Source organism: Sphingomonas sp. URJC2 (assembly GCF_059803575.1).
On the sequence record NZ_JAPFGX010000001.1, the window covers coordinates 1 to 113,922 of the forward strand.

The 113,922-nt window shown below is 66.9% G+C and carries 103 protein-coding genes and 4 tRNA genes; 77 read left to right on the top strand and 30 right to left on the bottom strand.

Annotated features, from left to right (window positions below; all coding sequences use genetic code 11):
• The 7 genes from OPU66_RS00005 to guaA all read left to right on the top strand — a co-directional run.
• Positions 1-817: molybdopterin cofactor-binding domain-containing protein (locus OPU66_RS00005; protein WP_498551548.1), on the top strand; the 817-nt coding region annotated here is incomplete at its 5' end.
• Positions 814-1,818, top strand: coding sequence for a ferrochelatase (gene hemH / locus OPU66_RS00010; RefSeq protein ID WP_498551549.1), 1,005 nt, complete (start codon positions 814-816; stop codon positions 1,816-1,818). The genes OPU66_RS00005 and hemH, both read left to right, overlap by 4 nt.
• A gap of 55 nt (positions 1,819-1,873) precedes the next feature.
• On the top strand, positions 1,874-2,596 hold the full coding sequence (phbB, locus tag OPU66_RS00015; RefSeq protein WP_498551550.1) for an acetoacetyl-CoA reductase: 723 nt from the start codon (positions 1,874-1,876) through the stop codon (positions 2,594-2,596).
• Complete coding sequence (locus OPU66_RS00020) at positions 2,574-2,873, top strand: ribbon-helix-helix domain-containing protein (protein ID WP_498551551.1); 300 nt, start codon at positions 2,574-2,576, stop codon at positions 2,871-2,873. The genes phbB and OPU66_RS00020 overlap by 23 nt, the downstream gene beginning before the upstream one ends.
• A gap of 57 nt (positions 2,874-2,930) precedes the next feature.
• Positions 2,931-5,021, top strand: a complete 2,091-nt coding sequence (locus tag OPU66_RS00025) for a prolyl oligopeptidase family serine peptidase (RefSeq protein ID WP_498551552.1) — start codon at positions 2,931-2,933, stop codon at positions 5,019-5,021.
• A gap of 106 nt (positions 5,022-5,127) precedes the next feature.
• Entirely contained in the window at positions 5,128-5,676 is a 549-nt protein-coding gene (locus OPU66_RS00030) for a hypothetical protein (RefSeq protein WP_498551553.1), read from the top strand.
• A 67-nt stretch (positions 5,677-5,743) separates the two neighbouring features.
• Positions 5,744-7,303, top strand: a complete 1,560-nt coding sequence (gene guaA / locus OPU66_RS00035; RefSeq protein WP_498551554.1) for a glutamine-hydrolyzing GMP synthase — start codon at positions 5,744-5,746, stop codon at positions 7,301-7,303.
• 112 nt (positions 7,304-7,415) lie between these two features.
• Here the strand turns inward: guaA and OPU66_RS00040 are convergent, their stop codons facing one another.
• On the bottom strand, positions 7,416-8,069 hold the full coding sequence (locus OPU66_RS00040; protein WP_498551555.1) for a TetR/AcrR family transcriptional regulator: 654 nt from the start codon (positions 8,067-8,069) through the stop codon (positions 7,416-7,418).
• Between the two features lie 71 nt (positions 8,070-8,140).
• Here OPU66_RS00040 and OPU66_RS00045 point away from each other — a divergent pair, with 71 nt between their 5' ends.
• From OPU66_RS00045 to OPU66_RS00055, 3 genes are read left to right on the top strand one after another with little or no spacing between them, the layout of a single operon-like run.
• Positions 8,141-9,280 carry an MBL fold metallo-hydrolase gene (locus OPU66_RS00045; protein ID WP_498551556.1) on the top strand — a complete coding sequence of 380 codons (1,140 nt, stop codon included), beginning with the start codon at positions 8,141-8,143 and terminating at the stop codon, positions 9,278-9,280.
• Between the two features lie 4 nt (positions 9,281-9,284).
• The gene (locus OPU66_RS00050; protein ID WP_498551557.1) at positions 9,285-11,891 is read left to right on the top strand and encodes a bifunctional 3-(3-hydroxy-phenyl)propionate/3-hydroxycinnamic acid hydroxylase; all 2,607 of its coding nucleotides are present in this window, start codon (positions 9,285-9,287) and stop codon (positions 11,889-11,891) included.
• 10 nt (positions 11,892-11,901) lie between these two features.
• Positions 11,902-12,852 carry a fumarylacetoacetate hydrolase family protein gene (locus OPU66_RS00055; RefSeq protein ID WP_498551558.1) on the top strand — a complete coding sequence of 317 codons (951 nt, stop codon included), beginning with the start codon at positions 11,902-11,904 and terminating at the stop codon, positions 12,850-12,852.
• A 177-nt stretch (positions 12,853-13,029) separates the two neighbouring features.
• On the opposite strand, the gene OPU66_RS00060 is transcribed toward OPU66_RS00055, so the two are convergent.
• Both OPU66_RS00060 and OPU66_RS00065 read right to left on the bottom strand, forming a co-directional pair.
• Positions 13,030-14,037, bottom strand: a complete 1,008-nt coding sequence (locus OPU66_RS00060; protein ID WP_498551559.1) for a sensor histidine kinase — start codon at positions 14,035-14,037, stop codon at positions 13,030-13,032.
• Positions 14,034-14,705 (bottom strand): response regulator, encoded by a 672-nt coding sequence (locus OPU66_RS00065; protein WP_498551560.1) that lies wholly within the window; start codon positions 14,703-14,705, stop codon positions 14,034-14,036. The genes OPU66_RS00060 and OPU66_RS00065 overlap by 4 nt, the downstream gene beginning before the upstream one ends.
• 115 nt (positions 14,706-14,820) lie before the next feature.
• Between OPU66_RS00065 and OPU66_RS00070 the strand changes: the two genes are divergently transcribed.
• From OPU66_RS00070 to OPU66_RS00105, 8 genes are all read left to right on the top strand, one after another.
• Entirely contained in the window at positions 14,821-15,780 is a 960-nt protein-coding gene (locus OPU66_RS00070; protein ID WP_498551561.1) for an efflux RND transporter periplasmic adaptor subunit, read from the top strand.
• A complete protein-coding gene (locus OPU66_RS00075; protein WP_498551562.1) occupies positions 15,780-18,866 on the top strand; it encodes an efflux RND transporter permease subunit in 3,087 nt (1,028 codons plus the stop codon). Before OPU66_RS00070 ends, OPU66_RS00075 begins: the two co-directional genes overlap by 1 nt.
• Entirely contained in the window at positions 18,863-20,224 is a 1,362-nt protein-coding gene (locus OPU66_RS00080; protein ID WP_498551563.1) for an efflux transporter outer membrane subunit, read from the top strand. Before OPU66_RS00075 ends, OPU66_RS00080 begins: the two co-directional genes overlap by 4 nt.
• 901 nt (positions 20,225-21,125) lie before the next feature.
• Complete coding sequence (copC, locus tag OPU66_RS00085) at positions 21,126-21,476, top strand: copper homeostasis periplasmic binding protein CopC (protein ID WP_498551564.1); 351 nt, start codon at positions 21,126-21,128, stop codon at positions 21,474-21,476.
• A gap of 7 nt (positions 21,477-21,483) precedes the next feature.
• Positions 21,484-22,365, top strand: a complete 882-nt coding sequence (copD, locus tag OPU66_RS00090; RefSeq protein WP_498551565.1) for a copper homeostasis membrane protein CopD — start codon at positions 21,484-21,486, stop codon at positions 22,363-22,365.
• Positions 22,366-22,382: 17 nt separating this feature from the next.
• Entirely contained in the window at positions 22,383-22,652 is a 270-nt protein-coding gene (locus OPU66_RS00095) for a hypothetical protein (RefSeq protein ID WP_498551566.1), read from the top strand.
• Positions 22,652-23,092, top strand: coding sequence for a periplasmic heavy metal sensor (locus OPU66_RS00100; RefSeq protein ID WP_498551567.1), 441 nt, complete (start codon positions 22,652-22,654; stop codon positions 23,090-23,092). Before OPU66_RS00095 ends, OPU66_RS00100 begins: the two co-directional genes overlap by 1 nt.
• Positions 23,089-23,676, top strand: coding sequence for an RNA polymerase sigma factor (locus OPU66_RS00105; protein ID WP_498551568.1), 588 nt, complete (start codon positions 23,089-23,091; stop codon positions 23,674-23,676). Before OPU66_RS00100 ends, OPU66_RS00105 begins: the two co-directional genes overlap by 4 nt.
• Positions 23,677-23,685: 9 nt before the next feature.
• Here the strand turns inward: OPU66_RS00105 and OPU66_RS00110 are convergent, their stop codons facing one another.
• On the bottom strand, positions 23,686-24,159 hold the full coding sequence (locus OPU66_RS00110; RefSeq protein ID WP_498551569.1) for a nuclear transport factor 2 family protein: 474 nt from the start codon (positions 24,157-24,159) through the stop codon (positions 23,686-23,688).
• Positions 24,160-24,238: 79 nt separating this feature from the next.
• Here OPU66_RS00110 and OPU66_RS00115 point away from each other — a divergent pair.
• Positions 24,239-25,446 (top strand): IS3 family transposase gene (locus OPU66_RS00115; RefSeq protein ID WP_498551570.1). Its coding sequence is split into 2 segments (ribosomal slippage): positions 24,239-24,572 and positions 24,572-25,446, totalling 1,209 coding nucleotides; the frame shifts between segments, so codons are not numbered across the junction.
• A 134-nt stretch (positions 25,447-25,580) separates the two neighbouring features.
• Here OPU66_RS00115 and OPU66_RS00120 read toward each other — a convergent pair.
• The 3 genes from OPU66_RS00120 to OPU66_RS00130 are packed head-to-tail and all read right to left on the bottom strand — an operon-like array spanning position 25,581 to position 29,168.
• The gene (locus OPU66_RS00120) at positions 25,581-26,303 is read right to left on the bottom strand and encodes a copper resistance protein B (RefSeq protein ID WP_498551571.1); all 723 of its coding nucleotides are present in this window, start codon (positions 26,301-26,303) and stop codon (positions 25,581-25,583) included.
• 4 nt (positions 26,304-26,307) lie between these two features.
• Positions 26,308-28,407, bottom strand: coding sequence for a multicopper oxidase domain-containing protein (locus OPU66_RS00125; protein ID WP_498551572.1), 2,100 nt, complete (start codon positions 28,405-28,407; stop codon positions 26,308-26,310).
• A 53-nt stretch (positions 28,408-28,460) separates the two neighbouring features.
• A complete protein-coding gene (locus tag OPU66_RS00130; RefSeq protein WP_498551573.1) occupies positions 28,461-29,168 on the bottom strand; it encodes a MauE/DoxX family redox-associated membrane protein in 708 nt (235 codons plus the stop codon).
• A 110-nt stretch (positions 29,169-29,278) separates the two neighbouring features.
• On the opposite strand from OPU66_RS00130, the gene OPU66_RS00135 reads away from it, so the two are divergent.
• Complete coding sequence (locus OPU66_RS00135) at positions 29,279-29,662, top strand: MerR family transcriptional regulator (protein ID WP_498551574.1); 384 nt, start codon at positions 29,279-29,281, stop codon at positions 29,660-29,662.
• Between the two features lie 28 nt (positions 29,663-29,690).
• On the opposite strand, the gene OPU66_RS00140 is transcribed toward OPU66_RS00135, so the two are convergent.
• Positions 29,691-30,977: an aminotransferase class V-fold PLP-dependent enzyme gene (locus OPU66_RS00140; protein ID WP_498551575.1), complete on the bottom strand. Its 1,287-nt coding sequence runs from the start codon at positions 30,975-30,977 to the stop codon at positions 29,691-29,693.
• A gap of 849 nt (positions 30,978-31,826) precedes the next feature.
• Between OPU66_RS00140 and OPU66_RS00145 the strand changes: the two genes are divergently transcribed.
• Both OPU66_RS00145 and trxB read left to right on the top strand, forming a co-directional pair.
• Complete coding sequence (locus OPU66_RS00145; protein ID WP_498551576.1) at positions 31,827-32,180, top strand: ArsC family reductase; 354 nt, start codon at positions 31,827-31,829, stop codon at positions 32,178-32,180.
• An 86-nt stretch (positions 32,181-32,266) separates the two neighbouring features.
• Positions 32,267-33,229, top strand: a complete 963-nt coding sequence (gene trxB, locus OPU66_RS00150; RefSeq protein WP_498551577.1) for a thioredoxin-disulfide reductase — start codon at positions 32,267-32,269, stop codon at positions 33,227-33,229.
• Positions 33,230-33,310: 81 nt separating this feature from the next.
• Here the strand turns inward: trxB and OPU66_RS00155 are convergent, their stop codons facing one another.
• Both OPU66_RS00155 and OPU66_RS00160 read right to left on the bottom strand, forming a co-directional pair.
• Positions 33,311-33,580: an acyl carrier protein gene (locus tag OPU66_RS00155; protein ID WP_498551578.1), complete on the bottom strand. Its 270-nt coding sequence runs from the start codon at positions 33,578-33,580 to the stop codon at positions 33,311-33,313.
• A 34-nt stretch (positions 33,581-33,614) separates the two neighbouring features.
• Positions 33,615-34,637 carry a GNAT family N-acetyltransferase gene (locus tag OPU66_RS00160; RefSeq protein ID WP_498551579.1) on the bottom strand — a complete coding sequence of 341 codons (1,023 nt, stop codon included), beginning with the start codon at positions 34,635-34,637 and terminating at the stop codon, positions 33,615-33,617.
• A 51-nt stretch (positions 34,638-34,688) separates the two neighbouring features.
• Here OPU66_RS00160 and OPU66_RS00165 point away from each other — a divergent pair, with 51 nt between their 5' ends.
• Both OPU66_RS00165 and OPU66_RS00170 read left to right on the top strand, forming a co-directional pair.
• Complete coding sequence (locus OPU66_RS00165; RefSeq protein WP_498551580.1) at positions 34,689-36,209, top strand: AMP-binding protein; 1,521 nt, start codon at positions 34,689-34,691, stop codon at positions 36,207-36,209.
• Positions 36,206-37,432 carry a pyridoxal-dependent decarboxylase, exosortase A system-associated gene (locus OPU66_RS00170; RefSeq protein WP_498551581.1) on the top strand — a complete coding sequence of 409 codons (1,227 nt, stop codon included), beginning with the start codon at positions 36,206-36,208 and terminating at the stop codon, positions 37,430-37,432. The genes OPU66_RS00165 and OPU66_RS00170 overlap by 4 nt, the downstream gene beginning before the upstream one ends.
• Here the strand turns inward: OPU66_RS00170 and OPU66_RS00175 are convergent.
• Positions 37,366-37,584, bottom strand: a complete 219-nt coding sequence (locus tag OPU66_RS00175) for a hypothetical protein (RefSeq protein ID WP_498551582.1) — start codon at positions 37,582-37,584, stop codon at positions 37,366-37,368. The genes OPU66_RS00170 and OPU66_RS00175 overlap by 67 nt on opposite strands.
• 117 nt (positions 37,585-37,701) lie before the next feature.
• On the opposite strand from OPU66_RS00175, the gene OPU66_RS00180 reads away from it, so the two are divergent.
• From OPU66_RS00180 to OPU66_RS00210, 7 genes are all read left to right on the top strand, one after another.
• Positions 37,702-37,786 (top strand) — tRNA-Leu (locus OPU66_RS00180).
• A gap of 63 nt (positions 37,787-37,849) precedes the next feature.
• The gene (gene tig, locus OPU66_RS00185; RefSeq protein WP_498551583.1) at positions 37,850-39,418 is read left to right on the top strand and encodes a trigger factor; all 1,569 of its coding nucleotides are present in this window, start codon (positions 37,850-37,852) and stop codon (positions 39,416-39,418) included.
• Between the two features lie 265 nt (positions 39,419-39,683).
• Positions 39,684-40,334: an ATP-dependent Clp endopeptidase proteolytic subunit ClpP gene (gene clpP, locus OPU66_RS00190; protein WP_498551584.1), complete on the top strand. Its 651-nt coding sequence runs from the start codon at positions 39,684-39,686 to the stop codon at positions 40,332-40,334.
• 214 nt (positions 40,335-40,548) lie between these two features.
• A complete protein-coding gene (clpX, locus tag OPU66_RS00195) occupies positions 40,549-41,811 on the top strand; it encodes an ATP-dependent Clp protease ATP-binding subunit ClpX (RefSeq protein ID WP_498551585.1) in 1,263 nt (420 codons plus the stop codon).
• Positions 41,812-42,000: 189 nt separating this feature from the next.
• Positions 42,001-44,406: an endopeptidase La gene (gene lon, locus OPU66_RS00200; RefSeq protein WP_498551783.1), complete on the top strand. Its 2,406-nt coding sequence runs from the start codon at positions 42,001-42,003 to the stop codon at positions 44,404-44,406.
• 169 nt (positions 44,407-44,575) lie between these two features.
• Positions 44,576-44,881: an HU family DNA-binding protein gene (locus OPU66_RS00205; RefSeq protein WP_498551586.1), complete on the top strand. Its 306-nt coding sequence runs from the start codon at positions 44,576-44,578 to the stop codon at positions 44,879-44,881.
• An 85-nt stretch (positions 44,882-44,966) separates the two neighbouring features.
• A tRNA-Val gene (locus OPU66_RS00210) sits at positions 44,967-45,041 on the top strand.
• A gap of 137 nt (positions 45,042-45,178) precedes the next feature.
• Here OPU66_RS00210 and OPU66_RS00215 read toward each other — a convergent pair.
• From OPU66_RS00215 to fmt, 4 genes are all read right to left on the bottom strand, one after another.
• Complete coding sequence (locus OPU66_RS00215; protein WP_498551587.1) at positions 45,179-45,700, bottom strand: MarR family winged helix-turn-helix transcriptional regulator; 522 nt, start codon at positions 45,698-45,700, stop codon at positions 45,179-45,181.
• A 197-nt stretch (positions 45,701-45,897) separates the two neighbouring features.
• On the bottom strand, positions 45,898-46,569 hold the full coding sequence (locus OPU66_RS00220; protein WP_498551588.1) for a DUF2490 domain-containing protein: 672 nt from the start codon (positions 46,567-46,569) through the stop codon (positions 45,898-45,900).
• A gap of 59 nt (positions 46,570-46,628) precedes the next feature.
• A complete protein-coding gene (gene truA, locus OPU66_RS00225; RefSeq protein ID WP_498551589.1) occupies positions 46,629-47,369 on the bottom strand; it encodes a tRNA pseudouridine(38-40) synthase TruA in 741 nt (246 codons plus the stop codon).
• Positions 47,366-48,271, bottom strand: coding sequence for a methionyl-tRNA formyltransferase (gene fmt / locus OPU66_RS00230; protein WP_498551590.1), 906 nt, complete (start codon positions 48,269-48,271; stop codon positions 47,366-47,368). Before fmt ends, truA begins: the two co-directional genes overlap by 4 nt.
• Before the next feature lie 53 nt (positions 48,272-48,324).
• On the opposite strand from fmt, the gene recR reads away from it, so the two are divergent.
• The 8 genes from recR to rimM all read left to right on the top strand — a co-directional run bounded on the left by recR (position 48,325) and on the right by rimM (position 55,207).
• Positions 48,325-48,921, top strand: a complete 597-nt coding sequence (gene recR / locus OPU66_RS00235; protein WP_498551591.1) for a recombination mediator RecR — start codon at positions 48,325-48,327, stop codon at positions 48,919-48,921.
• Between the two features lie 60 nt (positions 48,922-48,981).
• Positions 48,982-49,509: a peptide deformylase gene (def, locus tag OPU66_RS00240; protein WP_498551592.1), complete on the top strand. Its 528-nt coding sequence runs from the start codon at positions 48,982-48,984 to the stop codon at positions 49,507-49,509.
• Between the two features lie 88 nt (positions 49,510-49,597).
• Positions 49,598-51,070 (top strand): DNA recombination protein RmuC, encoded by a 1,473-nt coding sequence (locus OPU66_RS00245; protein WP_498551593.1) that lies wholly within the window; start codon positions 49,598-49,600, stop codon positions 51,068-51,070.
• A gap of 178 nt (positions 51,071-51,248) precedes the next feature.
• Complete coding sequence (locus OPU66_RS00250; RefSeq protein ID WP_498551594.1) at positions 51,249-51,518, top strand: SWIB/MDM2 domain-containing protein; 270 nt, start codon at positions 51,249-51,251, stop codon at positions 51,516-51,518.
• A gap of 247 nt (positions 51,519-51,765) precedes the next feature.
• Positions 51,766-52,416, top strand: coding sequence for an Npun_F0296 family exosortase-dependent surface protein (locus tag OPU66_RS00255; protein ID WP_498551595.1), 651 nt, complete (start codon positions 51,766-51,768; stop codon positions 52,414-52,416).
• Between the two features lie 256 nt (positions 52,417-52,672).
• A complete protein-coding gene (gene ffh / locus OPU66_RS00260) occupies positions 52,673-54,193 on the top strand; it encodes a signal recognition particle protein (protein WP_498551596.1) in 1,521 nt (506 codons plus the stop codon).
• A 31-nt stretch (positions 54,194-54,224) separates the two neighbouring features.
• Positions 54,225-54,635, top strand: a complete 411-nt coding sequence (rpsP, locus tag OPU66_RS00265; protein ID WP_498551597.1) for a 30S ribosomal protein S16 — start codon at positions 54,225-54,227, stop codon at positions 54,633-54,635.
• Between the two features lie 92 nt (positions 54,636-54,727).
• Positions 54,728-55,207: a ribosome maturation factor RimM gene (gene rimM / locus OPU66_RS00270; protein ID WP_498551598.1), complete on the top strand. Its 480-nt coding sequence runs from the start codon at positions 54,728-54,730 to the stop codon at positions 55,205-55,207.
• Positions 55,208-55,232: 25 nt separating this feature from the next.
• Here rimM and OPU66_RS00275 read toward each other — a convergent pair whose 3' ends face one another.
• Positions 55,233-55,598 carry a PilZ domain-containing protein gene (locus tag OPU66_RS00275; RefSeq protein WP_498551599.1) on the bottom strand — a complete coding sequence of 122 codons (366 nt, stop codon included), beginning with the start codon at positions 55,596-55,598 and terminating at the stop codon, positions 55,233-55,235.
• 168 nt (positions 55,599-55,766) lie between these two features.
• Between OPU66_RS00275 and OPU66_RS00280 the strand changes: the two genes are divergently transcribed.
• The 7 genes from OPU66_RS00280 (at position 55,767) to OPU66_RS00310 (ending at position 64,897) form a co-directional block, all read left to right on the top strand.
• Positions 55,767-57,851, top strand: a complete 2,085-nt coding sequence (locus OPU66_RS00280; protein WP_498551600.1) for a malate synthase G — start codon at positions 55,767-55,769, stop codon at positions 57,849-57,851.
• Between the two features lie 201 nt (positions 57,852-58,052).
• Entirely contained in the window at positions 58,053-59,477 is a 1,425-nt protein-coding gene (locus OPU66_RS00285; RefSeq protein WP_498551601.1) for a TolC family protein, read from the top strand.
• A 13-nt stretch (positions 59,478-59,490) separates the two neighbouring features.
• A complete protein-coding gene (locus OPU66_RS00290) occupies positions 59,491-61,674 on the top strand; it encodes an ATP-binding cassette domain-containing protein (RefSeq protein WP_498551602.1) in 2,184 nt (727 codons plus the stop codon).
• Positions 61,671-62,822 (top strand): beta-barrel domain-containing protein, encoded by a 1,152-nt coding sequence (locus OPU66_RS00295; protein WP_498551603.1) that lies wholly within the window; start codon positions 61,671-61,673, stop codon positions 62,820-62,822. The genes OPU66_RS00290 and OPU66_RS00295 overlap by 4 nt, the downstream gene beginning before the upstream one ends.
• A 208-nt stretch (positions 62,823-63,030) precedes the next feature.
• Positions 63,031-63,282 (top strand): hypothetical protein, encoded by a 252-nt coding sequence (locus tag OPU66_RS00300; protein ID WP_498551604.1) that lies wholly within the window; start codon positions 63,031-63,033, stop codon positions 63,280-63,282.
• Between the two features lie 141 nt (positions 63,283-63,423).
• Positions 63,424-63,957: a peptide-methionine (S)-S-oxide reductase MsrA gene (gene msrA, locus OPU66_RS00305; protein WP_498551605.1), complete on the top strand. Its 534-nt coding sequence runs from the start codon at positions 63,424-63,426 to the stop codon at positions 63,955-63,957.
• A 64-nt stretch (positions 63,958-64,021) separates the two neighbouring features.
• Complete coding sequence (locus OPU66_RS00310; RefSeq protein ID WP_498551606.1) at positions 64,022-64,897, top strand: UTP--glucose-1-phosphate uridylyltransferase; 876 nt, start codon at positions 64,022-64,024, stop codon at positions 64,895-64,897.
• Between the two features lie 27 nt (positions 64,898-64,924).
• On the opposite strand, the gene wecB is transcribed toward OPU66_RS00310, so the two are convergent.
• The 3 genes from wecB to OPU66_RS00325 all read right to left on the bottom strand — a co-directional run bounded on the left by wecB (position 64,925) and on the right by OPU66_RS00325 (position 68,142).
• The gene (gene wecB / locus OPU66_RS00315) at positions 64,925-66,064 is read right to left on the bottom strand and encodes a non-hydrolyzing UDP-N-acetylglucosamine 2-epimerase (RefSeq protein WP_498551607.1); all 1,140 of its coding nucleotides are present in this window, start codon (positions 66,062-66,064) and stop codon (positions 64,925-64,927) included.
• 152 nt (positions 66,065-66,216) lie between these two features.
• Complete coding sequence (locus tag OPU66_RS00320; protein WP_498551784.1) at positions 66,217-67,212, bottom strand: GDP-mannose 4,6-dehydratase; 996 nt, start codon at positions 67,210-67,212, stop codon at positions 66,217-66,219.
• A 3-nt stretch (positions 67,213-67,215) separates the two neighbouring features.
• Positions 67,216-68,142 (bottom strand): L-threonylcarbamoyladenylate synthase, encoded by a 927-nt coding sequence (locus tag OPU66_RS00325; RefSeq protein ID WP_498551608.1) that lies wholly within the window; start codon positions 68,140-68,142, stop codon positions 67,216-67,218.
• Positions 68,143-68,185: 43 nt separating this feature from the next.
• On the opposite strand from OPU66_RS00325, the gene OPU66_RS00330 reads away from it, so the two are divergent.
• Entirely contained in the window at positions 68,186-69,892 is a 1,707-nt protein-coding gene (locus OPU66_RS00330; RefSeq protein WP_498551609.1) for an acyl-CoA dehydrogenase, read from the top strand.
• 103 nt (positions 69,893-69,995) lie between these two features.
• On the opposite strand, the gene OPU66_RS00335 is transcribed toward OPU66_RS00330, so the two are convergent.
• The 3 genes from OPU66_RS00335 to OPU66_RS00345 form a co-directional block, all read right to left on the bottom strand.
• Positions 69,996-70,748: a metallophosphoesterase gene (locus OPU66_RS00335; protein ID WP_498551610.1), complete on the bottom strand. Its 753-nt coding sequence runs from the start codon at positions 70,746-70,748 to the stop codon at positions 69,996-69,998.
• Positions 70,749-70,872: 124 nt separating this feature from the next.
• Positions 70,873-71,211, bottom strand: coding sequence for a GntR family transcriptional regulator (locus OPU66_RS00340; RefSeq protein ID WP_498551611.1), 339 nt, complete (start codon positions 71,209-71,211; stop codon positions 70,873-70,875).
• A 43-nt stretch (positions 71,212-71,254) separates the two neighbouring features.
• Positions 71,255-71,836 (bottom strand): nitroreductase family protein, encoded by a 582-nt coding sequence (locus OPU66_RS00345; protein WP_498551612.1) that lies wholly within the window; start codon positions 71,834-71,836, stop codon positions 71,255-71,257.
• Positions 71,837-71,893: 57 nt separating this feature from the next.
• On the opposite strand from OPU66_RS00345, the gene OPU66_RS00350 reads away from it, so the two are divergent.
• The 5 genes from OPU66_RS00350 (at position 71,894) to OPU66_RS00370 (ending at position 78,178) form a co-directional block, all read left to right on the top strand.
• On the top strand, positions 71,894-72,862 hold the full coding sequence (locus OPU66_RS00350) for a M48 family metallopeptidase (protein ID WP_498551613.1): 969 nt from the start codon (positions 71,894-71,896) through the stop codon (positions 72,860-72,862).
• Positions 72,863-72,924: 62 nt separating this feature from the next.
• Positions 72,925-74,718, top strand: coding sequence for a peptide MFS transporter (locus OPU66_RS00355; RefSeq protein WP_498551614.1), 1,794 nt, complete (start codon positions 72,925-72,927; stop codon positions 74,716-74,718).
• Positions 74,705-76,111 carry an amidohydrolase gene (locus OPU66_RS00360; RefSeq protein WP_498551615.1) on the top strand — a complete coding sequence of 469 codons (1,407 nt, stop codon included), beginning with the start codon at positions 74,705-74,707 and terminating at the stop codon, positions 76,109-76,111. The genes OPU66_RS00355 and OPU66_RS00360 overlap by 14 nt, the downstream gene beginning before the upstream one ends.
• Positions 76,108-77,409: an amidohydrolase family protein gene (locus tag OPU66_RS00365; protein WP_498551616.1), complete on the top strand. Its 1,302-nt coding sequence runs from the start codon at positions 76,108-76,110 to the stop codon at positions 77,407-77,409. Before OPU66_RS00360 ends, OPU66_RS00365 begins: the two co-directional genes overlap by 4 nt.
• 40 nt (positions 77,410-77,449) lie before the next feature.
• On the top strand, positions 77,450-78,178 hold the full coding sequence (locus tag OPU66_RS00370; protein WP_498551617.1) for an NnrU family protein: 729 nt from the start codon (positions 77,450-77,452) through the stop codon (positions 78,176-78,178).
• A 59-nt stretch (positions 78,179-78,237) separates the two neighbouring features.
• Here the strand turns inward: OPU66_RS00370 and OPU66_RS00375 are convergent, their stop codons facing one another.
• Positions 78,238-79,233 (bottom strand): aldo/keto reductase, encoded by a 996-nt coding sequence (locus OPU66_RS00375; protein WP_498551618.1) that lies wholly within the window; start codon positions 79,231-79,233, stop codon positions 78,238-78,240.
• A gap of 52 nt (positions 79,234-79,285) precedes the next feature.
• On the opposite strand from OPU66_RS00375, the gene glmM reads away from it, so the two are divergent.
• The 6 genes from glmM to folP all read left to right on the top strand — a co-directional run bounded on the left by glmM (position 79,286) and on the right by folP (position 84,677).
• Positions 79,286-80,623, top strand: coding sequence for a phosphoglucosamine mutase (gene glmM / locus OPU66_RS00380; protein WP_498551619.1), 1,338 nt, complete (start codon positions 79,286-79,288; stop codon positions 80,621-80,623).
• Entirely contained in the window at positions 80,623-80,847 is a 225-nt protein-coding gene (locus OPU66_RS00385) for a DUF1272 domain-containing protein (RefSeq protein ID WP_498551620.1), read from the top strand. The genes glmM and OPU66_RS00385 overlap by 1 nt, the downstream gene beginning before the upstream one ends.
• The gene (thiD, locus tag OPU66_RS00390) at positions 80,844-81,614 is read left to right on the top strand and encodes a bifunctional hydroxymethylpyrimidine kinase/phosphomethylpyrimidine kinase (RefSeq protein ID WP_498551621.1); all 771 of its coding nucleotides are present in this window, start codon (positions 80,844-80,846) and stop codon (positions 81,612-81,614) included. Before OPU66_RS00385 ends, thiD begins: the two co-directional genes overlap by 4 nt.
• Positions 81,615-81,618: 4 nt before the next feature.
• On the top strand, positions 81,619-82,227 hold the full coding sequence (rnhB, locus tag OPU66_RS00395; RefSeq protein WP_498551622.1) for a ribonuclease HII: 609 nt from the start codon (positions 81,619-81,621) through the stop codon (positions 82,225-82,227).
• Positions 82,228-82,443: 216 nt separating this feature from the next.
• The gene (locus tag OPU66_RS00400; RefSeq protein WP_498551623.1) at positions 82,444-83,583 is read left to right on the top strand and encodes a site-specific DNA-methyltransferase; all 1,140 of its coding nucleotides are present in this window, start codon (positions 82,444-82,446) and stop codon (positions 83,581-83,583) included.
• 14 nt (positions 83,584-83,597) lie between these two features.
• A complete protein-coding gene (gene folP / locus OPU66_RS00405; protein ID WP_498551785.1) occupies positions 83,598-84,677 on the top strand; it encodes a dihydropteroate synthase in 1,080 nt (359 codons plus the stop codon).
• Positions 84,678-84,684: 7 nt separating this feature from the next.
• Here the strand turns inward: folP and OPU66_RS00410 are convergent, their stop codons facing one another.
• Positions 84,685-86,106 carry a sigma-54-dependent transcriptional regulator gene (locus tag OPU66_RS00410; protein ID WP_498551624.1) on the bottom strand — a complete coding sequence of 474 codons (1,422 nt, stop codon included), beginning with the start codon at positions 86,104-86,106 and terminating at the stop codon, positions 84,685-84,687.
• A gap of 147 nt (positions 86,107-86,253) precedes the next feature.
• Here OPU66_RS00410 and OPU66_RS00415 point away from each other — a divergent pair, with 147 nt between their 5' ends.
• The 5 genes from OPU66_RS00415 to OPU66_RS00435 all read left to right on the top strand — a co-directional run bounded on the left by OPU66_RS00415 (position 86,254) and on the right by OPU66_RS00435 (position 90,407).
• On the top strand, positions 86,254-86,379 hold the full coding sequence (locus tag OPU66_RS00415; protein WP_498551625.1) for an aa3-type cytochrome c oxidase subunit IV: 126 nt from the start codon (positions 86,254-86,256) through the stop codon (positions 86,377-86,379).
• A gap of 4 nt (positions 86,380-86,383) precedes the next feature.
• Entirely contained in the window at positions 86,384-87,514 is a 1,131-nt protein-coding gene (locus OPU66_RS00420) for an NAD(P) transhydrogenase subunit alpha (protein ID WP_498551626.1), read from the top strand.
• Between the two features lie 118 nt (positions 87,515-87,632).
• Positions 87,633-87,914 carry a proton-translocating transhydrogenase family protein gene (locus OPU66_RS00425; RefSeq protein ID WP_498551627.1) on the top strand — a complete coding sequence of 94 codons (282 nt, stop codon included), beginning with the start codon at positions 87,633-87,635 and terminating at the stop codon, positions 87,912-87,914.
• A gap of 5 nt (positions 87,915-87,919) precedes the next feature.
• Positions 87,920-89,350 (top strand): NAD(P)(+) transhydrogenase (Re/Si-specific) subunit beta, encoded by a 1,431-nt coding sequence (locus OPU66_RS00430; protein WP_498551628.1) that lies wholly within the window; start codon positions 87,920-87,922, stop codon positions 89,348-89,350.
• Between the two features lie 115 nt (positions 89,351-89,465).
• On the top strand, positions 89,466-90,407 hold the full coding sequence (locus OPU66_RS00435; protein ID WP_498551629.1) for a hypothetical protein: 942 nt from the start codon (positions 89,466-89,468) through the stop codon (positions 90,405-90,407).
• 35 nt (positions 90,408-90,442) lie between these two features.
• On the opposite strand, the gene OPU66_RS00440 is transcribed toward OPU66_RS00435, so the two are convergent.
• The 3 genes from OPU66_RS00440 to uxaC form a co-directional block, all read right to left on the bottom strand.
• A tRNA-Val gene (locus tag OPU66_RS00440) sits at positions 90,443-90,518 on the bottom strand.
• A gap of 133 nt (positions 90,519-90,651) precedes the next feature.
• Positions 90,652-93,489: a TonB-dependent receptor gene (locus OPU66_RS00445; RefSeq protein ID WP_498551630.1), complete on the bottom strand. Its 2,838-nt coding sequence runs from the start codon at positions 93,487-93,489 to the stop codon at positions 90,652-90,654.
• 319 nt (positions 93,490-93,808) lie between these two features.
• Positions 93,809-95,221, bottom strand: coding sequence for a glucuronate isomerase (uxaC, locus tag OPU66_RS00450; RefSeq protein ID WP_498551631.1), 1,413 nt, complete (start codon positions 95,219-95,221; stop codon positions 93,809-93,811).
• Positions 95,222-95,463: 242 nt separating this feature from the next.
• Here uxaC and OPU66_RS00455 point away from each other — a divergent pair, with 242 nt between their 5' ends.
• The 4 genes from OPU66_RS00455 to OPU66_RS00470 all read left to right on the top strand — a co-directional run bounded on the left by OPU66_RS00455 (position 95,464) and on the right by OPU66_RS00470 (position 100,532).
• Entirely contained in the window at positions 95,464-96,993 is a 1,530-nt protein-coding gene (locus tag OPU66_RS00455) for a UxaA family hydrolase (RefSeq protein WP_498551632.1), read from the top strand.
• On the top strand, positions 96,990-98,345 hold the full coding sequence (locus OPU66_RS00460) for a mannitol dehydrogenase family protein (protein WP_498551633.1): 1,356 nt from the start codon (positions 96,990-96,992) through the stop codon (positions 98,343-98,345). Before OPU66_RS00455 ends, OPU66_RS00460 begins: the two co-directional genes overlap by 4 nt.
• 48 nt (positions 98,346-98,393) lie before the next feature.
• Positions 98,394-99,206 carry a 2-keto-4-pentenoate hydratase gene (locus OPU66_RS00465; protein ID WP_498551634.1) on the top strand — a complete coding sequence of 271 codons (813 nt, stop codon included), beginning with the start codon at positions 98,394-98,396 and terminating at the stop codon, positions 99,204-99,206.
• Positions 99,207-99,275: 69 nt separating this feature from the next.
• On the top strand, positions 99,276-100,532 hold the full coding sequence (locus tag OPU66_RS00470) for an MFS transporter (protein ID WP_498551635.1): 1,257 nt from the start codon (positions 99,276-99,278) through the stop codon (positions 100,530-100,532).
• A 30-nt stretch (positions 100,533-100,562) separates the two neighbouring features.
• On the opposite strand, the gene OPU66_RS00475 is transcribed toward OPU66_RS00470, so the two are convergent.
• Complete coding sequence (locus OPU66_RS00475) at positions 100,563-101,435, bottom strand: class I SAM-dependent methyltransferase (protein ID WP_498551636.1); 873 nt, start codon at positions 101,433-101,435, stop codon at positions 100,563-100,565.
• Positions 101,436-101,651: 216 nt separating this feature from the next.
• Positions 101,652-102,431, bottom strand: coding sequence for a citryl-CoA lyase (locus OPU66_RS00480; RefSeq protein ID WP_498551637.1), 780 nt, complete (start codon positions 102,429-102,431; stop codon positions 101,652-101,654).
• 91 nt (positions 102,432-102,522) lie between these two features.
• On the opposite strand from OPU66_RS00480, the gene OPU66_RS00485 reads away from it, so the two are divergent.
• From OPU66_RS00485 to OPU66_RS00530, 10 genes are all read left to right on the top strand, one after another.
• A complete protein-coding gene (locus OPU66_RS00485; protein ID WP_498551638.1) occupies positions 102,523-103,683 on the top strand; it encodes a CaiB/BaiF CoA transferase family protein in 1,161 nt (386 codons plus the stop codon).
• A complete protein-coding gene (locus OPU66_RS00490) occupies positions 103,664-104,494 on the top strand; it encodes an IclR family transcriptional regulator domain-containing protein (RefSeq protein WP_498551639.1) in 831 nt (276 codons plus the stop codon). Before OPU66_RS00485 ends, OPU66_RS00490 begins: the two co-directional genes overlap by 20 nt.
• A 269-nt stretch (positions 104,495-104,763) precedes the next feature.
• Positions 104,764-106,986, top strand: a complete 2,223-nt coding sequence (locus OPU66_RS00495) for a TonB-dependent receptor (RefSeq protein WP_498551640.1) — start codon at positions 104,764-104,766, stop codon at positions 106,984-106,986.
• Between the two features lie 12 nt (positions 106,987-106,998).
• Complete coding sequence (wrbA, locus tag OPU66_RS00500) at positions 106,999-107,601, top strand: NAD(P)H:quinone oxidoreductase (protein ID WP_498551641.1); 603 nt, start codon at positions 106,999-107,001, stop codon at positions 107,599-107,601.
• A 29-nt stretch (positions 107,602-107,630) separates the two neighbouring features.
• The gene (locus tag OPU66_RS00505; RefSeq protein ID WP_498551642.1) at positions 107,631-108,176 is read left to right on the top strand and encodes a VOC family protein; all 546 of its coding nucleotides are present in this window, start codon (positions 107,631-107,633) and stop codon (positions 108,174-108,176) included.
• A gap of 60 nt (positions 108,177-108,236) precedes the next feature.
• Positions 108,237-109,037 (top strand): alpha/beta fold hydrolase, encoded by an 801-nt coding sequence (locus OPU66_RS00510; protein ID WP_498551643.1) that lies wholly within the window; start codon positions 108,237-108,239, stop codon positions 109,035-109,037.
• Positions 109,034-110,155, top strand: a complete 1,122-nt coding sequence (locus tag OPU66_RS00515; protein ID WP_498551644.1) for a cobalamin-independent methionine synthase II family protein — start codon at positions 109,034-109,036, stop codon at positions 110,153-110,155. Before OPU66_RS00510 ends, OPU66_RS00515 begins: the two co-directional genes overlap by 4 nt.
• Before the next feature lie 575 nt (positions 110,156-110,730).
• A complete protein-coding gene (locus OPU66_RS00520; RefSeq protein WP_498551645.1) occupies positions 110,731-111,597 on the top strand; it encodes a hypothetical protein in 867 nt (288 codons plus the stop codon).
• A gap of 88 nt (positions 111,598-111,685) precedes the next feature.
• The gene (locus OPU66_RS00525; RefSeq protein ID WP_498551646.1) at positions 111,686-112,552 is read left to right on the top strand and encodes a hypothetical protein; all 867 of its coding nucleotides are present in this window, start codon (positions 111,686-111,688) and stop codon (positions 112,550-112,552) included.
• Positions 112,553-112,640: 88 nt separating this feature from the next.
• The gene (locus OPU66_RS00530; RefSeq protein WP_498551647.1) at positions 112,641-113,507 is read left to right on the top strand and encodes a hypothetical protein; all 867 of its coding nucleotides are present in this window, start codon (positions 112,641-112,643) and stop codon (positions 113,505-113,507) included.
• Positions 113,508-113,734: 227 nt separating this feature from the next.
• Here OPU66_RS00530 and OPU66_RS00535 read toward each other — a convergent pair.
• Positions 113,735-113,827 (bottom strand) — tRNA-Ser (locus tag OPU66_RS00535).
• Between the last annotated feature and the right edge of the window lie 95 nt (positions 113,828-113,922).

Here is a 113,922-nt window from a genome sequence, read left to right on the forward strand (position 1 = left end):
CATCGCCGGCTGGCGCGCGGCGGTGGCGGCCCCCGATTATGGCCGGGCGGTGGCGGAACCGCTGCTCGCCGGGCATGGCGCGGCGGCAGCGCTGGTCGCGGGCGGCGCGGACCGGTTTGCCATTGCCGGCTGCGATCCGCCCTATGCGATCCCGCATGTCGAGATCCGCCATCACACCGCGCCAGCCGCCTATCCGATCGGCTATGTGCGCGGCGCGGCGCATGGCTATGGCTGTTTCTTCACCGAAAGCTTCATCGACGAACTGGCGCGCGCCGCCGGCATGGACCCGTCGATCTTTCGCACCGCCATGCTCGGCCCGTCGCCACGCCTTGCCCGCTGCCTGGCGATGGCGGCGACGCTTGCCGGCTGGCAGGGGGGCGCTGCCGGCACCGGGCAGGGGCTGGCCTGTCACAGCGCATTTGGCAGCCATGTCGCGGTGATCGCCGAGGCGCGGGCCGAGGGCGGGCGCGTGCGCGTCGACCGGCTGAGTGCGGTCGTCGATGCCGGGCGGATCATCAACCCCGATATCGCGCGCCAGCAGGTCGAAGGCGCTCTGCTGTTCGGCATGGCGCAGGCGCTGGGGGCGGCGGCGTCGTTCACCGCCGGGCGCATGGCGGCAGAGCGGCTGGCCGACCTCAACCTGCCCCGGCTGGCCGACACGCCCGAAATCAGCATCGAAATCCTCGACAGCGACGAGGAACCGGGCGGGATCAGCGAACTGGCGGTGCCGCCCGTTGCGCCTGCGATTGCAAACGCCCTGTTCGCGGCGACCGGACGTCGCTATCGGACTCTTCCAATCCGAACGGAAGGTGCATGAGGCCGACAGACCATCCCCCGATCGCGCCCCGCCGCGTGGGCGTGCTGCTGATCAATCTCGGCACGCCCGACGCGCCGACAGTGCCGGCCGTGCGCCGCTATCTGGCCGAGTTCCTGTCGGACCGGCGCGTCGTCGAGATTCCGCCGGTGATCTGGCAGATCATCCTGCGCGGCTTCATCCTCAACACCCGGCCGCAGAAATCGGCCGAGGCCTATCAGCTGGTCTGGACGCCCGACGGGTCGCCGCTCGCCGCGCTGACGAAGCGGCAGGCGGACGGGCTGGCGGGCGCGTTCGGCCCGGACGTGATCGTCGACTGGGCGATGCGCTACGGCAATCCTTCGATCGAGGACCGGCTGCGCGCACTCAAGGATCAGGGCTGCGAGCGCATTCTGTTCGCGCCGCTCTATCCGCAATATTGCGGCGCGACCACGGCGACCGCGAACGACAAGGCGTTCGCCGCACTCGCGCGGCTGCGCTGGCAGCCGGCGATCCGCACCCTGCCGCCTTATTACGACGATCCGCTCTATATCGCCGCGCTCAAACAGTCGCTGCTCGACGGGCTGGCAAAGCTCGATTTCGAGCCGGAGGCGATCGTCACCAGCTTTCACGGGATGCCGCTGCGCACGCTTGAGCTGGGCGATCCCTATCATTGCCATTGCCAGAAGACCGCGCGACTGCTGTCGGAAGCGCTCGGCCGCCCGGTGCGGGTGTCGTTCCAGTCGCGCTTCGGCCGCGCCAAATGGCTGGAGCCGGCGACCGACGAGGTGCTGGAGGCGCTGCCCGAACAGGGGGTGCGCCGGGTTGCGGTGATCGCGCCCGGATTTTCGGTCGACTGTATCGAGACGCTGGAGGAACTGGCGATCCGCGGCCGCGAGAGTTTCGAGGAAGCGGGCGGCTCGCATTTCGCCTATCTGCCCTGCCTCAACGACAGCGCGGTCGGCATGGATTTCCTGCGCACTTTACTTGCGCGTGAACTTGAAGGCTGGGTGAGCGCCGCCTAATCCCGACCAGAAGCCTTGCACAAATCAAGTCTTTGATAACGGGGAGAGGGACGACATGGCGCGAGTGGCGATCGTAACCGGCGGGACGCGGGGCATTGGCGAGGCGATCAGCCTTGCGCTCAAGGATCAGGGCATGACCGTTGCCGCCAATTATGCCGGCAACGACGAAAAGGCCCGCGCCTTTACCGAGCGCACCGGCATCCGCGCCTATAAATGGGACGTTGGCGACTATCAGGCCTGTCAGGACAGCGTGGCGCAGGTCGCCGCCGATCTCGGCCCGGTCGATGTGCTGGTTAACAATGCCGGCATCACCCGCGACGGCACGATCCTGAAAATGACGCTCGAGATGTGGGAAGAGGTGATCCGCATCAATCTGGGCGGCTGCTTCAACATGGCGAAGGCGGTGTTTCCGGGCATGCGCGACCGTAAATGGGGCCGGATCGTCAATATCGGCTCTATCAACGGGCAGGGCGGCCAATATGGTCAGGTGAACTATGCCGCCGCCAAATCGGGCATTCACGGCTTTACCAAGGCGCTGGCGCAGGAAGGCGCGCGGGTGGGCGTGACGGTCAATGCGCTCGCGCCCGGCTATATCGATACCGACATGGTCGCTGCGGTGCCGGCCGATGTGCTGGAAAAGATCGTCGCCAAGATCCCGGTCGGGCGGCTGGGTCAGGCGCATGAGATTGCGCGCGGCGTCGCCTTTCTGTGCTCCGAAGATGCGGGCTTCGTCACCGGATCGACGCTGTCGATCAATGGCGGCCAGCATATGTACTGACCCGGCGATGGTCGCCGGACCGGTCAAGCGATCGATCACCATTGCCGGCCATCCGACGTCGATCAGCCTCGAGCCTGTCTTCTGGACCGCGCTCGAGGGGGCGGCGGCGGCGGCGGCCCTGCCGCTGTCGGCGCTCGTCGCGCGCATTGACGCGCAGCGGATCGCCGCTGCCAATCCCCCCAATCTTGCCAGCGCGATCCGCGTCTGGCTTTTTGAGCGGGCCCTGGCCGCCGCGCCCGACGCGACCGGCCAGATCAATCCCGCCCAGCCCAGCTAGGACCCCATCATGCGTGTTCTGACCCATTTCCTCCTTGCCTCGGTGATGACAGCCCCCATGACGATTTCTTCTGCTCAGGCCGCCCCGGCCGACGCCCCGATCGCCTATCCCCGCACGGAGGCGCAGCCGCTGGTCGAGGAGAAATTCGGCGTGAAGGTCGCCGATCCCTATCGCTGGCTGGAAAATGACGTGCGCGAGGATGCGCGGGTGCGTGACTGGGTGACCGCGCAGAACAAGGTCACCGATGCCTATCTGGCGACGCTGCCGGCGCGCGCGACCTTTGCCCGGCGGCTGACCGAGCTGTTCAACTATGAACGTGTGTCGCCGCCGGTGAAGCGTGGCGGGCGCTATTTCTATGCCCGCAATGACGGGCTGCAGAATCAGGCGGTGCTCAATGTCCGCGACCGACTCGACGGGCCGGCGCGGGTGCTGATCGATCCCAATGGCTGGGCCAAGGACGGGGCCACCGCGCTGGCCGAATGGCGGCCGTCGGACGATGGCCGCTATCTGGTCTATGCGGTGCAGGACGGCGGCACCGACTGGCGCACCGTGCGCGTGCTCGACGTCGAAACCGGCAAGGATCTGCCCGACAGCGTCGAATGGGTGAAGTTTTCCAATCTCGACTGGGCGAAGGACGGATCGGGCTTTTTCTATTCGCGCTTTCCGCAGCCGGCGAGCGGCGGCAAATTCCAGGCGCTGAACGAGAATCAGCAGGTCTATTTCCACCGGCTGGGCACGCCCCAGTCCGACGACCGGCTGGTCTATCGCACGCCCGACCGGCCGCGCCTCAACCATATTGCCGAGGTCAGCGACGACGGCAAATGGCTGATCATCACCTCGTCCGAGGGGACCGATGACCGTTACGAGATCACGCTGGTCGATCTGTCGCGCCCCGATGCCGCGCCGCGCACGCTGATCAAGGGGCTGGAGCATAGCTGGAACTATGTCGGCAATCAGGGCAGCCGGTTCCTGTGGACGACCAACAAGGGCGCGCCGCGGCTGAAGATCGTCGCGCTCGACATTGCCGAGGCCAATCCGGTGCCCCGCGACATCGTGCCCGAGGACAAGGCGACGCTGGGCGGCGCATCGGTGATCGGCGGGGTGCTGATCGCGTCCTATCTGGTCGATGCCAGGACCGAGGTGCGGCGCTACCGCCCCGATGGCACGCTGATCGGCAAGGTCGCGCTGCCGGGCATCGGCACCGCCGCCGGCTTTGGCGGCAAGGCTGATGATCCCGAAACCTTCTTCGCCTTCACCAGCTTTGCAACGCCGACGACGGTGTTCCGCTATGATGCGCGGTCGGACATGGCGCAGGTCTGGGCGCAGCCGCGCCTGACCTTCAAGCCCGATGATTTCAAGGTCGAGCAGCGCTTCTTTACGTCGAAGGACGGCACGCAGGTGCCGATGTTCATCGTCCGCCGCAAGGATGTGACCGGGCCGGCCCCGACGCTCATGTATGGCTATGGCGGGTTCAACATCAGCAACACGCCGGCTTTTTCGGCCGGGCGGCTGGCCTGGATCGAACAGGGCGGGGCGTTCGCGCTCGTCAACCTGCGTGGCGGCGGCGAATATGGCAAGGCGTGGCACGACGCCGGCCGGCTGCTCAACAAGCAGAATGTGTTCGACGATTTCATCGCCGCCGGCGAGTTCCTGATCCGCGAAGGCGTGACCGGCAAAGGCCAGCTGGCGATTCAGGGCGGGTCCAATGGCGGGCTGCTGGTCGGCGCGGTCACCAACCAGCGCCCGGACCTGTTCGCCGCCGCACTGCCGGCAGTGGGGGTGATGGACATGCTGCGGTTCGACCGGTTCACCGCCGGGCGCTACTGGGTCGATGATTATGGCTATCCGTCGAAGGAAGCGGATTTCCGCAACCTGCTGACCTATTCGCCCTATCACAATGTCCGCAGCGGCACCGATTATCCGGCGGTGCTCGTCACCACCGCCGACACCGACGACCGCGTCGTGCCGGGTCACAGCTTCAAATATGTGTCGGCGCTGCAGGCAGCGGCGATCGGGCCGCGCCCGCATCTGATCCGCATCGAGACGCGGGCCGGCCATGGCGCCGGCAAGCCGACCGACAAGATCATCGCCGAAACCGCCGATCAATGGGCGTTCATCGCCCGCTGGACGGGGCTGACCGTCCGCTGAGGCACGGCCGGGCCGGGGGCTGTTGCCGCCCGGCCCGGTTCATCGCCGGGTCAGCCGCCTGCGCCTAATCCATTCCCGACTGGCAGCTGTCCGGGATGATGGTGCGATGAAGAACTGGGTGCTGATGCTGGCCGTGGCGGGCCTGGGCGTGACGGCGGGGATTGCCGCGCCGGCAACCGCACAGGCGGTCGATCCACGGCTGTCGCGCGAACTGGGCCGGGCGGTCGGCGAGGCCGCCGTGCAGGCCGAGCGCGCCGCCGACGAGATGCGCGCCGCCGCGCGCGAAGCGGCCCGTGGTGCGCGCGACGGCTATGCCGAGGCGCGGGGTGCCGACGCACGCGATTCTGGTCCCCGCGGTGCCGGCGGGCCGCCGCCGGTGCTGACCGAGGATGACGCCGCCGAGGCCTGTGCGCTCGCCGCCGAGGATGAAGGCTATGCGCTTGCCCGGCTGGCGAGCGTCCGGCAGATCAGCCGCGTCTGGCCGGTCACCGATGGCGCGCGGGCGGGGGAAGGCAGCAATTGGGGCGTTGAGGGCGTGATCGAGCTGCGCGACAGCTGGCGCGCGCCGCGCGGGCGCGAGATGAGCTTTCGCTGCATGATCGCGGGCGGCGAGGTCGTTGACGTCACCCTGCGCGATTTCGTCGCGCGGCGCTGATCGCGCGGGACGGCGCGGCCGCCCTTGGGGGCTTTTCACCCCGGCTTCGTCCCCCTATCAGCCGGCCATGGAAAGCCAGCCTCACGACTCCATCCTCATCGTCGATTTCGGCAGCCAGGTGACGCAGCTGATCGCGCGCCGCGTGCGCGAGGCCGGCGTCTATTGCGAAATCGCGCCGTTCAACAGCGCCGCCGCCGCCTTTGAGAGGCTGGCCCCCAAGGGGATCATCCTGTCGGGCGGCCCGTCGTCGGTGATGTGGAACGACAGCCCGCGCGCGCCGCAGCATTTCTTCGAAGCCGGGCTGCCGATGCTCGCCATCTGCTATGGCCAGCAGACGATGGCGCACCAGCTGGGCGGGCAGGTCGCGCCGTCCGAAAACCGCGAATTCGGCCGTGCCTTTATCGAAGTGGTCGGGCGCAGCGCGCTGTTCGACGGCCTGTGGTCCGAAGGCGAACGCCATCAGGTGTGGATGAGCCATGGCGACCGGGTGGAGGCGCTGCCCGAGGGGTTCAGCGTCGTCGCCCGCTCCGAAGGCGCGCCCTATGCCATCGCGACCGACGAGGCGCGGCGTTTCTATTCGATGATGTTCCACCCCGAGGTGGTGCACACGCCCGATGGCCACAAGCTGCTCGCCAACTTTGCCCGCCATATCTGCGGCTGTGCGGGCGACTGGACGATGGCCGAATATCGCCAGACCAAGATCGCCGAGATCCGCGCCAAGGTGGGCGAGGGGCGGGTGATTTGCGGCCTGTCGGGCGGCGTCGATTCGGCGGTGGCGGCGGTACTGATCCATGAGGCGATCGGCGACCAGCTGACCTGCGTGTTCGTCGATCACGGCCTGATGCGCCAGGGCGAGGCCGATCAGGTCGTCAGCCTGTTCCGCGGCCATTACAACATCCCGCTCGTCCATGTGAACGCCGAGACGCTCTTCCTGTCGGGCCTTGCGGGGCTCGATGACCCGGAGGCCAAGCGCAAGTTCATCGGCAAGACCTTTATCGACGTGTTCGAGGATGAGGCAAAGAAGATCGGCGGGGCCGATTTCCTGGCCCAGGGCACGCTCTACCCGGATGTGATCGAAAGCGTCAGCTTCACCGGCGGCCCGTCGGTCACGATCAAGAGCCACCACAATGTCGGCGGCCTGCCCGAGCGGATGAACATGAAGCTGGTCGAGCCGCTGCGCGAGCTGTTCAAGGACGAGGTCCGCGCGCTCGGCCGCGAGCTGGGGCTGCCCGACGTGTTTGTCGGCCGCCATCCCTTTCCGGGGCCGGGCCTCGCGATCCGCATTCCGGGCGCGGTCAGCAAGGACAAGTGCGACATCCTGCGCAAGGCCGACGCCATCTATCTGGAAGAAATCCGCAATGCCGGGCTGTATGATGCGATCTGGCAGGCATTCGCCGTGCTGCTGCCGGTCCGCACCGTCGGCGTGATGGGCGACCACCGCACCTATGAACATGTCTGCGCGCTGCGCGCCGTGACCTCGGTCGACGGCATGACCGCCGACATCTATCCGTTCGACGCCGCCTTCCTCGCGCGCGTGGCCACCCGCATCGTCAACGAAGTGCAGGGCATCAACCGCGTCGTCTACGACTTCACCTCCAAGCCGCCCGGCACGATCGAGTGGGAGTGACGGGAAACGGATACTGGGGGCGGGTCTGGCGTAGAGTATCGTAAGGAATAGAGTATTTCTTGGCCGTGGATGCCATTGGCAACGAGCGAGTAAGGGCTGACGATTGCTGATGTCATTCACCTTTGCTGGCTGCGGGGCATCCTGGCGCCGCCGGACCCATGCAGCCAAATACCAGCCGCTCCAAAAGGTCAGCTGTCGCTGCCACCTCTTCTGATGCGAAGGGATCGCGGCCCGACAGGCGGCGATATTCCGGGGCCAGCGTAAACACCGATGCGGAAAGACCGACGATGGCGTAATAGAGCCGGATCGGATCGGTCAGCAGCGGGTTGGCCACGGGCGCCATCGATTTGACGGCGGAGAACAGGCGGCGGCTGTAACTGTCGACCAGCCAGGCCAGGCGGTCGGTTTCGCTGCGGCCTTCATTGGTCATGATCCGGTGCAGTTCCGGAAATTCGGCGCAGAAATGCACGAATGCACGCACGGTGGCCCTGGCCACAACGTCCGATGCCTCGCCTGCCACTTCGGCAGCAGCGGCGGCCAACCGGGCCTCAGCATGCTCGAACAGATCGGCCATGACTGCCCGCCACAAGGCGTCCTTCGACGGGAAGTGATAGAGCATTGCGGTGTGCAGCACACCGGCTTGAGCGCTGATCGCGCGCAGGCTGGCGCCCTCGAAGCCGTGCGTCGCAAAGGCGCCACGCGCCGCCAGCAGCATGCGTCGCTGCCCTTCATCACTGCCGGGTTTCGAAGTCTTTGCCTTGCCCATTGCCGGTACGCTGGCTGTGCCGGCACCCCAAGTCAAGGTATCTTGACCACATGGTCAGAATCCGTCAATTATTGACCAACTGGTCAGAATATGTGGAGCAGAGCATGAAACGCGCGGTAGCATGGCTGGCACTGGCCACGGGCGCATTGGCCCTGGCGGCGCTGTTGGCATTCCAGTTCCTGCCCGGCGTCCAAGACCGCGTGTTCGCCGCGGGAGCTCGCCGTCAGCTGGCGCGCGCAAGCCAGTTGCCCACCGATGACGATGCCATGCGCGTGTTGCTGTGCGGCACCTCCAGCCCACTTCCACTCAGGCAATCGGCCAAGGCATGCACGTTGGTCGTTGCTGGCGGGCGGCTGTTCATTGTCGACATCGGGCCGGAAGCTTCCGAAAATCTCGCGCTGTGGCGGGTGCCGACGCCCAAGGTCGCAGCGGTGTTCCTAACCCATTTCCACAGCGATCACATCGGCGAACTGGGCGAGATCAACATGCAGGGCTGGGCGCAGGGCCGTACCCGCCCATTGGACGTCTATGGCCCTGCTGGCCTGACCGAGGTGGTGGCTGGCTTCAATGCCGCCTATGGCTTCGACCGGCAGTATCGCAACGCCCACCACAGCCATGGAAAGGGACTGCTGCCGCTGGACGCGGCCGTGATGATCGCCCACCCGGCCGATTTCGTGCAGCCCGGCGATGTGCCATCCGGGCGCACGCAGGTGGTGTACAACCAAGGCGGCGTGACGGTCACCGCCATCGAGACCGACCATCGACCGGTGGCCCCGGCCTTTGCCTATCGCTTCACCTACAAGGGCCGGTCGGTGGTCATCACCGGCGACACGGTGTTCAACCCCGGCCTCACCCGCGCTGCCAAGGGCGCTGACGTGCTGGTGAGCGAGGCGCAGGCTCATCACCTGCAAGACATCATGGCGAGCGAAGCCGCCGCTATCGGCCAGACCACTCTGGCCAGCGTACTGAAGGACACCAGCCGATACCACATCAACCCGGTGGAGGCGGCGCGGCTGGCCAACCAGGCCGGCGTGCGCGAACTGGTCTACACCCATGTGGCGCCGCCGCTGGTGTTCGGCCTGTTGAAAACCCCCTGGCTGCGCGGCGTATCGGATGTGCGGAGCAGCGGCGTCACCGTGGGGCGGGATGGCATGCTCATCACCATTCCGCTGGATGGCAGTGCCGTCCGCTTCGACCAGCTGGAAGGGTGAGCGCATGAGCCGGCCCTTTGCCATCATCGTCGGTGCCGGCCCGGTTGGGCTGATGCTTGCCAATCTGCTGGGTCTGTCGGGCGCGCGCATTCTGGTGCTGGAACGCCGTACCGAGCCGTTCACCGTGCCGCGCGCCATCGCCTATGACGCCGAGACTCTGCGCCTGTTCCAGAAAATCGGTTTGCTCGAACCGTTGGAGCCGACGCTCGAACGCGACGTGCCGGTGGTCTATTTCAACGGCAATGGCCGCGAATTGATGCGCATGTCGCGGCCCGAACAGCCCTATGGGCACAGCCAGTTGGGCAGCTTTTACCAGCCCGAATTGGAAGCCGTGCTGCGCGATGGGCTGGCACGGATTCCTCATGTCGAACTGCGCATGGGTGCCGCCGTTACTGGCCTGAGCCAGGATGTGGGCGGCGTGCGGGTGGCCTACACGACAGCGGATAGCGAGCGCCACCTTGCCGAGGCGGACTATCTGATCGGCTGCGACGGCGGGCAGAGTTTCGTGCGCGATGCCGCCGGCATCGGGTTCGGGGGCGATACGTTTGCGGAAAAATGGCTGGTCGTCGATTGCATCGATGAAGGTTACGGCGTGCGCGAGATGCAGTTCTTCTGCGATCCCGCCCGTCCGGCACTGACACTGCCGGTGTCGCGCGGGCGGCGGCGCTGGGAATTTCTGCAAATGCCGGGCGAGACCAGCGCCGAGCTTGAGCGCGAGGAGACGGTGCGCCGCCTGATCGCCGGCTATGCGCCGAACGACCGCTCGATCATCGAACGGGCCGCCGTCTACACCTTCCACGCCCGCTATGCCGATCGCTTTCGCCACCGGCGCGTGCTGCTGGCCGGCGATGCCGCGCACGTGAACCCGCCCTTTGCCGGGCAGGGCCTGAACGGCGGTCTGCGCGATGCGCAGAATCTGGCCTGGAAGCTGGATCTCGTCCGGCGCGGCATTGCGGACGACGCGCTGCTCGACAGTTATGAGACCGAACGCCGCCCACATGTGAAGGCGATGACGGACTTTGCCATAAAATTGGGCGGCACCATCATGCCCACCGCTCGCTGGCGCGCCACCATGCGCGATCTGTCGATGGCGGCGATGCAGCTCGTGCCGGGCCATGTCGATCATGTCGACAGGGGCGGGATGCTCCCGCGCCCGCGCCTTGCTGATGGTGCCGTCTGTTCCTCGGCGCGCGCGGCCGGCCGCATGCTGGTGCAGCCACGCATCGGTGAGCAGTTGCTGGACGAAATCACTGGCCCCGGCTGGGCAGCAGTTGGCGTGGGCGTTGATCCCGCCACCGGCCTGCACCGCGATGATCTTGCGCTGCTGGAACAACTTGGCGCGCAGCTGGTGATGGCCGATCATGCGGCACTGGCCAAGCAGGTGGGGCAGCGCCGCATCGCCATCGTGCGCCCCGATCGCTTCATCGCCGATGTCCTCAGCGACGATGCCGCCACGCCGCGCCTGGGTTGGCTTCGCGGCGCCCTCGCCCTGAATGCCGGAGCCCCGACCATGATCACCCCCGCCGCCGATCCCCGCTTGGCCCGCGCCGAGAATCCGGTGGCAAAGGCGCAGGACCTTGCCTTTGTGATGTTCGGCCGGCCCGACCTTGACATAATGGAGCGTTTCCTCGTCGATTTCGGTCTGAAACGCGTCGAGCGCCGGCCTGACCGGCTGGTGATGCGGGCCGCCCGCGGCCCCGGCCCAGCCCACGTTACGGTGCAGACAAAAAAGCCGGGCTTCATCGGCCTGGCGTTGCGCGTGCGCAGTGAGGCAGATCTGGAAGCGCTTGCCCGACTGCCCGGTGCTTCAGCCATCGAACCGCTCGACCTGCCCGGCGGTGGCCGCCACGTACGCCTCACCGATCCGGCCGGGTTCCAAGTGTGGGCGGTTGCCGGGCAAGCGACTATCGGGGAAGACCCGGTGCGCAGCGCAACCCCCGCCAACACGCCGCAGCGGCTGGAGCGCGTCAACGATTTCGCCCGCGCGCCCTTGCAACCAGCCACCGTGCTGCGCGCCGGACATTGCGTGTTGGGCGCGGTCAACTTCTTCGCCACCGCGCGTTGGTACATAGAGACGTTCGGATTGATCCCATCTGACGTGCAGTGCCTTTCCGCCGATGATGCCGCGCTGGCTTTTATGCGCTGTGACCGCGGTGATGATCCCGCCGATCACCACACGGTGGTGGTAGCGCAGAATGTTGCCAACGGTTTCAGCCATGCCGCGTTTGAAGTGATTGATCTGGACGACGTGGCGTTGGGCCAGGAATGGCTGCTGTCGAAGGGCTGGCGCCATGCCTGGGGCCTGGGTCGTCATGTGCTTGGCAGCCAGATCTTTGATTACTGGCGCGATCCGCACGGCGACAAGCTGGAGCATTATGCCGATGGCGACCTGCTGAGCGCCGACTTGCCCACCGGCTATAGCCGACTGACGTCGAGCAGCCTCTACCAGTGGGGTCCACCAGTGCCAGCCGATTTTGAGAAGCCGAAAATCACGCCCGCCCTGATCGCCACTGCCATCCGAAACATCCGCGCCAGCCCGGAACTGGATGTCGCCCGCCTGCGCCGCCTGCTGGGCGCAATCAGCGCGCCGTCGCGCTCCTGGATGAATTGAGGAACCTGTCATGCCGTTGAATGTTGCCCGCATCGAAGCTGCCGGCCAGATTCTCTGGGCCGTGGACGGTCCCAAGGGCCTGCGTCGCCTGTCTGGCAACTATCTCACCACCCGCGCCTTCTTCGAACAGGGCGGGCCAGACGATGCCGCGGCGGCGATGGCAACCGGCGAACTGGTCACGGCCGATCGCGTTTTGAGCCCGGTCACGCAGGACGCGCGGTTCGTGTGCCAGGCCACCAACTATGCCAGCCATGTGAAGGAAGTGGGCGGTGATCCGGCGGCGATCGTCAACAACGTCATCTTCACCAAGGCGTCTTCCTGCATCGTGCCGGCCGATGCCGACATCATCCGCCCTTCCCACGTGAAGCTGCTGGATTATGAGATCGAACTTGGTCTGGTGCTGAAGCGCGGCTGGGACCGGCCGCAAATGATCAGCGAGGCCAATCTTGCCGACTGGATCGGCGGACTCGTCATCGTCAACGACGTGACGGCGCGGGACGTGCAGATCAGCCACATGCAGTTCCATAAATCGAAAAGCTATCGCACGTTCGGCCCCGTAGGCCCGTTTCTGGTGCTCCCCACGCCGGCCGAACTGGCGCGTTGGCGCGAACTGGAACTGATACTGGCCGTGGACGGCGAGGAACGGCAGCGCAGCCTGGCCGGCGACATGATCTTCAAGCCGGCCGAGACGCTGGCAGAACTGACCCGCATCATGGATCTTTCCCCCGGTGACCTCATCGCCACCGGTACGCCGGGCGGGGTTGCTCTGCATCCGCCGCCGCCGCTGGTCCAGGCCATCGCTGGCTTCCTGTCTCCGGCGAAGCGCTTCGCGATGTTCATGAAGGGCCAGCTCAAGAAGCCACATTATCTGCGCGATGGGCAGCTGATCACCTCCAGTATCCGCACCGGCGATGGGAGCATCGATCTCGGTCGGCAACAGAATCGCGTCAGGGCTGCGTGATGGTTGTCTTGAGTTCCGTGCAGGGAAATCGCTCAAGTGCCCAACAGCCTCATTTCGCCAAAACGCGGCAAAATCCATCACCTTCGAGAACCAAAAATGCTTGGCAGTCTCGAGCCTAAAAAGCCGGCGATTCCACCTCGAATCGACTGACTTTAAGCTGCAACAGCCTGAAGTCGATTAATCGCTTCCGCCTGCTGCTGTCGCGAGACGCAGGTGCATAACGAACCGCGCATTTTCGTCCCAGACAAGCGTGCCTCCTGCGCGTGCGACAATAGTGCCGGCTATCGCCAGCCCGAGCCCTGAGCCGTTGGATTTTTCGCCTTTGGCAAATCGTTCGCGCATCCGTTCACGGTCAACTTCGGGCACGCCAGGGCCTTCGTCGGCGACGCTGATGGTCACGCTTTGCTCATTGGTGGTGAGGGCGATGGTGATGGCTCCGCGCCCGTGGTGCAGGGCGTTGCTCACCAGATTGCGCAATGCCTCGTCAAGATCGGGGGCCAGCACCGTTGCCGATGGCTCCGCTTCAACCACGAAGTTGCGGTCCAACTGGTCTGCCAGGGGCAGAAACTCGGCCGCGATCTCCCGGCACAGCCGGGCCGCATCGATCACCTGCGTGTCGGCACCGGCCGCGCGCACGGCATCAAGCCGGGCCATGGCCAGCAGCTGGCTGATCGAACGCTGCATCCGGTCAAGGTCTGCCGACAGGCCCGCGATGTCCACCGGGCTGCCGGCGCTGGCCTGGTCGAGGCGCAATCGGGCTGTGGCCAACGGCGTGCGCAGCGCGTGGGCGGCGTCGGCGGCGAGACGGCGTTCGTTCAGATAGGCGTCGGCAAGCCGGTCAAGCGCCTGGTTGGTTGCCAGCACGAAGGGCCGGACCTCTTCTGGCAGACCGGCGGGATCAAGCCGCATGTCAGGCTGGCCAGGCCCAATGTGCTGCAATTGCTGGACCGTATTTGACAGCGGTCGCAGGCTCCAGCCCGCTACCAGCACCCCGGCCAGCGGTGCGATCACGGCGAACGGCAGCAGAACCAGCAGCAGTTCGGCATACTCGACATGGGCGGGGTCGAGCGTGTCGCCAGCCTCGATCTCTTTCAGTTCGATGGCGACAAAGCCCAGAGTCACGATAGCCGCCACCAGGATGATGGCCCCGATTGACAGTCCGATACGGCGGCGCAGCGAGCTCACGCGCTTGCCCCCGCCATCACCATTCGCCAACCGATGCCGCGCCGGTTCTCAATCAGGAATCCGCCGGGCGCCAACCGTTTGCGCAGCCGTGAAACGATGGCTTCCAGCGCATTGGGGCTGACGGCTTCGTCGAGGGTGTAGAGCCTGTCCTGCACGACATCGCGGATAACGACGCTGGGCATCGCTTCCAGCAGCAAGCGGAGGAGCGCGAATTCACGGCGGCCCAGATCAAGCGGCTCATCAGACAGCCAGGCCTGCCCTGAGCCGGTTTCGAGCCGCAGGGCGCCGCGGGTCAGAACGGGCGGTTGACGTTGGCCGGGGCGGCGTAGCAGGGCGCGCAGGCGGGCTGCCAGTTCATCCAGATCATAGGGCTTCACGACATAATCATCAGCGCCAGCGTCAAGCCCGGCGATGCGATCCTCGACGTCGCCGTAGGCGGTCGCAACCAGCGCTGGCACGCCATAGCGCGCCAGCGTCGAAAGCAGGCCAAGGCCTTCGCCATCGGGCAGGCGGCGATCGACGATGGCGGCATCGAAGCGTGCCACTTCCAGACAATCATGGGCTGCGGCCAGCGTGGCGACAGCATCGACCACGAATCCGCGCCGCTGCAGGCCGCTGGCGGCCAGCACGCGCAGGTCCGTTTCGTCTTCGACCAGCAGGATGTGCATGGCCTACGGAATAGCAGCCGGCTGGCCCAGCGCACAGCCCGTCAGTGTAACGTCAGCCTTGGCTGCTAGGGGGGTGTGCATGCCGGTTCCATCCTACGCTTCCCGCCTTGCCCTGATGTTTGCACTTGGCCTTGCCGCCTGCGGGCAGACGTCGGCCGACAAGCCGTCGCCGCCGGCCAAGGTGGAGGCCATCGGCCACGAAACCGAGCTGATGCGGCTGACCCTGACGCCCGAGGCCGTGCAGCGGCTGGGGCTGGCAACGCAGGTGGTGAGCAAGGCGAATGGGCTTGCCATGTCGCGCACTGTGCCGGGCGAAATCGTCGCTGCGCCGCGCGCCGGTGGCCTGCCGGTGGCGGCCGGTGCCGATCTGGCGGGCCTTGCCGGCAGCCAGGCGCAGCGCGAAGCCGAGGTAGCCCGCAGCAGCGCCGATCTGAAACTGGCCGAAGCCAATCTCAGGCGCGCCAGCAGCCTGGTCGACGCCGAGGCCGGCAGTATTCGCGCACGGGATGAAGCCACGCAGCAGGTGGCTGCTGCCAGGGCCGCGCTGGCCGCCGCCACCGCCCAGCGTCAAGCACTGGGCGCGTCAGTTGCCGATCTGGCTGACGGTGGCGCGCTGTGGGTGCGCGCGTCTGTGCCGGCAGCAGATCTGGCGCGGGTCAACCGCGCGGCGGCCGTGTCGATCCGGCCGGTTGGCGGCACGGCCAGCATCATGGCGAGACCAGTGCGCGGGCCGGCCACCGCGACGCCGGGGGCGGCCAGTGTCGACCTTTACTATGCGCCAGCAGGGCGCGCGAATTTCAGGGTTGGCGAACGGGTGCTGGTTGATCTGGCTGATCGGAGCGCGGTTTCGGCTGCGACGGCGCTGGACGTGCCGGCGTCGGCGATCCTCACCGATATCAATGGCGGCGAATGGGTTTATGTGGAAACCGCACCGCGCAGCTATGAACGGCGCCGCGTGGAGGTAGCTCGCATCACGGCAGGCCGGGCCGTGCTGGCGCGCGGGCTGGATGCCGGGGCCAAGGTGGTGACCACCGGTGCCGCCGAACTGTTCGGCACCGAATTCGGCACCAAGTGATGCTGGCCGCGCTCATCGGTTCGTCACTGCGCCAGCGGGCGCTGGTGCTGGCGCTGGCGCTGGTGCTGACCGTTTTCGGCGTGCGCGCCGCATTGAACGCCAAATTCGACGTGTTCCCGGAGTTCGCGCCGCCCATCGTCGAGGTGCAGACCGAAGCGCCGGGATTGGCCACCGAGGATGTCGAGGCGCTGGTGACGGTGCCGATCGAGACGGCTGTGAACGGCGTGCCGGGGCTGGCCACGCTGCGATCCAAATCGGTGCTGGGGCTTTCATCTGTTGTGTTGGTGATGGACCGCGCCGCCGATCCCATGCGCACCCGCCAGATGGTGCAGGAACGGCTGGCCACCGTCACCACCAGGCTTCCTGCGGCAGTGCGGCCGCCGGTGATGCTGGCACCACTTTCGGCCACCAGCCGGGCGATGAAGATCGGTTTGTGGTCTGACACAATGGATCAGATGACCATGACGGAAGCCGCGCGCTGGACGATCCGGCCGCGCCTGATGGCGGTGCCGGGCGTCGCCAACGTCGCCATGTGGGGCGCGCGTGACCGCCAGTTGCAGGTGCTGGTCGACCCCGCGCGGCTGGCGGCGGCCGGTGTGACCGTTGCCGACGTTCAGCGCGCAGCGGGCGATGCCGTGGTGATCGCCGGCGGTGGTTTTGTGGACAGTCCCAATCAGCGGCTGGCGGTGCGCCAGGTGGTGGGTGTGAGGAACGCTGCTGATCTGGCAAGCGCGGTCATCCGCAGCGTGGGCGGCGCGCCGGTGCGGATTGGCGACGTGGCGCAGGTGACCGAAGGCTATGCCCAGCCGATCGGCAACGCCATCATCAACGGCCGGCCCGGCCTGTTGCTGATCGTGGAAAAGCAGTTGGGCGCCAACACGCTGGAGGTGACACGCGGGGTGGACAAGGCGCTGGCCGAACTGCGCCCCGGCCTGAAGGGCCTCAACGTCGATGGCAGCATCTTCCGGCCTGCCACCTTCATTGAGCGCGCCTTGGCCAATCTGGGCGAGGCAATGTGGATCGGCATTGCGCTGGTAGCAGCCGTGCTGATCCTGTTCACGCGCAACTGGCGCACGGCGCTGATCAGCATGACGGCGATTCCGCTGTCGCTGGTGGGCGCGGTGCTGGTGCTGACGGCCTTTGGCGTGGGCATGAACACGATGGTGATCGCCGGGCTGGTGATCGCGCTGGGCGAAATCGTCGATGATGCGATCATCGATGTGGAAAATATCGGGCGGCGACTGCGGCTGGAGGCCGAGCGCCCGGCACCGCGTCCGGCGCTTGCCGTTGTACTGGCCGCCAGCCTGGAGGTGCGCAGCGCCGTGGTGTTCGCTAGCGCCATCGTGATGCTGGTATTCCTGCCGGTGTTCTTCTTGGGCGGCGTGTCGGGCAGTTTCTTCCGGCCGCTGGCCACGGCCTATATCGCGGCCATTGGCGCGTCGCTGCTGGTGGCGCTCACCGTCACCCCGGCGATGTGCCTGTTGCTCCTGCCGGGCGCGGCGGAACAGTCAGAGCCGCGCTGGGTGTTGGGCCTGCGGCAGTATTATATCCGCCTGTTGGCGCGACTGGCGCCTCGCAGCGGCATTGCCATCGCCACAGTAGCCGGCGGCATCCTGTTGTCGGTGGCCGGCATCGGCCTCTTGCGCCAGCAATTCCTGCCGGACTTCCGCGAAACCGATTTCCTGATGCACTTCGTTGAAAAGCCCGGCACCGGGATCGAGGCGATGGACCGCATCACCATCCGCGCCTCGAAGGAACTCACCGCCATTCCCGGCGTGCGCAATTTCGGTTCGCACATCGGCCGGGCCGAGCAGGGCGATGAAGTCTATGGCCCCAATTTCACCGAGCTGTGGATCAGCCTGGATGAAACCGCCGATTATGATGCCACGGTGAAACGCATCGAAACCGCCATCGCCGGCTATCCCGGCCTGCAGCGTGACGTGCTCACCTATTTGCGCGAGCGCATCAAGGAAGTGCTCACCGGCGCGGGCGCAACGGTAGTGGTGCGGCTTTATGGGCCGGATCTGGCGCAACTGCGCAGCCTCGCCGAACAGGTGCGCGCCGGTTTAGACGGCACCGACGGCATCAAGGATCTGAAGGTGGAGCAGCAGAGCCTGATCCCGCAGATCCAGATCGCGCCGCGTCCCGACGCGATGGCTTTGGCCGGAGTGACGGCCGGCGATGTGCGGCGGACGGCGGCGACGCTCATTGGCGGCACGCGGGTGGGCGAAATCTATCGCGACCAGAAGAGCTTCGAGGTGGCCGTGTGGGCGGTGCCGGAAGCGCGCAGCGATCTGGGCGCGCTCCGGCGGCTGATCGTGCCTGGGCCGGCACCGGCCCCCGGCCAGGCCGGATCGACGCTGCGGCTCGGCGATCTGGCCGGCGTGGCGGTGGTCCCAGCGGCGAATGAGATCAAGCGCGAGGCCGGCTCCCGCCGCATCGATGTCACTATGAACATCGCCGATGGCGCCGATCTGGCCAGCGTGGCGCAGGCGGTGGAAGCCAAGGTGAAGGCTATGGCCATGCCCGCCGGCTATTACCCGCAGTTCCTCGGCGAATGGCAGGCGCTGAAGGAATCGCGGCAGCAGCTTGGCCTGCTCTCGCTGGCCTGCCTGGTCGGCATATTGTTCCTAGTGTGGCTGGAGTTCCGGTCGGGGCGCATTGTCGGGCTGGTCGCGCTCAGCCTGCCGTTCGCGCTGGTCGGCGGCGTCGCGGCAGCGGCGTTGGGCGGCGGGGTGCTGTCGATGGGAGCACTGGTCGGCTTTGTCACCGTGCTCGGCATCTCGGCGCGCAACGGCATCATGCTGCTCAGTCATTTCCGCCATCTGGAACGGGAAGAGGGCGAAGCGTTCGGGCTGGGGCTGGTGCAGCGCGGCGCGGCCGAACGGCTGGTGCCGATCCTGATGACGGCGGGCACGGCGGCATTGGCTCTGCTGCCGCTGGTGGTGCGCGGCAATGTGCCGGGCCACGAGATCGAATATCCAATGGCGCTGGTGATCCTGGGCGGGCTGTTCAGCTCCACCATGCTCAACTTGCTCTGGATGCCCGCGCTCTACCTGCGGTTCGGCAAGGAGCGTCAGCCATGAAACGCGCTCTGTTGATAGCGGCGCTGCTGGCGGGGTGCGTGGCCAAGCCGCCGCCCAATGCGGCCCCGCCGCCGCCAGCCGCCGCCACCGGTTCGTTCATTGGCGCCCCTGATGCGGCTGCCGCTGCTTCGCAATGGTGGCGGCTCTATGGCGACGAAGCCCTGAATGATCATGTCGCCCGCGCGCTGGCCGCCAACCGCGATCTGCGCATCGCGGTGGCCACGCTCGACGCGGCCAGGGCCAATGCGCGGGCAGCCGGTGCCAACCGCACGCCAGACGTGGCGCTGGAAAGCGGTGCCAGCCCAACGACGCGCGGCGTGAATCAGCCCAGTACCATCGGCGTGCCGAAATCCAGCTTCGAACTGGGAGCGGAGGTGGCGTGGGAGGTCGATCTGTTTGGGCGGTTGCGCAACCAGTCATCGGCCGCCAGCGCCGACGCCGAGGCCGCTGCGGCTGCACGTGATGGCGTGCGGCTTGCGATTGTGGCCGATACGGTGGGTGCGTATCTCGATCTCTGCTGGGCCGGTGAACTGGCCAGTGTCGCTAGCCGGCAGATTGACCTGCAGCGCCGCCAGGTGGAAACGGTGCAGCGCCAGTTGCAGGCCGGCGAGGTGTCACCGTTGGAACTGGCCCAGGCCCGCCAGTTGCTGGGCCGGCTGGAAGCTGGCCTGCCGGCGTTTGAGGCCGACGCCCAGCGCGCCCGTTACATGTTGGCCAATCTGGAAGGCCTGCCCCCCGCTGAGGCCGTGCAATTTCAGTGCCAGCGCCCGCCGTCCATCGCCGGGGCACTGCCGGCAGGCGACGGCGCCGGGCTGCTGGCGAGGCGGCCCGACATTCGCGAGGCCGAACGACGGCTGGCCGCTGCCGGTGCCCGCGTGAAAGTCGCTACTGCCGAAATGTATCCGCGGGTCAGCCTAGGCGCGTCGGGTGGCCTGATCGCTGGCGCACTCGACGCCTTCATCACTCCGTTGATCAGCTGGTCGTTCATCAACCCCGCTCGCATCAAGGCCCGCATCGCGCTGGCCAAGGCCAATCAGGATGGCGCATTGGCGCAATATGATGCCACCTGGCTGCGAGCCTTGCGGGAAGTGGAAAGCGCCCTGGCGGATCTGGATGCCGAACGCCGGGCCAATCAGTCGCTGGCGGCTGCCAATGTCGACGCGCGCGCCGCTGCTCGCCGTGCCGATGCTCGGGTGACCATCGGCGATGCTCATCCGCTACTTGCGCTCGATACCCGCCGCACTGCGTTCGATACCGAACTCCAGGCTGCCCTCTCCGCCCGCAGGCTCGCGCAGCGTCAAGTCTTCCTGTTCCGAAGCCTTGGCGGAGGATGGGAGGAGTCTTCGGTCATGAAATGAGTGCCCATTGGCCCGGACGTCCCGCCCTGCGTGTCAGACTCCGCGAGCTGGGGGGCAAACGTCGGCGGATCGGATGTCGGCACTTTGGCAGTCCTCAAGAGCGCGCGGAAATCACGCTCAGCCACAAGAATTTTCTCGCCAACCTAAGAGGAGGCTGGCTTGAAGGTCAAAGGTACGGAATTTCCCGCTCGGGAAACTCAGATCGACTGAGCGCAATTTGTGATGATAATTTCCCGAACGGGAAAGTCGATCCCACAAACCCCCGGTTGGCGACGGCCGTCTGGGAACCGGCGTATGAACTTGGTTCCCGATCCTCTGACGAACAGGGATTGGGCCTGGCCGGTTGCCGAAGGAGGTTGGTGACGGTACTTTTCTGGTTGTTCGTGGGGGAAGGTCTCGCAATCGAGATCGGCTTCAAAGGCAGGAAAGATGTCGATAGATGCTGGAAACGCGAAAAAATTTTCGCGCCGATTTCATCAATAATTTCAACAGGGTGGTCAAATGACGGGCCTTGGGGCGGGCCGGACCGTCAATAACGAAAATAAAACAAATCAAAACAACGTTTTATGGTGTATCTGAACGATCGAGTGGGAGTGAGGGATACAATAGGCGGCTACAGCGTAGTTTCGGCTATAATTTTCGCCACGGCTTGCACATGTGAGATCCTACAGCAGTGTTGATAGGAAGGTCTTAAGAGGGCGCGCGTTGATTGCTCGGGCTCTGTTTGATGGGGTTCGCTTTGCACGCGTGTCATGCTTGACGTGGCGGCTGCTGAAAACTTGGAAATTATCCTCCTGGTTCGAGGGTGCGCAGCAGCGCCTGCGTAACAGCTAGCGACCCAAACGCAGATGGGCGCCAACGCCAGATTGCATGCTCACTTTTCGCAAACGGAGTCTAAGAAATGGTTCGAATCGCCCTTGCTGCCTTGGCCTTGGTTTTCTTCGCCATGCCGGCCGCCGCTCACCCCAAGCTGCTTGCTTCTACGCCTGCTGACGGCGACGCAGTGGTTGCGCCAGGGGAGATTAAGCTGGCCTTTTCCGAGAAGCTTTTCAGCAAGATGTCGGGTGCCAAGTTGGTCCGGGGTGATGCCCAGCCAGTGAGCTCGATTACGGTGAACTTCGATCCTGATGGCAAATCCATGAAGATTGTGCCGGTAAAGCCGCTGACCTCGGGCAGCTACACTGTGGAATGGTATGGGGTTGCGGGTGATACCCACCGCGTCACCGGAACCGTGCACTTCACCGTTCGATGACATTGCCGTGCTGACTGATCCGCTGGCTGTGTTGCTGCGCTTCGCGCTTTATGTGGTGCTCAGCCTGATGTTTGGTCTTCTTGCGTTTCGGCAATATTCACCCGCGCCCACGCGACTTGCCGGCCGCCAAGTCATTACCGCCATGGCGGCATTCGCGTTGCTGCTCAGCGGTATTGGGCTGGTTGAACTTGCCGCACGGATGCACGGCTTGGGATTGGCCGAAGTGGGGCTGGCAGAGGTTGCCACCATTTTGTCTTTGCCGGGATTGGGCAATGCTTTCGGTGCCCGGATCGCGGCGCTGCTGGCCACCATTGCTGTGATGGCGATCCGCCCCGGTCGCGGTCGGATTGCGCTTATGTTGTCCGGCGTGGCGTTGGTCTGCCTTGCCTGGCAGGGCCATGCCGGTGCCACCGAAGGGCGGGCTGGGCTTGGTCACCTGCTGGCTACTGCGTTGCACCTACTGGCTGCCGGAATCTGGCTTGGCGCGTTGGTAATGTTTCTGGTGATGTCTACCCGAGCACAGACATCGGAGATCGATCGAGGTACCTTGGTTGCTTTCCTGATGCGGTTTCATGGCGTCGGAACAATGGTGGTCGCCACGCTGGCTCTGACAGGTAGCGTGGCACTTTTGATGATTGCCGGATGGCCCCTGCCGGCATCGGCTTTCCAGTCGCCGTGGGGGTGGTTGCTGGCGCTCAAGCTGGTGGTGTTTGTGGCCATGCTAGGGCTTGCGGCGGTCAACCGCATCCGCCTTGCGCCCGGCCTCGCAGCCGGGCAGGCGCAAGCGGTGCAGTGGATCAGTCGCAGCGTGGCGCTGGAACTGGCCTTCGGCATATTTATCCTGGCATTGGTGGCCTGGCTGGGCCTGCTGGCGCCTGATCCGGGTTGAGGTGTGGGAGAGTTGCTATGACATCGATTGAAGAGGCCCTGCGCGAACTGGCGCGCCAGCCTTCGCCGCCGCGATTGGCGGTGATCGAGGCGCAACTCTGGCACCGCGTTTCCGCCGCCAGTGAGCCGGCCTGGAGCTGGCCCATACCGGCCACAGCCATGGCTGCCGCCATGCTGGTCGGCGTGATGACCGGTATGCAGCCAGGTGGTCGTGTGGCGGTGGCAGATATGGATGCACTTTCGGTGCGCCCGACCCTGCTGCCGTCAACGCTTCTGGTGGCGAGCTGATGCAGGCGCGGTGGCTGCGTGTTGCAGCGATTGTCGTCCTATCGTTGTTGGCCGGCCTTGGCGGCGCTCTGTTGTCCCGGCAGTGGCAGCCAACGGCGGCCGCAGCACCATCCCTGCACGAGCGTCTGCACAGTGAACTGAACCTTACGGCCACGCAGGACCAACGCATCCACCAACTGGAACGCAACTTTGCGGGTGAACGGGCGCAGCATGAGGCGGCGATGCGCGCGGCCAACCGCCGGCTCGCCGCTGCCATGGCCAGCGAGGGACGCTATGGGCCGGGCGTGGCAACAGCGGTGGACGATATTCATGTCGCCATGGGTGCCTATCAGAAAGCCAGCCTTGAGCATGTGTTTGCCATGCGCCGCGAACTGGATGCCGGCCAGCGCAGCCGGTTCGACAAGATTGTCGCAGAATCGCTCACAGCCCCGGTGCAATGACCGATATTGACGAACGTGCGCTGGCCGCTGCCGCTGCGGGCGGCAGCGAGCGCGCGTTCACCGGCCTGATGCGGCGCCACAAGGATCGGCTGTTCCGTATCATCCGCCGGCTGGTCAGCGACGAGGACGCTGCGCTCGAGGTGCTGCAGGACAGTTTCGTGGCGATGTGGCGGTCAATCGACCGCCTTGATCCACAGCGGCCGTTTCTGGCGTGGGCCACGCGCATCGCCATCAACAAGGCGCGGGACTGGCGCAGGCGGGAACGTGTTCGGCGGGTCATCCGCGCATTTCTGCCGGTGGACACCGCAGCACTGCAAGCTGATCCCGCTCCGCTCGCCGATCAGCAGGTTGCAGCGGCACGCGATGTGCAGCGTGTGGCTGCGGCATTGGCCGAGGTTCCCGCCCACTTGTGCGAACCATTGGTGCTTACGGCCATTGACGGGTTGAGCTATGCCGAAGCCGCCGATGTGCTGGGGATCAGCCGCAAGGCCGTGGAGACAAGGATTGCCCGCGCCCGCGCTCACCTGTCGCGGCTGTGTCCGGATCTGGCATCGGCGGCGCATGCGCCACCTGGTGCGGATTGACCGGCGGCTTCACTTTTTGGCGGCGCGGGATGACCAATGGATGTGTCGAATACGCCAGGCATCGCCCATTCGGACCAGCACCATGGTTTCCGTTGACAGTCGATCAACCGGCTTGCCCTTGTAGTTGCCGGTGGTGCGCCCTTCGCTCGCGATCCAGGCCGTGTTTCCGTCGCTGTCGCCAGATCGGTTTGTGACGATGCTTGGCACAGCCCTGGCGAACGCCATGTCACCGGGCATGTGATGGCCGCCATATTCAGCGGCCGAGCGCTCAACCGATCCGGCTTCGAAAATCAGCACATTATCGGCCAGCAGTGCGCGCGCCGCAGCGGCGTCACCGCGGACAAGTGCGGCATGGAAAGCTTCAACGATTGCAGCAGCCGGACGAGCTGCTTCGGACACACCAGCGGTTGCTCCCTGTGCCAACCCTGGCTGGCTGAAGGCGGCAAATCCCAGAGCGATCAAGGCTGACGTGAATTTCTTCATTTTTGAACTGGCCCCCATTTCGACCGGACGGGTTCAAGCCTAAGAAGGAGGCTTGGGGCTATCCCCTGAGCATAGGCTTATGTCCGTGTCCGAGATCATCACCGACGGCGGTCGTCGCCGTCACTGGAGTACGCCTGAGAAGCTGAGGATCGTCGAGGAAACGCTCGACGGTCGCGAGAGTATATCGGTGGTGGCGCGCCGCAACGGTGTCGCGCCCAACCTGCTGTACCGCTGGCGGCGGCTGATGCTGGAGGGCGGGAGCGTGGCGGTTGCCGGCGACGACGACGTGACCAGCAACCGGCAGGTCCGCGAGATGGAGACCCGCATCCGCGAACTGGAGCGCCAGCTCGGCCGCAAGACGCTGGAGGTCGAGATCCTGAAGGAGGCGCTGGAGCGCTCGCGCCCAAAAAAAGCGAGCTTGCTCATGCACTCGCCGCTGCCGGGGACTATCCGGTGAGCCTGGTCGCCAAGACGCTCGGCGTCGGTCGCTCGACGGTATACGACCGCCTGGCCGGCAGCACCAGGATGCGCGGGCCGTACGCCAAGGCCCAGGATGCGGACCTGCTGCTCCGCATCCGCCAGATCGCCGCGCAGCGGCCAACATACGGCTACCGCCGCATCGCGGCGGTCCTCAATCGACAGCGGCGCGCCGAAGGACTGGCGCCGGTCAATCACAAAAGGGTCTATCGGATCATGGCGGCGGACCGCCTGTTGCTAGCGCGACGCTACACCGAGCGGGCCGACTATGGCCATGACGGCGTCGTGGTGACGATCCGCTCGAACCTGCGCTGGTGCTCGGATGGGTTCGAGTTTACCTGCTGGAACGGCGAGGTCGTGCGCGGCGCCTTCATCATCGACGCCCATGACCGCGAGATCATCGCCTGGCGCGCGGTCGCCAATGCCGGCATCAGCGGCTCGGACGTGCGCGACATCATGCTGGAAGCCGTAGAAACCCGCTTCGGTGGCATGCGTGCGGTCACGTCGGTCGAGATGCTCTCTGATAACGGCTCGGCCTATACCGCCCGCGAAACCCGCACCTTTGCCCGGCAGCTCGGCCTCAAGCCCTGCTTCACCCCCGTCCGCAGCCCGCAGTCCAACGGCATCTCGGAGGCCTTCGTGCATACCCTCAAACGCGATTACGTCCGCGTCTCCCCGCTACCCGATGCACCCACCGCGTTGACATCGCTGGCCGGGTGGATCGAGGACTACAACGACAATCACCCGCACTCAGGGCTCAAAATGCGTTCACCGCGCGAGCATCGCGCACTGGTTTCTGCAACCGCTTGAACCCGTCCGGTGAAACGGGGGCCAGATCAATTTCTGCTCCCATCCGTTGATTGCAAACGTTGCTTTGGTCTCGCCGGTGAACCGTCCATCACCGATCGGCCAGGTCAAATTGGTAGGACAGGCAAGGCTTTTGATCACAGCCAGAAGCGCACACCGGTGCGGATTGACCAGCCGCCGGGATTTTCCCCCGCCGCGCGGGCCAATCGGCTGGATTCGCCCAGTCGCCGTTCGAACATCACGGCCACGTAGGGCGCAACCCGGCGGGTGATTTCATACCGTGTCAGCACGCCAGCTTCGATGATCGCAGGACCCGGTGCGATCAGCCGTTCCGGCACGCGGGTGGCGTATATATCGGTTTCAAACAAAGGCTGCACCACCAGCCGGTTGGTCATCCTGAGGTCGAATGACTGGCGCAGGCGGAACAGCACATCGCCCTTGAAGCCGAAAAAGGCGTGCGCTTCGGTTTCGAAGAACAGCGGCGCCAGGCCCTGCACGCCGACCACGGCATAGGTGCGGGCATCGGGCGCGATATCGTGGCGCAGGCCCACTTGCGCATCGAAGAACATGGCGATGTTGCGGCTGTAGAGCGCCTGGAACTCGCTCTGTTCAAGGCGCGGTCCCTTGGTCTCGCCCTCGGTGCGCCACCAGAACTTGTCCATATCGGTGCCGATCCAACCCTGGGCCTCCCAGTTGGCCACCCATTTGCCGTCAAAACGGGTGACGTCGGCTTCTTCCACCAGCGTGAAATTGTTGACGCCGCCGTTGTGTGCATGGTCGGGATTGCGGACCTCGGCCTGCGGCATCTGGGCGAACGCGGGGGCGGCAGCCAGTGCCGCCAACCAGGCAATCATCCGCATCGGCTCAGTGTCCGCTGTGCTGGTGAACAGGTGCGGGCTTGCCATCCGGGGACGCCACGTTGGCCACCACCAGTTTCTGCATCATGCCGCTGTTCATGTGATAGAGAAGGTGACAGTGCAGTGGCCATTCGCCGGCTTCGTTCGCCGTGAGGATGATGGACTGGGTGCGGCCCGGCGCCACCACGATCACGTTCTTTTCCGGCAAAAGCCCCGGCGCCTGGCCATTTTCCACTTCGAAGAACATGCCGTGCAGGTGCATCGGGTGGGCCATCATGGTTTCATTCACGAAGGTCACGCGCACCCGTTCGCCAAACTTCACGTCGATGGGTGGGCCTTCGCCGAACTTATGGCCGTTCAGCGTCCAGATATAGCGTTCCATATTGCCCTGCAGCCGCACGACAATCTCGCGCGTTGGCGGCGCGGCGTCGGCCTTCGGCTCCAGCGCCACCAGGTCGCGCATCGACAGGACGCGGGCGCCATAGGGCGCGCCGGTGGCCCAGCCGAACACCCGGCCGGAGCCATCGGTGTCGCCTTCCTTGCCCAGCACCGGCATGGCCATCATGCCCTTCATCTGGCTGTGATCCATGCCGGCCATTGGATCCTGGCCATAGCCATAATCCACCACCGGGTACGGCATGCCGCCCTGCGGCTTTTCAACCAGCGCCACGGCGGTGCCGACGCGGGGCGCGGCCTTCGGGGTGCAATGGCCCATGGCGGCATGCTCGGGAGGACAGTCCGGGTCAGTTACCGGCTTGGGTGCGGGTGCCTTGGGCGTGCAGTGTCCCATAGCGGCATGTTCAGGCGGGCAGTCGGGATCTGACATGGGCTTCACCGCTGGTGTTTTGGGCGTGCAATGGCCCATTGCGGCGTGTTCGGGCGCGCAGTCAGGATCGCTTGCCGGCTTGACAGCCGGCGCCTTCGGGGCGCCATGCCCCATCGCCGTATGGTCTGGCGCGCCAGCGGACCCCTTGGCAGCCGCCAGCGTCACGCCGGTCGGCTGGCAATGCCCCATGGCGGCATGCTCGGCCGTGCAGACTTCGCCCGGCGCCGGCATGCTATGACCCATCTCGGCGAGCAGCAGCACCTGCTTGGGCCGCTGCGGCGGCGCACTGACCGGCAGCGCCGGATCACTGGTCAAAGCAGCCAGCAAAGTGGCGCGGCGGTCCAGAGTCTCCACCCATAGCGCGTGCGCTCCGGCCCTTGGCTCCACGATCACGTCATAGGTTTCGGCAACACCGATGCGGAACTCGTCCACCTGCACCGGCTGCACTGGCCGGCCGTCGGCGGCAACAATGGTCATGGCGACGCCGGGGATGCGCACATCCATGAAGCTCATGGCGCTGCCGTTGATGAAGCGCAGCCGCACACGCTGTCCAGGCGTGAAGGCAAGGCTGGGCTTGGCCGCCGTGGGTTGGCCGTTGGCAAGGATAGTGTAGCCCGACACATCGGCGATATCGGTGGCGTCCATCCGCATGTCGCCCCATGCCTTGCGTTCGGCCAGTGTCGCCTTCATCCCGAACTTCTTGGCGTCGCGCAGGGTCTCGGGGAGGGTGCGCTTATTCCAGTTGTAATAGCCGCTATCGGATTTCAGGTTGCGCAGCACCCGCCCGGGGTCCTGCTGCGTGTGATCCGACAGCAGGATCACATGTTCGGCATCGGCCTTGATCGGATCTTCACCCCTGGGCGCGATCAGCAGCGCACCGTATTGGCCGGCCTGTTCCTGGCCGCCGCTGTGGGCGTGATACCAGTAGGTGCCGCTCTGCCGGATGCGAATGCGATAGGTGTAGGTGGTGCCCGGCGCTATGCCGTTGAACCCGTTGAAGCCCGGCGCCCCGTCATAGGCGCCATCGACCAGCAGGCCATGCCAGTGGATGGAGGTGGTTGCATCCAGTTTGTTGGTGACACGCACCACTGCCTCTTCGCCTTCGCGGAAGCGTAGCACCGGGCCGGGTACGGTGCCGTTAATTGTGATCACCTTGTCACTGCGGCCAGGCACGATCATCTTTGCCGCCTGTTCGACGACAAGATCATAGGTTGCCGCCATCGCGGGCATTGCCAACAGCGTGGCAAAGACGGTCAACATCGCACGAAGCGGGCGGTTCATCAGGGCGGCTCCAATCATTTTACAGTGCCTTACGCGCGGTGGGTGTCATACCCTCATCCGCCAAACAGCATCCAGGCTGCCATGGCGATCATGATCAGATTTTCCGACAGGGAAACAAAGCCCAGCGGCACGTTACTGTCGCCGCCGACGCAGGCGCACTTGAGTTCGCGCTTGTCGATATAAACGGCCTTGAACACGCTGATCGCGCCAATGCCGCCGATGAACAGCGCTACGCCGGCTGCCAGCCAGGGCAATTGGCCCGACAGCATCAGCACGCCGGCAAAGGCTTCGGCCCACGCATAAACGATGCCATAAGGCACCCAGCGCCGTGCCAGAAGATCATAGTTCAGGAACATGGTGGCAAAGCTGTCAACGTCACGCAGCTTCAGATACGCCAGCATACACATGGCGATGCCGACGAACCATTCCACGGCGTGGCCTGTTAAAACACTGCCCATCGTGGCCATGCTGAGCGCGGCCGCAATGGCAGCAGCCATGCCGAACAGTGCAATCACAGGGCGATAGGTGAGCGCCTTTGGGTCGCGCACCTTGAGGCCGAGCCAGCGCCTGAGATCGTCGTGGCCACCCACCCGCTGGCCAGCAATGAAAATCTGCGGCGTGGTCATCACGCCCTGTTCGGCCTTGAAGGCGTCCACCTCTTCACGGCTGGTGAGCAGTCGGTCTTCGACCGTGTAGCCGTGGCTTTTCAGCAGGTGCCGTGCCTTGAGGCCATAAGGACAGGTGTGATCGGGCAACGCCATGCGGACCAGGGTTGCGGTTCTGGGAAGGGAAGCATCCATAAGGCAATTTCTCTCGATTCGCGTGATTGCCTGCTCTATGTAGCCTCCGGACCATGATACGGAGTCAAGCCATGGCGAAGATGACTATCGCGCGCCTTGCCTCGGCAGCAGATGTGGGCGTGGAAACGGTGCGGTTTTATCAGCGCAAGGGATTGATGCCGGTGCCTACGGCGGTTGGAGCCATCCGATACTATGACAAGAATGAACTGGACCGGTTGATCTTCATCAGGGCCGCGCAGCGTGCCGGCTTTCGCCTGACGGAAATCGCCGAGCTGCTGGCGCTTGATTCAGCCACAGACCGGACACGCATCCGGGAATTGTCGCAGGCACGGATCGACAGCCTTGACGAACAGATCGCTGCGCTCACGGCTGCTCGGGGTGCTCTGGCGCGGTTGGTGAAGGATTGCGCACGGGGCGAGGCAGGGCCATGCCCGATCATCGAGGCTTTCAATTGAACCAGCCGAGGTGCCGGGGGGGGGCGTTTCAAGTCGGCAGCGGCCCTTCCTTCGCCAACTGCCTGATCGCCGCGGCAAGTCGGTCAACCTCTGCCGGCATTGTGAACAATGATGGTGTGACCCGGATGCAAGTGCCGCCTGCGAGGCCCACACGGTGGACCGTCATGATGCCAAAGCGGTTGAGCAATATGTCTGTGAGCTTGATGTTGGCTTCAGGCGAACCTTGGCCGTGCAGGCGGAAGGATGTCGTAGCACCATAAAGTGCAGGGTCATCAGGCAACAATATGTCCACGCCTTCCAGCCCACGCACCAGCGATACCCAACGGTTGCGCAGATACCGAAGCCGATCGATTTTGGCCTGCCGGTCAATCAGCGCCTGGAAGTCCAGCGCCGCCGGGATGGTCAACTGCGGTGCGAAATCGACTGTCCCCTGGTGCACCTTTGCCTGAACGTCGTCCGACGCAGCGTTTGGCAGTTCCGGCGCTGTGGCAATCGCAGCAGCATAACCTTTGCGTATCCAGATCGCCGCCACACCAAGCGGCGCGCCGACCCACTTGTGAAAGTTCATTCCGACAAAATCAGCGCCGAAATCCGGAATCTTGAACGGTATCTGGTAAAAGCTTTGCGCACAGTCGACGATGGCTTGGGCGCCGCGCGCTTTCACCAGCGGCACAATCTCGCTCACCGGCAGCACCAGGCCATTGCGGTGGCTCATGTGGGTCAACAGCACCAGCTTGAGGCGCGGCGCGCCAGCGATGGCCTCCCTGTAGGTCTCGACCAGATTTTCTCGCGTGATAGTGACTGGCAGATTGATCTTGATCACTTGGGCACCGCGCGCCCTTGCCAGGGATTGCATGGCTCCTTGCGTGGTTTCGTAGTCGGTGTCGGCAAACAGAATCTGATCGCCCGCGCCGACGTCACGAAACTGCATGATCAAGGCCGTCAGTCCCTCGGCCGCATTTCGGCACCAGCCAACTTCTTCCGGCAACACGCCCATGGCTTCGGCTGCTCGCACCTTGGCACGTGCCTGGTCAGCCATCATGGCTCGTCGGGCATACCAACTGTTATCCCGGTTCAACCGCGCGATTTGCTCGCGATGCACAGCCGCTACCGGAGCGGCCATGCTGCCCCAATAGGCGTTCTCCATTAGGACGATTTCCCGAGTAATGGGATATTGCGCTGCCATGCGTGCCCATGCAGCCTCATCGTCGGGAGCGGATGGCGATGGGCCAGCAAGCGCTGGGTAGCCAAGATCCAGTGCGCCTAAACTTGCGGTGACGCTCGCCAGGGCAGTGCGACGTGAAATGCTCTTCATGCTATCACATACGCATTATGCCCTGACCACACTCGCAATTGAGTGATTTTCGAAATGGTGCGACGCATGATCTTCGTTTGCCTGGCGTTGAGGAGGGGGCAGAGGTGCCCATAATGTACAGGGCTAGGTGATTCCCCTGGTCTGGAAGTGTTAGTTATCATTGACTGTTAAAGGTGGCTGATCAGCCTGACGTCACGTTTGGATCCACGTTCGCAGATTCGACTGCATATCATTGGAGTCCAAATGAGCCCTTCCGAAGCAAGCAATCGTTGATCTCGCCACTTTCGCAACGCAAATCAGAGGCGTTTAGCCCCTCAATCTGCCGGTTGCTCTCTGCTGATACCGCCTCCAAATCGCCTGGCAACTGCAGCCATAAGCTGATGCCCGCTTGTGGAACCGGGTCGGTGACGGTACTTTTCTGAGGTGCCTGTGAACAATCTGCGTCACGGAAATCCGGGTCAAAATCGCAACAGATCTCGATAGGTGCCGAAGACATGAAAAAAATTTCGCACTGATTTCGTCAATGATTTCAATAGCGTGATCAAATGACGGGCTATGTGCCGGACCATGGCGCCGAAAATCGGCGACACTGTCAATGAAATCAGATGCTTATGAGAGAATTGGATAATCGAGTGGGAGTGACCCGGTAAGGGCCGGGCTGGCTGGGTACGGCATGCGATCTGCGGGCGAGCCGTTAGGGATTGCGCGCTGGAGCCTCGGCTCCAACCTGCGCGCGCGCTTTCTTTTTCCAGCTTGGCCCGACTTTCCCGATTGCGTCGGTCCAGATCAGCCCGTCGAAGCCGGCGGGAACGGCTTTGAGAGCGTCAGGACAACTCATCAGGATTTTCAATGACCAGCATCCAGCTCTATGGCATCCCGAACTGCGATACGGTCAAGAAGGCGCGGGCGTGGTTCGATGCTGCCGGGATCGCCTATCGCTTCCACGATTACAAAAAGGCTGGGGTGGACGAAGCGGCGCTGCGGCGCTGGGTGGCGGCGCTGGGCTGGGAAGCGCTGGTCAACCGGCAGGGGACGACCTTCCGCAAGCTGCCCGAGGCGGAGCGCACCGGGCTGGACGAGGCGCGGGCGATCGCGCTGATGATCGCCAACCCCTCGTTGATCCGCCGCCCGGTCGTCGAGGGGGGCGGGCAGCTGATTGTCGGCTTCTCGCCCGACCGGTTCGCGCCGCTCGCGGCCCGATGAGCGGCGCGCCGCGCCGATCCATTTGCAGCGCGGCGCGCTCGTCCCTATCTGGCGGCCGAGACCCTCTTCGAGAAGCGTAATCAGGCATGACCGTTCACCACACCAAGATGCTCATCCTCGGCTCCGGCCCGGCCGGATTGTCGGCCGCCATTTATGGCGCGCGCGCCGGGCTCAGCCCGATCGTCGTTCAGGGCATCCAGCCGGGCGGTCAGCTGATGACGACCACCGATGTCGAGAATTATCCGGGCTTTGCCGATGTCATCCAGGGCCCCTGGCTGATGGAGCAGATGCAGAAACAGGCCGAACATGTCGGCACGCGGATGATCACCGACATCGTGACCGGGGTCGATCTGTCGCGCCGGCCGTTCCGCCTGACCGGCGACAGCGGCGACGTTTATGAAGGCGAGACGCTGGTGATCGCCACCGGTGCCCAGGCGAAATGGCTGGGTCTGCCGAGCGAGCAGGAACTGGCCGGGCGCGGGGTTTCGGCCTGCGCCACCTGTGACGGGTTTTTCTATCGCGGGCGCAAGGTGGTGGTGATCGGCGGCGGCAACACCGCGGTCGAAGAGGCGCTTTATCTGACCAACCACAGCCCGGACGTGACGCTGATCCACCGCCGCGATTCGCTGCGCGCGGAAAAGATCCTGCAGGAAAGGCTGTTCGCCAATCCGCGCATCAGCGTGCTGTGGAACAAGACGGTCGAACGCTTTGTGGCGGGCGGCGAGCCGGCGGGGCTGGTCGGCGTCGACCTGAAGGATACGGTGACCGGCGCGACCAGCCATATCGCCGCCGACGGGGCGTTCGTCGCCATCGGCCACCAGCCGGCAACCCAGCTGTTCGCCGGCCATCTGCCGCTCGACGGCGATGGCTATCTGGCGGTCGAAACGGGATCGACGCGCACCGTGGTGCCGGGCGTGTTCGCGTGCGGCGACGTGATGGACAAGGTGTATCGTCAGGCGGTGACGGCGGCGGGCACCGGCTGCATGGCGGCACTCGATGCCGAGCGTTTCCTTGCCGCGGCGGAGTTTGCCGCCAGCCGCGCCGCCTGAGTCGGTCAGCAGCAGAAGGGGCCGGGGCACCCGGGCGCGTGTTACGAGCCGCCCGGTTGTCCCACCCGGCTTGAAAATGCTTTAGCCGAGCTTGCGGGCGAGATAGGCGCTCAGGCTGCCAAAGCTGGCCAGCATGTCGCCATCGACCTCGTCATCCTCGATCACCACGCCCAGCCGGTCTTCGATCTCGGTCAGAAACTCGGCGACCGCCATCGAATCCAGTTCGGGCAGCGCGCCGAACAGGCCGGTCTCGCCGTCAAAGCCCGCGACCCGCGCCTGGGGCAGGCCGAGCGTTTCGACGAGCACGGCGCGCAGCACCTGATCGATGTTGGACGAGTGTTCCGACTGCAATGCTTTTCTCCGAAAGCCTGGCGACGGCCGGTCGCTAATCGAGCGCGGGGCGGCGGACAAGGCCGGACGTGACGCCCGCCGACAGCAGCGCCAGCGCCGCCGCCGGCCAGACCGAGGCGCGGCGCGGGTTGAGCAGCCGCAGCGCGACGCGAGGCACCGCCTGTTCTGCCCAGTCGGCGCACCAGCCATGGCCGGGGGCCCATTCGATCGCATCGACATGATCGACATTGGTCAGATAGCGGACCATCGTCGCCGCCAGCTGTGCCCCCGGTGCCAGCGCCTTGTGCGCGCGCGACTGGGCGAGCAGATGCGCGACCGCCATGCCGTGCGACACCGTCCACAGCTGGGCAGCAATCGGCGTGTCGCCGCACCGGGCAACGGCCAGCCGCAGCGATCCGGCCGCGCTTTCGGCGGCGGCGAAGCGGTGAAACGGCCCGTCCGCCGCATCGCTCAGCCTTGCCAGTTCGGCCCAGAGCGCCGGGGTCAGCACCGTCGACACTTCAAGATCGAGCGGCGCGCGCGCGGCAGCGGCCTCGATGCGGTCGCGCAGGGCCGGGCTGCGGCCTTCCCAATATTCGTCGAAGCTTTGCCCGGCAGTCTCGCTGCGCCGGCGCGGGGGCAGGGCGCGTGCCGCCACCATCCAGCCGTGTCGGCCAAAGGCGCGGGCGATTTCGCCGGCATCGGCGCGGTCGAGCGGGCCAAGGTCAAGCTCGGCAATGCCCAGCCCCGGCCCGCGCAGCCGCGCCGCCATCGCACGCAGCAGCCGGCGGCGATGCACGTCATCGGCAGGGCCGGTGAAGATCGGCGCGGCGCGATGGGCATGGTCCGCGCCCAGTATCCTGAACCGGCCGCGCCCGGCGGGGGCGAGCATCAGCCAGCCATCGACCCCTTCGCTGCGCGCCCGCACGATAAGCGGGGGTGACGGCAGCGCGGCGGCAGCGGCCTTCAGCCAGTCCAGCCGGTCGAACGGCCAGGGGCGCGCCGACGCATCGAGCGCGCCGCGGGCGATGGTCTCGACCGGCTCAAGCGAATCATAATATTCACCCTTGACCCACAAATCGCTGCTTCCCGCGCGGCTGAGACCGGAATCCCCTTGAGAGGCTCCCCCATGTCCGAGAAAGGAGACGGCGTGCAAGAGCCTGATCCGAATCCGCGCCCGATCGACCATATTCTGCTGGCCGGTGCCGCCGCTGGCGGCGGATCCGGCCCGGCGCTGGTGCTTGGCGACCGCGAAATCGGCCCGGACGGGCTGGAACGACTGGTCGGGCAGCTGGCGCTGTGGCTGGCCGAACAGGGTGTCCGGCCCGGCGACCGGGTGGCAAGCTGGCTGCCCAAGGGGCTGTGGACCTGCCTGTTGCCGCTTGCCGCGCCGCGCGCCGGGGCGATCCATGTGCCGGTCAACCCGCTGCTCAAGCGCGCCCAGCTTGCGCACATCCTGGCCGACAGCGGCGCGGTGCTGCTGCTGACCGGGGCAGGGCGGGCCGACAGCCTGGAGCCGGGCGATGTCCCGCCCGGATGCCGGCGGGTGCTGGAGGGCGAGGTGACGCTGCCCGAACAGGCGCTCGCCCCGTCCACCGCCGGTCCGCAGACGCTGGCGGCGATCCTCTACACCTCCGGCTCGACCGGGCGGCCCAAGGGGGTGATGCTCAGCAACGCCAATCTGTGGCTGGGGGCGGTGTCGGTCGCGCATTATCTGCGCCTTGCCGGTGATGACCGCACGCTGGCGGTGCTGCCGCTCGCCTTTGACTATGGCCAGAACCAGCTGCTCTCGACCTGGCTGGCGGGCGGCACGGTGATCCCGCTCGATTATCTGACCCCGCGCGACGTGCTGCGCGCGGTGGCGCGCCACCGGATCACGACGCTGGCCGGGGTGCCGCCGCTTTGGGTGCAGCTGGTGGAGGGCGACTGGACGGACACGGCCACGCTCAGGCGGCTGACCAACAGCGGCGGCGCGCTGACCGAGCCGCTGGTGCGGCGGCTGCGCGCGCTGGCACCGCAGGCCGATCTTTATGCGATGTATGGGCTGACCGAGGCGTTCCGCTCGACCTATCTCGATCCGGCGCTGATCGATGCGCATCCGACCGCGATCGGCGGCCCGATCCCGTTTGCCGATCTGCATGTGCTGCGCGCCGATGGCCATCCCGCCGCCCCCGGCGAGCCGGGCGAGCTGGTCCATGCCGGGCCGCTGGTCGCCGCCGGCTATTGGCGCGATCCGGAACGCACCGCGCAGCGTTTCCGCCCCCTGGCCGGCGGCACGGGTCTCGCGGTCTGGTCGGGCGATACGGTGGTGCGCGGGGCCGACGGGCTGTTGCGCTTTGTCGGCCGCGCGGACGAGATGATCAAATCGGCGGGCAACCGCATCAGCCCGACCGAAATCGAGGAGGCGGCGGTGGCGAGCGGCGCGACCAACGAGGCGGTCGCGCTGGGCATTGCCGATGACCGGCTGGGTCAGGCGGTGCTGCTGGTCGCCGCCGGAGACGGCTCGACCGAGGCCGCGCTGCGCGCCCATCTGAAGCGCGACCTGCCGGGGTTCATGCAGCCCCAGCGCATCGTGTGGCGCGCCGCCCTGCCGCGCACGCCCAATGGTAAGCTTGACCGGGCGGGGCTGAAGGCCGAACTGGCACCATGAAGCCTGCCGGTCCCATCCCCCCCGATTTTGCCGCCGATGCCGATGGCCGGCTGCTGATCGCGGGTCAGCCTTATGATGCGCTGATCGCCGCTGCCGGGCAGACGCCGCTGTTCGTCTATGATTCGGCGGCGGTCGCGCGGCGCATCGCCCGGCTGCGCGCGGCGATGCCGGGCATCGACATCCATTATGCGATGAAGGCCAATCCCCATGCCGGGCTGCTCGCGCGCATCGCCGCGCAGGTCGATGGCATCGACATCGCCTCGGCCGGGGAGCTGCGCATTGCCGAGGCGGCCGGGATCAGCGGCGCGCGCATCAGCTTTGCCGGCCCCGGCAAGCGCGATGCCGAGCTGGAGGCGGGGATTGCTGCCGGCGTCACGATCAACCTTGAATCCGAAAACGAGGCCGAACGCGCGCTCGCCATCGCTGCGCGGCTGGGCGTGCGGCCCCGGCTGGCCGTGCGCGTCAATCCCGATTTCGAGCTGCGCGGCTCGGGCATGCGGATGGGCGGCGGGGCGCGCCCGTTTGGCGTCGATGCGGCGCGCGCGGCCCCGTTGGTCCGGCGGCTGATCGCGGCGGGGGCGGACTGGCGCGGTTTCCATATCTATGCCGGGTCGCAGTCGCTCGATGCCGGCGCGCTGATCGAGGCGCAGGCGGCCGGGATCGCGCTGGCCGCCGCGCTGGCCGAGGCGGCGGGGGCGGCGCCACCGCTGGTCAATCTGGGCGGCGGGTTCGGCATCCCCTATTTCGCCGGCGATGTGGCGCTTGATGTCGAGGCGATCGGCACAGCCTTGGTCGCTGCCGTCGCGGCGCGGCCGGCAATGCTTAGCGGCGCACGCTTCGCGCTGGAACTGGGGCGCTGGCTGGTCGGCGAGGCGGGGGTGTATCTGACCCGGATCGTCGACCGCAAGACGAGCCATGACCAGCTGTTCCTGATCACCGATGGCGGCTTGCACCACCAGCTGGCGGCGAGCGGCAATTTCGGCACCGTCGTCCGGCGCAATTATCCGCTCGCCATCGCCGGGCGCATGGCAGCGGAGGCGAGCGAAGTCGCAACCGTGTGCGGTTGCCTGTGCACCCCGCTCGACCGGCTGGGCGACCAGCTGGCACTGCCCGCCGCGCAGGTTGGCGATGTCGTCGCGCTGTTCTGCGCCGGGGCCTATGGGGCGAGCGCCAGCCCGGCGGCGTTCCTTGCGCAGGGGGCGGCGGCAGAGCTGCTGGTCTGAGGCTGGTCCGGATCGGGGCCGGGCGCGTCGGGCAGGCCGGGATCGGGCCGGTCGGTGTCCGGCAGCGGCGGCACCAGCTCGTCCGGCGGCAGATCGGGCAGGTCGGGCGGCGGCGGTGCGGGAACGGGCGTCGGGGACGGGACGGTCGCCATCGGCTTTCCTTGCGTGGGTCTGGCCTTGCGTGCGGGTGGCGTTCCAACGCCGGGCACGGTAATGGGTTGCCCTGCGACCCCCGCTTGCTATAGACGCCGCCGACCGGCGGTCCGGCCGCGGGCGTGGCGGAACTGGTAGACGCGCTGGATTTAGGTTCCAGTATCGCAAGATGTGGGGGTTCGAGTCCCTTCGCCCGCACCAGTTTCTAGTTCATGGTGATAGGCCGGCCTCCTCCTGAACGTGCAAAAAGGCGAACGAGACGAGATGCAGACTGTCGAGACGTTGAACCAGGGCCTGAAGCGCGCCTACACGCTGACGATCAGCCGCGCCGAGATCGAATCGCGGGTGGATGGCGAGCTCAAGAAGGTCGCGCCGCAGATCCGCATGCCCGGCTTTCGCCCCGGCAAGGTGCCGGCCAACCTCGTCCGCAAGATGCACGGGCCGGCGCTCGAGCAGCAGGCGCTCGAGACCACGATCCAGGAAGGCGTGCAGCAGCTGATCGCCGAACAGGGCCTGCGCCCGGCGATCCGGCCCGAGGTCGAGCTGGCCGAAGGCTATGGCCCCGGCCAGGACGCCGAGGTGAAGGTGTCGCTGGAGGTGCTGCCGGTCGTGACCGTGCCGGCGCTGGACGGGCTGAAGCTCGAGCGGCTGGTGGTGCCGGTCTCCGACGCGCAGATCGACGAGACGCTCGGCCGCATCGCCGCTGGCTCGAAGAGCTATGAGGAAGACGAGGCCGGCCGTCCGGCCGCGACCGGCGACCTGCTGGTCATCGATTTCGAAGGCAAGCTTGACGGCGTGCCGTTTGAAGGCGGCAAGGGCGAGGGCATTTCGCTCGAAATCGGCTCGGGCCAGTTCATCCCCGGCTTCGAGGACCAGCTGATCGGTGCCGCCGCCGGCGACGCCCGCGTGCTGAACGTGACTTTCCCGGCCGATTATGGTGCGCAGCACCTCGCCGGCCGCGATGCGACCTTCGACGTTACCGTGCAGAAGGTCCGCGCGCCCAAGGAAACCGCGCTTGACGACGAGTTCGCCAAGCAGCTCGGCCTTGAGGGCATCGACAAGCTGCGCGAGCTGATCAAGGGCCAGCTGGAGCAGGAGCATAACGGCCTGACCCGCACCCATATGAAGCGCAAGCTGCTCGACCAGCTGGCGGCCTCGCATGATTTCGAAGTGCCGCCGTCGATGGTCGATGCCGAGTTCGGCCAGATCTGGGCGCAGCTCGAGCATGAAGCGAGCCATGAGGCCGATCCGGAAGCGGCGCGCGCCGACATGGAAAAGGACCGCGACGATTACCGCCGCATCGCCGAGCGCCGCGTGCGCCTGGGGCTGTTGCTGTCGGAAATCGGCCAGGCCAATGGCGTCGAGGTCAATCAGGTGGAAATGAACCGCCTGATCGCCCAGGCCGCGCAGCAGTATCGCCCGGAAGATCGCCAGCGCTTCATCCAGTTCGTCCAGCAGGACCCGATGGCCGCCGCCCAGCTGCGCGCGCCGCTGTATGAGGACAAGGTCGTCGACTTCCTGTTCTCCAAGGCCGAAGTCACCGAGCGCGAAGTGACGCGCGAGGCGATCCAGGCCGAGATCGAGGCGGACGAGGACGGCCATGTCCATGGTCCGGACTGCAACCATGATCACGACCATGATCATGGCGCGGCCAAGCCGGCCAAGAAGCCCGCCGCCAAAAAGGCGAAGGCTGAAGCCGCCGAAGGCGAAGAGGCTGCGGCCAAGCCCGCCAAGAAGGCGGCGGCCAAGAAGGCAGCTGCGCCCGAGGGTGACGAAGCTGCCGCCGACGCTCCGGCCAAGCCGAAGCGGACGCGCAAGGCGGCGAGCGAGTAACCGCCCGCCATCTGCCATTACGGAGGCGCGACGCGCCTCCGGCCACAGGGCGCGGTCATCCCCCGACGGGGCGATGGCCGCGCCCTTTGCGTTCCGGCGGGCGGTGGCGCCCGGCTTTTGCGCACCCGGAACCGCTTTTTGATGCCGCTGCGGGCGGCCCTTTACCATTTGGCGAGCCGCGCAGGGCCAAGGGGGGCTTGAACGCGCGGTCCTTTCCCCCGATGTAGGACCGGCAACCGACCTTTAGTCCAAGGACGCATTTCACATGAACAACCCGTTCTCGAACGGCCAGATCCACGACGCGCTCGTTCCGATCGTTATCGAGCAGTCGAACCGCGGCGAGCGCAGCTTCGATATTTTCTCGCGGCTGCTGCGCGAGCGGATCGTGTTCGTGACCGGCCCGATCGAGGACAATATGGCCTCGCTGATCACCGCTCAGCTGCTCTTTCTGGAGTCCGAAAACCCCAAGAAAGACATTTACATGTATATTAACTCGCCGGGCGGCGTGGTGACCGCCGGCATGGCGATCCACGATACGATGCAGTATATCCGGCCCAAGGTGAACACGGTGTGCATCGGCCAGGCGGCGTCGATGGGCAGCTTCCTGCTGGCAGCGGGCGAGCCGGGGATGCGGATCGCGCTCACCAATGCGCGGATCATGATCCACCAGCCCTCGGGCGGGGCGCAGGGCCAGGCGACCGATATCGAGATCCAGGCGAAGGAAATCCTGCGCATCCGTGCGCGGATGAACGAGCTTTATGCCAAATATACCGGCCAGCCGATCGAGGTGGTCAACGACTCGATGGAGCGCGACAAATTCCTGTCGGCCGATGAGGCCAAGACGTTCGGCCTGATCGATCAGGTGTTCGACAAGCGCCCGACCCCGGCGGAAGAGCCGGGTCAGGCGGCGGCCTGAGCGGGGTCGCATTCGCAGCGGTATCCCGCCGGGTCGCCCGACCCGGGCGGGCATCTGCGTGGCGACTTAACGCATCGCCCGGCACCCGCGCCACCGCGCGGGCCGGGCACGGCGCCGGATATCGGGCGCTGAACATTCGGCATTGTGGTTTTATGGAAGAGGTGGCTAACATGCCGCCTGCGCAAGCGGCCAGTTCTGGCCCGAAGGATGATGTATGACGAAACTGAGCGGCGGGGACTCCAAGAGCACCCTCTATTGCTCGTTCTGCGGCAAGTCGCAGCATGAGGTCCGCAAGCTGATCGCCGGACCGACCGTGTTCATCTGCGATGAATGCGTCGAGCTGTGCAACGACATCATCCGCGAGGAAACCAAATCGGCGCTGGTGTCCAAAAAGGATGGTGGCGTGCCGACGCCGCAGGAAATCTGCGACGTGCTCGACGATTATGTGATCGGGCAGAAGCAGGCCAAGCGCGTGCTGTCGGTCGCGGTCCACAATCATTACAAGCGGCTGGCGCATGGCGCCAAGGGCGCCGATGTCGAACTGGCCAAGTCCAACATCCTGCTCGTCGGGCCGACCGGCTGCGGCAAGACGCTGCTCGCCCAGACGCTTGCCCGCATCCTCGACGTGCCGTTCACCATGGCCGATGCGACGACGCTGACCGAGGCCGGCTATGTCGGCGAGGATGTCGAGAACATCATCCTGAAGCTGCTTCAGGCGTCGGATTACAATGTCGAACGCGCGCAGCGCGGCATCGTCTATATCGACGAAATCGACAAGATCAGCCGCAAGGCCGAAAACCCGTCGATCACCCGCGACGTGTCGGGCGAGGGCGTGCAGCAGGCGCTGCTCAAGCTGATGGAAGGCACCACTGCGAGCGTGCCGCCCCAGGGCGGGCGCAAGCATCCGCAGCAGGAGTTTCTGCAGGTCGATACGACCAACATCCTGTTCATCTGCGGCGGTGCCTTTGCCGGCTTGGAAAAGATCATCGGCGACCGGTTGCAGGGCAAGTCGATCGGCTTCGGTGCATTTGTCGCCGCGCCCGAGGAGCGCCGCACCGGCGAGGTGCTGCGCCAGTGCGAGCCGGAAGATCTGCTGAAGTTCGGCCTGATCCCCGAATTCGTCGGCCGTCTGCCGGTTATCGCGACGCTCGAGGATCTCGACGTCGATGCGCTGGTCAAGATCCTGACCGAGCCGAAGAATGCGCTCGTCAAACAGTATCAGAAGCTGTTCGACATGGAGGATGTGAAGCTGAGCTTCACCGACGACGCGCTGATCGCCGTCGCCAAAAAGGCGATCATGCGCAAGACCGGTGCGCGCGGCCTGCGTTCGATCCTCGAAGGCATTCTGCTCGACACGATGTTCGACCTGCCGTCGATGGACGGGGTCGATGAAGTGATGGTCGACCGCGACGTGGTCGAGGGCCGCAAGGAGCCGGTCCGCGTCTATGCCGCAAAGAAGGAAACCGGCGCGGCCTGATCCCTGCCTCATCCGGCCCTGCGGGGCCGGCGGCATGAAGGAGGCGGTCCTGCCGGGCCGCCTCTTTTCGTCTGCGCGCCCCGCCGGATCGGGCGGGCAGGCAGGCGCGGAAAGCTGCCATGGATTGATGCCGGCCGATCCGGTCCCATATAAGTCCTGTAAACGCCTTGAGGCGTAACCGGAGCCATGATGACCCAGAGCTATCCAGTTTTGCCGCTGCGCGACATTGTCGTGTTTCCGCACATGATCGTGCCGCTGTTCGTCGGGCGCGAAAAGTCGGTGGCGGCGCTTGAGCGGGCGATGGCGGCGGACAAGCAGATCTTTCTTGTCGCGCAGCTCGACCCGGCCAATGACGATCCCGACCGCGACGATCTTTACGACCTTGGCGTGCTGGCCACCGTGCTTCAGCTGCTCAAGCTGCCCGACGGCACCGTCCGCGTGCTGGTCGAGGGCAAGCAGCGCGCGACGCTCGACACGCTGTCGCGCGATGGCGAGCATCTGAACGCCAGCGTCACCCTGACCGAAGAGCCGGAGGTGACCGGCGTCGAGGCCAAGGCGCTGATGCGTTCGGTGGTCGAGCAATTCGAGAATTACGCCAAGCTCAACCGCAAGCTGCCGGCTGAAACGGCGGTGCAGCTGGCCGATATCGACGATGCGTCGCGGCTGGCCGATGCGGTGGCCGCCAACATCACGATCAAGGTGGCCGACAAGCAGTCGCTGCTCGTCGAACTCGATCCGGCCAAGCGGCTGGAGATGGTGTTCGCCTTCATGGAGGGCGAGCTGGGCGTGCTGCAGGTCGAAAAGAAGATCCGCAGCCGCGTCAAGCGCCAGATGGAGAAGACGCAGCGCGAATATTATCTGAACGAACAGCTGAAGGCGATCCAGCGCGAGCTGGGCAACGAAAGCGACGAGGATGGCGACGAGATCGCCGAACTCACGCAGAAGATCGCCAAGCTCAAACTGTCAAAGGAAGCGCGCGCCAAGGCCGGGGCGGAGCTGAAAAAGCTCAAGACCATGGCCCCGATGTCGGCCGAGGCCACGGTGGTGCGCAATTATCTGGACGTGCTGCTGGGCCTGCCCTGGGGCAAGAAGTCCAAGCTCAAGCGCGACATTGCCGAGGCCGAGCACGTGCTCGACGAGGATCATTACGGCCTTGAGAAGGTGAAGGAGCGGATCGTCGAATATCTGGCGGTCCAGGCGCGCACCAACAAGCTCAAAGGCCCGATCCTGTGCCTGGTCGGCCCGCCGGGCGTCGGCAAGACCTCGCTCGGCAAGTCGATCGCGCGCGCGACGGGCCGCGAGTTCGTGCGCCAGTCGCTGGGCGGGGTGCGTGACGAGGCCGAGATTCGCGGCCATCGGCGCACCTATATCGGCTCGCTGCCGGGCAAGATCGTGACCAACCTGCGCAAGGCCGGCACGTCCAACCCGCTGTTCCTGCTCGACGAGATCGACAAGCTGGGCCAGGATTTCCGCGGCGATCCGGCCTCGGCCCTGCTCGAGGTGCTGGACCCGGAACAGAATAACAAGTTCCAGGACCATTATCTGGAAATCGATATCGACCTGTCGGACGTGATGTTCGTCACCACGGCCAACTCGCTCAACCTGCCGCAGCCGCTGCTCGACCGCATGGAGATCATCCGCGTCGAGGGCTATACCGAGGATGAGAAGGTCGAAATCGCGCAGCGCCATCTGGTGGCCAAGCAGATCGAGGCACACGGACTGAAGCCGGGCGAGTTCGCGATCACCGAAGACGGGCTGCGCGCGCTGATCCGCCATTACACGCGCGAGGCGGGTGTCCGCACGCTCGAGCGTGAGATTGCCAAGCTCGCCCGCAAGGCGCTGCGCCGCATTCTCGAAGGCAAGATCGAGGCGGCGGAGATCACGCCCGACAATCTGGCCGAATATGCCGGCGTCCGCCGCTATCGCCACGGCGTCGGCGAGGAGGAGAACCAGATCGGCGCAGTGACCGGCCTTGCCTGGACCGAGGTGGGCGGCGAGCTGCTGACCATCGAAAGCGTGACCGTGCCCGGCAAGGGCCAGATCCGCACGACCGGCAAGCTGGGCGAGGTGATGCAGGAATCGGTGCAGGCCGCGTTCAGCTTCGTCCGCGCGCGCAGCCCGGCCTATGGCATCAAGCCGAGCCTGTTTGCGCGCAAGGACATCCATATCCACCTGCCCGAAGGGGCGGTGCCCAAGGACGGGCCGTCGGCGGGTATCGGCATGGTGACGTCGATCGTGTCGACGCTGACCGGCATCCCGGTGCGGCGCGAAGTGGCGATGACCGGCGAAGTCACGCTGCGCGGCCGCGTGCTGCCGATTGGCGGGCTGAAGGAAAAGCTGCTGGCGGCGCTGCGCGGCGGGATCACCACCGTATTCATCCCGCAGGAAAATGAGAAGGATCTGGCCGATATCCCGGCCAATATCCGCGACGGGCTGACCATCCTGCCGGTCAGCCATGTCGATCAGGTGCTTGCCGGTGCGCTCGCCGCGCCGCTGACGCCGATCGAATGGACCGAGGCCGACGAACTGGCGGCACAGCCGCCGGTGGCCGTCGCCTCGTCGCTGGGCGAGGCGGATCCGGCGGTCCGCCACTGACCTGTTGCAGCGGCGCGGGCGGTGCCGATGGTGCCGCCCGCGTGCCCCCGCCGTCAAACGGTGCTCCCGATACGGCCTGTGCCGTGATTGGTCGTTGACGCCGGGGGCCGGCTTCTTCTTAGTGGCCCGCCGGATGCCAGCTTGGCCCGATTCCGATACAGGCGCCGCCATGCGCGCCAGCAAAGGGGACGAGTATCAGATGAACAAACAGGAACTGATCGGCGCAGTCGCCGAAACCGCGGGCCTGACCCGCGGCGATGCGGTCAAAGCGGTCGAAGCGGTGTTCGACACCATTTCCTCCGCGCTCAAAAAGGGCGACGAGGTCCGTCTGGTCGGCTTTGGCACCTTCACCGTGACGCGGCGCAAGGCGTCGACCGGCCGCAATCCGCGCACCGGCGAGCCGATGTCGATCAAGGAATCGTCGCAGCCCAAGTTCAAGGCGGGCAAGACGCTCAAGGACGCGTGCAACGTCTGACCGGTGACGTTTTTTCGGGCCGCGAACTTATTTTCCGGTCTGGACAGGGGCGAGGGAGCGCCCTAAAGGCGTCGCTCCACAGCGTGGGCGCGTAGCTCAGTGGTAGAGCACTGTGTTCACACCGCAGGGGTCGCAAGTTCAATCCTTGCCGCGCCCACCATCAAAAACCCCGGAAGCCGGTGCTTCCGGGGTTTTTTGTTGTCATCATTGCCGGGCACACCGGGGCGCGATCGGCCCGGCGCTGGCCGGATTCACCCGTTACGATGATCTTTCGGGGGCGTCGCTGCCCGGGGCTGATCAGGCGGCGAGCGTGCCGGCCGATGGCGGTGCGGCGTCGTCTTGATCGCGGCCGAGTTCGTCGGCGATGCATTCGAGCAGGTGGATCAGCAGCGGCTTGTGAAATTCTCCGACAATCGCGTCGAGTTGCCGGTCGACGGCATCGGCATGGGCGGTCAGCCGGTCGAGATAGGCTCCACCCATCGGTGTCAGGTGCAGATGATAGGCACGCCGGTCCGTCTCGGAGCGCCGCCGCACGACAAGGCCGTCGCGCTCGAGCGTCCTGATCGCCGGGGTCAGCGTGGACTTGTCCCGCCCGGTGGCAAGGCTGAGCGCGGTCTGGTTCAGGCCGGGATTGTCGGCGATCAGCGACAGGATCGCATAATGGCCGGGGTTGAGCGCATCCTCGCCGATGGCGCGGGCAAAGGCCTGAAAAGACGCATCATGCGCGCGCCGCAACTGAAATCCGATATGCGTTCTGAGCCCGCCCAGGCTCACCTTGTCGCCGCTGCCTGCCGGCAGCACTGCCTGCCCGTTCGCCATCTGTGTCTCCGCCCCGGGCGCGGGCCTGTCCGATCTGGTCTGCCGGTTAAGGTCCACTGCCCGTGATTAACTATAGGAGATGTTTTGTGCGGTGCCACGGGAATCGGTGAAAGCGTTGGATCGGCGGTGCAATCCTTTGCTTCTGCTGCGTTGCAAAACGCGCCAGATCGGCCAGCCGGATGGTCCCGCCGGGCCGGTCAGAGGCGGATGACCAGCTGCGACCAGAAGATATGGTCCATCGCGTCTTCGCCGCGCCGCCGGACATGTTGATTGAGATAGCCCGGCTCGAACGAGATGTTGCGCGTGACTGGAATGTTGAGGCCGATCTGGTTGCGCCAGCGGTCGATCCCGGTGCGGAAACGCGGGGCAGGGGCGTTGAGGTTGAAAAACCCTTCCGACCACAGCACCAGCGACACTCCGTCCTTGCCGCCCAGCGGCAGGTTGGCGCGCACCTGCTGGCGCAGCCGCCAGCTCATGTCTTCACCGCTGAACAGCCGCTGTTCGATCCGGCTGCGGCCGAGCAGCTGGATGCGGTCGGTGCGCGCGATCTGGAACGAAATCTGCTGCCAGAAGCGGTGCTCGTCGCGCAGCCGGTCGGTCGTGCCGGTCGGCACATAGGCATAGCCGGCATGGATCTGGGTGGTGCGGCCGATCTGCCGGCCGATGGCGGGGCGCAGGATGAACTGGCGCTGGCGGCCCGGCGCCTCGCCGATCCGCGCCTGACCTTCCAGCCAGATCAGTGTCTTGCCCGAAATCGGCCCGGTGGCGAGGGTCGCGAACCAGACCTGGGCGACATCATCGGTCGCCCGCGCGGGCGCGCCTGCCAGCAAAAGCGCCGATGCCAGCAGCATCGCGCCGGTTCTGATCATCCGCCCGGCCATGCTTCCTTTATAGCTGCAACGCCGGGCATGAGAGGAATCACTGAACATCAATAGCGCGCGCCGACGAAATACAGGCCGTCGGGCGGCGCATTATGGCCAAGCGCGGCGCGGTCACGCGCGGCAAGCGCGGCTTCAAGGTCTGCCGCTGTCCAGCGGCCGTCGCCGACCATCACGAGGCAGCCGACCATCGACCGCACCTGATGGTGCAGGAACGACCGCGCCCCGGCCTGGACGAGGACGAGATCGGCGTCGCGCTCCACATCCAGCCGGTCGAGCGTCTTGACCGGGCTGTCGGCCTGGCAATGGACCGAGCGGAAGGTGGTGAAATCATGCCGCCCGACCAGCAATTGCGCGGCGGCGTGCATTGCCTCGGCATCGAGCGGCTGGACGACGCGCCATGCCAGCCCCGCCTCGAAGGTCAGCGGCGCGCGCCGGTTGACGATCCGATATTCATAGGACCGCCCCGTGCAGGAAAAGCGCGCATGCCAGTCATCCGGCACGATCCGGCAGTCGATGACGGCCACCGGATCGGGACGGAGCAGCGCATTGAGCGCCTCCATCAGCCGGAACGGCTCGGGCGTTTTGGTCGTCAGATCGACATGCGCGCGCATCGCCAGCGCATGGACGCCGGCATCGGTGCGCCCGGCGGCATGGACGTTCGCGGCCTCGCCGGTCATGCGTTCGACGGCGCGCTCGACGGCTTCCTGCACGCTTGGCCCGTGCGCCTGCCGCTGCCAGCCCATGAACGGGCGGCCATCATATTCGATGGTCAGCGCGTAACGCGTCATGCCAGCATCGTCCCCGGCGCGATGGCAAAGCCGCGCAGCAGCTCGTCGACCGCCATTGCCGCGCGCCCGGCGCGCTGGACACGCAGCGGCCGCAGCGAATCGGCTCCGCAGCCGATCAGCAGCCGGTCATCGCCCACCTGACCCGCCGGGCCGGGCACCGGCTCGACCGCCGCCGCCAGAATGCGGATGCGTTCGCCATTCAGTTCGAAAAACGCCCCCGGCGCGGGGGTGAAGGCGCGCACCTGCCGTTCGGCCGCCACCGCCCCGGCAGTGAAATCCAGCCGCGCCTCGGCCTTGTCGATCTTGGCGGCATAGGTGACGCCGGCATCGGGCTGGGGCTGTGGCGGATGGCCGGGCAGATCGGCCAGCACAGCCACCATCAGCTGTGCACCCAGCAGTGCCAGTTCGGCGGTCAGTTCGCCCGCCGTCTTGGCCGCGACCGGCGTCGTCACGGTGGCGCGCATCGGCCCGGTGTCCAGCCCGGCCTCCATGTCCATGATCGTGACCCCGGTCAGCGCATCGCCGGCCAGGATCGCGCGCTGGATCGGCGCCGCCCCGCGCCAGCGCGGCAGCAGCGAGGCATGGACGTTCAGACAGCCAAGCCGCGGCGCGGCCAGGATCGGGCGCGGCAGGATCAGGCCGTAAGCGGCGACGATCGCTGCATCGGCACCGAATGCGGCAAACTCGGCCTGCGCCTCGGCGGTCTTGAGCGTGACCGGCGTCAGCACGGTCAGCCCCAGCTCGGCGGCGCGGCGCGCGACCGGGGTGGGGGTCAGCGCCTTGCCGCGGCCGGCGGGGCGGGGCGGCTGCGAATAGACGGCGGCAAGCTCGTGCCCGGCCGCGACCAGCGCGTCGAGCGTCGGCACGGCGAAATCGGGGGTTCCCATGAAGATCAGGCGCATTCCCCCTCCAAACCGCTGGCGGCCCGGCGCGCAAGCCCTTATCTGTGCCGGTCATGGCTTCCCCCGAGATCGAGGCGCTGGTCCAGGCGCTTGCCCGGCTGCCGGGCCTTGGCCCGCGCTCGGCACGGCGTGCGGTGCTGCATCTGCTCAAGAAGCGCGAAACCGCGCTGGTGCCGCTGGCGCGCGCGCTGGAGACGGTCGAGGCGCGGCTGGTCACCTGCGGCATGTGCGGCAATGTCGACACCAGCGATCCGTGCGCGATCTGCGCCGATCCGCGCCGCGACACGCGCGCGCTGTGCGTGGTGGAGGAGGTGGCCGATCTGTGGGCGCTCGATCGGGCGCGGCTGTTTCCCGGCCGCTATCATGTGCTGGGCGGGCGGCTGTCGGCGCTCGACGGGGTGCGGCCCGAGGATTTGCGCATCGACGGGCTGGTCGCGCGGGTCGCGGCAGGCGGCGTCGATGAAGTGGTGCTGGCGATGAACGCCACGCTCGAAGGGCAGACCACCGCCCATTACATTGCCGAGCGGCTGGAGGGATATCCGGTGCGGCTGACCCAGTTGGCCCATGGCCTGCCGGTGGGCGGCGAACTGGATTATCTGGACGAAGGCACCCTTGCCCAGGCGCTGCGCGCGCGCCGGCCGGTGATGTGAGCGGGGGCGTGCGGGCTGCGCTTGATTGACCTTTGCCGGGTGCGTCCCTAATTTCGCGCGATGGCCATTCTTCCGATCATCGAAACGCCCGACCCGCGCCTGCGCCAGATCTCGACCCCCGTCGACACCATCGACGAGGCGTTGCAGACCCTGATCGACGACATGTTCGAGACGATGTACGACGCGCCGGGCATCGGCCTTGCCGCCATTCAGGTCGGCGTGCCCAAGCGGCTGCTGGTCATCGACCTGCAGGAGGAAGAGGGCGAGGACGGCAAGCCGGTCAAGGCACCGCGCGTGTTCATCAACCCCGAAATCCTCGACACGTCCGACGATGTGCAGGTCTATTCCGAAGGCTGTCTGTCGGTGCCCGAGCAGTTCGCCGATGTCGAACGCCCGGCGGTGATCCGCGCCCGCTGGCAGGAACGCGACGGCACGGTGCGCGAGGAACAGCTCGACGGGCTGCTCGCAATCTGTCTCCAGCATGAGATGGACCATCTGAACGGTGTGCTGTTCATCGACCATCTGTCGCGGCTGAAGCGTGACATGGTGCTGAAAAAGCTTGCCAAGATGCGCCAGAAGGCCGCCTGATCGCGGTTCGGCGGGGTGGCTTGCCGGCCGCGCCGCCATTGGCTAGGTTCGCCTTTCGTTCCGTTGGGGAGAAGGGCATTTGGATCCGTTGCTGCTGGCTGTCGTCGCTGCCGCCGCGATCATCGGCGTCGTGCTCGGCCATGTGCTGGGCGCGCGACCGGTTTCCGGACTGAGAGGCGAGCTTGACGCACTGCGCCTGCGCCATGGCGAGGCCGAGCGAGAGCTGGCCATGGCCGGGGAGCGCGCGCGCCAGGCCGATCTGCTGCGCCTGGCGCTTGATGAGGTGACGCGCGAGCGCGATGCGGCGCTTGGCGAGGCGGCGGGGCTGCGTCCGGTCGCGGCGCGTGCCGAGGCGCAGGAGCGCGAACTCGTCGCCTTGCGGCAGGAAAAAGAGGCGCTCGCCGCCGCCAAGGCCGCGTTCGAGCGTGGCGAGGAGGAGCGCGCCAGCGCGTTTGCTGCCCAGCTGGCGCAGCTGCGCGATGTCGAGGCGAAGCTTGAGGCGCGGTTCGGCGATCTGGCCGGCAAGGCAATCGAAAGCGCGCATGATGCGTTTCTGAAGCGCGCCAATGAACGGCTTGCCGATCAGGGCCAGCAGAATGAGGCGCGGCTGAAGGCGCTGCTCCAGCCGGTCGAGACCACGCTCAAACGCTATGAGGAGCAGCTCGGCCAGGTCGAGAAGGAACGCGTCGGCAGCTATTCGGCGCTGCACAAGGCGGTCGAGCTGCTGCATTCCAGCCATGTCCAGGTGCGCGACGAGACCGCACGGCTGGTCAATGCGCTGCGGTCCAGCCCCAAGGCGCGCGGCCGCTGGGGCGAACAGAGCCTGCGCAACGTGCTGACCCAGGCCGGGCTGGCCGAGGGGGTGGATTTCCAGATGGAGGTGTCGGTCGACACCGAGGACGGGCGGCTGCGGCCCGATGTGATCGTCCGCCTGCCGGGCGGGCGCAGCCTGATCATCGACGCCAAATGCTCGCTGAACGCTTATCTGGATGCCAGCGAACAGGTGGATGACGAGGTGCGTCGCCAGCATCTGAAGGCGCATGCCGCGTCGATCCGCACCCATGCCCAGCAGCTGGGATCGAAGAATTACTGGGCGCAGTTCGACGACGCCGCCGATTATGTCGTCATGTATATCCCCGGCGAACATTTCCTGACCGCCGCGCTCGAACAGGATGGCGGGCTGTGGGACTGGGCGTTCGAGCGCAAGGTGCTGCTGGCGACGCCGACCAATCTGGTTGCCATCGCCCGCACCGTCGCCGCCGTGTGGCGGCAGGAAAAGCTTGCCGAGCGCGCCGCCGAGATCGCGGCGCTGGGCAAGGAACTCCATGCCCGGCTGGCGACGATGGGCAGCCATGTCGCCCGGCTCGGCCGCAATCTGGAACAGGCGAGCGGTGCCTATAACGCCTTTGTCGGCAGCCTTGAGAGCCAGGTGCTCACCCAGGCGCGGCGGTTCGAGGCGCTGGAGGTGGCGGGGCCGAAACAGGTCGAGGTGCTGCCGATGGTCGAAAGCGCGCCGCGCCCGCTGACCAAGCTGTCAGCAGTGGGGGAAGAGACCGAATGAAGCGGGGCGGGCACCAGTTCCTGCCGCCGCAAAACGAGCGCAGTCCGGGGCCGGCAACGGCCCCGGCGGGGCGCGCCGGGCCACCGCCGTCACGGCAAAGCCCGGGGTAACTGCAAAAAGCTGTTTGCATTTTGCGGTCTTTGTCACAAATCAGGGCTTCCACAGGGAGGGAATCAAAATGGCGGACGCCAAACCGAAACGTGCCAACAACGCGCTGAGCAAGCCGGTCCAGCCTTCGGCCGACCTGGCGGCGATCGTGGGCAGCGCGCCGATCGCGCGCAGCGACGTGGTCAGCAAGGTGTGGGAACACATCAAGAAGAACAATCTGCAGAATCCCGAAAACAAGCGGGAAATCCTCGCCGACGACAAGCTGAAGAAGGTCTTCGGCGGCAAGGACAAGGTTTCGATGTTCGAAATGAACAAGCACCTGTCCAACCATCTGAAGTGATCTTCTGACAGATTGCTGAATAAAAAGCCCGGCTTCGGCCGGGCTTTTTTATATGTTCTGATCTCTGGTTAATGACCCGATATGGGACGGCCCCACGTTAACCGTGTTCGGCGCTATTTTTGCCCCGCGGCATCGGTAAACAAATCCTTACCGACGCATTCCGGGGGCAACCGCAGCCCGGCGTGGCGGCGGGAGTTTCTGCGGATCCGGCCGCGATGGGGTGGCGATTCGCGCTGTAAGGGGTGTGATGATGAAGAAGTTCGTTCTGGGCCTGACTGCCGCCGCTGCCGCGTTTGCTGCCACGGCGCCCGCCACCGCCACCGTCGTGCTGTCGAGCACGCCGGGCAACGCCGTTTATCAGGGCGGCGGCTTCGACAATGCGCTGATTTTCGATTTCGACAGCGAAACGCCGCGCTGGAGCGGCCCGATCTTCACGACCACGACCGAAACCCGCGCCCGCCCGCTGGGCAGCACCGGCGGTTTCATCTCGGTCGGCCCGGCCGATGGCCGCACCGGCACGCTCGACCTGACCGGGCTCAACCCGCTCAACGCGATCAGCTTCCTCTGGGGTTCGATCGACGAGTATAACTCGTTCGACGTGCTGGGGACCGACGGCGTCGTGCTGGCGAGCTTCACCGGCAGCGATGTCTGGAACCCGGCCAATGGCAACCAGACCGAGGTCAACACCAACCGCATCGTTCGCCTGGACTTCACCGGCGAAACCCGCACCGCGGTGACCGGTCTGCGCTTCAACTCCTTCGGCAATGCCTTTGAAGTCGACAACATCGCGCTGGCGGCGGTGCCGGAACCGGCGACCTGGGCGATGATGATCGGTGGCTTCGGCCTGGTCGGCGCGGCCGCCCGTCGCCGGGTGCGCACCAGCGTTGCCTATGCCTGATCCCGCCGGTCGGGTCTGACCGATGGATCGCGGACGCCGCCGGCCCCCAATGCCGGCGGCGTCTGTCATTTGCCGGGCCTCCATCCCGGGGGCGCAGATGCAGGCGGTTGATTTTCCCGGGCGGGGCGCGTAGGAACGCGCAGTTTCCGTTGGGACGGACGATGATGCGCATCACCGCGATGCGCGGCGCTGGTCGGCGAGGTTTCGCCCACCGGCGCTTTGTGCGTTGTTTGGCCAGACGGCAGAGGAGCAGGCGATGTTCGAGACTTTGAGCGAAAGGCTGGGCGGGGTCTTTGACCGGCTGCGTGGCCGCGGCGCGCTCAGCGAGGCGGATGTCCGCACCGCGATGCGCGAAGTGCGGATCGCCCTGCTCGAGGCCGATGTCGCCCTGCCGGTCGTCCGCAGCTTTGTCGACAAGGTGACCGAAGCGGCGGTCGGCGCGCAGGTGCTGCGCTCGGTCACGCCGGGGCAGCAGGTCGTCAAGATCGTGCATGACGCGCTGGTCGAGATGCTCGGCGCCGATGCGAGCGAGCTGGACATCGCCGTCAATCCGCCGGCGGTGATCATGATGGTCGGCCTGCAAGGCTCGGGCAAGACGACGACCACCGCCAAGCTCGCCCGCCGCCTGACCGAGCGCGACCGCAAAAAGGTGCTGATGGCGTCGCTCGACGTCAATCGCCCCGCCGCGCAGCAGCAGCTGGCGACGCTGGGCGAGCAGACCGGCGTGGCGACACTGCCGATCGTCGAGGGGCAGCAGCCGGTCGACATCGCCCGCCGCGCGCTCAATGCGGCAAAGTTGCAGGGCTTTGACGTGCTGCTGCTCGACACTGCCGGGCGGCTGCATGTCGATCAGGCGCTGATGGACGAAATGCGCGCGGTGGCCGATGTGTCCACGCCGCAGGAAGTGCTGCTGGTCGTCGATGCGCTGACCGGTCAGGATGCGGTCAATGTCGCCCAGTCCTTCACCGCGCAGGTGCCGCTGACCGGCGTGGTGCTGACCCGCATGGACGGCGATGCGCGCGGCGGGGCCGCCCTGTCGATGCGCGCGGTGACCGAACGGCCGATCAAGTTCATCGGCACCGGCGAGAAGATGGACGGGCTGGAGGCGTTCCACCCGCAGCGCGTCGCCGGGCGCATTCTGGGCATGGGCGATGTCGTCAGCCTGGTCGAGCGCGCGGCTGAGACCATCAAGGTCGAGGAAGCCGAAAAGCTTGCCGCGAAAATGGCCAAGGGCCAGTTCGACATGGACGATCTGCGCGCCCAGCTGCTGCAGATGCGGCGCATGGGCGGGCTTGGCGCGCTGGCGGGCATGATCCCCGGCATGAAAAAGGCGCAGGCGGCGATGGCGTCGGGCGCAGTCGACGAGAAGATCCTGTTGCGCATGGATGCGATCATCACATCGATGACGCCCAAGGAGCGGGCGCGCCCCGACCTGCTCAATGCCAAGCGCAAGATCCGGGTGGCCAAGGGCAGCGGCACGACCGTGCAGGACGTGAACCGGCTGCTCAAGATGCACCAGGAAATGGCCAACGCCATGAAGAAGATCAAGAAAATGGGCGGGCTGAAGGGGCTGGCAGCGATGTTCGGCAAGGGCGGCGGCCTGGCGGGTGCGCTGGGCGGCGGGCCGGGCGGCGCACTGCCCGGCGACATGGCCGACATGCTGGGCGGCAAGGGCGGCCCGGCCGGGCTTCCGGGCCTTGGCGCGCCGGGGCTGCCGGGGCTGGGCGGGCCGGGCAACCTGCCGCCGGGCTTCGAGAATTTTCTGAAGAAGAAGTGATCAACCGATTTAACTGAAGGGAAGACGTAACATGGCACTTTCGATCCGGCTGGCGCGCGGCGGCGCGAAGAAGCGGCCTTATTACCGCATCGTCGTGGCGAACTCGCGCGCCCCGCGCGACGGCCGCTTCATCGAGAAGATCGGCACCTACAACCCGCTGCTCGCCAAGGATTCGCCCGAGCGCGTGAAGCTGGACGGCGACCGCGCCCGTTACTGGCTGGGCGTCGGTGCGCAGCCGACCGACCGCGTGCTGCGCTTCCTCGATGCCGCCGGCATCAAGGAGCGTCCGGCGCGCAACAACCCGAACAAGGCCGCGCCGGGCGAAAAGGCCAAGGAGCGCGCCGAAGAGCGTGCGGCCAAGGCCGCTGCCGCCGCCGAAGCGGCTGCCGCCCCGGCTGAAGAAGCGCCCGCTGCCGACGAAGCCGGCGCGGCTGACGCCTGATCATGGCCGCCGCGCGGGACCGGACACAGGATGGGGCGGGCGCATCGACGCCCGCGCCGCCCGCTGCGCCGGTCCCGGGCGGCGAACGCCGCGTGACGCTGGCAGCGATCACCGGCGCGCATGGCCTGGGCGGGGAGGTGCGGCTGAAGCTGTTCACGGACGATGCCCAGGCGCTTGCCCGCTACACGACGCTTGATGCCGGCGGGCGGCCGCTGCGGCTGAAAAGTGTCAAGGCCGCCGGGCCGGGCGCGATCGCCCGGTTCGAGGGCATTGCCGACCGCAGCGCCGCCGAGGCGCTGCGCGGCACCGCGCTCACTGTGGCGCGCAGCGAACTGCCCCCGCTGGCGGAGGGCGAATATTATCATGCCGATCTGATCGGCCTGCCCGTCCATCCGGTCGACGCGGCGGGCACCGGGCCGCTGTTCGGCACGGTGATCGCGGTCGAGAATTTCGGCGCGGGGGACGTGATCGACATTCGCCGCGCCGATGGCCGCACGGTGATGGCCCCGATGCATGCGGCAACGCTGGACGACGGGATGATCCGCGTCGAAAAGCCGTTTCTCGAGGGCTAAACTCTGAACTGGCTGCTGCCGGCGATCAGGCCCCGGCGCTGTCGGCGGCGGGATCCGGCGCCTGACCCAGCAGCGGATCGGGCGCGGCGGCGAGCACCCGGTCGACATCCTCGATTTCCAGCCGCTCGATAAACTCGGCACCGACAATCTCGTCGCGCACCCAGCGCACGCGGGCGCGCACCTCGCCCAGCGGCGGCAGGTTGAGCGCGATCACGCTCGGCACGGTCAGTGGCGTGCGGCATTCGCCCTGAAAGCCGACCGCCGACAGGTTGCGCAGGATGATGGGAAAGTTGGCACCGCCAAGCTCGCGCACCCGGGTCGCGATGGCCAGCGGGTGGCGAAAGCTGCGGCGGTCGTCGAGCCGGAACGTCCCGGCCGTGGAGATGGTCATTCTGTTCGCCATATCTGCTCTGCTCCGCCCGCCCGCATAGGCGCGCGGCGATTAAGATTGCGAAAATGGCTGCCATTGACGGCAGCGGGGCGAAAATGGCCGCCGTTGACAGCGGCGGGGCGATCCCGGCACGTTCGCGGCCCTCAAATATCGGGGGAAGGGGACATCATGGATCGGATCGAACGGGCCGGATTGCGCATCGCGGACGAGTTTGCCGCGTTTGTCGAAGGCCAGGTCCTGCCCGGTCTCGGCCTTGATCCGGCGGCGTGGTGGCGGGGCTTTGCCGGTCTGATCGCCGCGCTGGTGCCCGAAAACCGGCGGCTGCTCGGCGTGCGCGAGGCACTGCAGCAGCAGATTGACGACTGGCACCGCGCCCGGCGCGGCCAGCCGGTCGATCCGGCGGCCTATGCCGCATTCCTGACCGATATCGGCTATCTGGTGCCCGAACCGCCGGCCTTCACAATCGGGACGACCGGGGTGGATGACGAGATCGCCCGGCTTGCCGGGCCGCAGCTGGTGGTGCCGGTGCTCAATGCCCGTTTCGTCCTCAATGCCGCCAATGCGCGCTGGGGCAGCCTGTATGATGCGCTTTACGGCACCGATGCGCTGCCCGGCGCGGCGCGCCCTGGGGGCTATGACGCGGAACGCGGCGCGCAGGTGATCGCCCGGGCGCGCGCGTTTCTGGACGATGCCGTGCCCGGCTGGGAACAGGTGCTGGCCGGCGGCGATCACCCGGCGCTGGTCGGCTGGCGCGGCGCGTCGCCGCTGTTCCGCCATCACGGCCTGCATATCGAAGTGGTGATCGACCGCGATCATCGCATCGGCCGCGACGATCCGCTCGGCATCGCCGATGTGCTGCTCGAAGCCGCGCTGACCGCCATTGTCGATCTGGAGGATTCGGTCGCCGCCGTCGATGCGGAGGACAAGGTTGCCGCCTATGCCAACTGGCTGGGGCTGATGCGCGGCGATCTGTCGGCCAGTTTCGAGAAGGACGGGCAGGTGCGCGCCCGCCATCTGAACGCCGACCGCGTCTATGCCGGGCGCGACGGCACCGCACGCACGCTGCCGGGGCGCAGCCTGTTGTTCGTGCGCAATGTCGGCCATCTGATGACGACGCCGGCGATCCTGCTGCCCGATGGCAGCGAGGCGCCCGAGGGCATTGTCGATGCGGTGATGACGTCGACGATCGCGCTTTATGACCTGAACGGGCTGGGGCGGTTCCGGAACAGCCGCACCGGATCGGTCTATATCGTCAAGCCCAAGATGCACGGGCCGGAGGAAGCGGCCTTTGCCGACCGGCTGTTCGACGCGGTCGAGGACATGCTGGGCATGGCCCGGCACACGCTCAAGATCGGGGTGATGGACGAGGAACGCCGCACCTCGGCCAATCTGGCGGCTGCGATCCATGCGGTGCGCGACCGCATCGTGTTCATCAACACCGGCTTTCTCGACCGCACCGGGGACGAGATCCACACCTCGATCGAGGCCGGGCCGATGGTGCCCAAGGGCGAGATGAAGGCGAGCGACTGGATCCGCGCCTATGAGGACCGCAATGTCCGCATCGGCCTCGCCGCCGGGTTTTCGGGCCGGGCGCAGATCGGCAAGGGCATGTGGGCCGCGCCCGACATGATGGCCGACATGCTCGCCCAGAAGATCGCGCATCCGCAAAGCGGCGCGAACACCGCCTGGGTGCCCAGCCCGACTGCGGCGACGCTGCATGCGCTTCATTATCATCAGGTCGATGTGTTCGCCGTGCAGGCGCGGCTGACCGGGAAAGCGCCGCCGTCGCGCGATGCGCTGCTGCGCATTCCGCTCGCGCTCGGCCGCAACTGGACCGAGGCGGAGATCGCGCGTGAGCTCGACAACAATGCCCAGGGCATATTGGGCTATGTCGTGCGCTGGATCGATCAGGGCGTCGGCTGTTCCAAGGTGCCGGACATCAACGATGTCGGGCTGATGGAGGACCGGGCGACGCTGCGCATCTCGGCGCAGGTGCTTGCCAACTGGCTGCTCCACGGCGTGTGCACGGCAGAGCAGGTCGATGCCGCGCTCCAGCGGATGGCGGCCAAGGTCGATGCCCAGAATGCCGGCGATCCGGCCTATCGCCCGATGGCCCCCGATCCCGATGCCAGCATCGCCTTTCAGGCGGCGCGCGCGCTGGTGTTCGAGGGCGCGCGCCAGCCGAGCGGCTATACCGAGCCGCTGCTGCACGCGTTCCGCGCCCGCGCCAAGGCGCGTGACCGCGCGGCCTGAGCGAAAGCGGAACTGCGCAGGGGCTGGTTAACGCGATCTTGACCGGCCCGCCGGCATGGACCGGGCATGGATGGCAGCTTCGGGACCGGTCCGGCAGCGATGATGCGGACAGTGGGCGAAATCGACCGCGCAGGTCGGCGCGTCCCGTATCCGCATGCGCACTGGCGCGGACCGGCATTCTGGCATAGGCCTTGGCACCTGATGAGCTGTACCGGATTGACACAGAGCGCCGCTGCGCATGCCCGGACGCATCGACGCCCGGCGAAGTTTCGCCGTCTGGCGGGGCTGCTGCTTGCCCCCGGCCTGATCGTCGCGCCGCTATCGGCCCAGCCAGTCGCGCCGGCATCTGCCCGGCAGGGCGGGCCGGTGCAGGGACCGGAGATGCAGGCGGATGCCCCCGGCATCGGCGGACCGTCCGCCGCGGCACCGGTCGGGCCGCCGCCGGTTGCCCCCGATCTCGCCGATCTGGCCGCGCGCGCGGTTGCCGGTCATCCCGCGGTCGCCGCTGCCCGTGCCGGGCTGCGCGCGGCGGGCGGGGACGTCAAGGCGGCGAAATGGCAGCGCGGGCCGAGCCTGTCGGTCGAGGCGCTGAGCTTTGAAGGCGGCGCGCCGGTGGTGCGCGGCGACAATCTCTCGCTCAACCTCGCGGTCGAACAGCCGATCTGGCAGGGCGGGCGGATCGACGGCTCGATCGACCGGGCGCGCGCGGTCAGGCGGTTCGCCTCGGCGCAGGTCGATGAAAATGCGCTCGATGTCGCGCTGCGGCTGACCAACGCCTATTTCGATCTTGCCCGCGCCACCCGCCGGCTGCTGATCCTCGACCGGGGTCTGGCCGAGCATCGCGGGCTGGTCGCGTCCATTGGCCGTCGCGTCGAACAGTCGGTCAGCCCCAGCGTCGATCTGGAACTGGCCCGCGCGCGCACCGCGCAGCTTGAGGATCAGCGCGCCTCGGCCGATGCGCTGCGCACGGCAAGCCTCGTCAGGCTGCGCGAACTGCTCGGCGATGTCGGGCATGAGCCGGGCGCGATCCCGTTTTACGATCCGGCGCGCGATCATCCGTCAGCCGCTGGCGCGGCCGAGCGGGCGATCGGCTGTTCGCCGGTCCGCCAGCGGCTGATGGCGGAAGCGCTGATTGCCCGTGCCGATGCCAGGCTAGCCGGTGCGCAGACGATGCCGCGGCTGAGCGCGGTATTCTCCAGCAACGAAGTCACTGGCGAGCGCGTCGGACTGGTGTTCCGCGCCGGGGTGAATGGCGGGCTGTCGCAGTTCGAAGCGGCCGGGGCCGCGCGCCTGCGCCGCGACGCCGCCGATCTGCGCGTCGGCGCGGTCGAGCGCGACCTGCGCGACCAGCTCAACGCCGATTTTGCCGAGAATGAGGCGGCACGGCTGCGCATCGCCAGCAGCGGCGTCGCCGCCACCGCGTCGCGTGCCGTGACCGACAGCTATCAGCGCCAGTTCGTCGTCGGCCGCCGTTCCTGGCTCGACGTGATGAACGCCGCGCTTGAAACCACCCAGGCCGAACTCGCCGCCGACGATGCCGAAGTCAGCGCGATGGCAACCGCCGCGCGCATTGCCCTGCGCACCTGCAGCTGGCGGCCCGATCTCGACCCCGGCACCCAGCCCTGAGCGTGAACCCGTCATGACCCTGCCGCTTTCCGATCTCGTCGCCGCGATCGCCCATGACCGGGGCGTCGACCTGCCGCCCGACTGGGTGGCGCCCGATCTCGATCCGGCGATTCTCGCCAGCTCCGACGGGCTGGTGGCGCTGGCCGCCGCCGCCGGCTGGGCGGCCCCGCAGCGGCTGGGGCCGCGCCCGCGCGCCCAGCATTTTCCGCTGCTGATGTGGAGCGGCGCGACTGGCTGGGCTATTGCCGAGCAATGGGCGGACGAGACTCGCCTGTTGCTGCGCGGCGACAGCGGGGCCGGCGGCATCACGGTGGAGGCCCCCGACGACGCGCTGTTTTACGAACCGCGCTTTCCGGCGGTTGCGGCGCGGCGCACGCCATCGGCGGCGGCACGGGTGTTCTGGCGGGCCATCGTGTCGCGGCGCGACGTGTTGGTGTCGGCGACCATCGCGACCATCGTCGCCAATGTCATCACGCTCGCGACCTCGCTTTATTCGATGCAGATCTATGACCGGGTGATCCCGCGCGCCGGCTATTCGACGCTGTGGGTGCTCACCATCGGCGTCATCATCGCGCTGCTGCTCGATTTCGCGCTGCGCACGACGCGCGCGCTGATGGTCGAGCGCGAGGCGGCGCGGATCGACGAGGAGGTGTCGGAGTTTTTCTTCGCCCGCGCCCAGGCGGTGCGGCTGGATGCGCGTCCGCCCGGCGTCGGCACGATGGCGGCGCAGCTGCGCGGGCTGGAACAGGTGCGCGCGGTGATGTCGTCGGGCTCTCTGTTCCTGCTCGCCGACCTGCCGTTCGCACTGCTGTTCGTGCTCGTCATCTATGCGCTGGGCGGGCCGATCGCGCTGGTGCCGCTGATCAGCCTGCCGATCGCGCTCGGCATCGCCTGGGGGCTGGCACGGCTGATCCGGCGCGACACCGACCGCGCGCAGATCAGCGCCAATCGCAAGAATGGGCTGCTCGTCGAATCGATCGATGCGGCCGAGACGGTCAAGGCCAATCGCGGTGGCTGGCGGCTGCTGGCGCGCTGGAACAGCCTGATGGACGAGGTTCATGCCGCCGAAGACCCGGTCAAGCGCTGGACCTCGGCGGCCGGATCGATCTTCTCGACCTTGCAGCAGATTGCCTATGTCGCGCTGATCGCCTTTGGCGCGGTCGAGGTTGCGCAGGGGCGGATGACCACCGGGGCACTCATCGCCTGTGCGATTGTCGCCGGGCGCGTCAACGGCCCGCTGATCACCCAGCTGCCCAACTTCATCGTGCAATGGGGCTATGCGCGCGCGTCGCTCAGGATGCTCGACGATATTCTGCGCCTGCCGACCGACGAAGGGCCGGATGCCGGCACGCTGCGCCCGGCGCGGGTCGAGGCGGCGGTCAGGATGGATGGTGTGCGTTTTGCCTATCCGGGCGCGCGCGAGGGCATCGTCGTGCCCCGGCTGGAGATTGCGGCCGGCGAGCGGGTGGCGATCATCGGCGGCATCGGATCGGGCAAGACGACATTGTTGCGGCTGATGGCGGGGCTTTATGCGCCGCAGGCCGGGCGGGTGCTGATCGGCGGGCTGGATGCCGGGCAGATCGCCCCCGATGTGCTGCGCCGGGACGTCGGCTATCTGCCGCAGGATTATCGGCTGGTGAATGGCAGCCTGCGCGACAATCTGCTGCTCGGCCTTGCCAATCCGGGCGACGATCAGCTGATGGCGGCCGCGGCCCAGACCGGGCTTGTCCAGCTGATCAACGGCCATCCGCGCGGGCTCGACCTGCAGATTGCCGAGGGCGGGCGCGGCCTGTCGGGCGGGCAGCGGACGCTGACCGGGTTGACCCGGCTGTTGCTGGCACGGCCCGATCTGCTGCTGCTCGATGAACCCACGGCGAACCTTGACGATGCCGTCGAGGGCGCGGCCCTGAGCGCGATTGCCGCGCGGCTGGGGACGCAGAGCACGCTGATCGTCGTCACCCACAAGATGCGGCTGCTGTCGCTTGTCGACCGGGTGATCGTGATGGCCGGCGGGCAGGTGGCGCTCGACGGGCCGAGACAGGAGGTGTTGCAGCGGTTGCAGCAATCTGCGCGCCGGCCTGAGCCGGGCAGCGCGGCGGAAGCACGCGCCGTTGCCGGCGAGGCTGCCGCGCCCGCGATCGGCGGGCAGGATCAGCCGGGTGAGGACAGGACGGCTGGGGACAGGGCGGCGGGATGATGCGGCATCGTGAATCCATGGCGATCATCGGCCTGTCGAGCCTGGCCGTGATCGCGTTCCTGATCTGGTCGATCTGGGCCGAGCTGGACCAGATCACCCGCGCGCGGGGCCAGGTCATCCCGTCGGGCCGCGTGCAGATCGTGCAGGCGGCGACCGACGGGGTCATCACCCGCATTCTGGTGCGCGACGGCCAGCGGGTCGAGCGGGGGCAGCTGCTCGTCGCGCTCGACCGGGTGAAGGCCGGGGCGGCGGTCGATGATGGTCGCGCCCGTGTCGCCGGGCTGCGTGCGGCGCTCGCCCGGATCGAGGCCGAGCTGTCGGGGGGCGTGCTGGTGCCGTCGCCTGACCTTGCCGCCTATCCCGAGGTGGTCGAGAATCAGCGGCTGCTGCTCACCCGGCGGCGTCAGGCGCTCGCCGCCGATCTGGGCGCGCTGTCGGCGCAGCTGGCGCTCGCCCGGCAGGAGCTGGAGCTGAACCGGCCGCTCGTCGGCACCGGCGATGTCGCCCGCGCCGAGCTGATCCGGCTCGAGCGGCAGGTCACCGATCTCAGAGGCCAGATCGCCAGCCGCCGCAGCCGCTATCTTGAAGAGCTTCAGGCCGAACAGGTGCGGGTGCGCGAGGAGCTGGCGAGTGCCGAGCAGGCGCTGACCCAGCGTGCCGACGATCTGGGCAATGCCGAGCTGCGCGCGCCCGTTTCGGGACTGGTCAGCAACCTCAAGGTGGCGACGGTCGGCGGCGTCGTGCGCGCGGGCGAGGAGATCATGCAGATCGTGCCCGACCGCGCGGCGCTGATTATCGAGGCGCGGCTGTCACCGGCGGAAATCGCGTTCATCCGCCCGGGGCAGAGTGCTTCGGTGAAGTTCGATGCCTATGATTCCTCGGTCTATGGTGGTGCCGAGGGGCGCGTGACCTTCGTCAATCCCGACACGACGACGGGCCAGGCGGCCAATGGCGCGCAGGAAAGCTATTACCGCGTCCAGCTGACTGCTGATCCGCGCACCATGCGGCCGCACCGGCCGGGCGAGAAGATCGTTATCCAGCCGGGGATGACCGCCACCGCCGAGATCAGGACCGGGGAGACGACTGTTTTCCGCTATCTGACCAAGCCGATTCTGAAGACCACGGCAGAATCGATGACCGAGCGTTGAGTTGGTAACATTATCTTAACCTTTCACGCCTTATGGCTTCCGGCGCGTATGGGTGGTGTTTCTCATGCGCCAGGCGGTGCAGGCCCTGCGACTTGTCAATGGGACGACAGCTTGTGTGGTCGAGCGTTGCGAGTTTATGATTGAAATGGTTGGGGCTTCGTGCCAAAGCCACGGAACGGACCGATAGTTAATAAAGGGAGTGTCCAGAATGGGTTTCCGTAAAGCAGCGACCGTGGCGATCGCCGCGATGTCGATGATTGCCGTGCCCTCGGCCGCCATGGCGGCTCAGGCTTCGGCGTCGAAGCTCTCGGTCAGCGGCGCATCGGCGCGCGCTGGTGCGAAGGTTGAAGGCAATGAACTGGCTGGTGGCAGCCTGATCATCGCCGTTCTGGCCGCTGCCGCGGTCGTCGCGGGCATCGTGATCGCGACCGACAGCGACGACGAGCCGAACAGCCCGTAAGCTTCAGCCTTTCCGGCAAGTTTATGGAGGGGCGACCTGAAAGGGTCGCCCCTTTTTTCTTGCCTTTGGATGCCGGTTCCCCAAATCGGCGAAATGCCGGCATCGCCGGCGGACAGGCGGGACGACGGGAACGGACAGACCATGGCGGACGAGATTGCGACCTTTGCCGGCGGGTGCTTCTGGTGCACCGAGGCGGTGTTTGACGATGTGATCGGCGTGCAGTCGGTCGAAAGCGGCTATATCGGCGGCCATGTCGCCAGCCCGACCTATCAGCAGGTGTGCAATGGCGACACCGGCCATGCCGAGGCGGTGCGCATCGTCTTCGATCCGGCCATAATCGGCTATGGCGATCTGCTCGACATCTTCTTTGCCACCCATGATCCGACCCAGCTCAACCGCCAGGGCAATGACATCGGCACCCAGTATCGCTCGGCGATCTTTCCGCATTCGCCCGCGCAGGAGGCAGAGGCGCGCGCCGCCATCGCCCGTGCGCAGGCCGACTGGGCCGATCCGGTGGTGACGAAGATCGAAGGCGACGGACCCTGGTGGCCGGCCGAGGATTATCATCAGGAATATTTCGCCCGCATGGGGGACCAGAATCCCTATTGCATGGCCGTGGTCGCGCCCAAGCTGCGCAAGTTCCGCAAGAGCTTTGCCGAACGGCTGAAGCGTTGAAACGCATGGTGCGGGCGGCACGGCTTGGCTATGGCGCGCGGCACTCAACAGGGGAGCAGGGGCGATGAAACCGTTGCGCAAGGCGGTGTTTCCGGTGGCCGGGCTGGGCACCCGGAACTTGCCGGCCACCAAATCGGTGCCGAAGGAAATGCTGCCGGTCGTTGACCGGCCGCTCATCCAATATGCGGTCGACGAAGCGCTGGCCGCCGGGATCGAGCAGCTGATCTTCGTCACCGGGCGCGGCAAGGCGGCGATGGAGGATTATTTCGACATCGCCTACGAGCTGGAACGGACAATGTCCGAGCGCGGCAAGTCGCTTGCGCCGCTTGCCGGCACCCGGCTCGCGCCCGGCCAGATGGCGTTTGTCCGCCAGCAGGAGCCGCTGGGGCTTGGCCATGCGGTCTGGTGCGCGCGGCATCTGGTGGGCGATGAGCCGTTTGCGGTGCTGCTGGTCGATGAGCTGTTGTGGAACCCCGCCTGTCCGTCGATCAGCCAGCTGGCCGAAACCTATGCCGAGACCGGCGGCAACGTGATCTCGGTGCTCGAGGTGCCCGAGGGCCAGACCCATCGCTATGGCATTGTCGATCCGGGTGCGGTCAGCGGCGATGTCACCGAGGTGCGCGGGCTGGTCGAAAAACCGGCCCCGGGCACCGCGCCGTCGCGGCTGGCGGCGATCGGCCGCTATGTGCTTCAGCCCGAGGTGATGCGGGTGCTGGAAACGCAGGAGCGTGGCGCAGGCGGCGAGATTCAGCTGACGGACGCGCTCGCCCAGCTGATCGGGAAGCAGCCATTTCATGCCCGGACCTTCCGGGGCGCGCGCTATGACTGTGGCGACAAGACCGGGTTTGTGCAGGCCAATCTCGCGCTCGCACTTGAGCGGGAGGATATCGGGGCGGATGTCCGCACCTTTGCCGAGGGGCTGATCGCCGGGGGGCGATAAGCCCGCCTCGATCCCCGGTGGAACCCCTCAGGCGGGAATCGCGGTGCGCACTGCGCTTGCCGAACCGGGCCGGGCCGAGGCCAGCAGGTCGCTGATCCGCCGGGCGGCTCCCGCCGTGCCGAACGGGTAGCGGGGCGTGCGGTCCGGTCCCCGTCTGGCAAGGTGACGGGCAGTGGCGGCAATGATCCGGTCGGGCGCGCGGCCGACCAGTTCGGCCGCCCCAGCCTCGATCGCCTCCGTGCGTTCGGTCGTCTCGCGCAGGACGAGCACGGGAACGCCAAAGGCCGGCACCTCTTCCTGCAGCCCGCCACTGTCGGTCAGCACCAGCCGCGCGGCATCCACGATGCGCAGCAGCGACGGATAATCGAGCGGTTCGACCAGCGTGATGCCGGGCACGCCCGCTAGCGCATCGGCGATGGCCTGCCGCACCGCCGGGGCCGGGTGCAGCGGCATCAGGATCTGCACATCGCCGCCATCAGCGATCCCGCGCAGCGCATCGGCAATGCCGGCAAGCGGCGCTCCCAGCGTTTCGCGCCGGTGGCAGGTCGCGAGCAGAATCGCGCGGTCCCCGGCTGCGGCCACCAGCTCGCTCCCCCGCCTGCCAAGCGACGGATCGGTCCGCAGCCGGTCGCGCATCTGTTCGAGGGCGTCGATCCCGGTATTGCCGGTCAGGTGCACGCGGGCGGCGGGCACATTTTCGTCGAGCAGCGCCTGCACCGCGCGCGGCGTGGGGGCGAAATGCAGCCCGGCGATGGTGGCGATCATCCGCCGGTGCGCCTCTTCGGGCCAGGGATGGTCGAGCGATCCGCTGCGCAGCCCCGCCTCGACATGGGCAACGGGCAGGTGGCGATAATGCGCGGCAAGGGCACCGGCGAGCGCGCTGGCGGTGTCGCCCTGCACGATCACATGATCGGGGGCGACCTCGTCGATCACTGCACCGATCGCGGCCAGCAGCCGGCCGAGCAGCGTGTCGAGCGGCTGGTTCTGGGTCATCAGGTCGAGTGTATGATCGGGGACGATGCCGAACAGTTGCAGCGCCGAACCGGCCAGATCGCGATGCTGGCCGGTAAAGCAGACGCTCACATCGAAACGGATATCGTCACGCATCGCCAAGATCAGCGGGGCGAGCTTGATCGCTTCCGGCCGGGTGCCGAATATGAACATCATCCTTGCCATCAACGCCCCCGCACGTCCCTGTCCTGAGGACAGTGGATGGTTAGTCCTTAGGACAACAGACCATGCGTCAGGCAAGACCAAAGCTGGATAATGATCCGTCCCGGATGTTTCTCCTGCAACGCCAACGCGGCGGAGTGCGTGTCTCAGACGCCGCGATAGGTGCGGAACCAGTCGACAAAGGCGGGGATTCCCCGATCGAGCGGGGTCGTCGGGCGATAGCCGAGATCGGCGGCAATCGCGCTCACATCGGCAAATGTGTCCTTCACATCGCCGGGCTGCATCGGCTTGTGCTCGCGGATCGCGGGGCGGCCGCACGCCTGTTCGATCAGGTCGATCAGCCGGGTCAGCGGCTCCGACCGGCTGTTGCCGATATTGTAGATGCGGTGCGGCGCGACGCTGCCGCCCGCCTTGGGCTGCCCGTCATCGGCCGGGGGGCGGTCCAGACAGGCGACCACGCCGTCGACGATGTCGTCGATAAAGGTGAAATCGCGCCGCATGTCGCCATGGTTGAACACGCTGATCGGCCGCCCGGCGAGGATCGCATCGGTGAACAGCCATGGGGCCATGTCCGGCCGCCCCCAGGGACCATAGACGGTGAAGAAGCGCAGGCCGGTGAGCGCGATCCGGTAGAGATGGGCATAGGTCTCGCTCATCAGCTCATCGGCCTTTTTGGTGGCCGCATAGAGCGAGACGGGATGGTCGACCCGGTCCTCCACCCGGAAGGGCAGCTGGGTGTTGCCGCCATAGACCGACGAGGACGAGGCATAGACCATCGGCACCCGGCGCTCGCGCGCCAGCTCCAGCATGTTCAGATGCCCGACCAGATTGGCCTGCGCATAGGCGCGGGGGTTTTCGATCGAATAGCGGACGCCCGCCTGCGCCCCCAGATGGGCGATGCGCGCGAAATCGAGCCCGGCAAGCGCGGTGGCGAGCGCGTCATGATCGGCAAAGTCAGTGCGGATCAGCCGGAAACGCGCGCCATGCCGCTTTGCCAGTTCTGCGGCCCGGTCTTCCTTCAGCTGGGGCAGATAATAGCGGACGAAGCTGTCGATGCCGATCACGGTCTCGCCGGCCGCCAGCAGCCGGTCGGTGAGGTGAAAGCCGATAAAACCGGCGGCACCGGTCACCAATGTCGTCATCATCTACCCCCGATGGGCGGCCCGGGCGAGCCGGTCGCGGATGGCAAGGCCCAGACCGCTGGCCGGCACGGGCGCGACGGCGATGCGCGCCCGGTCCGATTCGTCGGCCTGATGGAGCAGGTCGAATAGCCGGGCAGCGGCTTCGACAAGGTTACCATCGGCGCTGAGCGTCGCATCGCCCGCCACCGCGCCGAAGCCGATCAGATATTCGTCCTCCCGCGCTGTTTGGGCGTCGAGGCGCAGCGGCTTGTGCGGGGCATAATGGCTGCTCAGCTGCCCGGGGGCCTCGATGGCGGCCATGCCTTCGGGGATCACCGCCGAAAGATCCTCGGCGCTGATCGGGCCGGGGCGCAGCAGCTCGGTCCGGCCGTCCGCGACCTTGACGATCGTTGATTCAAGCCCGGCCGGCGTCGCCCCGGCATCGAGGATCAGGGGAATCCGCCCCGCCAGCGTCTTGGCGACATGGGCGGCACGGGTCGGGCTGATCGTGCCGCTGAGATTGGCCGATGGCGCGGCAAGCGGCCGGCCGGCAGCGGCGATCAGCGCGCGCATCGCCGGATGCGCGGGCATGCGCAGCGCAACCGTTGGCAGGCCGGCGGTCACGATTGCGGGCAATGTGCCGCGATGCGGCAGCACAAGAGTGAGCGGACCCGGCCAATGGCGCGCGGCAAGGGCGCGGGCAGGGGCGTCGAACCGGGCAAGCTCTTCCGCCATCGCCATGCTGTCGACATGCACGATCAGCGGGTTGAAGGCGGGCCGCCCCTTGGCCGCATAGATGCCGGCAACCGCGGCGGCGTCGGTCGCGTCGGCGGCAAGGCCGTAAACCGTCTCGGTCGGCACGGCGACGCAACCGCCCGCACGGATCAGCACGGCGGCTTCGGCAATGCCGGCGGCATCGGCCGGGATGATGCGGGTGTTTGAGCGGCTCACCGCCCCGCGCTATAGCCTTGCCGAGCCATTCTCAAGGAGCCCCATGACCTACACCCCGCCCGTCGCCGAACAGCGTTTCGTGCTCGATCATGTCGTGCGCATCCAGGAACTGGCCGCGCATCCCGGCTTTGCCGACGCCACCCCCGATACCGTGGATGCGATTCTGGACGGTGCCGGGGCGTTTGCTGCCGGCGAATATGCGCCGCTCAACCGCATCGGCGATACGGTCGGCGCGCGCTGGCAGGACGGCGTGGTGACGATGCCCGAGGGCTACAAGGCTGCCTATCGCGCCTTTGTCGACAGCGGCTGGGGATCGATCAACGGCCCGGTCGACTTTGGCGGGCAGGGCCTGCCCTATGCGCTGGCGACGGTGGTGATGGAGGATCTTGGCACCGCCAATATGGGCTTTTCGCTCATCAACATGCTGACCCCGGGCGCGATCGAGGCGCTGGTCGCGCATGGCTCGCCCGAGCAGCAGGCGACCTGGCTGCCCAAGCTGATCAGCGGCGAATGGAACGGCACGATGAACCTGACCGAGCCGCAGGCCGGGTCCGATGTCGGCGCGCTGCGTTCCAGCGCGACCCCGGCGGGCGATGGCAGCTGGCGGATCAAGGGGCAGAAAATCTACATCACCTTTGGCGAGCATGACCTGACCGACAATATCGTCCATCTGGTGCTGGCCCGTACGCCCGGCGCGCCCGCCGGGACCAAGGGGATTTCGCTGTTTCTGGTCCCCAAATACCGGCTCAACCCCGATGGCACGCCCGGCGCGTTCAACGATGTCCGCTGCGTGTCGATCGAACACAAGCTGGGGATCAACGCCTCGCCCACCTGCACGCTCAGCTTTGGCGACAATGACGATTGCCATGGCTGGCTGATCGGCGCGGAAATGGCGGGCATGCGGGCGATGTTCACGATGATGAACAATGCCCGGCTGAATGTCGGCCTGCAGGGCGTGCAGATCGCCGAGCGCGCGACCCAGCAGGCGCTCGGCTATGCGCGCGACCGGGTCCAGCTCGGCCGGCCGATTATCGAGCATCCCGATGTCCGGCGGATGCTGGTGCGGATGCGCTCGCTCACCCAGGCGGCGCGCGCGCTCGTCTATTATGCCGCCGGCCAGGCCGATCGCGCCCATCTGGGCGACGATGCGGCGCGCGCCCGGCTCGACCTGTTGACCCCGCTTGCCAAGGCGTGGGGCACCGATATCGGCTGCGAGGTCGCCTCGCTCGGCGTGCAGATCCATGGCGGCATGGGCTTTGTCGAGGAAACCGGCGCGGCCCAGCATTACCGCGATATCCGCATCGCCCCGATCTATGAAGGCACCAACGGCATTCAGGCGGCCGATCTGGTCAACCGCAAGCTGCCGATGGATGGCGGGCAGGTGTTCGCATCGCTGATCGCCGATATCCGCGCCGAGGCGGGGGACGAGGCCGGGCTGATGGCGCTGCTCGACGGCATCGAATCGGTCGCGCGCTGGATGCTCGGCAACGAAGCCTCGGTCGACGACCGGCTCGCCGGCTCCTATCCGCTGACCACCATGTTGTCGGTGGCGACCGCCGGCTGGCTGATGGCGCGGCAGGCGCGGATCGCGGCCGCCGAGGCGACCGATCCCGGCTTTGCCGCGCTCAAGCAGGTCGCGGCGCGCTATTTCCTCGACCATGTCGTGCCCGAGGCGGCGGGGCTGGAAGCGGCCGCGCGCGGCGGTGCGGCATTGTTCTACCAGCTCGATGCGGAGACGCTAGCGGCCTGAGGGGCCGGTTCGGGCGCGGGCCGGCGCCGCCTGAGCTTGCGCCCTTGCGCGAATGTCTAGATCTTCATCCTGTTCCCGGGGGCGTGGCTCCCGGGAACATCGCTCAGGTGTGAATGAACCAGCGCCCGGTGCCCTCAAGCCCCAGCGCGGTCAGGCGGCCGGACCGATAGGCCCCGGTGTCGATGCCGATGCGGTTCGGCTGTTCATCGACCGTGTCGGTGATGCTGTGGCCATGGACGACGATATGGCCATGGTCGCCGCGATAATCGAGGAAATCGCCCCGGATCCAGCGCAGGTCGCCGCCCTGCTGCGCGTCGAGCGGCACGCGCGGGCGGATGCCAGCATGGACGAACAGATAGTCGCCGATGACGATCCGGTCTTCGAAACCGCCAATGAAATCGGCATGGGCGGCCGGCACGATTTCCGCCAGCCGCGCCGCCAGCTCGTCGAAATCGAGCGCATTATATTCATCCTCGCCGATGCCATAGCTGAGGATGGTCGCGCGGCCGCCGATGCGCACGAAAAAGCGCAGCGCCTCGCCCGATCCGGTCAGCGCCTTCAAAAACACTTCCTCGTGATTGCCCATCAGCACGCGGACCTTGCGGCCGCTGGCCGCAAGCGTGCGCACCCGTTCGACGACGCCGGCCGAATCCGGCCCGCGATCGACCAGATCGCCCAGAAAGATCAGCTGGCTGTCGGCGGCTCCGCGTGCCCGGTCGTCGGCATCGATGCGGAACAGCAGATCGTCGAGCAGATCGCGCCGCCCATGCACATCGCCGATCGCATAGATGCGCTGGCCGGCGGGAATGGCGGCGGGAGGCGGCGCCGGCGCGCGTTTGAAAAGACCAAGAACCATTTTGTCGTCGTTCTCGCCAATTGCGGCTTTGCACGGAAATGCACCGGCCATGCCGCGCCGCGCTATAGCCGATCCGGCGCTGAATGCCAGATGAGCGGACCCGGCAAAGCCGCCGGGCGGTGCGTCAGGCGCGGGCGAAGAGTTCGGCCGGGTCGATCCGCAGCCGTTCGATGACGCCGCGGATGCGCGGCCATTGCTGGTCGATAAAGGCGCGGCGCTCGCTTTCGAGCAGCCTTTCGGTCGCGCCTTCGGCCACGAACATGCCGACGCCGCGCCGCACCACCACCAGCCCTTCTTCCTGAAACAGCTGATAGGCCTTGGCGACGGTCAGCGGGTTCGCGCCCTGTTCGGCGGCAAAGGCGCGCACCGATGGCAGCATGTCACCATCGCCATAGCGCCCCTCGAGGATCGCATCGGCGATCCGGTCGCGGAGCTGGAGATAGACGGGCCGCTCGCTGCTCATATGTGCTTCACTGCCCTAACACAGTGCGCCACGTCAAGCCCGGTCAAGGCCAGTGGCGGACGACATCGTGGTAAACCGGGCGCGGCCGTTCCTCGAGCGGCTGGGCGGGCGAACCGAGATAGATGAAGCCCGCGATCCGGTCGCCCTCACGCCCGCCCAGCGCAGCGCACACCTGCGTGTCGAATGCCGCCCAGCCGGTCAGCCAGCCGGCGACAAATCCGTGCGCGGTCGCTGCCGTCACCAGATTCATGCAGGCGGCCCCGGCCGAAAGCTGCTGTTCCCAGAGCGGGATCTTGCTCGGCTGCACGGGCGTCGACAGCACCGCGACCAGCGTTGGCGCCTGATGGGCGAACTGGTCGATGGCGGCGACGTCGCTGCTGCCATCTGCCGCAGCGCCGCGCTGTGCCCGGAATGCATCCTGCAACAGCGTGGCAAAGGCGGCGCGGTCCTCGATCACCACGAACCGCCATGGCGCAAGCTTACCATGATCGGGAACGCGCATCGCCGCCGACAGGATGGCGTGCAGCTGCCCGGCATCGGGGCCGGGGGCGATCATGTCGCGCGGCTTGCCCGAGCGGCGGGTGGCGAGCAGCGATTGCGGGGAGGAGACGTCGTTAAAAGTCATGCGCTGGCGCTAACAGCTGGGCTGGCGGCGGGCAATCGCGCGGCTATGCTTGGGCCCATGTGGCTTGCCCTTGTTCTCGCCCTGACGGCTGCCGCGCCGGAGACCGCCGATCCCGCGGGCCTGCGCGCGCTGATCGCCGAGGATGTGCGCGTCGCGCGGATCGGCGACCGGTTGGCGCGGGCCGGGCCGTGCGCGGCCGTGCTCAGCAACCCCGGCTTCGTCGTGCAGGACATCGTCCAATATGCGCCCGAACTGCACGCGTCCGCACGGTCGGCGCTTGGTCTTGGCGATCTACCGACCCTGGTCGCCGTGCTGGATGGCAGTGCGGCGGCGGCGGCGGGGCTGCGGCCGGGCGACATGCTGGCGGCCATCGACGGGGCCGAGGTGCCGCCGCCGGGCAAGGCGCGCGGCTTTGAGCGCATGGCGGCGGTCGAGACGCAGATCGAGGCCGCACTGGCGCGGGGACGGCTCGATCTGGAAATCCTGCGCGACGGGCGGCCGATGACACTCAGCATCCTGCCGACACCGGGATGCCGGACGCGCTTCCAGCTTCAGCCCGGCGGGCGGCTGAATGCCTCGGCGGACGGGGTTTACGTGCAGGTGTCGGGCGCGCTGGCCGATTTTGCCGCGACCGATGACGAGCTGGCGCTGATCGTCGCGCATGAGCTTGCGCACAATCTGCTGGGCCACAAGGCGCGGCTCGATGCTCAGGGCGTGTCGCGCGGGCTGCTTGCGGGGCTGGGCAAAGGCGCGCGTCGGGTGCGCGCGACCGAGGAGGAGGCCGATCGCTGGGCGCTCTATCTGATGGCGCGCGCCGGGTTCGACATCGCCGCCGCGCCCGCTTTCTGGGAACGGCTGGGCCGCAAGGCCGACCCCGGCATTTTCTCCGACGGCACGCATGACGGCTGGCGTGACCGCGTGGCCAAGGCGCAGGTCGAAATCGCCCGGATCCGCGCGCTCCAGGCGGCAGGCGCGCCGATCCTGCCGCCCGAAGTTAACGCTTCACAGCGCGCGTTTCCGCGCTAGGGTCGCGGTCGACAGAGCCGCGTCAGGCGGCCGATGGGACTATCCAGGGAGCAGTTTCAAACATGGGCAATGTCAATGCCGGCGCGTCGGGCGGGCCGGAGGCGGCAGGCGGCGCGGAATGGTTCGGCCATCCCCGGCAGCTGGCGCGGCTGTTTACCACCGAGATGTGGGAGCGTTTCGGCTTTTACGGGATGCGGGCGCTGCTCGCGCTTTATCTCACCAAGCACTTCCTGTTCAGCGATCAGACGACCGGCGGGCTTTATGGCGGCTTCACCGCGCTCGTCTATCTGACGCCGCTGGTCGGCGGGCTGCTGGCCGATCGTTATCTGGGCGCGAAGAAATCGGTGAAGTTCGGGGCCGTGCTGATGGCGCTCGGCTATTTCATCCTGTGCTTCGGCGGCGAGACCGCCAAGCCGCATGCGGTGATCGACGGCCAGCGTTACGAAATGCGGACCGAGAATGTCGCCGACCGGCCGACGAGCAGTGGTGATGAGCGCCGTTACGTGATCGATGGCGACGACCGCTTGCTGATCAAGGGCAATGACGATGGCAGCGTCGCGCTGCTGCGCGCCGACGGCTCGGTCGCGCGCACCGTTGCCAAGGGCGGTTTCAAAAGCGAGGCCGACCGCGACACAAGCTTTGTGCTGCTGATGCTGCTCGGCCTGTCGATGGTCACCATCGGCAACGGTTTCTTCAAGCCCAACATCTCGACCATCGTTGGCGAGCTTTATGCGCAGGGCGACCGGCGCCGCGACGCCGGCTTCACGATTTTCTACATGGGGATCAACCTCGGCTCGCTGCTGTCGCAGCTGCTCTGCCCGCTGCTCGCCGACACGGTCGGCTGGTGGGCGGGCTTCGGGCTGGCGGCGCTCGGGATGCTGGCGTCATGGGCGCTGATCCAGTTCGATGGCGGCCGCCTGGCCGGCTATGGCGAAACGCCAGCCGCGTCCGGTCCCGACCGGACGATCCTGATCTATCTGGGCGCAATCGCGGCCGTGCCGGTGTCGCTGTTCCTGTTCTGGAACCTGATGGGCGCGCCCCGGCCCGAGCCGGGGGCGGGGATCACCGGTTATCTGATGTCGCTGCCGCTGATGGGCAAGCTGCTGTTCGGCACCTTCCTGGTCTCGGTGCCCGGCATCCTGATCTGGGCGGCGCGCGCGGGCGACAAGGCCGAGTTCCAGATGATGCTGGCGGCGATGACGCTGATCGTGTTCAATGTCGTGTTCTGGACGCTGTTCGAACAGGCCGGTTCGTCGCTGACGCTGTTTGCCGATCGCAACACCGATCTGTCGATTTTCGGCCTGTTCAGCATTTCCGCCGGCCAGACGCAGTTCTTCAACGCGTTGTTCATCGTCGCGCTCGCGCCGGTGTTCAGCCTGTTGTGGAATGCGCTTGCGAGGCGCGGGATCGAGCCGACCATCCCGATCAAGTTCGCCATCGCGCTGATGGGCGTGGGCGCGGGTTTCCTGTTCCTCGTCTGGGGCGCGCAGTTTGCCGGGCCTGATTTCAAGGTCGCGATCTGGTGGCTGGCTGGCCTGTATTTCATCCACTCGGCGGCCGAGCTGTGCATCTCGCCGGTCGGGCTGTCGATGATCACCAAGCTGTCCATCGCCCGCATTGTCGGGCTGATGATGGGCGTCTGGTTCCTGTCGATCTCGGTCGCGCAATATGTCGCCGGCATCGTCGCGCAGGTGGCGAGCGTCGAGACGGTCGGCGGGCAGGTGACCAACCTCAAGGTCAGCCTTGAAACCTATGCGGGGGTGTTTTCGACCATCGGGATCGCATCGATGGCGATTGGCGTGGTGTTGCTGGTCTTCTCACCGATCATCAGGAAGTGGATGCATGGTGTTCAATAAACTCGCCACGGCCAGCCTGGTCGCGCTGACGCTTGTCGGCTGCGCGACCGCGGGGGCCAAGCCCGCGCCGGCCACCGCCAGAGCCGCCCCGGTCAAGATCGATCCGGATCCCTTTCCATCGACCTACAAGCCCTATCCGGGCGTCGCGACGCTGGTGACCAACGTCACCATTTTCGACGGCGAGGGCGGGCGGATCGAGCGCGGTCAGGCGCTGTTTGCCGGTGGCAAGATCGTCGCCGTCGGCCAGACGGTCGAGGCCCCGGCGGGGGCCAATGTGATCGACGGCACCGGCAAATGGCTGACGCCCGGCGTGATCGACATTCACAGCCATCTGGGCGACTATCCCTCGCCCGGCGTGCAGGCCCATTCGGACGGCAATGAGGCGACCGGCCCGGTCCGCGCCGAGGTGTGGGCCGAACACAGCGTCTGGCCGCAGGATCCGGGCTTTTCGCGCGCGCTTGCCAATGGCGGGGTGACGACGCTTCAGATCCTGCCCGGTTCGGCCAATCTGTTCGGCGGCCGCTCGGTCACGCTCAAAAATGTGCCGGCGCGCACGATGCAGGGGATGAAGTTCCCCGGCGCGCCTTATGGCCTTAAAATGGCGTGCGGCGAGAACCCCAAGCGCGTCTATGGCTCGCGCAACCAGATGCCGGCGACGCGCATGGGCAATGTCGCCGTCGACCGCCAGACCTGGGCGCGCGCGCAGGAATATAAGCGGCGCTGGGACAAATATGAAAAGGACGGCGGCGAGCCGCCCGCCCGCGACATTGCGATGGACACGCTGCGCGGCGTGCTGGCGGGCGAGATCCTCGTCCACAACCATTGCTACCGCGCCGATGAAATGGCCATCGTGATCGATATGGCCAAGGAGTTCGGCTACAAGGTTTCGACCTTCCACCATGCGGTCGAAAGCTACAAGATCGCCGATCTGCTGCGGGACAACGGCATTTGTTCGGCGCTGTGGGCCGATTGGTGGGGCTTCAAAATGGAAGCCTATGACGCGATCAACGAGAATCTGCCGCTCGTCCACCGCGCCGGGGCGTGTGCCATCACCCATTCGGACGATGCCAATGGCATCCAGCGGCTTAATCAGGAAACCGCCAAGGCACTCGCCAATGGCCGCCGCATCGGCATCGACATTCCCGATGAGGTCGCCTGGACCTGGCTGGCGATCAATCCGGCCCGGGCGATGGGCATTGCCGACCGCACCGGCAGCCTGAAGCCCGGCAAGATGGCCGATCTGGTGCTGTGGAACGGCCATCCGTTCAGCGTCTATACCCGGCCTGAAAAGGTGTGGATCGACGGGGCGCTGCTTTACGACGCGCGCGATCCGAAACGCCGTCCGGTCAGCGATTTCGAACTCGGCCAGCCCGGTGAGGGAGACACGAAATGAAGGCGCTGCTGATGCTGGGGGCGGCGCTGGCCGCAGCGGTTCCGGCCGGGGCCGAAACGGTGGCGATTGTCGGCGGGCGCGTGGCGCTGGGCGACGGATCGGCACCGGTCGACAATGGCAATGTCATCCTGCGTGACGGGCGCATCGTCGCGGCGGGGGCCGGGGTCGCGGTGCCGCCGGGGGCGCGGGTGATCGATGCGACCGGCAAATGGGTCGCGCCCGGCTTTGTCGCCGGGTTCAGCCGGCTGGGGCTGGTCGAGGTCGATGCGGTCGACGACACCAACGACACCGCCGCGCGCGGTTCGCCCTATTCGGCGGCGATCGATATCGAGCCGGGGATCAACCCGCGCGTGTCGGCCATTGCCGTCAGCCGTGCCGGTGGCGTGACCCGTGCGGTCGTCGCCCCCGAAACCGCGAACGAGATTTTCGCCGGGCAGGGCGCGGTGATCGACACCGGCGCGGACATGGATGCGGTGACGGTGCCGCGCGCCTTCCAGTTCGTCGAGCTGGGCGAGGCGGGCGCGCGCACGGCCGGGGGCAGCCGCCCGGCGGCGATCCTCGAGTTCCGCACCAAGCTGCGCGCGGCGCAAAGCTATGCGCGCAATCCGGCCGGCTATGGCGGCGACAGCAAGGATGCGCTGCTGCCGGCAGCCGATGCCGCGGCGCTTGTCGCTGTGGTCGAAGGCCGGGTGCCGCTGCTCGTCCATGTCGAAAGCGCGTCGGATATCCTGACCGTGCTGCGTCTGAAGCGCGATTTCGCGGCGCTGCGCCTCGTGCTTGTCGGCGCGTCCGAAGGCTGGATGGTCGCGCGCGAGATTGCGGCGGCGCGGGTGCCGGTGCTCGCCTCGGCGCTCAACGACCTGCCGGCCTCGTTCGAGATGCTGGCCGCCACCCAGTCCAATATCGGCCGCCTGCGCGCGGCGGGCGTCACCGTCGGGATCGGGATGATCGACGACAATGAGGCGCGGCAGGCGCGCTATGCCGCGCAATATGCCGGCAATCTGGTTGCCCTGTCGCGCATTCCGGGGGCCGGCGGGATGAGCTGGGGCGATGCGCTGGCCGCGATCACCTCTGCGCCTGCCGAGGCGCTGGGGCTGGGCGGCGAGATCGGCTCGCTGCGTCCGGGCCGGCGCGCCGACGTGGTGCTGTGGAGCGGCGATCCGCTGGAGCTGCAAAGCAAGGCGGAGCGGGTGTGGATCGACGGCGTCGAACAGCCGCTCGGCACCCGCCAGACGCGGCTGCGCGACCGCTATCTCCAGCCGCAGGAAGGCGATCTGCCCAAGGCCTATCAGCGCTGAGGCCGGGCGGGCGAAGCGAAGACGAACCGGGGAGGAGCGGATGAACGGGTTGACGGCGGTCTGGCTGGGCGTGGGCGGCTTTGTCGGCACGCATCTGCTTCTGTCCCATCCGCTGCGCGCGCCGCTGGTCGCGCGGCTGGGCGAAAAGGGCTTTCAGGGCCTGTATTCGCTGGTCGCCTTCGCCACGTTCGGGCTGATGGTCTGGGCGCTCAAGCGCATCGGGCCGGAGGCGTTTCTGTGGTCGCCCCCCGGCTGGGCCTGGCCGGTCGCAAGCGGGGTGATGCTGGTTGCCAGCATTTTGCTGGCGGGATCGATGGTCGGCAATCCGGCGCTGCCGGGCATGCCGCACGATCCCGCCGGCCCGCGCGGCGTGCTGGCGATCACCCGCCATCCGATGATGTGGGGATTTGCGCTGTGGGCGCTGGTGCACGGGCTGATCTGGCCCCAGCCCTCGGTGCTGATCCTTGCCGGGGGGATTGCCCTGCTCGCGCTGGTCGGCGCGGCCGGGCAGGATGCCAAGAAATCCCGGCTCCAGCCCGATTTCTGGCCGGGCTGGCGCGCGCGCACCGCCTTTGTGCCGTTCACCGGGCCTGCCCCGCTTCGCGCGCTCTGGCCCGGCTGGCGGGTGCTGGCAGCGGGCGTGGCGCTGTGGCTCGCCGCCACCTGGCTGCATCCGGTGGCGGGTGCCCCGGCCGTCGGCATCTGGGCCGAGGCCGGGGATGTCACGGTTAGAGCGGCCGATCCGATTGCATCGGATGGGCCGCTCTAGGCCTTTGACTTACCGCATTTTCCGAGTCGCCGGGTGTTTCAACCCGGCTTGAAAATGCTCTACAGCCTGACCATCCGCAGCCCGCGCTCGCCATAGCGCGGGCCAGCCGCAGCGCCGGGCGGTACGGCGGCTGAAAGCTCGGCGAGATCGGCCGCGCTCAGTTCCAGATCGGCGGCGGCGACGCTGTCGCGCATCGTTTCGCGCCGCTTGACGCCGGGGATCGGCACGATGTGCGGCCCCTGCGCGATCAGCCAGGCGAGCGCGACCTGCGCCAGGCTTGCGCCGACGCGCGCCGCAACCGTGCCGATGGCATCGACGATGCGCAGATTGGCCAGCAGATTTTCGTCCGAATAGCGCGGATCATTGTGCCGCCAGTCGCCTTCGGGCAGGTCGGCCCGGCTGCGGATCTGGCCGGTCAGGAATCCACGCCCGAGCGGTGAATAGGGCACAAAGCCGATGCCGAGTTCGGCGCAGGTGGGCAGAATGTCGCTCTCGACATCGCGTTCCCACAGCGAATATTCGCTTTGCAGCGCGGTGACGGGGTGCACCGCCGCCGCCCGGCGCAGCGTCGCGGGTCCGGCTTCCGACAGGCCGATATGTCGGATCTTGCCGGCGCGGACGAGGTCGGCAAGCGTGCCCATCACCTCCTCGATCGGCACCGCCGGGTCGACCCGGTGCTGATAATAAAGATCGATGGTGTCGATGCCGAGCCGCCTGAGCGAGCCGTCGACCGCGCGGGCGATATTGGCCGGGGTCGAATCCACCCCGGTGATCTGGCCGCCATCGAAGCGGAAACCGAATTTGGTCGCGATCACCAGCCCGTCGCGCCGGTCCCTGATCGCCTCGCCGACCAGTTCCTCATTCTGGAACGGCCCGTAAATCTCGGCCGTGTCGAGGAAGGTGACGCCCAGGTCGATCGCTTCATGGATAGTGCGGATCGCCTCGCCGGGATCGGCCGGTCCGCCATAATTGATGTTGCCGTCGCGGATCATCGGCATGCAGCCGACCCCGATGGCCGATACTTCCAGGCCCTGACCCAGGGTGCGATATTTCACTGGCCTCTCCTTCGCGCTAGGGGTCTTGCCACCATTCATGAGACGGACGGGCATGGCGCGCAAATTTTTCGGGACGGACGGCATTCGCGGCCGGGTGAATACCGATCGGATGACGGCGGCGATGGCGATGCGGGTGGGCATGGCGGCGGGCGCGCATTTCCTGCGCGGCGACCATATCCACCGCGTGGTGATCGGCAAGGACACCCGCCTGTCGGGCTATATGATCGAACCGGCGCTGGTCGCGGGCTTCACCAGCGTGGGCATGGACGTGGTGCTGGTAGGGCCGATGCCGACACCGGCGGTGGCGATGCTCACCCGTTCGATGCGCGCCGATCTGGGGGTGATGATTTCGGCCAGCCACAATCCCTTTGCCGACAATGGCATCAAGCTGTTCGGCCCCGATGGCTATAAGCTGTCCGACGATGACGAACTGGCGATCGAGGCGCTGCTCGACGCCGACCCGTTGCTGGCCGCGGCCGAGCGGACCGGGCGGGCGCGGCGCGTCGACGATGCGCAGGGGCGCTATATCCATGCGGTCAAATCGAGCTTTCCCGAGGGGTTGCGGCTCGACGGGCTGAAGGTCGCGGTCGATTGCGCGAATGGCGCCGCCTACAAGGTCGCGCCCGCTGCCCTGTGGGAGCTGGGGGCCGAGGTCGTACCGCTGGGCGTGCAGCCCAATGGCACCAACATCAACCAGGCCTGCGGGTCGACCGCGCCGCAGACATTGCAGGAAACCGTGGTCGCCAGCGGCGCGCATATCGGCCTGGCGCTTGACGGCGATGCCGACCGGCTGATCGTGGTCGACGAGGCCGGGCGGATCATCGATGGCGACCAGCTGATGGCGCTGATCGCGACCAGCTGGGCCCGGGCGGGCAAGCTGCGCGGCGGCGGGCTGGTGGCGACCGTCATGTCCAATCTGGGGCTGGAACGCCGGCTGGCGGCCGAGGGGCTGACGCTGGAGCGGACCAAGGTCGGCGACCGCTATGTCCTTGAACGGATGCGCGCGGGCGGCTTCAATGTCGGCGGCGAGCAATCGGGCCATATTATCCTGTCCGATCATGCGACGACCGGCGACGGGCTGGGCGCGGGGTTGCAGGTGCTGGCCGAGCTGGTCCAGTCCGGCCGCCCGGCCAGCGAGCTGCTGCGCCAGTTCGAACCGGTGCCGCAGCTGCTCAAGAATGTCCGCTTCGGCGGCGGCCGGCCGCTCGACGATGCGCGGGTCAAGGCGGCGATCGCATCGGCCGAGGCCGAGCTGGACGGCAAGGGCCGGCTGGTGATCCGCCCGTCGGGCACCGAGCCGCTGATCCGCGTGATGGCCGAAGGCGATGATGCCGGCCAGGTGGAACGGGTGGTCGACAGCATCTGCGCGGCCGTGGCGGAGGTCGCCTGATGCTGGCGATGCGCCCCGATTGCGAACGCTGCGGCACCGACCTGCCGGCCGATGCGCCGGGGGCGTTCATCTGCTCGTTCGAATGCACCTTCTGCGCCGAATGCGCCGACAGCCTTGACGAGCATTGCCCGAATTGCGGCGGCGAATTGCTCGACCGGCCGACGCGCACCGGGACGGCGCTGGCGCGCCATCCGGCCGATACGCAGCGCCGGTTCGCCGGGTGATCCCGCGCATCCTGATCATCGCCGGGTCGGATTCGGGCGGTGGTGCGGGCATCCAGGCCGATATCCGCACGGTGACGATGCTGGGCGGTCATCCGATGACCGCGATCACCGCCATCACCGCGCAGAACACGTGCGGCGTCGATGCGGTGCTGCCGGTGCCGTCCGAGATGATCGTCGCGCAGATCGACGCGGTGATTGGCGATATCGGCGTCGATGCGGTCAAGATCGGCATGATCGGATCGGCCGACGCCGTCGATGCGGTCGCGGCGAGGCTGGCCGGGCTGGCGGTGCCGCTGGTTCTTGATCCGGTGATGGTGGCAACCAGTGGTGCGCGGCTGGCCGATGCGGCGACGGTCGCCGCGCTTGGCCGGTTGATGGCGCTGGCGACGGTCGTGACCCCCAATCTGCCCGAACTGGACACGCTGGGCGGCGAAGCGGCGGTGCTTGGCCATGGCTGCCTGCTCGCGGCGAAGGGCGGGCATGGCGCGGGCGACATGGTCATCGACCGGCTGATCGGGCCGGGTGGCGAGCTGGCGCGGGTCGAAGCGCCGCGGATCGCCACGCGCCACAGCCATGGCACCGGCTGCACCTTTGCCGCCGCGCTGGCGACCGGGCTGGGGGCAGGGCTGTCGGCAGAACGAGCCTTTGTGCGCGCGGTCGATTTCGTGCGCGCCGCACTTGCCGCCGCGCCGGGGCTGGGGCGCGGTCACGGGCCGCTCGGCCATGCGCTGGGCGCGGTGCCGTTCGATCTGATCGGCAGGGGCTGAACCAATGCCCGATCTGGTGCATGAACAGGCCTGCCCCGCGCCCGTTGCCGGGGTCGACGAAGCCGGGCGCGGGCCGCTGGCCGGGCCGGTGGTCGCCGCCGCGGTCATCCTGCCCGCCAGCAGGCTGCCCGACGGAATCGACGATTCCAAGCGGTTGACCGCATCGCGCCGCGCGGCGCTGGCCGATGCCATCCGCGCCTGTGCCGATGTCGGGCTGGGCATCGCCGAGGTCGAGGAGATTGACCAGCTCAACATCCTTGCCGCGACGATGCTTGCCATGACCCGCGCGGTCACGGCGCTGGGCGCAACGCCGGCGTTCGTGCTTGTCGATGGCAACCGGCTGCCGCGCTGGGACTGGCCGTCGCGCGCGCTGGTCGGCGGCGACCGGCTGAGCCTGTCGATCGCGGCAGCGTCGATCATCGCCAAGCATGAGCGCGACCAGATGATGATCGCGGCCGACCGGGCCTATCCCGGTTACGGCTTTGCCGCGCACAAGGGCTATGGCTCGGCCGTGCATATGGCCGCGCTGCGCACGCTCGGCCCGACGCCGCTGCACCGGACGAGCTTTGCCCCGGTGGCGGCGGCGCTGCAGGACGTGGCGGGGGCCGGCTGAGGAGCGGCTTTTTTCGTCGCTGCGCGCATTCATTCAGGCGTGAGTCTTTTGGGCCACACCACAAGCCGTTGAGTCCCGCGAGTCGCGGCGGACTCAATCGGTTGTGGCCGCCGCCACCAGCGCCGCACAGGGCTGCTTTGTTCTCTGCCTGTTCCGGGTTGACCGCCGAGTCGCGGTGACTCATGCCGGTGTCAACACCGGATGCAGGAACATTTTATGGGCGTTTTGACGAAGATCGAACGGCGCGGTCGCGCGCGCACGCAACAGGCGCGTGACGCCGCACCCGTCCTGCCGCTCGACCAGATCCTGATGGACGACTGCATCGCCGCAATGCGCGCGCTGCCGGCGCGCAGCGTCGACATGATCTTCGCCGATCCGCCCTACAATCTTCAGCTGGGCGGCGACCTCTACCGGCCCGAGGGCGGCCGGGTCGATGCGGTCACCAATGACTGGGACCGGTTCGACACGTTCGAGGCCTATGACCGTTTCACCCGCGCCTGGCTGGCCGAAGCGCGGCGAATCCTGAAGGACAATGGCACGATCTGGGTGATCGGCAGCTATCACAACATCTTCCGCGTCGGCGCGGCGATCCAGGATGCCGGCTACTGGATCCTCAACGACATCATCTGGCGCAAGGCCAATCCGATGCCCAATTTCAAGGGCACGCGCTTTACCAATGCCCATGAAACGCTGATCTGGGCGTCGAAGAGCGAGGATGCGCGCTACACCTTCAACTACCGGGCGATGAAGACGCTCAATGACGAGCTGCAGATGCGTTCCGACTGGGTGCTGCCGATCTGCGCCGGGCAGGAACGGTTGAAGCGCGGCGGCACCAAGGCGCATCCGACGCAGAAGCCCGAGGCGCTGCTCTACCGGGTGCTGCTCGCCTGCACCAAGCCGGGCGATGTCGTGCTCGATCCGTTTTTCGGCACCGGCACCACCGGCGCGGTTGCCAAGCGGCTGGGGCGGCACTGGATCGGGATCGAGCGCGAGGCCGATTATGTCGAGGTTGCGCGCGAACGCATCGCCGCGGCGCTGCCGCTCGATGAATCGGCGCTACGCACCATGCAGTCGCCGGCCGCCGCGCCGCGCGTCGCGTTCGGCCTGCTGGTTGAAACCGGGATGATCCGCCCCGGCACCGTGCTGACCGATGCCAAGCGCCGCTTCCGCGCCACCGTGGGCGCGGACGGATCGCTGGTCAGCGACGCGGCGAGCGGATCGATCCACCGGCTGGGGGCGATCCTGCAGGGCGCGCCGTCATGCAATGGCTGGACCTTCTGGCATTATGAGGCGGAAGACGGGCTGAAGCCGATCGACGCGCTGCGCCAGACCTATCTGCTCGCCACCCAGCCCTGAGCCGGTCCGTGACGCTGCGCCATTATCTGCGCCCGACCGGGTTCGTCGACACGCCGGTCGGGTTTGACGGGCAGGTCACCCGGCTGGCCGGCGGGCTGGTGTGGCACAGCGCCTATGAACTGACGGTCGTTCAGGATGGGCGCATCACCGCGCGCCGGCTGGTGCCGGTGGCAGAGGCCGATGCGCTGCCCGATGCGGTGCAGCCGGTCAGGGCCGCGCTGGCCGCGCCGCGCCCGCCGCTCCAGCTTGGCGAGCGCACGATCCGGTTCGATCAGCCGCAGGTGGCGGCGATCCTCAATGTCACGCCCGACAGTTTTTCCGATGGCGGCGTCCATGCCGGCGACCCCGAAGCGGCGGCCTCGGCCGGCGTCATGGCGGCGGCGGCGGGGGCGGCGCTGGTCGATGTCGGCGGGGAATCGACCCGCCCCGGCGCAGAGCCGGTGTGGGAGGGGGATGAGATCGCCCGCGTGGTGCCGGTGATCGAACGGCTCGCCCGTGCCGGGGTCGCGGTGTCGGTCGATACCCGCAACGGCGCGGTGATGGCGGCGGCGCTCACCGCCGGGGCGGTCATCGTCAACGATGTGTCGGCGCTGCTCGGCGATGATCGCGCGCTTGGTACGGTGATCGCTGCGGGCTGCCCGATCGTACTCATGCATGCCGGCGATCCGCGCGATCTGCACCGGCAGACGCTGGGCGCGCAGCCCCTGTTGCAGCTGTTCGACTGGCTGGCGGCGCGAGTGGCGGCGGTCGAAGCCGCGGGCGTGCCCCGGTCGCGCATCCTCGTCGATCCGGGCATCGGCTTTGGCAAGACGCTGGCCGATAATCTGGCGATCCTGAACGGGCTGGCGCTGCTGCACGGCATTGGCTGCCCGCTGTTTCTGGGCGCCAGCCGCAAGCGGATGATCGGCGCGCTGTCGAACGAGGCCCCGGCCGACCAGCGGCTTGGCGGATCGGTCGCGCTGGCGCTCAAGGGCGTGGAGCAGGGCGCGCAGATCGTGCGGGTTCATGACGTCGCCGAAACCGTGCAGGCGCTGCGCGTGTGGCGCGGGCTGCGCGATCAGGCCCTTAGCCAGAGTTTCGGCGCGGCGATCTGATCGCCGGTCAGGCGGCGGCGTCGCCGATGCCGAGTTCGCCGAGCTTGCGGTACAGCGTCGAGCGGCCAATCCCCAGCCGCCGGGCAACCTCGGTCATCCGCCCCCGATAATGGCCGATGGCCAGCCGGATCACATCGGCCTCGATCGCTTCCAGATTGCGGATATGGCCATCGGGTTCGAACAGGGTGACGCCGATCCCGCCCTGCGGCGCGAGCGGCTGGGGCAGGCCGTCCATCGTGTGCAGCGCGATCTGCGGGAAATCGGCCGATGTCAGCGCATCGCCGTCGCACAGCACCGCGGCGCGGAACAAGGCGTTCTGCAGCTGGCGGACATTGCCTGGCCAGTCATAGGCCATCAGCAGCGCCAGCGCCTCGTCGGTGATGCCCAGGCTGCGCATCCCCGGCTGGCCGGCGATCCGAGTCAGCATATGGCGGGCAAGGGCAGGGATGTCGCCCTTGCGCTCGCGCAGCGGCGGGATCGTCACCTGCACGACGTTCAGCCGGTAATAGAGATCCTCGCGGAACCGCCCGGCGGCGACCTCGTCGACCAGCTTCTTGTTGGTCGCGGCGATCACGCGGACATCGACATCGCGGGTGACGCGCGCGCCGATCGGCTGGATCTCGCCCGATTGCAGCACGCGCAGCAGCTTGACCTGCGCCTCGAGCGGCAGCTCCCCGACCTCGTCGAGGAACAAAGTGCCGCCATCGGCTTCCTGAAACCGGCCGATCTTCCGTTCAAACGCGCCGGTGAACGCGCCGCGTTCATGGCCGAACAGCTCGGATTCGACGAGATTGCCGGGAATGGCACCGCAATTGACGGCGACCAGCCCCTTTTTGGCGCGCGGGCTGGCGGCGTGGATCGCCTCGGCCACCACTTCCTTGCCGACGCCGCTTTCGCCCTCGACCAGCACCGGCACCCGCGCGCGCGCCGCCTTGGCGGCAATTGCCAGCGCGGCACGGAATTGCGGCGCGGAGCCGACAATCTCGTCAAAGCCGAGCGCGACATTGATCTTTTCGGTGAGCGGGCGCAGCTCGCCGACATTGGCGCGGCTGGCCGTTGCGGCATCGAGCGCTGCGAGCAGCCGGTCGGGCGCGATGGGCTTGATCAGATAATCGCTCGTGCCGGCGCGCATCGCCGCCACCGCCACGTCGATCGAGCCATGCGCGGTCAGCAACAGGATCGGCAGCGCCGGGCGGCGGGCGTGCAGCGTGGCGATCAGATCGATTGTCTGTTCGCCGGGGCCATATTGGTCGATCAGCACCGCATCGAGCAGCATCCCGTCCTGCGTCGCCAGAATGTCGAGCGCGGCCGCGCCATCGGCGGCGAACAGCGTGCGCCAGCCGGCACGGCCGGCAATGGCGCCGACCAGACGCCGCTGGGCCGGTTCGTCATCGACCAGCATCAGCATCCGTGTGTCGCCTCGGGCCATCTGTTCCTCGTTGCTGCGTCAGAACTGTCCAGCCCTGATACAGTCGGCACCGTAAAGGGGGTGTTAAGCGCGGTCCAAAACGGGCCTTGCGGTGGCGCGGCCTTGCTGGCTAAGACCGTGCGACACGTGCAACGAAATGGAATGAAAATGGCGATCAACGGCGACATCCAGGCGCAACAGAAAACCTATTCGGGCTTTATCGGCCTGGTGAAGTGGGGCACGGTGCTGGTGGTGATCGTGACGGCCGTGGTCGTCGGCCTGGTGGCGGGCTGAGGCCTTGACCCGGATCGCCGTCCTCAATGAGCATGCGGACGGCGAGAAGCGCGTCGCCGCAACCCCCGAAACCGTCAAGAAGTTCACCGGCCTCGGCGCGGCGGTGACGGTGGAGACCGGTGCAGGTGCCGGCGCCCAGATCGCCGATGCCGATTATGCCGCCGCCGGCGCGACCATCGCGTCGCGCGGCGAGGCGATTGCCGGTGCCGACATCCTGCTCGGCGTGCAGGGGCCGCCGCCCGACAGCCTTCAGGGCGTGAAGCCCGGTGCGCTGCTGGTCGCGGGTCTCAACCCGTTCGGGGAGCGGGCGCGCGTCGATCAATATGCCGCGCTGGGCGTCGAGGCGCTGGCGATGGAGTTCATGCCGCGCATCACCCGTGCGCAGTCGATGGACATTCTGTCGTCGCAGTCGAACCTGGCCGGATACAAGGCGGTGCTCGATGCTGCCGCCGAATATGGCCGTGCCTTCCCGATGATGATGACGGCGGCGGGCACGGTGTCCGCGGCCAAGTTGTTCGTGATGGGCGTCGGCGTTGCCGGGCTGCAGGCGATTGCCACCGGCCGCCGGCTGGGCGCGCAGGTGTCGGCGACCGATGTGCGGTCCGCGACCCGCGAACAGATCATGTCGCTGGGTGCCAAGCCGATCTTCGTTGAGAATGTGAAGGGCATCGAGGGCGAAGGCTCGGGCGGCTATGCCACCGAAATGTCCGATGAATATAAGGCGGCGCAGGCGGAGCTGGTGTCCGCGCACATCGCCAAGCAGGACATCGTCATCACCACCGCTTTGATCCCCGGCCGCGCCGCGCCGCGGCTGATCAGCGATGCGCAGGTTGCCTCGATGAAGCCGGGCAGCGTCATCGTCGATCTCGCGGTCGAACAGGGCGGCAATGTCGAGGGCGCGGTTGCCGGGGAAATCGTGGTGCGCCACGGCGTCAAGATTGTCGGCCACAGGAACGTGCCCAGCCGGCTTGCCGCCGATGCCTCGGCGCTGTTCGCGCGCAACCTGTTCAACTTTCTGTCCGCCTTCTGGGACAAGGACAGCAAGGCCCCGGTGCTGCCCGATGACGACGAGATCACCCAGGCCATCCGCCTGACGCGCGGCGGCCAGGTGGTCAACGCAAGGCTGCTCGGGTGAGCGGAGCGCGTGCGGCGATGATGGCCGTGTCCCGTCCCGATCCTGCGGGGCGGGCAGCGCGCTGTCGCGCTGGCGGTCAGCGCCTTTTTTCGATCAATCCGGCTGCGGAGCACGCCCGATGACCTTCATTTCGATCCTCTCGATCTTCGTGCTGGCCTGTTTCGTCGGCTATTATGTCGTCTGGTCGGTCACCCCGGCGCTGCACACGCCGCTGATGGCGGTGACCAACGCGATCTCCTCGGTGATCGTGGTCGGCGCGCTGATCGCGGGCGCGGCCGGCGGCAGCGCGGTGTCGAAATGGCTGGGGCTGCTGGCCGTCGTGCTCGCCTCGGTCAACATCTTTGGCGGCTTTGCCGTCACCGAGCGGATGCTCGCCATGTACAAGAAGAAGGACCGGTAAGCGCCATGCATGAAGCCGCACCGGTCAATCCGCTCGTCGCGCTCGCCTATCTGATCGCGGGCATCTGTTTCATTCTCGCGCTGCGCGGCCTGTCCAGCCCGTCGACCAGCCGGGCGGGCAACCGCTATGGCATGGTGGGCATGGCGCTCGCGGTGGGGACCACGCTGTGGCAGCATCATGATGCCGGGCTGATCGAGATTGCGGGTGCCATCGGCATCGGCGCGGTCATCGGCATCGTGATGGCGCGGCGGATCGCGATGACGGCGATGCCTCAGCTCGTCGCCGCCTTCCACTCGCTGGTCGGCCTTGCTGCCGTGCTGGTCGCGGCGGCGGCGTTCCTCAACCCGGAGGCGTTCGGCATCACCGACGCGGCCGGCCGCATCCTTGCCGTCAGCCGGATCGAAATGGGGCTGGGCGTTGCCATCGGTGCAATCACCTTTTCCGGGTCGGTGATCGCGTTCCTGAAGCTCAACGGCAACATGTCGGGCGCGCCGATCCTGCTGCCGGCGCGGCATCTGCTCAATCTCGCCATCGGCGGCGCGATCATCGGGCTGATCATCGCCTTCACGCTCAGCGAAGGCGCGGCCTCGGGCGGCGGTCAGCTGTTCTGGTGGATCACCGCGCTCGCCTTCGTCATCGGTTTCCTGCTGATCATCCCGATCGGCGGCGCGGACATGCCGGTCGTCGTCTCCATGCTCAATAGCTATTCCGGCTGGGCGGCGGCAGCGATGGGCTTCACGCTCGGCAATTCGGCGATGATCATCACCGGTGCGCTGGTCGGCAGCTCGGGCGCGATCCTCAGCTACATCATGTGCAAGGCGATGAACCGCAGCTTCATTTCGGTGATCGCTGGCGGCTTCGGTGCCGATGCGGGAGCGGGCGGCGCGGGTGCGGCCAAGATCGACCGGCCGTGGAAGCGCGGCTCGGCCGAAGACGCCGCCTTCCTGATGGGCGAGGCCGAAAGCGTCATCATCGTCCCCGGGTATGGCATGGCGGTCAGCCAGGCGCAGCACGCGCTGCGCGAAATGGGCGACAAGCTCAAGGAAAAGGGCGTCTCGGTCAAATATGCGATCCACCCGGTCGCCGGGCGCATGCCGGGGCACATGAACGTGCTGCTGGCCGAAGCCAACGTGCCCTATGACGAGGTGTTCGAGCTGGAGGACATCAACTCCGAATTCGCCCAGGCCGATGTCGCCTTTGTCATCGGCGCGAACGACGTCACCAACCCGGCGGCCAAGACCGACAAGACCTCGCCAATCTATGGCATGCCCGTCCTCGACGTCGAAAAGGCCAAGACCGTGCTGTTCGTGAAGCGCTCAATGGGCGGGGTCGGCTATGCCGGCGTCGACAATGAGGTCTTCTACCGCGACAACACGATGATGCTGCTCGCCGACGCCAAGAAAATGGTCGAGGAAATCGTCAAGTCGCTCGACTGAGGCGCGGTCTTGCCGCCCCACCCCCCGTCTCGCCTGAAACCGCATCCGGTTCGGATGCGTGGGCTGACAGATCGTTCATGCCGCGCCAGTCTTGCCCGGCAATGCGGGGAACGGGATGATGGCGGGCGGAGACCTGATCGGCTTGCCCGAGCGGCAGCAGGGCGGCCTTGATGCCGAGGCCCCATGGTCGGATGCACCGGCGGTGATCGTGGTCGCGGACCGGGGCGAGGCGCGGGCGCTGACCGCGCATCTTGTCGCCGATGCCGGGGGCCGTGTGGTCGGCACCGCTGCCCTGTCGGAAGGCCGCGCCCGGCTCGATGCGCAGGTGCGCGCGGCCGCCGCGGTCATCGAGCTGGATGGCTGGGCCGGAGCCTGGGGCCCCGAACTTCTGCAATGGGCGGACGAGGCCGCGCGGAGCGGGCGGCTGCGCGCGGTGGTGTGCTTTCCGGCCCCGCTCATCGACACGGTGATGGCAACGATCACCGCCCGCGAGGTCGAGCTGCTGTGCGATCCGTCGCCGTTCGACCGGCTGGCGGCGCTGCGATCGGCGCTGTTTCCCGCGCGGGAGCGTTTGTTCGAACAGGGGCTGCGCCACGAAGCCGAGCGGCTGAGCCGGCTGAGCGACGAGACCGCGCGGATCGCGGCCGCGCTGGCCGACATGTCGGGGATGCTGAGAAACGGGTCGGCGGATGTGCCCGATGCGCCGCCACGCCTTGCCGCCCGGCACGTCCGCGCGATGATCCGGCTGCGCCGGCTGCGCGGGCAGGGGTTCAGCGATGCCCTGTTCGCCGATCCCGCCTGGGACATGATGCTCGATCTGCTTGCCGCCCGGCTGGAAGGCGTATCGGTGGCGGTATCGAGCCTGTGCATCGCCGCCAATGTGCCGTCGACGACCGCGCTGCGCTGGATCCGGATGATGACCGATCACGGCCTGCTGGTGCGCCGCGCCGATCCCGACGATGGCCGCCGGATCTTCATCGATCTGTCCGAACCGGCGCTGGCCGGGCTGCTGCGATGGTTCGAGCAGGCGCATGAACTGGGCTGGCGGCCGGACTGACGGTCCCGCGCGATCAGGCCAGATCGCTGTTTTGATGGTGGGCGGTGACGGGTTCGAACCGCCGACCCTCTCGGTGTAAACGAGATGCTCTACCAACTGAGCTAACCGCCCGGCGCCTTGCCTAGGTACACTGCCGCCGCTCCTGCCCGATCATGACCTGCCGGGCAAGTGCGGCGGCCGGTGCGGCCGCTGGTTCCCCCCGGCTCATCGCCCCGGCACAGCCGGGGGAGAGCGGGGGGCACGATCAGAACTTGAACCGGGCGCCGAAATAGAATTGGCGTCCGAAATGGTGGTAGACGCTCAGCCGGTCGGCGGCACTGTCGATGAACTGGTCGATATATTCATCGGTCAGGTTGATCGCCTCGAAGGTCAGCGTGACATTCTCGGTCAGCTTCAGAGAAGCTGCGGCATCGATGTTGATCGTGCCCTTGGTGCCTTCGACATCGTTGAAGGTCGGCCGCCCCGAGCTGGCGTTGAAGTTCGGTGCGGAGCCGACCGGCACGCCGTTGCGGCCCGGCACATTGGTCAGGAAGCCCGAACGATAGGCCACCGACCCGCGGATCGAGAAGCGCTTGTCCTCGTAATAGAGCGTGCCGTTCGCCCCGTGCCGCGACAGATTGACCAGCGGCTGGACGATCACCGGCGCGCCGACAGCGGTCGACAGCGGATATTCGATGTCCGAATCGACGAAGGTGTAGTTCGCCTGGATGCCGAAGTTGGACAGGAAACCCGGCAGGAAGCGGAACGGTGCCTGGAAGCCGATTTCGATCCCCTTGAGCTCGCCACCCCGGCTGTTGACCGGCTGGGTGACTTGGAACAGGTCGGTCGGAAGCACGCCGGTGCCGTCAAGCAGCGCGTTGGGCAGGCCCAGCTGGTTGAACGGCAGCGCCTGGGTGGAGGTGGCAACGAAGCTTGAGATGTCCTTGTAGAACAGCCCCACAATCAGCGCGGATTCCGGTGCAAAATACCATTCGAGCGACATGTCGACATCGGTCGCCTCGATCGGATCGATGAACGGGTTGCCGAAGTTGAGCGTGCGGTTGCCGCCGCTGATCGAGAAGGCGCCGCCCGGATTGACGGTGCCGATATCGGGGCGAGCCAGCACCTTCGCGGCCGCGACACGGCCGATCAGCCCTTCGGCAAACTCGATGCTGACATTGGCCGAGGGCAGCCAATTGTCATAGCTGCGGGTCACTTCGACCAGCTGGAAGCCGGTCGGCGTGTTCGTATAGCCGGTCGAGTTCTGGCGGGTCTCGACCCAGCGGACGCCGGCATCGGCCTTGACCTTCAGGCCGGCGACCTCGCCGTTGAACACTGCCTGGGCAAAAAAGCCCAGATCGCGCTCATCGACCGTGCGGAAGCTGCCGCGCGCCGACGGGTTGGTGATGCCCGTGAGTGCAAACCGCCCGGTGTTCGAATAGATGCCGAGCGCGCGCTCGAACGCGTCGATGTCGGGCGCGGCGAAGGTGCGCGGCGAGCCGTTGAGCGGCGTCCCGCGGCTGAACGAGTAGGGCGTGGTCAGCCCGGGCAGCTGACCGGGCGCGAGCAGGCCGGCGACGTCGGTTTCGAGCGCGCGGCGGAACTCCTGCGATCCGAAGCCATAGCGTTTGTAATCGCCGCCCAGCCGCAGCTTGACCGTGTCGAGCGCGTCCCATTCGGCCTGCACGCGGCCGACGCGGAAATCATTCTGCACGAACTGCGGCCGCAGGCGGATTTCGCCCAGCGTATAGGCCGCGGCATTGGCGGGATCGAAGCTGCCATAGCCGAAGCGCGGGAAACGGCTGTCGCGGAAATCGTAGCTATAGCCCTGGATGTTGTTGGCATCGATGGCGACGGTCGTCTGGATCGGGTTGGAGAAATCCGACTTGGAATAGCCGCCGAGCAGGTCGATGCGGACCCGCTCACCCAGTTCCTGGTGCAGGGTTGCGGTATATTGCTGGAACTCGGTCTCCAGCCGGTCGAACCGCGTTTCGACGCGCACATCGACATTGTTGAACGTGCCGGCGACCAGGCTGTTGGTCGCATCGACGACCGCGCCCGGCAGGATCACGGTCTGCGGCTTGCCGGTGCCCGAGCGGCTGAACGACAGTGCGGAGAGATATTGTTCGGTGCGCTGCGATTTGAAGTTCGCATAGAGCGCATCGAAGGTCAGCAGCGTCTCGTCGCTCGGCTGCCACTGGATCGAGCCGGTCAGGCCCAGACGCTCGGTCTTGTAACGGAAGCTGTCATAGCGCGGGATGCGCGGATGGAAAAAACCGAAGCCGGGCGCGGTCGCGCCAGTCGGGCGGGTCGAGGCGGCGGCGAACCCGCCATTGTCGCTGCCGCGCTCCCAGCGCACCGTCGACGGGCCTTCCTCCAATATCCCGCGTTCGCTGTAGGAGCCGGACAGCAGGATGCCGATCGTGCCATCGGCCAGCTTGGTCGAAAACAGCGCCGACAGGCGCGGATCGACGGCACCCGAAAGGTCGTTGAGACCGACCTGGGCGTTGCCGGCGATCAGCAGATCTTCCTTGTAATCGAACGGCCGCGCGGTCTGCAGGTCGACGGTCGCGCCCAGCGCGCCTTCCTCGACATCGGCCGAGGCGCTCTTGCGGACGGTGATCTGGTTGAACAGTTCGGAGGCGAACACGTTGAAGTCGAACTGGCGGCTGCGATTGGCCCCGCCGCTGGCATCGGCACCGCCGGTCGTCGACAGGCCTTCAATGCCGTTGATGCGCACGCGGGTGAACAGCGGGCCAAGGCCGCGCACCGTGATGTTGCGGCCTTCGCCCTGGTCGCGGGTGATCGCGACGCCGGGGATGCGCTGGATCGATTCCGCCAGATTGTTGTCGGGGAAATCGGCAATGTCCTCGGCCTTGATGACGTCGACGATGCCGATGGATTCGCGCTTTTCGGTCAGCGAGCGGCGCAGCGCTTCGCGGAAGCCGGTGACGACAATGTCAGGGCCCGGCGTGCCGGCGCTATCAGCGGTCTGGGGCTCTTCGGCATCGGGCGCGACTGCCGCCGGTTCGCTGGCCCGTGCCGGGGTGGCCAGCACAAGTGCCAGCGCCGGCAGCGATGCTGCGCCCAGCAGCCCGATCATGCCCCGCGCCCGGTCCGTGCTCGCCTGCTCCGTTCCGGCCCGTTCAGTCCTGCTCAATCGCACGCCCATTCTTGCCTCCCTCCCTGCCCGGATGAACCGGTTGACACCGGTTTCCAAACCCGGCGCGAAAAAGCCGGATTCGTGGCTACGAGACTGGAGAGGTGCAGAAATGATAATCCCCCCTCTGGGCGCCCCACCATTGCTGCGGGGTCGCCCATCTCGACTACCAAACGAAGTAACCGGTGTCATCGGTCTGAAGCCAGCCGCCGCAGCTGTCAAGCCCGTTTGCGCATCAGGGCTGGCTGTGCGCGCGCCCGGCTCAGAGCCGGTAGGCGCGGCGGACCAGCCCGTCGGTCAGCTCATGCGCCAGTTCGGCAGCCTCCCAGTCGGTCAACCGGCCCTCGGCCACCAGCCGCGCCAGAAACGCGCAATCGACGCGGCGGGCGACATCATGGCGCGCCGGGATCGACAGAAAGGCGCGGGTGTCGTCGTTGAACCCGACACTGTTGTAAAAGCCGGCGGTCTCGGTCGTCATCTCGCGGAACCGGCGCATGCCTTCGGGCGAATCGTGGAACCACCAGGCCGGGCCGAGCCTGAGGCACGGATAATGTCCGGCAAGCGGGGCCAGCTCGCGCGCATAGCTGCTTTCATCCAGGGTGAAGACGATGACGGTCAGATCGCTGCGGTTGCCGAACCGGTCGAGCAGCGGGCGCAGCGCCTCGACATAATCGGTGCGGCTGGGGATGTCGGCCCCGCGGTCGCGGCCGAAATGGGTGTGCAGCCAGCGATTGTGATTGCGCACCGCCCCCGGATGGATCTGCATCACCATGCCGTCTTCCACGCTCATCGCCGCCATTTCGGTGAGCATCTGGGCGCGGAACAGTTCGGCATCGGCGGGCGACCAGCGGCCGGTGACGACCCGCCGGAACAGCGCCTCGGCCTCGGCCGGGGGCAGGTCGGCGGTTCGCGCCGTCGGATGGCCATGATCGGTCGCGGTCGCCCCTGCGGCGCGGAAATCGGCGCGGCGCTTGCGGTGCGCGGCCAGATAGCCGCGCCAGTCATGCACATCTTCGCCGGTGATCTGGCCGAACGTCGCGAGTGCCGCGGCAAAATCCTCATGCTCGGGATCGATGACCGCGTCGGGGCGATAGGTGGTGACGACACGCCCCGGCCAGCCGGACGTCTGGATCGCCGCATGATGGGCAAGCGTATCGTGCGGCCCCTCGGTCGTGGCGAGCAGCGCGATATTGAACCGGTCGAACAGCGCGCGCGGGCGGAATTCGGGCCGGGCGAGCGCGGCGGCGATGCAGTCATAATAATGATCGGCCGTATCGGGGCCGAGCAGCACTTGGATCCCGAACAGATCGGCGAACACATGGTCGAGCCACAGCCGCGACGGCGTGCCGCGGAACAGATGATAGTGATCGGCCAGCAGCCGCCATGCCGCGCGCGGATCGGCGGGGGAGGGGCCGCGCCGGCTGGCGACGCCCAGCGCGTCGAGCGGCAACCCCTGGCTGTAGAGCATCCGGTAGAGATAATGGTCGGGCGCGAGCAGCAGCTCGGTCGCATCGCGCCATGGTGCGTTGGTCGCAAACCAGGCTGGATCGGTGTGGCCATGCGGGCTGATGATCGGCAGCCCGGCAATCTCGCGGTAGAGCGCGCGCGCAATCGAACGGGTTGCGGGATCAGCCGGAAACAGCCGGTCCGGATCAAGGCTCAAAGGGCGCGGCATCGTCTTCCTGCGTTGGTTCGTGCATTTCGGGGCCGGACAGCATGTGGGACCGGATGTCGCCACGCCATGGCCGCCAGCTCTGGCTGGTAACCGGTGTCAGATGGGCCTGCAAGCCCTGTCCGCCGCATCGCCCGGCGGCGGGCGCGACCAGCTTTGCCAGTGCGGCCTGCCGGGGCTGCCCATCGCCGGATCGGACGTCTCCGCTATTGACACCGGTTACCGTGATCGGCTCCAAAGGCCACATGACCGATGCCCTGCCCGAGCGCCCCGACCGCGTGACGCCGCAGTCCTGCCGCGACCTGCTGGTCCTTGATCCGCACGACATGGTCGGCGTCGCGCTGGTGACGCTGGCGGCGGGATGCGTCGTGGCCGGGCCGTCCGGCCCGGTGGCGATCCGGGCCGACATCCCGGTCGGGCACAAGGTCGCGCTGCGGCCGGCGGCGGCTGGCGAGGCGGTGATCAAGGGCGGCTTCCCGATCGGGGCGGCGACCGCGCCGATCAGGCCGGGCGATCATGTCCACAGCCATAATCTCGCCACGCGGCTGGGCGGCGTGTCCACCTATGCGTTCAACCCCGCGCCGGTGCGGCCGCTGCCGCGCGTGGCGATGCCCCGGTTTCGCGGCTATCGGCGCGCCGACGGGCGGGCGGCGACGCGCAACGAGATCTGGATCATCCCCACAGTCGGCTGCGTCGCGCGGACGGCAAGCCGGATCGCGGCCATCGCGTCCGCCCGCCATGCCGGGCAGGTCGATGGCGTGCATGCGCTCACCCACCCGTTCGGCTGTTCGCAACTGGGCGACGATCTGGCGGGAACGCGCGACATTCTGGCAAGCCTGGCCTGCCACCCCAATGCCGCCGGGGTGGTGCTGCTCGGTCTGGGCTGCGAATCCAACCAGCTCGACCAGCTGCTGGCGCAAGTGCCGGAGGAGCAGCGCGGGCGCATCCGCGCCGTCCATGCCCAAAGTGAGGCCGACGAGGTGGCCGCCGGTCTGGCGGCGGTCGATGCGCTCGCGCGCATCGCCGCGCTGGCACGGCGGGAGGAGCTTGAATTCGGCGATCTGGTCATCGGCCTCAAATGCGGCGGATCGGACGGGTTTTCCGGCCTGACCGCCAACCCGCTGCTCGGGCGGATCGCCGACCGGCTGGTGGCGGCAGGCGGACGCGCGATCCTGACCGAAATCCCGGAGATTTTCGGCGCCGAACAATTGCTGATGGACCGCGCGGCCGACGCGCATGTGTTCGACGGCATTGTCGGGCTGGTCAACGACATGAAGCGCCATTTCCTCGCCGCCGGCCATCCGGTGTCCGAAAATCCGTCCCCCGGCAACATCGCCGGGGGCATCACCACGCTCGAGGAAAAGTCGCTGGGTGCGGTGCAGAAGGGCGGCCATGCCCGCGTCGCCGATGTGCGCCGCTATGGCGAGCGGGTGCGGCGCGCCGGGCTGACCCTGCTCGAAGCACCGGGCAATGATGCCGTGTCGTCGACCGCACTGGTCGCGGCAGGCGCGACGGTCATCCTGTTCACCACCGGGCGGGGGACGCCGCTCGGCTTTCCCGCGCCCACGATCAAGATCGCGTCGAACAGCGCGCTGGCGCTGCGCAAGCCCGGCTGGATCGATTTCGACGCCGGCCAGGTGCTGGCCGCGGGGCCGGATGCGGCGGCGGACGATCTCGGGCGCTGCATTGCCGATATCGCCTCGGGCGCGCCAACCGCGGCCGAACGGGCCGGGGAGCGCGAAATCGCAATCTGGAAACGGGGCGTGACGCTGTGAGCGGCGTCGGCATCGTCCATTTCGGCCCGGGCGCGTTTCACCGCGCGCATCAGGCCGATTATGTCGACCGGCTGTGCCGCCTCGACCCGCGCTGGGGCATCGCCGCTGCCGCGCTGCGCTCCGCCGGGACCATCGACGCACTGCGCCGGCAACAGGGGCGCTACACCCTCGCCATTCTGGACGAGACGCCCGAATATCGCCCGATCAACGTCCATCGCCGCCTGTTCGGACCCGATGACCGCGCCGGGCTGCGCGCCCAGCTGGCCGAGCCTGGCGTCGCGCTCGTCACCGCGACGGTGACCGAGAAAGGCTATTGCCTCGGCCCGGACGGGCAGGTCGATTTCGGCCATCCCGATATCGTCCATGATCTCGCCCATCCCGACCGGCCGGTCAGCCTGACCGGATGGCTGGTGCTGGCGCTGGCTGACCGGCGCGCGGCCGGATTGAGTCCGTTTTCGGTGCTATGCTGCGACAATATGACCGGCAATGGCCGCAAGCTGCGTTCCGCCGTGCTGGCGCTGGCCGGCCGGCGCGATGCGGAGCTGGCGCAGTGGATCGCCGGCGAGGCGGCGTTTCCCGACACCATGGTCGATTCGATCACCCCGGCGACCGACGATGCGCTGCGCGCGCGGGTGCAGGACGCCTGTGGCTGGGAGGATCGCTGCCCGGTGCAGCGCGAAGCCTATGCCGCCTGGGTGGTAAAAGACATTTTGCCGCCGGGTGCTCCCGATCTGGCGGCGGCGGGGGTGATCCTGACCCGCGATGTCGCGGGGTGGGAGCGCGCCAAGCTGCGCATCCTCAACGGCCCGCATTCGGCGCTTGCCTATCTGGGGCTGCTTGCCGGGCATGAGACAGTGGCCGGGGCGATGGCCGATCCGGCGCTTGCAGCGCTGATCGAACGACTGATCGACGACGAAATCATCCCGGCGACCGCGCCGGGCGCGTTCGACCTGGCCGGCTATGGCCGCGAGATACGCGACCGGTTCCGCAACCCGGCCATCGCCCATCGGCTTGCCCAGATCGCCTGGGACGGATCGCAAAAGCTGCCCTATCGCCTGCTCGACACGATTGCCGAGGCCCTGCGACGGGGCACGCCGTTCGCGCTGCTGGCGCGGGCGGTGGCCGGCTGGATGGTGTTTGTCATCCGCGAAAGCCGGGCGGGGCGGGCGCTTACCGATCCGCTCGCCGCCGAGCTGGCCGCACGGGCGCGGGAGCCGGCGCCGCTGGAGGCGCTGTTGGCCTGCCGGGCGGTGTTTCCCGCCGCGCTGGTCGCCGCCGCCCCGGCGCGCGCCGCGATCCTGCGCGCGGCGTCCGCCCTTGCCGACGACGCCGGGCTGGCGATAGGCAGTTGATTATGACACCGGTTTCCAATAGCTGATCGGGAAAGCGGAGGAGGATACGTGCAGGAACTGCCCATTGGCGATCCCGCCGACATTGCCGGCCGGTTTCTCGCGGCCAGGCGCGCGGCCGCGCCGCTGGCCGATTATCCGGGGTGCCAGCCGGTCGACCTGACCGAGGCCTACCGGATTCAGGACCATGCGATTGCCGGCTGGGGCCATGAGGTCATCGGCTGGAAGGTCGGCAGGGTGCTGCCGCCGCTGTCCGACACGCTCGGCACCGAGCGGCTGGCCGGGCCGATCTTCGCCGCGACGGGGGCAGCAACCGGCGAGGCGGTGGCGATGCCGGTGTTCAGCGGCGGGTTCGCCGCCGGCGAGGCCGAGTTTCTGCTGCGCATCGGCGCGGTGCCGCCGGCTGGCCAGACGCGGTTCAGTCTGGACGAGGCCGCTGCGCTGATCGACGCCGTGCATGTCGGGATCGAGATTGCCAGCTCGCCGCTCGCCACGATCAACGCGCTCGGGCCGCTGGTGGTGATTTCGGATTTCGGCAACAATAACGGGCTGGTGATCGGCCCGGCGGTGCCCGACTGGCGCACCAGCGGCTTTGAACAATGGGACGTGACCACGCTGATTGACGGCAAGGCCGTGGGACGCGGGCAGGCGGCAGCCTTTCCCGACGGGGCGATCGGATCTGCGCGTTTCCTGTTCGAACTGATGGCCGCGCGCGGCATCGCGCTGCGCCCCGGCCAGTGGATTTCCTCGGGCGCGATCGGCGGCGTGCATGATGCGCGGGCCGGGCAGCGGGTCGAGGCCGATTTCGGCGGGCGGTTCAGCATCGCCTGCGATTTGATCGAAGCGCAGCCAGACCGCGCCTGAGACGGCCGGCCGCGCCAAGGGGAGGGGTTCAGAATGCCGGACACCATGGCCGCCATGCCGGTTCCGAAGATGCCGGTTCCAAAAACGGGGCGACACCGCTGGGTGATCGTTGCGCTGCTGTTTGCGGCGACCGCGATCAACTATGTCGACCGGCAGATGATCGGCCTGCTCAAGCCGACATTGCAGGCCGAGTTCGGCTGGACCGAGACCGTCTATGCCGACATCGTGTTCTGGTTCCAGCTCGCTTACGCGCTCGGCTATGTCGCGTTCGGCAATGTCGTCGACCGGATCGGCGCGCGGCTCGGCTATGCCATCGCCTTCATCATCTGGACGGGGGCGCACATGCTGCATGCCGCGGCAGGCTCGGTGGCGGGCTTTGCCGGTGTGCGGTTCCTGCTCGGCATCGGCGAAAGCGGCAATTTCCCTGCCGGGCTGAAGGCGGTGACCGAATGGTTTCCCAAGCGCGAACGGGCACTTGCAACCGGAATCTTCAACGCCGGCGCAAATGTTGGCGCGATTGTCACGCCGCTGATCGTGCCGGCGCTGACGCTCGCTTATGGCTGGCGCGGGGCGTTCGTCATCACCGGTGCGGTCAGCCTGATCTGGCTGGTCGCCTGGCTGGCGCTCTACCGGCGGCCGCGTGAAAGCCGGCGGCTGTCGGCGGGCGAACTCGCCTATATCGAAAGCGACCCCGCCGATCCGGCGGCGCGCGTCCCCTGGTCGCGCCTGCTCGGGCGGCGCGAGACTTGGGCGTTTGCGGCCGGCAAGTTCCTGACCGACCCGATCTGGTGGATGTTCCTGTTCTGGCTGCCCGATTTTCTGGTCAAGCGCCACGGGCTCGATCTCAAGACCTTCGGGCCGCCGCTGGTGGTGATCTATGTCGTGTCCGACCTTGGCTCGATTGTCGGCGGCTGGATCTCGTCGCGGCTGATCCAGCGCGGCTGGACGATCAACGCGGCGCGCAAGGTGACGATGCTCGGCTGCGCGCTGGCGGTGACGCCGATCTTCTTTGCGCAATGGGTCGACAATCTGTGGGTCGCGGTGGCGATCATCAGCCTCGCCACCGCTGCGCATCAGGCCTGGTCGGCCAATCTCTACACGCTGCCGTCGGACATGTTCCCGCGCAAGGCGGTCGGCTCCGTCATCGGCATCGGCGGCACGGCGGGCGCGGTCGGGGGGATGATCTTCTCGCTCTATATCGGTCAGGTGCTGGAACGGATCGGCACCTACAGCCTGATCTTCATCGTCGCCGGCTCGGTCTATCTGATCGCGCTGGGCATCATCCAGCTGCTCGCCCCGAAGCTGGACGAACCGTCGGGCGACTGAGGCGGGCCGGGGGATGACCCGGAACCGGCATCAGGCGGCAGCCGCCGCTCGCTCACGCGGCGGCGGCAGGAAATCGTCCATGCGCAGCGCCGGGTGCGGATAGACGAACCGATTGGCGGCCATCGGCAGCACAAAGCCCTCGGCCGCGCCCGGCATGAAATAATTGCCCTGATAGATATTGGGGTGGCACAGGTCGGTGCCCTCGGCATAGGCCTCGCCGATCGGCGCATATTTGAGATCGGTGCCGAACACCGCATACATCGCCAGATCGACGAAGTTCATATGCTCGATGGTGCCGCGCAGATGCGTGTCCTGCGCGATGATCGCGAACAGCGAATGGCGGGCATAATAAAGCGCCGCCATGTCCTTCACCACCTGATTGAAATCATGGGCGCCGTCATGGTGGATGATGTGGCGGATGCCATGGGCTTCCAGCATCACATGGCAGACATAGGAGGGCACGTCGCCATGGAATAGCCGCACGCGGCCGACCGCTTCGGGAAAGGTGCGGCGGATCCGTTCATAGGCGAACTGCAGGAAGGGCGGGTTGATGTCGACCAGATCAAGGTCGAAATCAAACTTGCCCATGCACCCGGCGAAAATCGACGACGATCCGCCCATATAGACGCCGACCTCGACCAGACGGTCGAAGCTGCCGTTGAAATCCCGCAGAACATTGACAAGATCGAAATAATATTTGGCCGAGCACTGATCCTCGTAACGAAGATCGGTTTCGGCAATCCGGTCGGCGATCATGTCGAAAATCTTGTTCCTGTTACGGAACATCTCGAACAGGCCGCGCGCCTGAAAGCCGGAGTTAACCCTCACGCCCAGTCGGGCGGCCGGATCAGCCACGTCCTGCAACGACGTGTCGGGATCGATAAACGTTCCAAAGCTGCTCACTGAAACGCCCCTATGCTGTCGCCGGCTGCCGGCCCTGACAGTCTTATAGGCGCGTTAACCATCACGCCGCGGCAAAGGCGGAAAAATCCGGAACCACGGGAATGGACCGCGGCTCAGCAGGCGATCCCGGCGCGGCAGCCGGTCGCCCGCGCGCACGCCCTGCCGCGCCACGGCACCGGGTTCATGATCGCATCGCGGCGTGATCGCGAAGCGGTTTCAGCTCTCGCTTTCGAACCCGATCCGTCCGGCGGCCGCGCCCGACATGATGAAGCCGATGGGGCGTTCGCTCTCTTCCTGCAGGTGCGCGATCAGGCCGGCGGTGCGCGCCAGCAAAGAGATGCCCTTGAGCGCGGCGAGCGGAAAGCCCGCATCGAGCATCACCGCCGGGATCGCGCCATTGACGTTGATCGGCAGCGCGCGGCCAATGGCCTCGGGAAGCACGCGCTCGATCGTGCGCAGCATGGCGATATGCCTGCCCGCCATCCCATGCTCGGCGGCGAGCGCCAGCAGGCGGTGGGCGCGGGGGTCGCCGTCTGAATGCTGCGGGTGGCCAAAGCCGGGGATCGCCTTTTTCTCGGCACGCAGCGCGCGGACCGCAGCGACGGCCGTTGCGGCGGGATCGCCGCCTTCGGCATCGGCCACCACCTGCGCATAGAATCTGCCCGCGACTTCGGCGCTGCCCAAGACGACCGAGCCGCAGCCGAGCAGCCCGGCGGCAACCGCGCCATGAAAGGCCTCGGGGGCCGCGGCATAGGTCATGCGTGAGGCGACGACGCTGGGCACCAGCCCGTGTTCCGCAATCGCGCACAGCACGGCATCGGCGAGCGCCTTCTGCTTCGGGCTGGGCATGTGGCCGGTCACCAGCAGCCAGAAATAGCTGGTGAAATCGACCCGGCCGATCACCTCGCTGCACAGGTCGAGCCCGCGCACCGTGATGCTGGTGGCATCCGAGGTGCAGATCGAGGTGACGGCGTTGTCCTGCTTGCCAATGCGCATGATGCACTCTTTTCGTTATACGAAGTTGATTTCGTTATTCGAAGAATATACCCTGACCATATTGGCAAGGCAAGAAGTTGGGATCGGGCGGATGAAGGCAGGACCTCTCGCGGGCGTTACCGTGCTCGAAATGGGCACCTTCATCACTGGCCCGGCGGCCGGGATGCTGCTCGCAGACCTCGGCGCGGATGTCATCAAGGTCGAGCAGCCGGGCACGGGCGATCCGTTCCGCAGCTTCAAGGGCGGCCTCTATTCGCCGCACTTCCAGACCTATAACCGCAACAAGCGCTCGATCACCATCGACCCCAAGAACCCGGACGATCTTGCGGTGCTCGACCGGCTTGTCGCCGATGCCGATGTGTTCATCCAGAACTTCCGCCCGCGCGTGGCGGGGCGGCTGAATGTCGATGCGGCGCGGTTGCAGGCGATCAACCCGCGGCTGGTCTATGCCTCGATCTCGGGCTTCGGCAACGAGGGGCCGGACCGTGACCGGCCCGCCTTCGACACCGTTGCCCAGGCCGCATCGGGCTTTTTGCGGCTGCTGGTCAATCCCGCGCATCCGCGCGTCGTCGGCCCGGCGATTGCCGATGCGATGACCGGTTTCTATGCCGCGCTCGGCATCCTGGCCGCGCTCAACGAACGGCACCGGACCGGCAAGGGGCGGCTGGTCGAGACCTCGATGTTCGAGGCCATGTGCCATTTCAACCTCGATGATTTCACCCATCTGCTGTCGGCCGATCAGGTGATGGGGCCCTACAGCCGCCCGCACGTGTCGCAGAGCTATGTCTTTGAATGTGCCGACGGCCAATGGATCGCGCTGCACATGTCCTCGCCGCCCAAATTCTGGGAAAATCTGGCGACCGCTGTCGGCCAGCCGGACATGCTCGCGCGCCCCGCCTTTGCCAGCCGCGAGGCGCGCATTGCCCATTATGACGATGTCGTCGCCTTCCTCGCGCCGATCTTCGCCACCCGCCCGCGGGCCGAATGGGCGGCCGAGCTCACCCGGCTCGAAGTGCCCAACTCACCGGTCCATAATTCGGCCGAAGTGCTGGAAAGCGCGCAGGCCAAGGCGCTCGGCATCGAGGTGAGCGACCCCGATGGCCCGCATGGCCCTTTCCGCACCATCCGTTTTCCGCTCAGCTTCGATGGCGAGCGCATGGACAGCGTCACCGCACCGCCCGTATTGGGCGCCGACGACGCGGACATCCGCCGCAGCATCGAAAGGCCTAAGCATGGGACTCGCAGGGGCTGAACCAGGCCGGAAGGAAGCGGGGGCAAAGGACCCCGAATTCCTCTCGACCCTCGAACGCGGCCTGCGCGTGCTGAAGGCGTTCGACGAGGATCATCCGGAGATGACCCTGTCCGAGGTGGCGGCCGTCACCGGCCTGCCCCCGGCGGTGGCGCGGCGGTGCCTGATCACGCTGGTCGAGCTTGGCTATGTCGGGCAGCATGATCGCAAGTTCCTGCTGCGCCCGGCGGTGCTGACGATCGGATCGGCCTTTCTCGCCTCGATGCAGATCGAGCAGGTGGTGCTGCCCCCGTTGCAGGTGCTGCGCGACCAGACCGGAGACAGCGCCAGCCTCGCGGTGCTGGCGGGCACCGACATCCTCTATGTCGCCCATGTCTCGACCGACCGGCGGTTCCGGGTCGCGGCCGGGGTGGGCACGCGCTTTCCGTTCCATGCGACATCGCTCGGCAAAGCGATTGCCGCCTATCTGCCCGACGACGAACGCGCCGTTTTGCTGTCCGGCGCGCCGTTCCAGCGCTTTACCGAGCGCACGGTGACCGACCGGTCGGCGCTCGGCGAGCGGCTGAAGTTGATCACCGAACGCGGTTACGATTCCGCGCTCGACGAACTGGACTATGGCATCGTGTCGGTGGCGGTGCCGATCTTCGGGCGCGACAAGCGGGTGATCGCGAGCATCAACTGCTCGACCTCCACCACCCGCATCTCTCAGGACGAGCTGGTGCGCACCCGCCTGCCTTTGCTGCGCGCCACGGCGGGCGAGATCGAGGCGACGCTCAGGCGCTGGCCGGCGCTGGAAGCCGCGCTCAAGCCCTAGCGGTCAGCGGGGACAGTTTCCCCCGGTCCGGGCATCGCCTGTCCGGCCACCCCCGGATGATCCGACAATGACCCGCGCATGAGCGGGGGGATGAGCCGTGCCCTGTTCGGCGCATGGCGCGCCGGCACTGCCGTCGTTGTTTTCGTATATCGAAGTTGACTTCGCAATGCGAAGTTTATAGATGGGCAGTGTCGGAGGGGACCGAAGAAAGCGAACAGCTTCGCAGGGGACCAAAGAAGGGGCGCAAAGCGTCCACAGGGGAGAGAGACATGACCAATCCGGGCTCCAGGATCGTCAGTTCCGTCGCGCTTGCTGCCGCGGGTCTGGCGGCCGCGACATATGCCGCCCCGCTTGCGGCACAGACCAGCGCCGCCACGCCGCCAGCGCCAGAGGCCGAGGATCAGAGCATCATCGTCACCGGCCTGCGCCGCGAGGAAAGCCTGCAGGATACGCCGGCGGCGGTCACCGCGTTCGATTCCCGGGCGATCCAGAATGCCGGGATCGAGCGGCCGGCGGACTTCATCGCGCTCACCCCCAACGTCAATCTGGTCGAGACCCAGAATGCGGGCAATGCGTTCGTCATCATCCGCGGCATCACCCAGAACCGCAATTCGGAGCCCAGCGTCGCGGTGATCGTCGACGGGGTGCAGCAGGTGAACCCCGCGCAGTTCAACCAGGACCTGTTCGACATCGCCCAGATCGAGGTGCTGAAGGGCCCGCAGGGCGGCCTTTACGGGCGCAACGCCATTGGCGGGGCGATCATCATCACCACCAAGAAGCCGACCGACAAATTCTCCGGCAACATCACCGCCGGGATCGACAATGGCTTCGGCTATTTCCTGCGCGGCGGGGTGAGCGGGCCGCTGGCCGACAATGTCGCCTTCCGCGTCGCCGGATCCTATTACAACACCGACGGTTTCATCCCCAACACCTTCCTGGGCGAGGATGCCGATCCGGTCGAGGATTTCTCGCTGCGCGCCAATCTGCTGGTCGAGGCGAGCGACCGGCTGACCTTCGACCTGCGCGGCTCGGTCAACCAGCTGCGCACACAGGGCCTTTATTACAACATCGTCGGCGATGTGAACGATGTCGCCGATGTGCGGGTGAACAATCCCGGCCAGAACGACCGCGATATCTACAATGTCTCGCTCAAGGTCGAATATGCAGGCGACAATGCGGTCCTGACATCGATCTCGTCCTACGACACGCTGCAGGAGATCCTGACCGGCGATGCGTTCGACTTTCTGCCGATTGCAGACAGCTTCTTCTTCAACCTGTTCGAGACGATCCTCGGCCCCGGCAACGGCTTCGACCTCAATCAAAGCCAGTTTCTGGACGTCAAGGCCTTCAGCCAGGAAGTGCGGCTGGCGTCGCCCGAGGATGGGCGGGCGTTCAACTGGATGGTGGGCGGCTATCTGATCGACACCCAGCGCTTCATTTCGACCGGCAACATGGTCGATACTGGCAATGGCGTGTTCCCGGTGTTCCGGACGCCCTCGACCAATCCGCTCAATCCGCAGTTCAGCTTTCTGTCGGACGGGCAGAATAACTTCGCCTGGGCGCTGTTTGCCAATGCCGGTTATGAGCTGTCGCCCAAGTTCCGCGTCGATGCCAGCCTGCGCTATGATCGCGACCGGCGCCGCCAGACGACGCTGACCCCGCAGGGCTTCCTGCCGGTGGTGCCGGGCGTGCCGCAGGCGCAGAGCGGTGAGGTGCGCACCGCCGTGTTCGACGACTGGCAGCCCAAGCTGACCCTGACCTGGGAGCCGAGCCGCGATCTGACCCTCTATGGCGGCTATTCGCGCGGCTTCCGCTCGGGCGGCTTCAACCAGACCGGCGTCGGTGCGGAGGCGGTCAACAACGCGATCGTCGGCGTCGGCGACATCTTCCGCGCTGAAACCGCCGACACGTTCGAAATCGGCGCCAAGGCCCAGCTCGGTCCGGTGCGGCTGGCGGGTGCGGCCTATACCACGCTGTCGAGGAACAGCTATTTCTTCGTCTTCCTTGCCCAGTCCTCGACCCAGAATCTCGGCAACATCCCCGAGACGCGGATCAACGGCTTCGAGCTGGAAGCAACCGCCGAAGTGCTGCCCAATCTCGACATCAACGCCGCGATCGGCGTGACCGACAGCGAGATCAAGGACTTTGCCGATGCAAGCGTGATCGGCAACGAGGCCCCGCAAATCTCGCGCTACACGCTGAACCTTGGCATGCAATATGCCGGGCCGATCTCGGACACGGTCGATGGCCTGTTGCGGATCGATTACCGCCGGACCGGCAAGACCTGGTGGGAACCGTTCAACACCACCGTGCGCCAGCCGGTCGACATCGTCGATGCGCGCGCGGGCGTGACGCTGAAGAATGGGCTGTCGATCACCGCGTTCGCGCAGAACCTGTTCGACGAAACCTATAACGCCGAATTCTCGCCGGGCGGTTTCGTGTTCCGCGCCCGTCCGCGCCGCTATGGCGCCGAAATCGGCTTCAAGTTCTGAAGGATCGCAGACATGACCAAGGTGCTGGTGCTCTATTATTCGAGCTATGGCCATATCGAGGCAATGGCAGCAGCCGTTGCCGAAGGCGCGGCGAGCATTGCCGGCACCCAGGTCACCGTGAAGCGCGTGCCGGAGCTGGTGGCCGATGAGGTCGCCAGAGGGGCGGGGATGAAGCTCGACCAGTCAGCGCCGGTTGCCACCCCGGACGAACTGGCCGATTATGATGCGATCATCTTCGGCACCCCCACGCGTTTCGGCAACATGGCGGCACAGATGCGCAACTTCCTCGACCAGACCGGCGGCCTGTGGTTCGCCCGCAAGCTGGTCGGCAAGGTCGGCAGCGTGTTTGTCTCTACCGCCAGCCAGCATGGCGGGCAGGAGACCACCATCACTTCCTTTCACACCACCCTGCTGCATCACGGCATGGTGATTGTCGGCCTGCCCTACAGCTTCGAGGGCAATGCCGAGATGGGCGAGATCAGCGGCGGCACGCCCTACGGGGCCTCGACGCTCGCCGGCAATGACGGCCGCCGGATGCCGAGCGACAACGAGCTGGCCGGCGCGCGCTTCCAGGGCGCGCATGTCGCACAGATCGCGGCCAGGCTGGCCGCCTGAATGTTTCAGGGACTGAGGGAAAGAGCATCATGACCAGGATCCTTGCCAACCGCCTGCACCACACCGCCTATGTGACCAAGGATCTGGAGGCCACGCGCGCATTCTATGAAGACGTGCTCGGCTTTCCGCTGATGGCCACTTATTGCGAAAAGGACGAGCTGTTCGGCAAGGAGCGCACCTATTGCCATGTGTTCTTCGAGCTGGCCGATGGCAGCGCGCTCGCCTTCTTCCAATTCGCCGATCCCGAAGATCAGGCCGAATTCGGCCCGGAAATGCCGGCCAGCCCGTTCATCCACATCGCGCTGCATGTCGATGCCGACGGGCAGGCCGAACTCGCCCGCCGCATCGCCGCCGCCGGCATCACCGAGCCGCAGACCTATGTGCTCGAGCATGGCTATTGCCGCTCGCTCTATGTCACCGATCCCAACGGCATGATCCTTGAGTTCACCCATGACGACGAGCGTGCCGCGGCGCTTGATGCCGGGCGTCGCGCCGGGGCCCATGCCGAACTGAAGCGCTGGCTGGCAGGTGATCACCGCAACAACAACCCGTTCCGCGCCGCCGAAGCTGCCTGAACCGGCGGGGAAGGGCTGCCGCCGATGCTTGCCGCCCGTTCCCCCTTGCATGCGGGCGCTGTGCGGCGGGGCCAGGTCGCGGTTGCTGGCGGCACCATTCCGTTCGTGATGGCGGGGGAGGGTGCGCCCGTCATCCTGCTCCATGGCTGGACGCTCGATCACCGGATGTGGCAGCCGCAGATCGCCGGGCTGGGCAGGGGGTTCCTGCTCGTCATGCCCGATCGCCGCGGGCACGGGCGCGCCACCGCGCCGGGCGATCTGGCGCGCGAGGCCGATGATGTCATCGCGATCGCCGATGCGCTGGGGTTCGACCGCTTTGCGCTGGTCGGGCTGTCGCAGGGCGCGGTGGTGGCGCTCGACATGGCGCGCAGGTTTGCGTCGCGCCTGACGGGGCTGGTGGTTTCCGGCGCGCCGCTCCCGTCCCTTGTTGCCCGCGACGAGACGATCGACCTGCCCGCCTACCGCGCGCTGGTGGCCGCAGGCGATGTGGCGGCGATGCGGCGCGACTGGGCGGCGCACCCGCTGATGCAGACCCACACGCCCGAAGCCGCCGCACGCGCCGCCGCGATGCTTGCCGATTATGACGGGCGCGATCTGCTCACGCCTTCCGATCCGCCGGCCCTGCCGCGCGCTGCACTCGAACAGCTTGCCGTGCCCGTGCTGGCGCTGGCCGGCCAGTTCGATACGCCGTGGCGGCGCGCCTGTGCCGCCGCGCTTGGCCGCGTTGCCGCGCATGGCCGCCATGCCGAGATCGCGGCGGCGGGCCATCTCGCCAATTGCGACAATCCGCAGGGGTTCGATGCCGCGATTGGCAGCTTCCTGCGCCTGTGTGCCACCCCCAAGGAAAAGCCCGCGCCATGACCATCCGTTTCCCGACCACCCATGTCGGCAGCCTGCCGCGTCCCGAGGCGCTGCTTGACCTCGTGTTCGCGCGCGAAGGGGGCGAGCCGGTGTCCGAGGCGGCGTTCGACGCGGCGGTCGAGGACGCGACGGCCTATGTTATCAAGCGCCAGATCGAGGCGGGGGTCAGCATCGTCAACGATGGCGAACAGTCCAAGCCGTCCTACGCCACCTATATCAAGCACCGCCTGTCGGGCTTTGGCGGCGAGGCGGGGCAATATGAGTTCCAGGATCTCGAGGAGTTTCCCGGCGCCAAGGCGCAGGTGTTCGGCAACAAGGGCCGCGCCAGGCGCTCGGCACCGGCCTGCACCGCGCCCATCGCGGTCATCGACATGGATGCCCCGCGCATCGATGCCGCGCGGCTGAAGCGCCTCGCCAACGGCCATGCGACCTTCATGTCGGCGGCGTCGCCCGGCGTGACCGCGTTGTTCTTCCCCAACCAATATTATGCGACCGACGAGGAATATGTGTTCGCGCTGGCCGAGGGGCTGCGCCACGAATATGAAACGATCGCGGCGGCGGGCATCACCCTGCAGGTCGATTGCCCCGATCTGGCGATGGGCCGCCATGTCCAGTTCACCCATCTCAGCCTCGCCGAGTTCCGCACGCGCATCGGCATGAACATCGCCGCGCTCAACCACGCGCTCCGCAACATCCCCGCCGAGCAGTTGCGCATGCACCTGTGCTGGGGGAATTATCCCGGCCCGCACCACTGCGATGTGGCGCTGAGCGAGATCGCCGACATCGTCTGGCAGGCCAAGCCGCAGACCGTGCTGCTGGAAGGGGCAAATCCGCGCCACGCGCACGAATACGCCTTTTTCGCCGACCATCAGTTGCCCGATGACAAGATCCTGTGCCCCGGCATGGTCGAGCCGCAAAGCCCCTATATCGAGCACCCCGAACTGATCGCCCAGCGCATCGGCCGCTATGCCGACCTCATCGGGGCCGACCGGGTGATGGCCGGGGCCGATTGCGGCTTTTCGGTGCACGCAGGCAGCAATGCGCTCGATCCCGAGATCGTCTGGGCCAAGCTCGCCGCCCTCGCCCAAGGCGCGGAGATTGCGCGCCGCCGCTTCTGACGACCGGCGGGCGCTCCGGAGGCGCTGCAACGGCCCCGCTGCCTTTCAGGACCTCCTCGACGAACAACTCGGTCCGCGTGCCCTCGCTATGAACCGTGAAGGTTCGGCAGGCGAGCGCGGGGCTTGCGGCCACGCCGTGCCCGGCCGCGACGCGCCGGCCGAGTTCCAGGCGGGCGACATCGTCTCCGCGTCGGGCCTGACGAAGTAGCCCGGCCAATGCGGGAGTCAGTGGCGGCAAGCCCCTCAAGACAGCTTCCGGTCCTGGCGCGCAGCCTGCGAGCAATGACGGGCAGCTAGCCCCATACGCAAAGGCAAAACCAGCGCGCCTCAACTGCCTGTTGTCCAGGCCGGTGTCGTTCTTTGCTTTCATCTCCCTGCGCGGTTCTGTTCGATAAACCTTGGCAGGTGCAATCCCGCTGGGATGCAGCCAAAATTCGACTGTGCGGCCATATCCATCCTCGCCGTGATGCCGAGATGGCCTAAGTCACCATGGGTTTTCACGCCCTGATTCAGGAGGCAGAACAAGCGGTCGTGGCTCAGGCATCTGTATCCCGAACGAACAAGGAGTTGATCCGATGACCGCCACCGAAAAGGCTTTGACCGAGGCTGATTGCGAGCGCCCTTGCGAGACGCTCCTGCGCTTGGGATCGGATCCCGGTTTCGAGGCTTTCCTTTCGGGAGAGGTGCGCACCGCGCCGGGGCCGAAGGGCCCGTTGCTCGCCTTTCCGCCTCGCGTCAGCGCCCTCAATCGCGGTTCGCTGCTGCCCTATATCGACGGCGAACTGTTCATCAGTGCGTCGGTCAGGGATCCGGCGCGCGTCCCGCAATTCGCTGCGCTGCACATGCTGGGCGCATTTCTCGTCGGGCCCGAGGTGAAAGCGTTCGTCGAAACCTTCACCTGCCCACAGTCCGAGTTCATTCCCGTGTCGATCGACCTTTCGAAGCGCGACTGGGACGAGCGCCGGGGCACCGACAAGATCGGCGGCGGCGAGATCATCCGCGGCCAATATCATATCTGGAACATTTTCCACCGGCTGGACCTGATCGATCCCGTGCGATCGACCGACAATCGCGCCGAGGGCCCGCTCTTGCGCCACGACCTGCCGGGGTCGCCCGAGCAGCGGATCACGTTCTATTCGTCTCTCGGGCCGCTCGTTCTGACCAGCTCACCTTTCGAACAGGCGGACGTCTTTCAACTGCTCGGTTTCGGTGGAGTGTTTGCCTCTCCGCGTTTCGCGGAGGCGGTCCGCGAGGCCGGCTTTCTCGGCTCGATCACCGAGGATCCCACCAAACGGATCCTGTTCGACCCCTTTCCGCTCGAACTGGCGCGCTGGGATCAGTGCTCGGCCAACTTTGGTCGTCGCCCACCGCTCAAAATCTACGGAACAGACATTGTCGTTTCCGACCAATTCGGACTGCCCTTTCGACATTCATATTCATGAAGGCGTGGAACTTCTGATCGATCTCTGCCGCCTGACAAGCGGTCGTGGCTCAGGCATCTGTATCCCGAACGAACAAGGAGTTGATCCGATGACCGCCGCCGAAATGGCTTTGACCGAGGCTGATTGCGAGCGCCCTTGCGAGACGCTCCTGCGCTTGCGATCAAATACTGGTTTCAAGGCTTTCCTGTCGAGGGAAGTGCGCACCGCGCCGGGGCCGAAGGGGCCGTTGCTCGCCTTTCCGCCTCGCGTCAGCGCCCTCAATCGCGGTTCGCTGCTGCCCTATATCGACGGCGAACTGTTCATCAGTGCGTCGGTCAAGGACCCGGCGCGCGTCCCGCAGTTCGCTGCGCTGCACATGGAAGGCGCATTTCTCGTCGGGCCCGAGGTGAAAGCGTTGGTCGAAACCTTCACTTGCCCCCGGTCCGAGTTCATTCCGGTGTCGATCGACCTTTCGAAGCGCGACTGGGACGAGCGCCGGGGCACCGACAAGATCGGCGGCGGCGAGATCGTCCGGGGCCAATATCATATCTGGAACATTTTCCACCGGCTGGACCTGATCGATCCCGTGCGATCGACCGACAATCGGGCCGAGGGCTCGTTCGTGCGCCATGACCTGCCGGGGGCACCCGAGCAGCGGATAACGCTCTATTCGGCTCTCGGGCCGCTCGTTCTGACCAGCTCGCCTTTCGAACAGGCGGACGTCTTTCAACTGCTCGGTTTCGATGGAGTGTTTGCCTCTCCGCGTTTCGCCGAGGCGGTCCGCGAGGCCGGCTTTCTCGGCTCGATCACCGAGGATCCCGCCAAACGGATCATATTCGATTCCTTTCCGCTCGAACGGGCGCGCTGGGATCAGTGCTCGGCCACATTTGGTCGCCGCCCGCCGCTCAAAATCTATGGAACAGACATAGTCGTCTCCGACCAATTCGGACTGCCCTTTCGACATTCATATTCATGAAGGCGTGGAACTTCTGATCGATCTCTGCCGCCTGACAAGCGGTCGTGGCTCAGGCATCTGTATCCCGAACGAACAAGGAGTTGATCCGATGACCGCCGCCGAAATGGCTTTGACCGAGGCTGATTGCGAGCGCCCTTGCGAGACGCTCCTGTGTCTGGCATCGAATCCGGGTTTCAAGGCTTTCCTGTCGGGAGAGGTGCGCACCGCGCCGGGGCCGAAGGGGCCGTTGCTTGCCTTTCCGCCTCGCGTCAGTGCCCTCAATCGCGGTTCGCTGCTGCCCTATATCGACGGCGAACTGTTCATCAGTGCGTCGGTCAGGGATCCGGCGCGCGTCCCGCAATTCGCTGCGCTGCACATGCTAGGCGCATTTCTCGTCGGGCCCGAGGTGAAAGCGTTCGTCGAACCCTTCACCTGCCCCCGGTCCGAGTTCATTCCCGTGTCGATCGACCTTTCGAAGCGCGACTGGGACGAGCGCCGGGGCACCGACAAGATCGGCGGCGGCGAGATCGTCCGGGGCCAATATCATATCTGGAACATTTTCCACCGGCTGGACCTGATCGATCCCGTGCGATCGACCGACAATCGGGCCGAGGGCCCGTTCGTGCGCCATGACCTGCCGGGGGCGCCCGAGCAGCGGATAACACTCTATTCGTCTCTCGGGCCGCTCGTTCTGACCAGCTCACCTTTCGAACAGGCGGACGTCTTTCAACTGCTCGGTTTCCGGGATGTATTCGTCTCTCCGCGTTTCGCCGAGGCGGTCCGCGAGGCCGGCTTTCTCGGCTCGATCACCGAGGATCCCACCAAACGGATCCTGTTCGACCCCTTTCCGCTCGAACGGGCGCGCTTGGATCAGTGCTCGGCCACATTTGGTCGTCGCCCACCGCTCAAAATCTACGGAACAGACAGTGTCGTTTCCGACCAATTCGGACTGCCCTTTCGACATTCATATTCATGAAGGCGTGGAACTTACGACCGGCTTTTGCGGTCTGTGAAGTTAGCTGCCGTCAATGTTGTGGCACTTCGTAGCGCTGGCAAGATAACAACCGGGCAAGCCGAATGTCGCGCGCGACCCGGGGCGACATGCTTGTCGAGGCAGCCCTGAAGAAAACGACGCCGTTGCAGCGCCTCAGAAGCGCCCAAGCCCGTTATGAGGAGCGCGCGCGAACCGCGCTCAAAAGGCGGTGGCGGAGACGGAGGGATTCGAACCCTCGGTACGAGTAATCCCCGTACGGCGGTTTAGCAAACCGCTGGTTTCAGCCACTCACCCACGTCTCCGGATGCGGCGGAAGCGGCGCTATAGCCGGGGGCGGCGCGCGGATCAACCGGGGGCGTGACAAACTTCGGCATGGCGCGTGCGGCGGGGATATTCA

Bases quoted from the DNA above. Each gene is read 5' to 3' on its own strand.
- OPU66_RS00175 (WP_498551582.1), bottom strand. From the start codon at position 37,584: ATGGCGACCGTCCCGTCCCCGACGCCCGTTCCCGCACCGCCGCCGCCC.
- OPU66_RS00125 (WP_498551572.1), bottom strand. From the start codon at position 28,407: ATGAACCGCCCGCTTCGTGCGATGTTGACCGTCTTTGCCACGCTGTTG.
- OPU66_RS00030 (WP_498551553.1), top strand. From the start codon at position 5,128: ATGAAGAACTGGGTGCTGATGCTGGCCGTGGCGGGCCTGGGCGTGACG.
- clpP (WP_498551584.1), top strand. From the start codon at position 39,684: ATGAACAACCCGTTCTCGAACGGCCAGATCCACGACGCGCTCGTTCCG.
- lon (WP_498551783.1), top strand. From the start codon at position 42,001: ATGACCCAGAGCTATCCAGTTTTGCCGCTGCGCGACATTGTCGTGTTT.
- wrbA (WP_498551641.1), top strand. From the start codon at position 106,999: ATGACCAAGGTGCTGGTGCTCTATTATTCGAGCTATGGCCATATCGAG.
- copC (WP_498551564.1), top strand. From the start codon at position 21,126: ATGGTTCGAATCGCCCTTGCTGCCTTGGCCTTGGTTTTCTTCGCCATG.
- OPU66_RS00525 (WP_498551646.1), top strand. From the start codon at position 111,686: ATGACCGCCGCCGAAATGGCTTTGACCGAGGCTGATTGCGAGCGCCCT.
- OPU66_RS00290 (WP_498551602.1), top strand. From the start codon at position 59,491: ATGACCCTGCCGCTTTCCGATCTCGTCGCCGCGATCGCCCATGACCGG.
- OPU66_RS00480 (WP_498551637.1), bottom strand. From the start codon at position 102,431: ATGCGCATTGGCAAGCAGGACAACGCCGTCACCTCGATCTGCACCTCG.
- OPU66_RS00530 (WP_498551647.1), top strand. From the start codon at position 112,641: ATGACCGCCGCCGAAATGGCTTTGACCGAGGCTGATTGCGAGCGCCCT.
- OPU66_RS00280 (WP_498551600.1), top strand. From the start codon at position 55,767: ATGGATCGGATCGAACGGGCCGGATTGCGCATCGCGGACGAGTTTGCC.
- OPU66_RS00165 (WP_498551580.1), top strand. From the start codon at position 34,689: ATGTCCGAGAAAGGAGACGGCGTGCAAGAGCCTGATCCGAATCCGCGC.
- OPU66_RS00105 (WP_498551568.1), top strand. From the start codon at position 23,089: ATGACCGATATTGACGAACGTGCGCTGGCCGCTGCCGCTGCGGGCGGC.
- OPU66_RS00445 (WP_498551630.1), bottom strand. From the start codon at position 93,489: ATGATCGGGCTGCTGGGCGCAGCATCGCTGCCGGCGCTGGCACTTGTG.
- OPU66_RS00520 (WP_498551645.1), top strand. From the start codon at position 110,731: ATGACCGCCACCGAAAAGGCTTTGACCGAGGCTGATTGCGAGCGCCCT.
- OPU66_RS00055 (WP_498551558.1), top strand. From the start codon at position 11,902: ATGCCGTTGAATGTTGCCCGCATCGAAGCTGCCGGCCAGATTCTCTGG.
- OPU66_RS00295 (WP_498551603.1), top strand. From the start codon at position 61,671: ATGATGCGGCATCGTGAATCCATGGCGATCATCGGCCTGTCGAGCCTG.
- OPU66_RS00065 (WP_498551560.1), bottom strand. From the start codon at position 14,705: ATGCACATCCTGCTGGTCGAAGACGAAACGGACCTGCGCGTGCTGGCC.
- OPU66_RS00285 (WP_498551601.1), top strand. From the start codon at position 58,053: ATGAGCTGTACCGGATTGACACAGAGCGCCGCTGCGCATGCCCGGACG.
- OPU66_RS00310 (WP_498551606.1), top strand. From the start codon at position 64,022: ATGAAACCGTTGCGCAAGGCGGTGTTTCCGGTGGCCGGGCTGGGCACC.
- OPU66_RS00340 (WP_498551611.1), bottom strand. From the start codon at position 71,211: ATGAGCAGCGAGCGGCCCGTCTATCTCCAGCTCCGCGACCGGATCGCC.
- OPU66_RS00430 (WP_498551628.1), top strand. From the start codon at position 87,920: ATGCATGAAGCCGCACCGGTCAATCCGCTCGTCGCGCTCGCCTATCTG.
- OPU66_RS00130 (WP_498551573.1), bottom strand. From the start codon at position 29,168: ATGGCGTTGCCCGATCACACCTGTCCTTATGGCCTCAAGGCACGGCAC.
- rnhB (WP_498551622.1), top strand. From the start codon at position 81,619: ATGCCCGATCTGGTGCATGAACAGGCCTGCCCCGCGCCCGTTGCCGGG.
- OPU66_RS00170 (WP_498551581.1), top strand. From the start codon at position 36,206: ATGAAGCCTGCCGGTCCCATCCCCCCCGATTTTGCCGCCGATGCCGAT.
- OPU66_RS00100 (WP_498551567.1), top strand. From the start codon at position 22,652: ATGCAGGCGCGGTGGCTGCGTGTTGCAGCGATTGTCGTCCTATCGTTG.
- OPU66_RS00415 (WP_498551625.1), top strand. From the start codon at position 86,254: ATGGCGATCAACGGCGACATCCAGGCGCAACAGAAAACCTATTCGGGC.
- ffh (WP_498551596.1), top strand. From the start codon at position 52,673: ATGTTCGAGACTTTGAGCGAAAGGCTGGGCGGGGTCTTTGACCGGCTG.
- OPU66_RS00330 (WP_498551609.1), top strand. From the start codon at position 68,186: ATGACCTACACCCCGCCCGTCGCCGAACAGCGTTTCGTGCTCGATCAT.
- OPU66_RS00400 (WP_498551623.1), top strand. From the start codon at position 82,444: ATGGGCGTTTTGACGAAGATCGAACGGCGCGGTCGCGCGCGCACGCAA.
- OPU66_RS00345 (WP_498551612.1), bottom strand. From the start codon at position 71,836: ATGACTTTTAACGACGTCTCCTCCCCGCAATCGCTGCTCGCCACCCGC.
- OPU66_RS00020 (WP_498551551.1), top strand. From the start codon at position 2,574: ATGGCGGCCAGCATATGTACTGACCCGGCGATGGTCGCCGGACCGGTC.
- OPU66_RS00490 (WP_498551639.1), top strand. From the start codon at position 103,664: ATGGGACTCGCAGGGGCTGAACCAGGCCGGAAGGAAGCGGGGGCAAAG.
- OPU66_RS00455 (WP_498551632.1), top strand. From the start codon at position 95,464: ATGACCGATGCCCTGCCCGAGCGCCCCGACCGCGTGACGCCGCAGTCC.
- OPU66_RS00355 (WP_498551614.1), top strand. From the start codon at position 72,925: ATGGGCAATGTCAATGCCGGCGCGTCGGGCGGGCCGGAGGCGGCAGGC.
- OPU66_RS00485 (WP_498551638.1), top strand. From the start codon at position 102,523: ATGAAGGCAGGACCTCTCGCGGGCGTTACCGTGCTCGAAATGGGCACC.
- OPU66_RS00470 (WP_498551635.1), top strand. From the start codon at position 99,276: ATGCCGGTTCCAAAAACGGGGCGACACCGCTGGGTGATCGTTGCGCTG.
- OPU66_RS00205 (WP_498551586.1), top strand. From the start codon at position 44,576: ATGCGCGCCAGCAAAGGGGACGAGTATCAGATGAACAAACAGGAACTG.
- OPU66_RS00370 (WP_498551617.1), top strand. From the start codon at position 77,450: ATGAACGGGTTGACGGCGGTCTGGCTGGGCGTGGGCGGCTTTGTCGGC.
- recR (WP_498551591.1), top strand. From the start codon at position 48,325: ATGGCTTCCCCCGAGATCGAGGCGCTGGTCCAGGCGCTTGCCCGGCTG.
- OPU66_RS00220 (WP_498551588.1), bottom strand. From the start codon at position 46,569: ATGATCAGAACCGGCGCGATGCTGCTGGCATCGGCGCTTTTGCTGGCA.
- OPU66_RS00080 (WP_498551563.1), top strand. From the start codon at position 18,863: ATGAAACGCGCTCTGTTGATAGCGGCGCTGCTGGCGGGGTGCGTGGCC.
- OPU66_RS00350 (WP_498551613.1), top strand. From the start codon at position 71,894: ATGTGGCTTGCCCTTGTTCTCGCCCTGACGGCTGCCGCGCCGGAGACC.
- uxaC (WP_498551631.1), bottom strand. From the start codon at position 95,221: ATGCCGCGCCCTTTGAGCCTTGATCCGGACCGGCTGTTTCCGGCTGAT.
- msrA (WP_498551605.1), top strand. From the start codon at position 63,424: ATGGCGGACGAGATTGCGACCTTTGCCGGCGGGTGCTTCTGGTGCACC.
- fmt (WP_498551590.1), bottom strand. From the start codon at position 48,271: ATGCGCCTGATCTTCATGGGAACCCCCGATTTCGCCGTGCCGACGCTC.
- OPU66_RS00360 (WP_498551615.1), top strand. From the start codon at position 74,705: ATGGTGTTCAATAAACTCGCCACGGCCAGCCTGGTCGCGCTGACGCTT.
- OPU66_RS00095 (WP_498551566.1), top strand. From the start codon at position 22,383: ATGACATCGATTGAAGAGGCCCTGCGCGAACTGGCGCGCCAGCCTTCG.
- OPU66_RS00120 (WP_498551571.1), bottom strand. From the start codon at position 26,303: ATGCGGATGATTGCCTGGTTGGCGGCACTGGCTGCCGCCCCCGCGTTC.
- OPU66_RS00505 (WP_498551642.1), top strand. From the start codon at position 107,631: ATGACCAGGATCCTTGCCAACCGCCTGCACCACACCGCCTATGTGACC.
- OPU66_RS00145 (WP_498551576.1), top strand. From the start codon at position 31,827: ATGACCAGCATCCAGCTCTATGGCATCCCGAACTGCGATACGGTCAAG.
- OPU66_RS00250 (WP_498551594.1), top strand. From the start codon at position 51,249: ATGGCGGACGCCAAACCGAAACGTGCCAACAACGCGCTGAGCAAGCCG.
- OPU66_RS00435 (WP_498551629.1), top strand. From the start codon at position 89,466: ATGATGGCGGGCGGAGACCTGATCGGCTTGCCCGAGCGGCAGCAGGGC.
- wecB (WP_498551607.1), bottom strand. From the start codon at position 66,064: ATGATGTTCATATTCGGCACCCGGCCGGAAGCGATCAAGCTCGCCCCG.
- OPU66_RS00025 (WP_498551552.1), top strand. From the start codon at position 2,931: ATGACGATTTCTTCTGCTCAGGCCGCCCCGGCCGACGCCCCGATCGCC.
- OPU66_RS00075 (WP_498551562.1), top strand. From the start codon at position 15,780: ATGCTGGCCGCGCTCATCGGTTCGTCACTGCGCCAGCGGGCGCTGGTG.
- OPU66_RS00365 (WP_498551616.1), top strand. From the start codon at position 76,108: ATGAAGGCGCTGCTGATGCTGGGGGCGGCGCTGGCCGCAGCGGTTCCG.
- OPU66_RS00495 (WP_498551640.1), top strand. From the start codon at position 104,764: ATGACCAATCCGGGCTCCAGGATCGTCAGTTCCGTCGCGCTTGCTGCC.
- OPU66_RS00050 (WP_498551557.1), top strand. From the start codon at position 9,285: ATGAGCCGGCCCTTTGCCATCATCGTCGGTGCCGGCCCGGTTGGGCTG.
- hemH (WP_498551549.1), top strand. From the start codon at position 814: ATGAGGCCGACAGACCATCCCCCGATCGCGCCCCGCCGCGTGGGCGTG.
- def (WP_498551592.1), top strand. From the start codon at position 48,982: ATGGCCATTCTTCCGATCATCGAAACGCCCGACCCGCGCCTGCGCCAG.
- OPU66_RS00425 (WP_498551627.1), top strand. From the start codon at position 87,633: ATGACCTTCATTTCGATCCTCTCGATCTTCGTGCTGGCCTGTTTCGTC.
- rpsP (WP_498551597.1), top strand. From the start codon at position 54,225: ATGGCACTTTCGATCCGGCTGGCGCGCGGCGGCGCGAAGAAGCGGCCT.
- tig (WP_498551583.1), top strand. From the start codon at position 37,850: ATGCAGACTGTCGAGACGTTGAACCAGGGCCTGAAGCGCGCCTACACG.
- trxB (WP_498551577.1), top strand. From the start codon at position 32,267: ATGACCGTTCACCACACCAAGATGCTCATCCTCGGCTCCGGCCCGGCC.
- clpX (WP_498551585.1), top strand. From the start codon at position 40,549: ATGACGAAACTGAGCGGCGGGGACTCCAAGAGCACCCTCTATTGCTCG.
- OPU66_RS00335 (WP_498551610.1), bottom strand. From the start codon at position 70,748: ATGGTTCTTGGTCTTTTCAAACGCGCGCCGGCGCCGCCTCCCGCCGCC.
- OPU66_RS00140 (WP_498551575.1), bottom strand. From the start codon at position 30,977: ATGAAGAGCATTTCACGTCGCACTGCCCTGGCGAGCGTCACCGCAAGT.
- OPU66_RS00040 (WP_498551555.1), bottom strand. From the start codon at position 8,069: ATGGGCAAGGCAAAGACTTCGAAACCCGGCAGTGATGAAGGGCAGCGA.
- OPU66_RS00070 (WP_498551561.1), top strand. From the start codon at position 14,821: ATGTTTGCACTTGGCCTTGCCGCCTGCGGGCAGACGTCGGCCGACAAG.
- guaA (WP_498551554.1), top strand. From the start codon at position 5,744: ATGGAAAGCCAGCCTCACGACTCCATCCTCATCGTCGATTTCGGCAGC.
- truA (WP_498551589.1), bottom strand. From the start codon at position 47,369: ATGACGCGTTACGCGCTGACCATCGAATATGATGGCCGCCCGTTCATG.
- OPU66_RS00410 (WP_498551624.1), bottom strand. From the start codon at position 86,106: ATGGCCCGAGGCGACACACGGATGCTGATGCTGGTCGATGACGAACCG.
- OPU66_RS00320 (WP_498551784.1), bottom strand. From the start codon at position 67,212: ATGACGACATTGGTGACCGGTGCCGCCGGTTTTATCGGCTTTCACCTC.
- OPU66_RS00110 (WP_498551569.1), bottom strand. From the start codon at position 24,159: ATGAAGAAATTCACGTCAGCCTTGATCGCTCTGGGATTTGCCGCCTTC.
- OPU66_RS00275 (WP_498551599.1), bottom strand. From the start codon at position 55,598: ATGACCATCTCCACGGCCGGGACGTTCCGGCTCGACGACCGCCGCAGC.
- OPU66_RS00515 (WP_498551644.1), top strand. From the start codon at position 109,034: ATGACCATCCGTTTCCCGACCACCCATGTCGGCAGCCTGCCGCGTCCC.
- OPU66_RS00135 (WP_498551574.1), top strand. From the start codon at position 29,279: ATGGCGAAGATGACTATCGCGCGCCTTGCCTCGGCAGCAGATGTGGGC.
- glmM (WP_498551619.1), top strand. From the start codon at position 79,286: ATGGCGCGCAAATTTTTCGGGACGGACGGCATTCGCGGCCGGGTGAAT.
- OPU66_RS00385 (WP_498551620.1), top strand. From the start codon at position 80,623: ATGCTGGCGATGCGCCCCGATTGCGAACGCTGCGGCACCGACCTGCCG.
- OPU66_RS00215 (WP_498551587.1), bottom strand. From the start codon at position 45,700: ATGGCGAACGGGCAGGCAGTGCTGCCGGCAGGCAGCGGCGACAAGGTG.
- OPU66_RS00300 (WP_498551604.1), top strand. From the start codon at position 63,031: ATGGGTTTCCGTAAAGCAGCGACCGTGGCGATCGCCGCGATGTCGATG.
- OPU66_RS00255 (WP_498551595.1), top strand. From the start codon at position 51,766: ATGATGAAGAAGTTCGTTCTGGGCCTGACTGCCGCCGCTGCCGCGTTT.
- phbB (WP_498551550.1), top strand. From the start codon at position 1,874: ATGGCGCGAGTGGCGATCGTAACCGGCGGGACGCGGGGCATTGGCGAG.